A 115,343-nucleotide genomic window follows, 5' to 3' on the forward strand; every position below is an offset into this window, starting at 1 on the left:
CGGAGTGGCCGGAGACCAGGACACCGCCCCGGCGGTGTCGAAGCCTCGTGGAGCCGACCAGAAGACCCGCACCACCCGCACCCGCCGCAAGGCGGCGGCGGGGCGGGCAGGTGGCGCGACCCTGCCGCAGCAGCGGCAGGAGGAAGCGAGAGACCGTCGTCAGGACACCGAAGCGCAACTCGCGCTCTGGTGACACCGTCACGGACCTTCTGGGCGGAAACGTCCAGGATGCTGACATCTGACTAGACGATCAGCAACGGGCCGTATACCGAGGCGCGGCCGGCCTGCGGAGATGCCCTTGGACCTGCAACCTAAGATGAACGCCGCTGACGCCTGCCCCACCGCGTGCCGAAGTAGATCGACGGACTGTTGCGTCCGGCGATCGGCATGCGCCCGCCCGGCGCGTTCTTCGGCGCCCACTCCACGAGGCCTGTGACACCAGGCGGGAAATGGCGACCCACCCGTTCCAGAACGTCCGGCATGTCGCGCGCCCCGAAGCCTTCCTCGATCAAGTCGGCACCGTGTTCCGCACGTTCGGCCGGCAGGACTCCGGCTGTGTCTCCTACGGAGTGCTGGTCTGCGGGCAACGCTGGTTCGTCAAGACCGCTTCGACGCCGAAGAGCGTGGCGTCCCTGCGCAGTGCGATCGCGTTCCGGGTCCGGCGCGAGGCGGGCGACGGCTCCGCGGTGTACCGGGCCGACGCGACCTGGTGCCCGGTGCGGGGTGCCGACGGGGTCCGGCTGTCCGCGTCCAACTACCAGGTCAGGGCCTGTCCGGGAGCTCCAGCTCGGCCCAGATGATCTTGCCCTCGCCGGTGTAGCGGGCGCCCCAGCGGTGGGCGAGCTGGGCCACCAGGTAGAGGCCGCGGCCGCCCTCGTCCGTGCTGCGGGCGTGCCGCAGCCGGGGTGCGGTGCTGCTGGCGTCGGCGACCTCACAGGTCAGCCGGGAGTCGTGCAACAGCCGTAGCCGGATGGGCGGTTCGGCGTAGCGGATGGCGTTGGTGACCAGTTCGCTGACGATGAGTTCGGTGGTCATCGCCAGCTCGTCGTAGCCCCACGCCACCACCTGGCGTACCGCCCGGGCCCGGACGTCGGCGACGGCGGCCGGGTCCACCGGCACGTCCCAGGAGACGACGTCGTCGGCGCCCAGCGCGTGGGTGCGGGCCAGGAGCAGGGCGATGTCGTCGGGCTGGGGCACCGGGACCAGCTGCTGCACGGTGGCCGTGCACAGCGTGGAAAGGTCGGCGTCGGGGCTGGCCAGTGCGGAGCGGAGGCCGGCCATGCCCCGTTCGACGTCCTGGTCGGCTCCTTCGATGAGGCCGTCGGTGTAGAGGCCGAACAGGCTGTTCTCGGCGAGTTCGATCTCGGTGGCCTCGAAGGCCATGCCGCCGAGCCCGAGCGGCGGTCCGGCGGGCAGCTCGGCGAACCAGACCCGACCGTCGGGTGCCACGACGACCGGCGGCGGATGTCCTGCCCGGGCCATGGCGCAGCGCCGGGTCACCGGATCGTAGACCGCGTACAGACAGGTCGCTCCGACGAACGTGGCCGTGCTGCCCTGGGAGACCGCGCTCCCGCTCTCCTCGTCCCCCAGCCGCAGCACCAGGTCGTCGAGGTGGGCGAGGAGTTCGTCGGGTGGCATGTCCATGTCGGCGAGGGTCTGGACGGCGGTGCGCAGCCGGCCCATGCTCGCCGCCGCGGCGAGGCCGTGGCCGACCACGTCGCCGACGACCAGACCGACCCGGGCGCCGGACAGCGGGATCACGTCGAACCAGTCACCGCCGACGCCGTCCGTCGCGTCCGCCGGCAGGTAGGAGGACGCCACCTCCAGGGCCGTACCGCCCGTCAGGGCCTGGGGCAGCAGACTGCGCTGCAGGGTGACGGCCGCCGTGTGCTCCCTCGTGTAGCGGCGGGCGTTGTCGACGCAGACGGCCGCGCGCGCGACCAGTTCCCCGGCGAGCAGGACGTCGTCGGGCTGGAAGGGGACCGGGTTGAGCGAGCGGGCGAACGTGGTGAGGCCCAGGGCGGTGTTGCGTGCCCGCATCGGGACGGCGATGAGGGAGTGCAGTCCGAACTCCCGTATGTGCGCGGCCCGTTCGGGCTGCTCGGAGAGCCACAGCGGGTCCTCCGGGTCGAGCTCGGGGATGAGGACCGGCTCGCCGTTGATGAGCAGGTCGATGCCGTGCGCCGGGGGCAGGAAGTCCACCGGGTCGCCGATGTACGCCACGACCTCGGGGTTGCCGTCGCGGACGGTCTTCAGTGCGGCGCGCCGCATCACAGGACCGGTGGACGCCGGGCCCGCGTCGGTCAGCCAGGTGCCGTGGCCCTCGGTGCTCAGGACGGGCTCCAGGAGGTCGACGATGACGAAGTCGGCGAAGCGGGGGACGGCGAAGTCGGCGAGTTCCTGGGCGGTGCGCAGCACGTCGAGGGTGGTGCCGATGCGGGTGCCGGCCTCGTTGATCATCGACAGCCGCTGGCGGGCGTTCCATCGCTCGGTCACGTCGGCGACCATGTAGCAGACGCCGGTCACGGAGTCGTCGGCGTCGACGAGCGGGAAGAACGACGTGGAGTAGGCGCGCTGGCGGTGCGGATCGGCCCAGCTCCAGCCGAGGTACTCGTAGTCGGTGACCGGCTCCCGGGTGGTGAGCACCTTGCGCATCAGGCCTTCGATGGTGGTCGCCTGCAGCCCGGGCAGCAGCTCGCACAGCCGGCGGCCCAGGCGCTGCTCCCGGGGCACTCCGCCGAAGCGTTCCAGGGTGTCGTTCAGCCACACATAGCGCAGCTCCGAGTCCATCACGGCCATGCCGATCGGCGAGCGGGTCAAGAACCCGTCGAGGACGGACTGCCCCACCGTCCACTGCGGCCGCCGTTCACGCGCGGAGAGGAGGAAACACTCGTCTCCGTCGATGTGGAAGGAGGCGGAGACCCGCAGGTCCACGTCGAGCGTGCGGCCGTCGCGGTGCCGTACCGGGACGAGTCCGCTCCACCCCATGCCGGAGCGACAGCGCGCGGCGACGCCGGCGGCGCGGGCCGGGTCCGCGCGCATGGCGAGCAGACCTGCCGCGGGACGGCCGACCACCTCGGTGGCCGGACGGCCGAGCAGGGCCTCGGCGCCACGGGTCCAGCCGATCACGACGCCCTCGGCCGACAGCACCGCCGCCGCGTCGCTGGAGGCGTCGAGGAGGTCGTGCGGGCCGGCAGAGGGCGGCACCTCGAAGTCTTCGCGCGGGAAATCCATTGGCTACATCCTCTACGTACCCCAATGTTCCTGCTTGTCCAACCGATGCGCACGGCCCTCAGGGGAACGGGGGCGGGAACTTCGAGGTCACGCGGATGCGCGGCGGGAGCCCCGCGCGGAGCGGGGTACTCGGCCTGGAGTCGGCGCGGGCGGACGGCCGGGGACGGCATGGAAATGCCGTGGCAGCGGTGTCGTCCCGCCGGCCGGTGGAGGTGGTGAGGCATGGCTGTGGGTTTCCTGCGGTCCGGTGGCTCCAACGGCTCCGACGGTGAGGAGTACGGCCCCGGCGGAGCGCGTCCGACCGGTCTGCTGGACGTGCTGAGCGTGGCCGCGGTGGCGCTGGACTCGCAGGGGCGGATCGTGTTCTGGACCCCGCAGGCAGAGGAACTCTTCGGCTACACGGCCGAGGACGCCCTGGGCAAGAGCGCGGCGCGACTCCTTGTTCACCCGGAGCATCTGAAGGCGGCCGTGAACCTGTTCATGGAGGTGATGGAGACCGGCCACAGCTGGGCCGGTGCCTTTCCCGTCCGGCGCAAGGACGGCGACAGCCGGCTGATGGAGTTCCGCACCATGCGGCTGCTGGACGATCTCGGGGACGTGTACGCGCTGGGCATCGTGGCCGACCACGCCATGCTCCAGCGGGTGGAGACCGACCTGGCGCTGTGCGAGCGGCTTATCAACCAGTCCCCGATCGGCCTGGCCCTCCTCGACCCGGACCTGCGTTACCTCCTGGTGAACCCGGCACTGGAGCGGATCGACGGTGTGCCCGCGGAGGAGCACGTCGGCCGCCATCTGCGGGAGACCCTGCCGCTGCCCGACATCGACACCGTCGAATCGGCGCTGCGCCAGGTGCTCACCACCGGCACTCCGCTCCTCGACCAGTACCACGTGGGCCGTCCGCCGACCGATCCCGAGCACGAGCACGCCTGGTCGATGTCGTTCTACCGGCTGGAGGATCCCGGCGGCCGCGTCCTGGGCGCGGCGACCTCGGTCGTCGACGTCACCGAGCGACACCGTGCCGCCGCGGAGGCCGACCGGGCCCGGCGCCGTCTCGCCCTCATCGCGGACGCCTCGGCGCGGGTGGGCACCTCGCTGGAGGTGGAGCGCACGGCGCACGAGCTGGCCGAGATCGCCACCCCGGTCCTCGCGGACGTGGTCGCCGTGGACGTGCTGGACGCGGCGCTGGCCCTGCGCCGTTCCCGCAGGCCGGAGAACGGCCCGGAGCTGTTCCGTGCCCTCGCCCTGACGGCGGCCCATCCCACGGTCGCGCTGCGGGCCGCCGACCCGCCCGGTGACCTCGCGGCCTACGACGGCGACCGGCTGGTCACGCTGTGTGTGCACACCGCGCGGCCGGTCCTGGTCCCGCATGTCGGCCCCCACGATCTGCCGCGTATCGCCCGCAACGCGGAGGCGGGCGAGCTGCTGGCGCAGGCCGGTGTCCACTCGTATCTCGCGGTGCCGCTGATCGCCCACGGGGAGGTGCTCGGCGCCCTCGACCTCAAGCGCACCCGTAATCCGCTGCCCTTCGACGAGGACGACGTCGTCCTCGCCACCGAGCTGGCCGGGCGGGCCGCCGTGGCCATCGACAACGCCCGCTGGTTCCAGAGCGTCCGCAACACCGCCCTCACCCTCCAGCGCAGCCTCCTCCCCGACCACCCGCCGCACCACACGGGCCTCGAACTGGCCTCCCGCTACCAGCCCGCCCAGGCGACCAGCGAGGTCGGCGGCGACTGGTACGACGTGATCCCGCTGTCGGACGACCGGACCGCGCTGGTCGTCGGCGACGTGATGGGCAACGGCATCGACGCGGCCGCCACCATGGGCAGGCTGCGCACCGCCACCTGTGCCTACGCGGACCTGGAGCTGCCCCCGGCCGCGGTGCTCCAGCATCTGGACCGGATCACCTGCGATCTGGAGCACTACATCGTCACCTGTCTCTACGCGGTGTACGACCCGCGCAGCCGGAGCTGTGAGATCGCCAACGCGGGACATATGCCGCCCGCGCTGGTGCACTCCGGAGGGGTGCCGGGCCTGCTGGAGCTGCCGCCCGCCGCCCCGCTCGGCGTCGGCGGCATCCCCTTCGAGACCACCACCGTCGACCTTGCCGCGGGTGACCTCCTGGTGCTGTACACCGACGGCCTGGTCGAGACCCGCCGCCACCCCATCGACGACCGCCTCGCAGTTCTGCTCGGCTTCCTGGACGAGCCCCACCGGCCGCTGGAGGAGACCTGTGACCTGCTGCTGCACGGGCTGCGCCACCCGGACGACCACGACGACGTGGCGCTGCTGGTCGCGCGGACGCTCTAACCCGTATGGCAGCAGTCGGTACGGCAGAAGCAGGACGCCGTGATCGGCACGTCCGCCGTCGCTGCCGCGAGCTTCAGCTGCTGGGCCACGATCCGTGCCTCGCCCTCCTTGCCGAGCCGCCGGAGGCATTCGTGGAAGCCGTGCAGGGACCAGACGTTGCCCGGATGCTGCAACGGCCGGGGCAGCGTGTCGTCCAGGCCGAGGTCGGCCCGGTAGACCGCCTCGGCCTCCTCGACCCGGCCGCGTTCCAGGAGCAGGGCGCCGTAGGCGTGCCGGGTGGGCTGCATCCAGCCCCATGGCTCGTCGTAGGGAAGGTTGTCGTCCAGGTCGACCGACCGGCGCAGTTCGGCGAAGGCGGTGTCGAAGTCGCCCTTGCGGTAGGCGAGTTCGCCGTCGAGCATCGCGGAGGCGATGGCCAGGATGTCGGCGCAGGTGTTGTTGAACAGCATCCGGGTGCCGGGTACGGCGGCGGCCGCCTCCCGGAAGCGGGCGCGTTCCTCCTCGGCCTCGGCGATCCGGCCGGTGGCGGAGTGGGCGACGCCGCGCGCGTAGTGCAGCATCGCGGTGGTCACGCAGTACAGCCGGGGGTCGGCGGGCAGCGGCAGGCGCAGGACGTCGTCCCAGCGGCCGAAGCGGATCAGGACGTGCACCCGCATCGCGAGGAAGCCCTCCAGCCAGTCGGCCATCGGGGGGCTCTCCACGCGCAGCAGTTCCTCGGGTACGGCGGCTTCGAGCCGTTCGGCGGTGGCGAGGGCGTCCTGGAGGCGGCCCAGGAACATCGCGCCGTAGATCCGGAAGTGGAGGTTGTGGCAGCGGTAGAGGGTGTAGAAGTTCATCGCGCCGGCGCGGGCGTGGTACTTGTCGTCGGCGGCGACGGCCGCGGCGTTGTCGGAGAGCACGCGCCGGTAGTCGCCGCAGAGGACTTCCAGGTGCGAGGGCATGTGCTGGAGGTGCCCGGCGTCGGGGACCAGGTCGCGCAGCAGGTCGGCGACGGGCAGGGCGGTCTCGGGGGTGGGTGACATCTCCATCAGGTGGATGTAGAGGTGCGGCAGGCCGGGGTGGCGAGCGGCCGCCTCGGTACCGAGGGCCCGCTCCAGCACCGCCTTGGCGTCCATGGTGCGGGCGCCTTCGGCCGGCCGGCCGCTGCGGATGTCCCAGAGCTGCCAGGGGGTGAGGTTCATCAGGGCGTCGGCGTACAGGGTGGCGACGTCGAGGTCGTCGGGCGCCAGTTCGTATACCCCGCGCATGCTGTCGGCGTAGGCCGTGTTCCACACCGAGCAGGCCTCCGCGTCCGGGGCCGCGGCCTGCGGGTAGCGGGCGCGCAGAGCCTCGACGAGGGCCCGCTCGACGGGGGTCGCGTGGGCGGCCTTGGCGTGGGCGCTCTCCACGGCGGTGTGCGTGCGCTCCACCGTGCGTGCGAGGTCCTCCTGGTCGAAGAAGTCCCAGGGTTTGTTGTAGTTGGGGCCGAGGGCGTAGGCCACGCCCCAGTCGGCCATGGCACACTCCGGGTCCGCCGCGCCGGCCGCCTCGAAACAGCGGACGGCCTCCTCGTGGTGGAAGGCGTAGGTCCAGATCAGCCCCCGGTCGAACCATGTCTGCGCCTCGGGGGACGACGTGGTCACGCGCCGGCTGTGACCGCCCAGGTCGTAGTAGTCCACGAGGACGAACCTAGCGTCGGAGAGCGTGCGAAAGATCCCTTTTCATCCGAAGCCATGAGGATGGCGCGGCGGTTGGCCGACCGCCGCGCCCCTTGTGCCGCTGTTCTCAGGGAGCGACCGCGCGGCCGGTCTGTGCGGAGATCCGCCCGGAGCACAGTCCCTTGGCCGTAAGGGTCTGCGCGATGCGCGGGATCGCGGCGAGCGTGTTGGCCGGCCACTCGTGCATGAGGATGATCTGGCCGCTGGTGAGCCGGGAGACGGCCTGCACGATCGCGTCGGTGCTCGCGCCGTTCCAGTCCTGCGAGTCGACGTCCCAGATGATCTCGGTCAGCCCGTACTTGGCCTCGACCGTGCGCACGGTCGCGTTGGTCTCGCCGTAAGGCGGCCGGAAGAGCACCGGGGTCCCGCCACCGGCGCCGGCGACGGCCGACTGGGTGCGGGAGATCTCGGAGTCGATCTGCGCCTGGGTCTGCTGGGTCAGATGCGGGTGGGTGTAGCTGTGGTTGCCGACCCACATGCCCGCGCTCACCTCGGCCCGGACCTGCGCCGGGTAGGCGGCCGCGTACTGGCCCTCGTTGAACAGGGTGGCCCGCAGCCCGTTCGCCTTGAGGGCGCTGAGCAGGCCCGGCGTGTGGGCGGTGGACGGCCCGTCGTCGAAGGTGAGACCGACGTAGCCGGCGCAGGTGGCGGAGTGGGCCGGGGCGGCGCCGACGGCGAGCGTGCCCGCGGCGGCCAGCGCGAGGGTGGCGGCGGTCGCCAGCAAGGGGCGTAATGAGCGTTCCGCTACGGCACTCATCACGCCACCGTGATGTTGGAGCTGCCGCTGCTCTGGTAGCCCTCGGTCGCGAGGATCTGGTAGTAGCTGAAGCTGCCGAGGGACATGCCGGCCCTGGCCCAGGCGTCGAAGTGGTTGCCGGTGGTGATGGTGCCGCCGGTGCGCTTCGACTGGCGAACGCTCCAGTACTGGTTGAAGGTCTTGGTGCCTTCGACGGACGGGGCGTTGTACCGCGTCGTCAGGTAGATGTCGTACGTGCCGCCGTCGCTGGTGACGCTGCCCTTGTATGTGCCGGTGGGCCGGTAGGTGCCCCAGTTGTCGACGATGTAGTACTCGACGAGCGGGTTGGACGTCCAGCCGTAGAGGGACAGGTAGCCGTTGCCGGACGGGCTGAAGCTGCCCGAGTAGGTCACGTTCCGGCGGGCGCCGGTGCTCCATCCCTTGCCGCAGACGAAGTTGCCCGTGTTACTCCAGCCGGCGCTGTAGTTGCCGCCGGAGCCCAGGGTCATGGAGACCGTGCCCTGCGCGTCGGTCCAGAACGAGTAGTAGTAGCCGTTGCTGGTGCCGGTCTGGTTCGTGGTGACGACGGTGGCGGCGCGGGCGGTGCCGGGCAGGGCCAGCCCGGCGGCGGCGCCCAGCAGCAGGGCGCCGGCGCTCCGGCGGCTCAGTGCGTGGTCGAGCGGGTTCATGGGATGCCTCCTCGTATGGTCTGTGCGGGTGTGGCTTGCTGGGAGTGTTGGTCTGCCCATGTCACCTGTCAACAGTTTCGGTAACTATTTCGAAACCTTCGCGCGACCGATTCAGCCATTGCCGCACCTCAGGCGAATAGCTGTCGAAAGTGTGATCAGCCCTGTCGACAATTGGCCATTTCAAGATCGATCGCAGTTCCTCCCCTTCCTCGAATGTTTCGAAGATGAAGACGAACGCTGCCGTGACCCCGGAACATGCCGCTGGGTGGAGCAATCACCGGCGCGTCGGGCTGCGGCCCGGGAGGCTGGGCGTCTTGTCGAGATTCGTATGCCAGGAGTCCCGGGTGAGGCACGACGGTCAGAACCCAGCACTGCCCGCGCCCCCCGCGTGGATGCGCTGGCTTCCGGTCCTGTACGTCGTCGGTGTACTGCTGATCGAACCGGTCACCCCCGTGGACTGGCCGATCAGCTTCGCGCTGATCGCCCTGCCCCTGGTGACCGCCTTCGCGCACTCGCCCCTCGTGGTCGCCGGCGCCACCGCCTTCGCCATCGGCCTCGAACTTTTACTGGCCGGAACCGCGTGCTGTGCGGGACGGACCGTCGGCTTGCTCTGGGACCGTCACTACGTGGCCGCCTACGCGTGTACGGCCCTGGTGGGAGCCCTGGGCACGATCCTGGCAGCGCACCGGATCCGCCGGGAACGCACCCTGGCCGACGTCCGGTTCGTGGCCGAGATCGCGCAGCGCGTCCTGCTCAGACCGGTCCCGCACCGGATCGGGAACCTGCTGCTGGAGAGCTTCTACCTGTCCGCCGCCGCGGAGGCACGGATCGGTGGCGACCTCTTCGAGGCCGTGCCGACCGCGTACGGGGTACGGCTGCTCATCGGTGACGTGCGGGGCAAGGGCCTGCTCGCGGTGGAGACCGCGGCCGCGATGCTGGGCGCATTCCGTGAGGCCGCGCACGACGAACCCGATCTGCGTGCCCTGGTGGAGCGGGTGGACATCAGCATGACGCGCCGCGCCGACCAGCTGGGCGGCAGCGAGACGGGCGAGCGGTTCGTCACCGCCGTCTTCGCCGAGATCCCCGACGACGAGAGGGTCGTCCGCGTCCTCAACTGCGGCCATCCGCCGCCACTGCTCATCCGCCCCGGCGAGGTGAGCGAGCTGGACCGGGGGCGGCCTGGGCCGCCCCTGAACCTCGGCATGCTCGTCGGGGACCCCTACCGCGTCGACGCCTACCCCTTCGGCCCGGGCGACCAGCTGCTGCTCTACACGGACGGCGTCACCGAGACCCGCGACCCGGACGGTTCCTTCTACCCCCTGCTCCAGCGGCTGCGCTCGTGGGGGCCGATGCCGCCCCCGGAGCTGCTGGAACGGCTCCATCAGGATCTGCTGGCGTACAGCCACGACAAGTTGCAGGACGACACGGCCGCGCTCACCGCCTTCCTGCTGCCCGAGGGAGCGGCCGGAACGCCGGGCGGCGGCCACGACGAATCGGGCGCCGGGCCGTTCGGCGACCCTCTGCCGTGACGCGTGTTGTGAGGGTTCTGGGCCGGTCGACGTGAGCCGGGCCGCCGCCACTTCCAGGGCCTCGTCAGAGGAAGCTGACGCCCTGGGCAAGGGTGAGTTCGCCGGAGTAGTTGACCGTGTTGGTGGTCGCGCGCATGTACGCCTTCCAGGCGTCGGAGCCGGACTCGCGGCCCCCTCCGGTGTCCTTCTCGCCGCCGAAGGCACCGCCGATCTCGGCTCCGGAGGTGCCGATGTTGACGTTGGCGATGCCGCAGTCGGAGCCGGCGGCGGACAGGAAGATCTCGGCCTCCCGCTGGTCCCGGGTGAAGATGCTGGACGACAAGCCCTGCGGGACGTCGTTGTGCAGTGCGATCGCCTCGTCGAGGGTGTCATAGGCGAGGACGTACAGGATCGGCGCGAAGGTCTCCTCCCGTACGACGTCGGTCTGTTCGTCGACGCGCACCAGGACGGGCTCGGTGTAGGCGGCCGCCGGTGCCGCCTCGGCCAGCCGCCGGTTTCCGCCGGCCAGGACCTTGCCGCCCTGCGCCTGGACGCGAGTGAGGGCGAGGTGCATGGCGTCGAGGGCGGCGGTGGAGATGAGCGGGCCGACCAGCGTCGTGTCGTCGAACGGACTGCCGACCGGCAGCCTGCCGTAGACCGCGGTCAGGCGCTCGGCGAGGGTGTCGGCGATGTCGCGGTGGACGATGAGGCGGCGCAGTGTGGTGCACCGCTGGCCCGCCGTGCCGGCCGCCGCGAAGACGATGCTCTGGACGGCGAGGTCCAGGTCGGCGGACGGGGCGACGATCGCCGCGTTGTTGCCGCCGAGTTCCAGCAGGCTGCGGCCGAACCGGGCGGCGACGCGCGGGCCGACCTCGCGGCCCATCCGGGTGGAGCCCGTGGCGCTGACGAGGGCCACCCGGGGGTCGTCGACGAGCCGCTCGCCGACCGCGCGGTCACCGAGCAGGAGACGGTGTACGTCACGGGGTGCGCCGGTCTCCTCCGCGGCGCGGGCGAGCAGGTGGTGGCAGGCCATGGCGGTCAGCGGGGTGAGCTCCGAGGGTTTCCAGACCACCGTGTCGCCGCAGACCAGGGCGACGGCCGTGTTCCAGGACCACACGGCGACGGGGAAGTTGAAGGCCGAGATGACGCCGACCACGCCGAGCGGGTGCCAGGTCTCGGCCAGCCGGTGGCCGGGGCGTTCGGAGGCGATCGTACGGCCGTACAGCTGGCGGGACAGGCCGACCGCGAAGTCACAGATGTCGATCATCTCCTGTACCTCGCCGAGCGCCTCGGAGCGGATCTTGCCCGCCTCGACGGTGACGAGATCGGTCAGGTCGCTCTTGTGCTCACGCAGCAACTCCCCCAGCCGGCGTACGAGTTCGCCGCGGCGCGGGGCGGGTGTGGTGCGCCAGGTGAGAAAGGCGGCACGGGCGGCCGCGAGGGCCTCCTCGATGTCGTCGCCGGTGGCCGCGCGCAGCCCGAAGAGGTGCTCGCCGGTGATGGGGGTGCGAGCCGGGAAGTCGTCGCCCTCCGCGACCTGCGCACCGATGGTCCGCAGGCAGGCCCGGGCGCGGGCGCGCAGATCGTCCGTGGTGGGCAGCGCGGTACTGGTCATCGTGGGACCTCCAGAGGGTGAGGGGTCAGCGGAGGGGGCCGATGAGGCCCAGGGCGCGGGCGACATGGGCCAGGGAGCGGTTCTGCTGCTGCTCGTAGAGGGCGAAGGGGTCGAGGACCTCGCGGCCGATGGCGCCGGAGAGCCAGTCGGCGTCGTAGGCGGTGCCCTGCTGGTCGTTGTCGCGGGTGCCCTCGCCGGTGAGGTTGGACTGGAAGATGCCGGCGGCGGAGCGGGGCAGGAAGTCCTCGTAGACGATGGGCTCGGCCAGCACCCAGCCCTGCCGCACCAGTTCGCCGGCATGGGTGGGCGGACGGCCGCCGTCGCGCGGCCGCCCGTCGGCGAGTCGGTAGGTGAAGTACGCCAGCTCCTGGGCCGCGAGTTCCTCCTCGCCGGCGGGCATGTGCCGCTCCCAGACGGCGCGCGCGATGTCACCGCGCGCCGCCGTGGGGTTCTGGGACGCCTGCTCGTCGACGCGGCCGAGGAGTTCGTCGTAGTGGGCCCGTCCGGTGCGGGTGAGGGCGATGCCGCGGGCCTCGACCTCGCCGAAGCGCACCCGCAGGGATCCGCTGACGACGCTGCCGTCCTCGGTGCGCATGGGGCGGGTTTCGGCCAGGGCCCGGAAGGACGTCTGGCGCAGCAGGACGTCTGGGCCCTTCCAGGCCGGCGGGCCCTGGATGGTGTCGATCATCTCGACACCGCGGTCCGTCATACGGCGGTAGAGCTCGTCGATGTCCAGGACGCGCGGGGTGAGGTGGTTGATGTGCGTGCCGCGGACGCCGCCGATGTCGGCGGCGACGGCGGAGACCTTCTCCAGGGTGCGGTACCAGGCCCGGTCCACCGGTTCCTTCGACAACTCGAAGACCCGCACGGCCAGCCCGAGGAAGCGCTCGGCTTCGTCCGCCGGCAGTTCGCCGTCGGCCGCGGCGCGGTCGGCCAGCGTGAGCAGTTCGGGGGGAAAGAGTTCGCGGCGGGCCAGGAAGGTCTCCAGGCGCGCACGCAGGTCGGGGTCGAAGAAGCGCGGGTCGGCGGAGGTGAGCATGGAGGTGAACACCCGGAAGGGGTTGCGGGCGAGTTCCTCGCCGTCGACCGGGCGGAAGGCGGTGGAGACGACGGGGACGGCGCTGGCGGCGGCCTCCCGCAGGTCGTAGAAGCCGACCGGGTGCATACCGAGGGCGGCGAAGACACGGGCGACCTGGCGCAGTTCCCCCGGTGTGCCGACGCGAATGGCTCCGTGGCGCTCGGCGGTCACCCGGCCGATGGATCCGAGGCGTTCGGCGTCGGCTCCCCGGGCGCGCAGCACGTCCTCGTTGACCTCGCGCGAGACGTCCACCAGCGTCGTGTAGGCGGGCACTTCCCGCCCGTACATCTCCGACAGCCGCACCGCGAACGCGGCCCGCAGCTGCCACTGGCGGATCGTCGACATGGTTCGGCCTTTCGGGCGGGCGACGGTACGGCGATCATGTCTTTGATGGTCGCCGACCGGGTTCCTGCCGTACAGATGACAGGGCCGCGCGTGAGACGGTCGTCGGGCTACCGGAAACTCACTGGACCGATCTTCACCTGTGATCCCTACCATATGACCGCAAGACAACTTTGCGACCGGCCCGTTGGATGCGTGCCGGTCGGGGTCGCCGATGCCAGGGTCCGCTCCCCGGGCTGCGGTGATCTTCCTACCCAGGAGGACCTTCCGCATGTTCCGAAGTATTGGCACTGCCGTCGTCCGGCATCCTGTCTGGACGATCGTGGCATGGCTGATCGCGGCGGTGGCGATCGTCGCCACCGCCCCGAGCCTGCCCTCCAACAGCGACGAGAGCAGTTTCCTGCCCAAGAGTTACGAGTCGATCAAAGCGGCCGATCTTCAGCAGAAGGCGTTCCCCAGCGCCTTCACGCCGTCCGCGATCGCGCTGTACCAGCGCACCGACGGCGGCAAGCTCAGCGCCGCCGACCTGAAGGACGTCGCCCGGATCACCACCGAACTGGGTGACAAGCACATCGATCAGGTACAGAAGGTCGTCCCCGGCCAGCCGTCCAAGGACGGCAGGTACACCCTGACCCTGGTGCAGATGGACAGCAAGAAGGCCGGCCAGCCCGTCCAGGCGGACGCCGCCAAGGTGTTGCGCGACGACGTCAAGCAACTGGCCAAGGGCACGGACCTGGAGGTCAAGCTCGGCGGCTCGGCCGCGCAGGCCCTGGACCAGCAGGACTCGTCCAAGCGCGGTGAGGCGCTGATCGGCATCGGCACCTTCGTGATCATCCTGGTGACTCTGCTGATCATCTTCCGGGCGCCGATCCTCGCCTTCCTGCCCCTCGTGGTGATCGGCGTGGTGTCGGCCATCGCCAACGGGCTGATCGCGTACGCAACCAAGCTGTTCGACCTTCAGGCGAACAGTTCCGTCTCGTCGATCCTGATCGTCGTGCTCTTCGGCGTGGGCACGGACTACTTCCTGTTCCTGATGTTCCGTTACCGCGAACGCCTGCGGGCGGGTGACGAACCCAAGCAGGCCATGGTCAACTCGGTCGGCCGGGTCGGTGAGGCCATCGCCTCGGCGGCCGGCGCGGTGATCATCGCCTTCCTCGCGCTGGTGCTGTCCACGCTGGGCTTCCTGAAGCAGATGGGCCCGGCGCTGGCCATTGCGGTGTCGGTCACCCTGATCGCGGGCCTGACGCTGATCCCGGCCGTCGTCTCGCTCATCGGCCCGAAGGTGTTCTGGCCCTCGAAGTCGTGGCAACGGGAGCCGGCCAACGCGCGTTTCGCGGCCCTGGGCCGTGGGGTGCAGCGCCGCCCGGCGCTGACCGCGGCGGTCTCCGGTCTCATCCTGGTCGTGCTGTCGCTCGGCACGCTCGGCTACAAGGCCACGTTCGACCTGGCGTCGGGCTCGATGCCCAAGACCAAGGAGTCCATGGTCGTTCAGGACGAGATGCAGAAGGCGTACTCGGCGGGCGCCGCCGCACCCACCGACGTCTATCTGTCCAGCACGGACGGCAAGCCGCTGGACACGGCGGACTTCGGCACGTACGCACGGAAGCTCAGTGCCGTGGACGGCGTCGCGAGCGCACGGATGACCCAGGTGAACAAGGCTGGTACGACAGCGGACTTCACCGTCACGCTCAAGTACGAGGCGTCGACGGACAAGGCCATAGACGCCGTGGGCGGGGTGCGTGACGTCGCGCACGCCAACGCTCCCGAGGGCACCGAGGCTCTCGTGGGCGGTATGTCCTCGATCTACAAGGACATCGACGCCGCGGTCAACCACGACTACCGGACCGTGTTCCCCGTCGCCGCACTGCTGATCATGGTCATCCTGGGGCTCCTGCTGCGCAGTGTGGTCGCCCCCTGGTACCTGATCGCCTCGGTCGGGCTCGGCTTCGGCTCCACGCTCGGTGCCACGGTCTGGATCTTCCAGGATGCGCAGAACAAGCCCGGGCTGATGTTCATGCTCCCGGTGATCATGTATCTCTTCGTGGTCGCCATCGGCACGGACTACAACATCCTCATGATCGCCCGGCTCCGCGAGGAGGCCCGGGAGGGCCGCAACCCGCGCGAGGCGGCCGGGATGGCGCTGCGGCACGCCGGTCCGACGGTGGCCGCGGCGGGCTTCATCCTGGCGGCGACCTTCGCCACGATGATGCTGGCGGGCAACGCGCTGCTCACGGAGATGGGCTTCGCGGTCTCCTTCGGCATCGCGGTCGCCGCGTTCGTCATGGCGATGTTCTTCACCCCGAGCCTCACCGCGCTCATCGGTCACGCGGCTTGGTGGCCGGGCCACGCCGACCGGGCGGAACCGGGAACCGACGTCGGCTCCTCTCCCACCGCGGACGACGAGTACCAGGCCGCGGGCCGTCACGGCTGACGGCGACGGAACAGCGGGGGTCTGCCGACCTTGTGGTCCGGCAGGCCCCCGCCCACTCCACCGGGCCGGAATCCGCTCAGGTGAGGCCGGTCCGGCGCACGGTGTTGCGGAGCTCGCCGAGCCCGCCGACCCGGGTCACGACCACATCGCCGTCGGTGAGGAAGATCTGCGGTTCACGGGCATTGCCGATGCCGCTCGGTGTGCCGGTGAGAACCACGTCCCCGGCGCGCAGGGTCATGCCGCGGCTGAGTTCGGCGATGATCCGGGGGACGGAGAAGGCCATCTGGCCGCTGGTCGCGTCCTGCAACAGCCGGCCGTTGACCTCGCACCGCACCCGCAGACCGGTGAGGTCGTCGATCTCGTCGGCCGTCGTCAGCCAGGGCCCGAGCGGCATGGTCGCGTCGATGCTCTTGCCCTTGAGCCACTGGCCGCCGTGCGCCCGCTGGAGATCGCGCTGGGAGACGTCGTTGGCGACGAGGAAGCCGAAGACGTGGTCCATGGCCTTCTCCTCCGGGACAGAGCGTCCGTCGCGACCGATGACCAGCGCGATCTCGGCCTCGTAGTCCCATTTGGCGGAGAGGTCCGGATCGTAGGCGATGTCGTCGGCCGGGCCGATGACCGTGTCGGGGCCCTTGGTGAAGAAGGTGGGGTGCTCGGGCCGCCCGTCCGGGTCCTGGCCCTCACGCCTGCCCTTCGACTCCTCGAAGTGGTCCCAGTAGTTCCAGCCGGTGCACAGGATGTCGCGGTTGAAGCGCTGCACCGGGGATTCCAGGCGGACCTCGGACAACGGCACGGTCTCACCGGGCGCCGCGGCACGGGCCGCCTCAAGGGCTTCCGCGCCGCCGCGGACGATGTCGTCGACGGTGCCGATCTCCGCCGGCAGCACCATGACCGTCTGCTCGGACGCGTTCACGACGCCGGACCGCCGTACGCCGTCGACGGCGAGGGATGCAAGTTTCACGTCGCCTCTTTCGCTCTGTCGGGGTTTCGGGCACCCCACCACCACCCGCAGACCGCGAGCTGACGTGTTGACTTTAAATGACGGCCGTGAAAAATACGAGATATCGCTTCCCCTTGCCTCGGAAGGACGGCCCATGGCTTCTGAAATGGCCCGCACCGTCTACCGGTGCCGTGTGGAGTGGCCGGACACCGATGCCTCCGGGCATTACCACAACTCGGCGGTGGTGCGGTTCGTGGAGGCGGCGGAGGCGGCTCTGGTACGCGAGCGTGGCGTCGTCGGCTACTTCGGTGCCGCGCCCCGCGTGCGCTACGAGGTCGACTTCGCCTCTCCTCTCTGGTTCCAGCAGGAGGTGACGACGGTCCTCGGGGTGGAACGCATCGGCACGTCCTCCATGACGTTCCGGTTCGAGGTGTGGGGCGAGGAGACCGACGGCCGGCCGCGTCGGCTCGCTGCGTCCGGTCACTACACGGTCGTACACGTGCCGCAGGGGGAGGAACGGGTGAGCGCACCCTGGCCCGCCAGTGGATCACCGCCCTCACCGCGGCTCCCACGGAGACAGGCGGGCGCGAGTCCCGGCCGCCGGAGCCGCCTTCGGGCCGTGCCGCCGAGTGACGAAGGCGCGAAGGCGCTACTCGCGGCGGGCCGGCCACGGAAGCCGGTCCGCCGCGCCGTGAAGACGGGTCCTACGCCGCGAGAGCGTGGCCGGGATGCAGGACGACCTTGGTGTAGCCCTCGATCCGCTTGTCGAACTTCTCGTACGCTCCCGGTGCCTCCTCCAGCGGCAGTTCGTGGGAGACCACGAAGCTGGGCTTGGCCCGCCCCGCGATGATCAGGTCACGCAGCTGGCGGTTGTACTGCTTGACGTTGCACTGGCCGGTGCCCATCTGCTGGCCCTTTTCGAACATCCGGCCGATGGAGACCAGCAGCAGGCCGTGCTTGGCGTGCTCGTCGGGTCCGCCCGGGTCGGAGGGGACGTACAGGCCCGGTACGCCGAGCATGCCCGTCGGCCGTACCGTGTCGACGAGGGCGTTGAGAACGACGGCGGGTTCCTCGTGGCTGGCGTCGTGCGCCTGGGCCTGGTAGCCGACCGCGTCGACGCCCTTGTCGGTCCCCTCACCTCCGGTCTGTTCCTTGATCTGCTCGGCGGGGTCGCCCTTGGTGAAGTCGATCGGTATCGCCCCGATCTCCTCGGCCTTGGCGAGCCGCTCGGGCACCCGGTCGACCGAGAACACTTTGGACGCACCGCGCAGCAGCGCCGAATACGCGGCCATCAGCCCGACCGGGCCGGCCCCGAAGACGGCCACACTCTCGCCGGGGGACAACTTGGCGAGCTCACAGCCGTGGTACCCGGTCGGGAAGATGTCGGCGAGCAGCACGAAATCGGTCTCGAACTCGTCGCCCGGCGGCAGCTTCAGACAGTTGAAGTCGGCGAACGGTACCCGCAGCAGCTCTGCCTGGCCGCCCTTGTAGGGGCCCATGGCCACATAGCCGTAGGCTCCGCCGGCGAAGCCCGGATTGACCGTGAGGCAGAAGCCGGTCTTGCCGGCCAGACAGTTCTTGCAGAACCCGCAGGCGACGTTGAAGGGCATGACCACGCGGTCGCCCTTGGACAGGGAGGTCACGCCGGAGCCGACCTCCTCGACTATGCCGAGGTTCTCGTGTCCGAAGACGATGCCCGACTCGGCTGCCGTACGGCCCTCGTACATGTGCAGGTCGGATCCGCAGATGGCGGTCGAGGTGACCCGTACCAGCACGTCGTTCGGGTGCTGGATCTGCGGATCGTCGACATCCCTGACAGCGACGCTGAAGGGCTTCTCATAAACAACGGCTTTCACCTGGTTCACCTCCGCGTCGAACGCCGGGCGACGACGACGGACCGCACAGACCGAGGCTCTGCTCAGGAGAAACACATCGAGACAGAGCCCCCGATCCATGCCGCACCCTAGGCGCTCATGTTTCACCATCGGATACTTCCAGAAAACGCCGGTCGCGCAGGCGCTGCAACCTCATGGGGCGGATCATCAGCCCGAACCGACGGACTGCGGCCGCACAGCGCGTAGCCCCCGGCGGCTCCACCGTCTCGATCACCAGGGCCGCGCTGCGGCCTTCTGGCGCTTCCCGCACCGCACCGCGCACGATGCCTCGCCGCCCGGGACGGGGAGCAGCGCGGTGAGCCACCGGCCCGGGCCGCCGACGGCAGGACGGTGCAACTGGTGCTCAGGCTTCCTTGGCCGACCACCGCCGGGCGACGCCGCCGGCAATCCGTGCCGCGCCGCGCGTCGCACCCCGCACTCGCCCCATCGCCCTACGGCCCATTGCGGAGTTACTCGTCGAGAACTCCCTGCGACAGGGCGTGAAGACTCCTTCCGCAACCTCGCCGTGTTCGGCTGCCACGCGGGCGGCCGCCGGCTCCCCCGCGCCGAACGGCGGCAACATCCTCTGCGCCTCGTTCGACGCGGGCTGGCTCTGGTACATCCCGCTGCGCGACGACCTCACCAGCGTCGGTGCCATGATCGCGCCGGAGCACTACCCGGCCGTGCAGAACGATCCGCGTACCGCCTGCAGGACATGATCAAGGCCTGCCCGGAGGTCGACCGGCTGCTGACGGACGTGCCGGTCGCGACCGAGCCGCCGTACGACCAGGTCCGGGTCCGCAAGGACTACTCGTACTGGAAGACGTCGCTGTGGACGCCGGGCATGGCCCTGGTCGGTGATGCCGCGTGCTTCGTGGACCCGGTGCTCTCCTCGGGCGTCCATCTGGCCACCTACGGCGCCCTGTTGGCGGCCCGCGTGATGAACTCGTCCCTGGACGGGAGCGCTCCGGAGGAGCGCGGATTCGCCGAGTTCGAGGCGCGCTACCGCCGGGAGTACGGGGTGTTCTACGAATTCCTCATCGCCTTCTACGACATGGAGCGCAACGAGGACTCGTACTTCCGGTCGGCGAAGAAGATCACCCGGGTGGAGGTCGACGAGGTCGCCGCCTTCGCCGAGCTGGCCGGGGGCGTGGCGTCCGGCGACACCGGGACGCTCGCCACCGGCGGACTCGGCACCCGATGGAGCACCGCCACGGCCGAACTGGAGGGCGCGGTGGGCCGATTGGCGACCGCACGAACCCGCTCCTCACCACCCGGGCCGTCAGCGAGACCTTCCGCACCGGCAACGACCTCCAGGAACAGGCCCTGTACGGCGCCCCACTGGACGCCCCGGCCGCACCGACCACCGAAGGCAGGCTCGGGGTCACCGCGGACGGCTTGTCCTGGCTCCCCGCATGAAGCCCCTACCGAGCCTCTCGCGGCGGGCAGCGCCTTCACCGCGGGCGAGTGCGCCGGGTGTCGGTCACCGTGTTGAGCGCTTCTTGTCGCCGGGTCGAGGGTGACGCCGTCGGGCAGTTCGGTGGCGTAGTAGGAGAGCCGGTCGCCGTCCGGGTCGGTGGCCTTCAACCGCCTCTGACTGCCGTACTGGTCGGCGATTCACGATGAGCGGTGGCGGCGCCCGGCCGCTGTGGCGGGTGCGGCCGGGCACCGACGGCCCCTCAGGTCAGGGCCGGTGAGGTGGAGGCCCGGACCAGATGCCGGGCGAAGAAGCGGGCCGCGCTGTCCGCCTCGAACCTGGGCAGTTCCTTGTGGCTGCCCGTGTTGGCGTGCAACGTCTTCTCCTTCGAGGCGAAGGCGTCGAACAGCGCGAGTCCGGCCTCGCGCGGAATGTGCTCGTCGTCCCACTGGAACGCGAACTCGACCGGGACGGTGATCCGCCGGGCCGGCTCGGCCAGGGCATCGGGCCAGTGGAGGCCGAAGACCGCGGCGGTGATCCTGGGATCGGCCGCGGTCAGCGGCACGCCGATCGCGGTGCCCATGTTCAGGCCGTAGTAGCCGACCGGCCCCGCGCCGCCGATCTCCGGAAGTTCCTGGAGGGCGTCGAGGGTCGCCTGCCACTCGGGGACGGCGCGTTCTGCCAGGTGGGCGTTGTAGCGGACGACGACGGGGCCTTCCGGCTCGCCCGCCTCCCTCGCCCGGTACAGCGCGGCGATCTCTCGCTCGTCGTGCGCGGTACGCGGCCGGTCGCCGTGACCGGGTGCGTCGACACAGGCGACGTGGAAGCCGCAGCCGGTCACGAGGAGACGGGCCCGGCCCGTCATCGCCGGCCACTTCTTGTGGGTGCCGCCGCCGTGGCCCATCAGCACCAGGGGCGCGCGTTCGGGGCTCGATGCCGGCGACCAGAGCACGCCGGGGATCTCACCCACGGTGAAGTCGCGTTCGACGACACCGTCCGACGTCGTCTCCGTGGTGAAACACACAGACTGCATGGGTTGTTGCCTTTCGGGAGGCCTTGTCGTGAAGGCGCTCCCGGCGACACCTACGTCAATCGCCCGACCGTGACGGGGAGAGGGAGCACCCATTCTGCTACAGCGTTCATGGGTCTCACCTCCTCGCACGACGTCACGGTCCCACGGACGTTACGCACCGACTGCCGGCCCCGTCCAACGCATTTACGGCTTCGTCCAAGCTCCGGGAGATCTTTGTCCATGGACGAGGCCACCGCCGGCGGTGAGGGTCGGTTCATGGGTGAGATCGAGGTCGGTGACAGGCAAGGGGTGGTGGACGGCCGCGGGGTCGATCCCCGGCGGATGCCGATCGGGCTGGTCGCGTTGGCGCTCGGCGGTTTCGGTATCGGGCTGACCGAGTTTCTGATCGCCGGGCTGCTGCCGCAGGTTGCGTCGGATTTCTCGGTGTCCGAGGCAACCGCGGGCGGGCTGATCTCCGGGTACGCGCTGAGCGTGGCCGTCGGCGCGATCGCCCTCACCGCGGCGACGGCGCGGTTGGCTCGCAAACACGTGCTGGTCGGGCTGATGGCGTTGTTCGTCGTCGGCAACCTGTTGTCCGCGGTCGCACCCACCTACTCCGTGCTGCTGCTCGGGCGGATCGTCGGCGCACTGTGCCACGGTTCGTTCTTCGGTATCGGCTCGCTCGTCGCACGCGGTCTGGTGGCACCGGAGCGCAAGTCCCGTGCGGTGGCGGTCATGTTCGCCGGGCTGACGCTCGCGAACGTGCTGGGTGTACCGTTCGGCGCGCTGGTGGGCGAGCGTTGGGGATGGCGGGCGGCCTTCCGGGTGGTCACGGCGATCGGCGTGCTGGCGCTCACCGGCATCGTCACCCTCGTACCCGGCTCGGCGGGGGCGGCGGCAGGGACTGGGGCGCCGGCCGGCATGCGGGACCAGTTCCGGGCGTTCGGGTCCTGGCAGGTGTGGCTGACGCTGACCGCCACGGCACTCGGCTACGGCGGGATGTTCGGGGCGTTCAGCTATATCGCGTACACCTTCACCGAGGTCAGCGGGTTCTCCTCGGCGGATGTCGCCTGGTTGCTGATGCTGTACGGCGCCGGCCTGGTCGTAGGGAACCTGATCGGCGGGCGGGCAGCCGACCGGGACCGCGACCGCGCCCTGGTGCTCGCACTGCTCGCACTGACCATCACCCTGGCCGTGTTCGGTCTGCTGGCCGGCAGTGCCGTGGCCTCGGTGGTACTGGCCTTTCTGCTGGGCGTGGCCGGGTTCGCCGCCGTACCCGGCATGATCACTCGGGTGACCGACGCCGCCGACGGCGCGGCGCTGGCCGCGAGCGCCAACGTCTCCGCGTCCAATGTCGGCAACGCCCTCGGCGCCTGGCTCGGCGGCCTGGCCATCACCGCGGGCCTCGGCTACACGGCGCCGCTCTACACCGGCGCCGCGCTCGCGTTGACCTCCGTGATCGTCATGCTCGTCGCCGTGCACCAGGCGCGACGCGCCGCCCGAGGGCGTCAGGCTACGGACCCCTGCTGACCGGCCGGTTCGGGGAGCAGACGAGCACTGAGACGGTCCGCGCTCGGCCAGCGAACGTCGTAGGCCCAGCCCAGCTTCTCGAACACCCGGATCAGGCGGGCCGACGGGTCGAGCTGGCCCGGCAGCACACCGTGGCGTGCGCCCGTGGGGTCAGCGTGATGGGAGTTGTGCCAGCTCTCACCGAAGGACAGCAGTGCGAGCGGCCAGAAGTTGGTGGCCTTGTCCCGACTGGCGAACGGACGCCTGCCCGCGACGTGGCAGACGGAGTTCACCGACCAGGTGACATGGTGCAGCAGCGCCATCCGCATCAGGCCGGCCCAGAAGAATCCGGTCAGCGCACCGGTCCAGGTGCCGGTGACGAGCCCGCCGACCAGCGCGGGGGCCAGGAGCGAGACGGCTGTCAGCGGCCCGAAGAGCCGGCCGATGAGCCGCAGGTCGGGATCGGCGGCGATGTCGGGCGCGAACCTGGACCGGTTGCTCAGTTCACGCTTCAGCATCCACCCGATGTGCGCGTGGAGAAGCCCCTTGAGCAGCGCACGCGTGTCGGTTCCGAAGCGCCAGGGCGAGTGCGGGTCACCCTCGCGGTCGGCGAAAGCGTGGTGGCGGCGGTGGTTCGCCACCCACTGCACCGGCGATCCCTCGACCCCCAGCGAGCCCGCGACGGCCAGGGCGATGCGCAGGCCCCGCTTCGCCTTGAACGAGCGGTGCGTGAAGAGACGGTGATAGCCGACCGTGAGGCCGAAGCCGGACACCAGGTAGGCAACCAGGGCCATGCCGACGTCCAGCGCGGACAAGCCCCGTCCCCACACCAACGGCACCGCGACGACCAGGCAGATCATCGGTGCGACGACGAAAATCCACATAGCGACGCCCGCCGCAGCCGTCTGTGGGGCGTCGAGCAGTGGCTTGACCCCGGCCGCGGAGTCGGCGTCACCTTCGGCGACGGCTTGCTCAGAACGGTCGGCTTTGCTCGGATTCATCAGTTCCTCGCCGTTGCTCGAGGTTGTCGGACGCGGTGCCGGACCAACGGGGATCAGGCGCGCGCGTGCGCTTTCGAGCGCGCTCGGTGGCCCACGGCACAGGATCGCACCGGACGGCATCCCCGCAGGTCATCGCTCATGTCCAGGGTATGAACGGCACGGGACCAAATCTCCTTGGCGACTTGGCGGGCCGACCGGCGCCGCCCAGCGAAAGGGCCGATGAAGCGCACGCTGGTGATCGTGTCCATCCGCTGTCTCGACGAGTTCGCCAGGCAGAACGGCGAGTGGCTGTCCGCCGAGCGCCGTCTGACGGTCGGCTGGACGGAGACGCGCCCCTTCACATGGTGACCAGCAGGTGGGGGCCTACCCGCCCAGATACCGCGTGAACCAGTCACCGGCCAGCCGGGCCACGCGCTCCAGAGTGCCGGGTTCCTCGAACAGGTGGGTCGCACCGGGGACGATTTCGAGCCGGGTCTCACCTGGCATCTCCCGCATCGCCGTCCGGTTCAGGCGCAGGACCTCCGGATCCCGTTCGCCGACGATGAGCAGGGTGGGCTGACGGACCGACGCCAGCGCTCCTTCGGCCAGGTCGGGCCGGCCGCCCCGGCTGACGACCGCGCGGATCGTGTCCGGGAGCTCCGCGGCCGCGACGAGGGCGGCCGCGGCGCCCGTGCTCGCACCGAAGAGCCCGTGTCCGAGGTGCGCGGCGGGCCGGTATGTCCGCAGCCAGTCGGCGAGGTCGATCAGACGCCCGGCGAGGATGCCGATGTCGAAGCGGAGCGTCCCCGTGACCGCGTCGGCGTTCTCCTCCTCGCGGGTGAGCAGGTCGGCGAGGACGGTGCCGATCCCGGCCGTCTGCAGTTCCCCGGCGACGAAGCGGTTGCGCGGACTGTGCCTGCTGCTGCCGCTGCCGTGCGCGAAGAGCACGACGCCCCGCGCCGATTCCGGGACGGCCACATCAGCTTCGAGCAGCACACCCGCGGCGGATATCCGCACGCTCTCCACTACCGCGTTCACAGCGCCCTCCTCACCGTAGGGGCGATCAGGACAGGTCTCCCTCATCGGGTACCCAGCGCGGCACGTCACCGGGCCGGCAGTCGACACGGCACGATGACGGGTGCACTCCGGGAGATCGGGTACCCGGCGGCCACGGGAGAGCGCGTCGGACGCCGACAGCGCCCCGGTGATGAGCCGTATCCGACAAGGAGGAACAGATGAGCACGGTCAAGAAAGCCGTGGACGTCGCCGTCCCGGTCCACACGGCCTACAACCAATGGACCCAGTTCGAGGACTTCCCGAACTTCATGGAGGGCGTCGAGGAGGTGAGGCAGCTCGACGACCGGCACAACCACTGGACCACGCGGATCGGCGGGGTGCGGCGCGAGTTCGACACCGAGATCGTCGACCAGCTGCCGGACGACCGGATCACCTGGCGGGCGATCGAGGGTGACACCGAGCAGCGGGGATCCGTCCGGTTCGAGCCCCTGGACGAGACACACACCAGGGTGGAGCTCACGATGGACGTAGAGCCCAGCGGCATCGCCGAGAAGGGTGCCGACGCGCTCGGCCTGATCGACCGTCGTGTCAACGGAGACCTCAACCGCTTCAAGGACTACATCGAGCAGCGCGGTGGCGAGACCGGCGCCTGGCGCGGTCGTATCCGCCCGGGCGACCCCGGCTCGGTTCTCTGAACCCGCGGAAGACTCCGAGGCGGACCGCCAAAGCGGTCACGTGACCCGGCCCCGGGCCCGCACGGGTCCGGGGCCGGGGGGTGCGCCGCCGTCCGTCACTTGGCGCCGCCTCCCCCGCCGCCGAAGGAGCCGCTGGAGCCGGGCTGCCAGCGCGGGCGGCTCTGGTTCCCGCTCGACCTGCTCGGGGCGTTGCCGAGCTGGTACGGGGTGAGACGGTCCCCCTCGCTCCCGGCCCGCGGAACCTCGTTCGGCTCGCGCATCTCCCGTTCCTCGCGCACCGGTCCGGTGCGGGGCAGCCTGGGGTGTTCCGAGCGCCGGGGCGGCGCCGACTCCCGCCGTCGTACCCCGATGCCGAGCCGGACTGCCCCCATCAGCGCGGCCGTGACGAGCAGACCACAGACGACGATCACGACCATCCCCGCCACCGAACCGGCGGCGGCCAGTTGCTCAAGAGTCATGTACATCGGTTCCGGGTACCCGCCGCGAGGCAGCGAATGCCCAGGAGACGAGGCGTGGCGGACGTGGCATCCGCCGGGTCACCGGTAGCGTCGCCCGGGAGTCGACAAACACCGATAAAACCCAATCTGTCCGGCATATTGGGGTCGTCGTGGCGGGGCGTGCCGGAGGGCGCTTCCCGCGCTCGGCACGGCTGAGGAGGACCATGAGCGAACTCTCGCAACGCGTCGCCGAAGAGCCCGCGCCTCCCGCCGCCCCGACACCCCTGGGGCGGCGGCTGCTGGGATGGGCGACCACGACCGACCACAAGGTGATCGGCCGGCTGTACATGGTGACGGCCTTCTGCTTCTTCCTCCTCGCCGGGCTGCTCGCGCTGGGTATGCGCGCCGAACTGGCGCGTCCGGGGCTGCAGTTCCTGAGCCAGGAGACCTACAACCAGTTCGTCACCATCCACGGCACCATCATGATGCTGCTGTTCGCGACCCCGATGTTCGCCGGGTTCGCCAACGCCGTGATGCCGTTGCAGATCGGCGCCCCGGACGTGGCCTTCCCGAGGCTCAACGCCCTCTCGTACTGGATGTACCTGTTCGGCGGCCTGATGGTGGTGTCGGGTTTCCTGGTGCCGGGCGGTGCCGCTTCCTTCGGCTGGTTCGCGTACGCGCCCCTCAACAGCGCGTACTTCACCCCCGGCGCGGGCGCGGACCTGTGGGTCATGGGGCTGGTGGTCACCGGTGTGTCGACGACCCTGGGCGCGGTCAACTTCATCGCGACGATCATGTGTCTGCGCGCCCCGGGCATGACGATGTTCCGGATGCCGATCTTCACCTGGAACGTGCTGTTCACGTCCATCCTCGTGCTGCCCGCGTTCCCGGTGCTCACGGCGGCGTTGCTCGCCCTGGAGTCGGACCGGAAGTTCGGCTCGCACATCTTCGACGCGCACAACGGCGGCGCGCTGCTGTGGCAGCACCTGTTCTGGTTCTTCGGGCATCCCGAGGTGTACATCGTCGCGCTGCCGTTCTTCGGGATCGTCTCCGAGATCCTCCCGGTGTTCTCGCGCAAGCCGCTGTTCGGCTATCTGCCACTGATCGGGGCCACGATCGCCATCACCATGCTGTCGGCGGTCGTGTGGGCGCACCACATGTTCGCGACCGGGGCGGTACTGCTGCCGTTCTTCTCGATCATGTCGTTCCTGATCGCCGTGCCGACCGGGATCAAGTTCTTCGCCTGGATCGGGACGATGCACCGGGGCTCGCTCTCTTTCGAGACGCCCATGCTGTGGGCGATGGGCTTCCTGGTGTCGTTCCTGCTGGGCGGGTTGAGCGGGGTGCTGATCGCGTCGCCGCCGCTGGACTTCCATGTCACCGACTCGTACTTCATCGTGGCGCATCTGCACTATGTGCTGTTCGGGACCGTGGTCTTCGCGATGTTCGCCGGGTTCTACTTCTGGTGGCCCAAGTTCACCGGGAGGATGCTCGACGAGCGCCTCGGCAAACTGCACTTCTGGCTGCTCTTCCCCGGGTTCCAGCTGACGTTCCTGGTGCAGCACTGGCTCGGCGCGGAGGGCATGCCCCGCCGGTACGCCGACTACCTGCCGGCCGACGGGTTCACCCTTCTCAACACCCTCTCGTCGGCCGGTGCGTTCCTGCTGGGCGTCTCCACGCTGCCGTTCCTCTACAACGTCTGGCGTACGGCCCACAAGGGGCGGCAGGTCGAGGTGGACGACCCCTGGGGGTTCGGGCGTGGCCTGGAGTGGGCCACCTCCTGCCCGCCGCCGCGGCACAACTTCGTGGCACTGCCCCGGGTGCGGTCGGAGTCGCCGGCCTTCGACCTGCACCATCCCGAGATCGTCCGGCAGGCGGAGAAGGAGGGGCTGCGGTGAAGGTCGAGGCACTGCTCTTCGGTGGCGTGGCCGTCTTCTTCGGCGCCGCCGCCGTGCTCTACGGGGTGTGGTCGCGCGCCGACCCGGCCGGTACGGCGGCGCTCATCGTGGCGTGCGGGATGGCCGCGCTGGTGTCGTTCTTCTGCGCGACGAACTACGTCCGCCGGGGCCGGCGCCCGCAGGACCGCTCGGACACGGAGGTGGCGGACGCCGCCGGGCCGCTGGAGTTCTTCCCGCCGCACAGCCCCTGGCCGATCGTCACCGCGCTCGGGTTCGCCCTCTCGGCGACCGGGGTGGTGTTCGGGCTGTGGCTGTTGCTCATCGGCTTCGGTGTTCTGGCTCGGGGTGTTGCCGGGCTGGTGTTCCAGTACGCGAACCGGGGGGCCGATCAGGAGGGCTGAGCGGTCGGCGTGGGGCGCCCGGCCGGAACGACGTCACCGGCCGGTGATCGCTCTCATAGCCGCCGGCGAGGTTCTGGCGTACCTCTCCGGTCTCCTCGCCCTCGGTCAGCCGCTCCTGTTCCGCGTGCAGCACGGCGTGGCACAGCGTGCGGGTCACGAAGAACGCGACGACGGGGGCGACGATCAGTGCGACCCGGAAGATCCAGGTCAGGGAGTTCACCGAGATACGGAAGGTCTGCGCGATGACGTCGTTGCCGCCGGCCAGCAGCAGCACACCGTAGAAAGTGACGCCGGCCACGCCGAGGCCGGTGCGGACGGGCCGTTCGCGCGGGCGGTCGCAGAAGTGCTGCTCCTGCCGCCACTCCCCCGTCAGCCGCTGCTCGGCGAAGGGGTAGGCGTACAGGACGGCGAAGAGCAGCGCGGGCAGGACGACGGCCGGCAGCAGGACGTTCCACATGAGGGTGTGGCCGGCGAAATTCGTCTCCCAGGGCGGGACCAGGCGCAAGGAGCCTTCCAGGAAGCCGACGTACCAGTCCGGCTGGGAAGCGGTCGACACCTGGTCCGGCCGGTAGGGGCCGTACGTCCACACCGGGTTGATCTGGGCGACGCCGGCGAGCAGTACCAGCAGCCCGGAAACGGCGAGGGACAGGCCGAGGGAGGAAGCCGTGAACTGGGGGTAGAGGGGCTTTCCGACGACGTTGGAGTTCCTGCGGCCCGGGCCGCGCCACTGGGTGTGCTTCAGGTGGAAGACCAGGATCAGGTGGACGGTGACCAGGGCGATCAGGGCCCCCGGCAGCAGCAGGATGTGCAGGCTGTACAGCAGGGGGACGATGTCGTGGCCGGGGTATTCCGAGCCGAACACGAACATGGTCACATACGTGCCGACCACGGGGATCGACAGCATGATCCCCTGGGCGATGCGCAGTCCGGTGCCGGAGAGCAGGTCGTCCGGGAGCGAGTAGCCGGCGAAGCCCTCGGCCAGGGTGAGCGCGAAGAGTGTGACGCCGATGACCCAGTTCATCTCCCGGGGCCTGCGGAAGGCCCCGGTGAAGAAGATCCGCAGAAGGTGCACGCCGATCGCGGCGACGAAGGCCAGCGCGGCCCAGTGGTGGGCCTGCCGCATCAACAGCCCGCCGCGGATGTCGAAACTGATGTGCAGGGTGGAGTCGAAGGCCCCCGATACGAGCCGGCCGCGCAGGGGGACGTACGGCCCCTGGTAGACGACCTCCTGCATCTCGGGCTTGAAGAAGAACGTCAGCCACACGCCCGTCACCATCAGGACGATCAGGCTGTAGAGGGCGATCTCCCCGAGCAGGAACGACCAGTGGTCGGGGAACGCCTTGCGCAGCAGCTGACCGGCTCCGTCGTGGACGGGCAGCCGGGCGTCGACCGCATCCGCGAACCGCTCTCCCGCCTCACCTGGCCCAGGCTTCACTCGGCGTCCTCCCTCGGGCGGCGTGCCGCCGTACTCCCGCCATTCCCTGCCCGGCAGGCGACGGGGTGAGTACCCACCCCGTCGCGAAACACCCGCGCGGCTGGGCGGCGGCACCCGATCGGCCGAGGAGCGCCGGGGCCTCAGGTGTTGGACCGGGCCGCGCTGATGTCTCCCAGGGCGGACTTCTCGTCGCGTTCTATCGCGAGGTCGCCCAGGGACACGATGCCCACCGGCCGGTCGCCGTCGACGACCGGGAGCCGCCGTATGGCGTGCTCGCGCATCAGCTGGACCGCCCGGTCCAGGCTGTCGTCCGGGGTCACGGTGACCAGGTCCGCGCTGCACGCCTGCGTCACCGTGGTCTGCTCGGGGTCGGCGCCTTCGGCGAAGGCCCGGACCACCAGATCGCGGTCGCTCACCAGGCACCGCAGGTGCCCTTCCTCGGTCACCAGGACCGCGCCGACGTCCTCGTCCCGCATCACCCGGGCGACGGAGGCCACCGACGCCTGGGGTTCGACGGTGACCAGATCGCTGGTCATGATGTCGCGCACATGCTGGACCATGACCTGCCTCCTTCTCACTGTTCGACGGTGTCTGTCGGAGACCGGGTACCCCGGGTGCGGGGTCATTCCCCGGGCTGCCGGGTGTGGAGGGAATACACGTGGAAGGCCCGCCCGATGACGGGCTGGGCGACGTTGCGCACCTTCACTCCCCCGCCGGTCATGCCGTGTTCCGTGCCGGCGTGCGCGTGTCCGTGGACGGCGAGGTCGGCCCCTGCCGTGTCGATGGCCTCGGCGAGCAGGTAGCTGCCGAGGAACGGGTAGATCTCCAGGGGTTCGCCGGCCAGGGTGTCGGGCACGGGGGCGAAGTGGGTGAGGGCGATCCGTACGTCGCAGTCGCGGCGGTGCAGGTCTTCGAGGGCCGCGCGCAGGCCGTCGGCGCAACGGCGTGAGTACCGTACGAACTCCTTCATCACGGGTTCGCCGAACTCGCCGGCGCACCGGCCCACGAACCCGCCGCCGAACCCCTTGGTGCCGGCCACGCCGATCCGGAGGTCACCACGGGTCACCACGGTCGCCTCGCCCTCCAGGACGTGCGCTCCGGCGTCCCGGAGGATGCCGGTGACCTCGTCGGGGTGGTCGTCGTGGTGGTCGTGGTTGCCGAGGACGGCGACGACCGGGATGCCCAGGTCCTTGATCTCCCGGGCGACCACCCGTGCCTCCTCGGGTGTGCCGTGCCGGGTGAGGTCGCCGGCCAGCAGGAGCACGTCGGCGTGGTCGGGCAGTGTCTCGAAGGCGGGGCGGAGGGTGCCCTGGCTGTCGGGGCCCATGTGGATGTCGCCGACGGCCGCGACCCGGGTCATGTCAGCTCCTCCGAGTGGTCGGGCGGCGTGGTCTCCGCGACCACGAGGTCACAGTGCACCGGTACGCCCGCCAGCCCTTCGCGGGCGATACGGAGGATGTCCTCGCGGCAGCCGGCCGACGGAACCGTCCCCGTCAGCAGGACCGTTTCCCCCCGGATCTCGGCGCGTACCCCCAGCTCGCCGCACCGCCCCTCCGCGAGCCGTTCGGCGACGTGGGCCACCCGGTATTCCAGGTTCATCACTGCTCCTGTACAGGGTCGATGACGTCCAGCCGCTCCAGTAGGTAGAGAAAGGCGGCGGGCATCGGCTCGTCACCGCAGCGGCGACGCACGTCCGCCCAGTCGACCTTCTCGCGCAGCGAGCGGGCCACCGGCAGGACGGCTCCGAAGTCGCAGTGGTGCTCCGAGAAGGCGGTGCTCAGGCTCACCAGCAGGTCGGTCGCCGACAGGACCGGCATGTGCACCGAGTCGACGGAGAGCTCCTCGGCTCGGGCCAGCAGGTCCACGGTGACCGGCTGGCGGGCCAGTTCGAAGATGATGTCGACGTCCTGGTCGAAGCACGTGGTCTTCACCAGCCAGTCCTCCGGCGGGACGCGCACGGTCAGACCGGCGGAGCGCAGCGAACCGGCCACCGCCTCGGCGTCCTCGGGCAGCACGCAGAAGTCGGCGTCGTGCTGCAGGGTGCCGCTGCCGCCGTGGGCGTAGACCGCCACGCTCCCGGCCAGCGCGAACTTGTGTCCGGCCCGCTTCAGGATGGCGCCCACCTGCTTGGCGGCCTCCAGGATGGCCTGGGTGCGATCGGGCGGCAGTTGTTCCCGCCCGGCCGGCTCCGGATCCTGGCCGGTCGCCTGGAGGCCGGGGGCCTGGGCCGCGCCCTGCCCGTGTCTCATCGACGGCTCCCTTCGCGCGCCGCGGTCAGCAGGCAGCGACGCAGCTCTTCGGCGTACGGCACGACGACCCCGGCCACGATCACCCCGGCGAGCGCGGCCAGGTACCTGGCCGGCAGCGGATGCTCCTTGGGGAGCAGACGCCAGTCCTGCGGGTCCGTGCCGCCCCGCAGGGTGCGGCGGACCTGGTCGGCGTGCAGGCAGGCGGTGAAGGACAGGGCGGTCAGCGGCAGCACCTCCAGGAAGCTGTGGATGTGCTGCTCGATGGGCCGGACCTCGCGTTCACCGACGGCGAGCGACACGTCGTACAGGGCCGTGGCGCCGTGGGCGAGGGCGGCGCCGCCCATCACGGTGAGCACCAGCGGATTGACCCGGGCGAGCAGACCCATGAGCACCGGCACTCCGGCCTCGGTCATCATCAGCGCGTGGACCACGGACTCCTTGGTGCCGCTGGTGTGCTCGATCCGGGTCCGCCGGTGCATCCACCAGTCCGCCAGGCCGGGCACCACCCACAGCGGCAGGGCACCGTACAGCAGGAACCGCCGACTGGCGTCCTCCACCGCGGTCGAGTGGAGCGGGATCCGCAGGTCGTCGGAGCGCCGCCAGTTACGCCAGGCCTTCCGGGGCAGCACACGCAGTGCCATGGGAAACCTCCCTGAGGTCGGTCTGTCGGGGACCCGCCTCCCCGGTACCCCTCCTCATCCGGGCGACACGCCGTGCACAACCCGGTGCCCACCGGGTACTCGGCAACGGACCCGGCATGACCCGCGCAAGGTGGTGGACTCCGTGTCCGGACCTGGACAGAACGACGGCAGCGCGCTCGTCGTGATCGACATGATCAACACCTACGACCACGAGGACGCCGAGCTGCTGCTGCCCGCCGCCGAGCAGGTCGTGCCCGTTCTGGCGGAGCTGATCGGCCGGGCCCGGGACGCGGGCGTGCCGGTGGTCTACGCCAACGACAACTTTGGGCTCTGGCGCTCCCACCACGGTGAACTGGTCGAGACCGCGCTGTCCCGCCCGCACGCCCACCTGGTCGAGCCGATCCGGCCGGACGAGGAATCCCTGTTCGTGGTCAAGGCCCGGCACTCGATCTTCTACGAGACGCCCCTGTCGTATCTGCTGTGGAAACTCGGCGTGGGGACAGTGGTGTTGACCGGTCAGGTCACCGAGCAGTGCGTCCTGTACTCCGCCCTGGACGCGCACATCCGCCATCTGGACGTCACGGTGCCGCAGGACGCGGTCGCCTCGATCCACCCCCATCTGGCGGCCTCGGCGCTGGAAATGATGGAGCTCAACATGGGCGCCCGCATTGTCGGGGCGAAGGAACTCGACTTTCGGGGTACCCGGTCGCCCGTACCGGAGGGAACCGCACACCAGCCCGGAGGTCGGTCATGAGCCCACGCGTCCCTGGAGAGCCCCTCGACGGCCTGGTCACGGCCCTGCGCGCCGGGACCGACGCCGAGGTCCGCTTCGATCCCGGCAGCCGGGGCGCCTACTCCACGGACGGTTCCAACTACCGGCAGGTCCCGCTGGGCGTGGTCGTCCCCCGCACGGTCGAGGCCGGTGCGCGCGCGGTGGAGCTGTGCGCGCGCTTCGACGTCCCGGTGCTGTCGCGCGGCGGCGGCACGAGCCTCGCCGGGCAGACCACGAACGCGGCCGTGGTGATCGACTGGAGCAAGCACTGCGACGCGCTGGTCTCCGTGGACGCCGAAGCCCGCACCTGTGTGGTCGAACCGGGGATCGTCCTGGACGAGCTCAACCGGCGTCTCGCCGGTCACCACCTCCAGTTCGGCCCGAAGCCGTCCACGCACAGTCACTGTGCGCTGGGCGGCATGATCGGCAACAACTCGTGCGGGGCGTCCGCGCAGGCGTACGGGAAGACCGTCGACAACGTGCGCAGGCTGGAGGTCCTGACGTACGACGGTCTGCGGATGTGGGTGGGGCCGACCTCGTCGGCCGAGCGGGCACACATCGCCGCCGAGGGCGGGCGGCGGGCCGAGCTGTACGACGGTCTCGATCGCCTCGTCGCCGAGTATCTGGGGGACATCCGGCGCGGCTATCCGAAGATCCCGCGCCGGGTCTCCGGCTACAACCTCGACTCGCTGCTGCCGGAGAACCGCTTCGACGTGGCCCGTGCCCTGGTCGGCAGCGAGGGCACGCTGGTCACGGTCCTGCACGCCGAACTCGACCTGGTCCCGGTGCCCGCCTACCAGTCGCTGCTGGTGCTGGGGTACGACGACATCTGCCGGGCCGCCGACGACGTGCCCCAGCTGCTCGAGCACTGCTCCCCCGGCCAGCTGGAGGCCCTGGACGGGCGGATGGCGCAGCTGATGCGCGAGGAGCACGCCTACCTCGACTCGCTGCGCGCTCTTCCCGAGGGGGACAGCTGGCTGCTGGTGCAGTTCACCGGGGACAGTCAGGAGGGCGTCGACGAGCAGGCTCAGGCCCTGTTGGCGGCGATCGGCCGGTCCGAGAAGGACGCCACGGTCGCCTTCTCCGACGACCCGGAGCGTGAGCAGAAGATGCTCAAGGCCAGGGAGGCAGGGCTCGGGGTGACCGCACGCCCGCCGGACGACCGGGAGACCTGGGAGGGCTGGGAGGACTCCGCGGTACCGCCCGAGCGACTGGGCGACTATCTGCGAGATCTCAAAGGGCTGTTCGAGGAGTTCGGCTACGACCATCCCTCGCTGTACGGGCACTTCGGGCAGGGGTGTGTGCACACCCGGATCCCGTTCGGGTTGAAGACGGCGGAGGGCGTGGCGGACTTCCGGCGCTTCCTGGAGCGGGCCGCCGACCTGGTCGCCTCCTACGGCGGCTCGCTGTCGGGCGAGCACGGTGACGGGCAGGCCCGAGGTGAGCTGCTGACACGGATGTTCGGGGAGCGGCTGGTCGGTGCCTTCGGTGAACTGAAGGCGCTGTTCGATCCGGGCAACCGGATGAACCCGGGCAAGATCGTCGACCCGAATCCGGTGGACGGTCAACTGCGGCTGGGCGCGGCCTGGCGGCCGGCGGACCACGACACCCACTTCGGCTACCCGGATGACGACCGCTCCTTCACCCAGGCGGTGCTGCGCTGCGTCGGCATCGGCAATTGCCGCACTCATCAAGGTGGCGTGATGTGTCCCTCGTACCGGGCCACCAAGGAGGAGGAGCATTCGACCCGGGGCCGCGCCCGGCTGCTGTTCGAGATGCTCGACGGACACCCCGACTCGGCGGTGACCGACGGCTGGCGCTCGACGGAGGTCCGGGACGCACTGGACCTTTGTCTGGCCTGCAAGGGCTGCAAGTCGGACTGTCCGACGGGCGTGGACATGGCCACACACAAGGCGGAGTTCCTCGCCCATCACTACGAGCGGCGACTGCGTCCCGCCGCCCACTACTCGATGGGCTGGCTGCCATTGTGGGCCCAACTGGCCGAGCACGCACCGGGCCTGGCGAACAGCGCGCTGCAGGCGCCGGTCCTCGGCCGGTTCGGGAAGCGGCTCGCCGGAGTGGACTCGGCCCGGCGGCCCCCGGTCTTCGCCGAGCGGTCCTTCGTACGGTGGTGGCGCGCCCTCGGCACCGAGGAGCCGGACCCGGCCGATCCGGCGACCGTGGTCCTGTGGCCGGACACCTTCAGCAACCACTTCCACCCCGCCGTCGCGATGTCGGCCGTACGGGTGCTGGAGGACGCGGGCTTCCGGGTCGCCGTGCCCGACTCACCGGTGTGCTGCGGGCTGACGTGGATCTCCACGGGGCAACTGGCCACGGCGAAAAGGGTGCTGCGCCGCACTCTGCAGGTCATGCGCCCGTATCTGGACGCGGGCACCCCGGTCATCGGGCTTGAACCCTCCTGCACCGCCGTCTTCCGGTCCGACGCCGCGGAACTGCTGCCGGACGACCAGGACGTGCAGCGGCTGGCGGGGCAGACACGCACCTTCGCCGAACAGCTCGTCCGGCACGCGCCCGCCGGCTGGCAGCCGCCGTTCCTCGCCCGGCAGGCGACCGTACAGACACACTGCCACCAGCACGCGATCATGAAGTCCGACGCCGACCGTGAACTCATGAGCCGTGCCCGTCTCGACGCGGACGTGCTCGACGAGGGCTGCTGCGGTCTGGCCGGGAACTTCGGATTCGAGCGCGGACACCACGAAGTCTCCATGGCCGTCGGCGAGTTGGGGGTGCTGCCTGCCGTCCGCGCGGCGGCCCCCGACAGCCTGGTGCTGGCCGACGGCTTCAGTTGCCGCACCCAGATCGAGCAGGGCGACACCGGGCGCCGGGCCCTGCATCTGGCGGAGGCGCTCGCCCTCGCACTCGACGGCCCGCTGCCCAGCGACCGGCCCGAACGGCTGGCCCGTCGGCCCGCCGAGCCCTCCGGCACGGCCCGGTGGGCGACCACCGCCGTCGCCGGGACAGTGACGGCCGCGGCCGCCCTCCGAGCCGTACGGCATCTGCGCCGCCCGTAACCCACCCATCACGTCAGGAAAGGTTCCGACCATGTCGACGAAGGTCTCCGACTACATCCTCCAGCGGCTGCGCGAGTGGGAAGTGGAGCACGTCTTCGCCTACCCGGGCGACGGTATCAACGGCCTGCTCGCGGCCTGGGGCCGAGCGGAGAACAACCCCCGGTTCATCCAGTCCCGTCACGAGGAGATGTCCGCCTTCGAGGCCGTCGGCTACGCCAAGTTCTCCGGGCGGGTCGGTGTCTGCGCCGCCACCTCCGGGCCCGGCGCCATCCATCTCCTCAACGGCCTGTACGACGCCAAGCTCGACCATGTGCCGGTGGTGGCGATCGTCGGGCAGACCAACCGCAGCGCCATGGGCGGCTCCTACCAGCAGGAGGTCGACCTGCTGTCCCTGTACAAGGACGTCGCCTCGGACTTCTGCGAGATGGTCACCGTCCCCGAGCAGCTCCCGAACGTACTCGACCGGGCGATGCGCACCGCCATGGCCCGCCGCTCGGTGACCGCCGTGATCGTCCCGGCCGACGTTCAGGAACTGGACTACTCGCCGCCCGAGCACGCCTTCAAGATGGTGCCCTCCAGCCTCGGCATGCCGCACTACGCGCCGGTGCCGGACGACGGCGATCTGCAGCGGGCCGCCGATGTGCTCAACTCCGGCGGCAAGACGGCCATCCTGATCGGTCAGGGCGCGCGCGGCGCCCGGGCGGAGGTCAAGGAGGTCGCCGACCGGCTCGGCGCCGGGGTCGCCAAGGCGCTGCTGGGCAAGGACGCCCTCGACGACGACCTGCCGTATGTCACCGGCGCGATCGGACTGCTCGGCACCCGGCCGTCGTACGAGATGATGCGTGACTGCGACTCGCTGCTCGTCATCGGCTCGTCCTTCCCCTACACGCAGTTCCTGCCGGCGTTCGGCAAGGCACGGGCCGTGCAGGTGGACATCGATCCGCACATGGTCGGGCTGCGCTACCCCTTCGAGGTCAACCTGGTCGGAGACGCCGCCCGGACGCTGCGCCGGCTGCTGCCGCTGCTGGACCAGATGGAGGACCCCTCCTGGCGGACGAAGATCGAGAACAATGTCAAGGAGTGGTGGGAGGTGATGGAGCGGCGGGCCGAGGTCGAGGCCGATCCGATCAACCCGGAGTACGTCGCCCACGCCCTCAACGGGCTGCTCCCGGACAACGTCATCCTCTCCGCCGACTCGGGCTCGGCGGCCAACTGGTACGCCCGGCACCTGAGGCTGCGCGGGACGATGCGGGGCTCGCTGTCGGGGACGCTGGCCACCATGGGGCCGGGCGTGCCGTACGCCATCGGCGCCAAGTTCGCGCACGGCGACCGGCCGGTGATTGCCCTGGTCGGTGACGGGGCCATGCAGATGAACGGCATGGCCGAGCTCATCACGATCGCCAAGTACTGGCAGGACTGGGCGGATCCGCGGCTGATCGTCGCCGTCTTCAACAACCGGGACCTGAACCAGGTGACCTGGGAGATGCGCGCGATGGAGGGCGCCCCGCAGTTCCTGCCCTCGCAGTCCCTTCCGGACGTGCGGTACGCCGACTTCGCCCGCTCCCTCGGTCTGGCCGGCATGCGGATCGAGCAGCCGGACGGAGTGGCGGGTGCCTGGGAGGCCGCGCTGGCCGCCGACCGGCCGTGCGTGCTCGACTTCGTGACCGACCCCGCCGTACCGCCGATCCCGCCGCACGCCACCCTCGACCAGATCGAGGCCGCGGCGGCCGCCGTGCTCAAGGGCGACAGCGACCGGGTGGCGATGGTCCGGCAGGGCTTCAAGGCCAAGGTGCAGGAGTTCCTGCCGCACCGTCACGACGCCGGGCAGCGGTGAGCGATCCGCCGATCGTCGAGCCGACGAACCGTCAGGACCACCGTGACCCTAAGGAATCGACCATGTCGCAAGTCGTCGTCATCACCGGAGCCAGCGCCGGCATCGGCCGTGCCACGGCGCGTCTCTACGCCGAGCGCGGAGCGTCCGTCGCCCTTCTCGCGCGGGGCCGGGCCGGGCTGGAAGCAGCGGCGCAGGAGGTCGCCGAGCTCGGGGGGCGCCCGCTGATCCAGGAGGCCGACACCGCCGACCCCGGCCAGGTGGAGGCCGCCGCCGATGCCGTCGAGCGGACCCTCGGGCCCATCGACGTCTGGATCAACTGCGCCTTCACCAGTGTGTTCGCGCCCTTCACCGACATCGCCCCGGAGGAGTACCGGCGGGTCACCGAGGTGACCTACCTCGGGTTCGTCAACGGCACCCGGACCGCCCTCGCCCGGATGCTTCCGCGCGACCGGGGCACCGTCGTCCAGGTCGGCTCGGCGCTCGGTGAGCGGGCGATCCCGCTCCAGTCCGCCTACTGCGGTGCCAAGCACGCCATCAACGGCTTCACCTCGTCCGTGCGGATCGAACTGCTGCACAGGGGCAGCAACGTGCACATCACCGTCGCCCAGATGCCCGCGGTCAACACCCCCCAGTTCTCCTGGGTCCGCTCCCGGCTCCCCCGGCATCCGCAGCCGGTGCCGCCGATCTACCAGCCCGAGGTGGCCGCGCGGGGTGTCGTACAGGCGGCCGACCACCCCGGGCGCAAGCAGCGCTACATCGGGGCCACCACCGCGGCGACGATCTGGGCCAACCGGCTCGCCCCCGCCCTCCTCGACCGCTACCTGGCGCGCACAGGTTTCGGTTCGCAGCAGACGGACGCTCCCGCGCCGGCCGGTCCCGGCAACCTGTACACCCCGGCGGACGCGGCGCCCGGCTCCGACCACGGGGCACACGGCGAGTTCGACGAGCGGTCCCATGCGCACTCCGTGCAGGCCGCGCTGGCCCGCCACCCCGCGGCGACGGCGGTGACCACGACGGCGCTGACCGTCGCGGCCGCCGGCGGCATCCGCCGGCTGCTGGGCGGCAGAAGCGGGTAGGGACGGCGGTCGCCGGCGGTGGGCGGCCCACACCGGGGCTCAGTTCAGAGCGGTTGGGTCCAGCGTGCGTCCGAACGGGTCAGGACGAACGCGTCGAGTGTGCTGCCCACGAGGAGCACGGTGGCGAACAGCAGCGGCAGGGAGGGGCTGCCGTAGCGGACGGCGAAGGCGCCGACGAGGGCACCGGCGAACATCGCCAGCGCCGAGAGGGCGCGCCTGCCGGTCTTGCCTCCGCCGCCTCCGGCGGCCCTGCTGTCGGAGGCCATGCCGGTGATGGTCAGGGTCAGGACGGTCGTGGTGAGGTCCGGTACGGCGAGCGCGCGGGCGGTCGCGTTCTGGACACCCATGGCGAGGCCGAGGAGCGCGATCAGCGTGTACCGGGTCCCGGCGGTGTCCATGGGGGCGCCGTACCGCGCGACGGTGTCGGCCGCCAGGAACAGGACCGTCTCCACGATGAGCGCCAGGTGCAGGACGCGGCCGCGGTGGGCGCGGGCCCGGTGGGCGATTCGGCCGCCCAGGAGGGCACCCGCGCCGAAGACGGCCAGCGCGACCAGCGAGGCGACCAGGGAGAAGCCCGCGGCGCCCGCGATCGCGAAGCCGGAGAAGACCACGTTGCCGGTCATGTTGGCGACGAAGACATGGCCGAGCACCAGATAGCTGAAGGAGTCCACGAGGCCGGTCACCACGGTGAGGGCGAGCATCAGCGGGGGCAGGGGGCCATGGCGGTCCGCCGGGTCGGGCAGCACGGTCGCCCGTGCGTCACGGAGTACGCGGAGGACTGCGTCCTTGATCGACATCGTGGTCCTTTCCGAACCGGAACGAAACCGCACCTCGCGCGGTGCGCCACCTCCAGCGTCCGGCCGGCATTTCGCCCGGCACCACAACCTGTCGGACCACCGGACACGGTAGCCGAAGATCGTTGCGCGTACGCTCGTGCACATGGTTCAGCATCGATTGATCGACGTGAACGGAATCCGGCTGCACATCGCCGAGGAGGGTTCCGGCCCGCTGGTCGTGCTGCTGCACGGCTTCCCAGAATCATGGCACTCCTGGAAGCACCAGTTCGGCCGGCTGGCCGAGGCCGGCTTTCATGTGGTCGCCCCCGACCAGCGGGGCTACGGCAGCAGCGAGCACCCCGAGGACGTCGACGCGTACAGCATCTTCCACCTGGTCGGCGATGTCGTGGGGCTGATCCGGGAGTTGGGCGAGGAGAAGGCGTTCGTCGTCGGGCACGACTGGGGCGCGCCGGTGGCCTGGCACACCGCGCTGTTCCGGCCGGACCTGGTGCGCGGGGTGGCCGGGCTGAGCGTACCGCCGCCGTTTCGGGGGACGAAGCCTCCGCTCCAGGCCATGAACGAGATGTTCGGTGGCCGCTTCTACTGGAACTACTTCAACCTGCCGGGTGTCGCCGACGCCGAGTTCGCCCGCGACCCGCGCACCACGCTGCGGAAGTTCTTCGCCATGGCCGCCGGTGACGGCACCGGCGAGGTCCGGCAGCCCCTGGTCGACCCCGAGCGCGGCTGGCTCGCCGACATGCGGGATCCCGAGGAGCTGCCGGAGTGGTTCACCGAGGAGGACCTGGACGCCCTCACCGAGAGCTTCTCCCAGGGTTTCACCGGGGCGCTCAACTGGTACCGCAACCTCGATCGCAACTGGGAACTGACCGCTCCCTGGCAGGGTGCCGTCGTCACTCCGCCCGCGCTGTACGTCTACGGCGACCGTGACCTGGTGCCGGTGTTCCCCGGTACGCCCGAACTCATCGAGCGGCTCCCCGCCCTGATGCCCAACCTGGTGCGCGAGCCCCTCAAGCTGGCGGGCTGTGGGCACTGGACCCAGCAGGAGCGGCCGGACGAGGTGAACGCGGCGCTCGTCGACTTCCTCAAGTCCCTTTCCTGAGTCCCCTTCCGCGGTCGGGCTCGGCAGTTCGCGCGTACCTCTACGATCTCCTCGTGAGCGCGTGGAATCAGAGCCTGACCGCGGCCGGGATCCGGGAACCGGAGCTGCGGCGGGACTACAGCACCCAACGGCGTACGGTCCGCCGGTATCGCAGGAGCGCCTATCTGGCCTGCCGGATGCTGCTGCCGCCCGCGGTGCAGCCCCATGTGGTGGCCGCGACGGCCGTCATGCACCACGGGGACAACCTGCTGGACAGCGGTCCCGAGTCGCAGCGTGCGCAGGCCTGGGCCGGCTGGGAGCAGCGGGTACGCACCGGGCTGGAGACGGGGACCAGTGACGATCCCCTGGTCCGTACCCTCCTGCACACGGTCACCGCGTACCCCCGGCACCGGGAGGTCGTGGAGGCCTACCTGGCCACCGCCACCGCCGAACTGGAGTTCACCGGTTTCGCGACCGAGGCCGACTACCAGGACTATCTCGACGCCTACTCGTTGCCCGCCTTCCTGCTGATAGGCGCGCTGCTGGGCCCCGAGACCGATCCCGGCGGACGGTTCCTGGCCGGCTGCCGCAGGCTCATCGACGGCAGCCAGCGGCTGGATTTCGTCAACGACCTCGCCGAGGACCTGCGAGAGGGCAGGCCGGGCATCCCTGCGGAGACCCTGAAGCGCTTCTCCGTCACGGCGGAGGACCTCACGGCGGGACAGGCCTCGCCCGGTCTGCGATCGCTCGTGGCACACGAAGTCGAGACCGCCCGGGTCGACCTGCGGTCGGCCCGGGAACTGCTCGAACTGCTCCCGGCCGCCCACCGCCCGCTGGTGGAGACGCTGATCGAGATCGAACTGCTCACCGCCGAGGCCGTGCTCGCGCCCGGCACGGACGTCCTGCGCGGCTCGGCGTCACCGTCCACGGCGGGCACCCTCAAGCTGGTGCTCGGTGCCCGCCGCAGGGCGGTGCGTGCTCAGCGGTAGCAGCTGGTGACACCCGGGTGCCAGGGGCAGGCGATCCCGGCGAAGCCGCCGTCGGCGACGACGCCGACGCTCAGGTCGTCACCGCCGCGCAGGACTTCGCTCTCCTGGACAAGGCCTTCGGTGCCGTCCCGGATCGTCTGCACCAGCCACCGTCCGCGGCCGATGGTCAGCGGGACCGTGGCCGTGTGGGCGGCGCCGGCGTACACCCCGCCCAGGAACCAGCGGTTCCCGCTGCGGCGGGCGAGGACGGCTTCCTGACCGGGGCTGCCGGCCAGCAGGCGGGTGTCGTCCCAGGCCGCGGGCAGCTGGTCGAGGAAGTCCCGGGCGAGCGGCCGGGCGTCGTACGACTCTGGGGTGCCGGCGAACATCTGGAGGCCGGACTCGTAGGCGACGGTGAGTCCGGTCTCGGCCGCGTCGGAGTCCGGGCGCTGGCCGACGCGCTGGAAGCCGCCGGGGGTGAAGTCCATGGAGCCGATGACGTTGCGGGTGAAGGGGAGGGTGGTGAGGTGGGTGGCGGTGTTGGTGCGCTTCTCCTCGCCGCCGACGGCCTCCATGCTCATCACCTGGGGCCAGGTGCGCTGGACGCCCTTGGGGAGGGTGGCGCCGTGGAAGTCGACCAGGAGGTGGTGGGCGGCGGTCTCCGGGAGGATGGCGTCGTACCACTGGAGCATGGACTGCGCCTCGGAGTTCATGAAGTCGATCTTGACGCCCTTGACGCCCCAGCGTTCCAGGGTGGGTAGCCACCGGGCGCGTTCCTCGGGGGTGTCGAGGTCGCGCTGGTGGATCCAGACGACGATCCCGACGCCCTTGGCGCGCGCGTAGTCGACGAGTTCCGGCATCCAGCTGTCGGTCTGCCAGTCGGGGTCGGTGAGGTCCCACTGGTCCTTCTCGAAGTACCAACCGGCGTCGACGGCCTCGTAGGGCCAGTGCCGTGCGGCCGCGTAGTCGACGTACGCCTTCTGCGCGGCGAGGCTCTGACCTGCCGTGCGGCCGCCCGCGAGTCATGTCCACAGTACGGTGCCGGGGCGGATCCAGGACGTGTCGGTGACCTTGGTGGCGGGGGCGAGGTCGTCGGTGAAGGTGGACCGGGTGACCGTGGCGAGGTCGCCGGTGATCATGGCCCGCCAGGGGGTGGCGAGCGTCCCGGCGGTGTGGACCTCGGTGTCGGCGAGCTCGATGCGGTAGGTGCCGGTGCCCTGGGTGTGCGCGAGCCGGGCGCCGGAGTAGCTGCCGGTGAGGTCGGACTCGGCGAGCAGGGTGTAACCGCCGCCGGTGGCGAAGAGCGCCTGGTACGAGTACTCGCCGCTGGGGGCGGTCGCGGCGGTGTACTGGTTGAACTGGCCCTCGTTGTCGACCCGGTAGGTGCTGAGCCAGGCGCCCGCGTCCGCCGGCAGGTTGAACGCGGAGGTCTCGCCGAGCACGTCGCCGTGTCCGGGGGGCAGTACGTACCGGTAGGCGATGCCGTCGGCGGAGGCGCGGACGACGAGGTCGAGGCGGGCGCCGGCGGCGGTGGCGAAGGACAGCCGGGTCTCGTCCATGCGCACCCTGCGGTCCAGCCGTTTCCCGGACTTCGCCCGGTAACGCTCCTCGACTCTACGGTCCTTGCGGTGCAGGAAGCGCAACCCCTGTGAGAGATCGGCCTGTTGGGTGACGATGCCGACGGGTGACGGCTCGGTCACCGTACGGCCGTCACGGGACACCGCGAGGCTGAGTGTTCCGGTGGTGGTGTCGAGGGCGATCCGGGCCCGGGGTGCGTGCGCCGCCTCGGACACGGTCCAGGTGTGCGAACGCTGCTCGGCCCGTGCGGGCGCGGACGTCAGGAGGGTGGCCGCCAGTCCGGCGCAGAGCGCGGCGACCACGGTTCTTGGAAGCGGAACGGCCATGAGGACCCTGCCTTCCGGTCGGTGGTTACGGCAGTCCCCACGCCGCGCCCGGTTCGCTGACGGCGACCGGCGCGATGACGAGGTCGGGGCGGGAGCCGGAGTGTACGAGCACCTCCCGGCCGCGGGGGAGGTCGATGGCGAGGGTGCCGTCGCCGAGGTCGTGGGTGCGGGCCGGGGTGCCGTCGTCGAGCAGGACGGTGAGCGGGCTGGTCAGGCCGTGGCGGAGCTTGAGGGGCTCACCGGCCAGGCTCCTGATCCGGATGAACCGGGTGGTCCCCGCCTTGCGGACGGCGCTGACCAGGAAGGCCCCCTGGGTGCGGAAGTTGTGCAGGGTGAGGTCCGCCCAGGCGGTCGGTACGGCCGGGAAGACGCGGACGATGCCGCCCCAGCTCTGGCAGAACATGTCGTGCAGGGACTGCGAGGCGGACAGCGGGGTCTCGATGACCGGACCGGCCTCGGTGTAGTGGGTGTTGGCCCGGCAGGGGTAGCGGGTCGTGGGGTCGAAGAACTTCCGCAGGTAACCGATCGCGGTGTCGCCGTCGCCGGTCATCGCGTACATCGAGGCTGCCCCGGTGTAGCTGTAGCCCCGGTGGGCGCCGGTCAGCGCGTGCCAGCGGACCACGGACTTCGTGATCAGGTCGCGGTTCTCGGGCTGGTCCCAGTTGACCAGGTACAGCGGGTACACCATGAGCAGGTGCGAGTAGTGCCGGTGGGACTGGGCGTACGGGGTGTCGGCGCCGATCATGAAGCCGTTGTCGTCGACCGGGTACGGGGTGAGCCGGGCCAGCACCTCCTGCCAGCGGGGCTTCGACTCGTCGTCGATGCCGAGCAGTTGGGCGGAGTCGAGGAGGGTCTGGCAGCCCCAGCGGATCAGGGCCAGGTCGTAGTTGGTGTCCTGCGGCGGGACGACCGGGTACTCGGGCGAGAGTGTGCTGGGGAGGTGCAGCTTGCCGTCGCTGCCCGGGGTGAGGAAGTGCAGGTAGTAGTTGATCGCACGGCGCAGCACCGGGTAGATCGTGTCCCTCAGCAGGGACTTGTCCATGGAGTGCCGGTAGGACAGCCACACGTTGTGCAGGGCCCAGGTCAGATCGCCGGTCTCGGCGCCGGTGCCGGGCTGTCCCACCTCGCGGACGGCGAACATGTCGGAGCTGCGGCCGATGCCGGAGCTGTCCGAGCGGTAGGCGGCGGGCACGTTGGCGGTGAGCTGTTCCTGGTTCTGGCGCAGGGTGGTGGCGAGGGCGTCCAGTTCGGGGTGGTTGAAGGCGTGGATCAGCCAGTACTCGAGCTGGACGTTGAGGTTCCACCAGACCGCCGGCCAGGGGGTGGGCTCCAGCCAGGGGCCCGGGGTGGCCATGACCGGGCCGTCCGCGCGGCTGGCGCAGGCCACCTTGTAGAGCTGGATCCAGTGGAAGCTCTGCAGCCGCTGGTCGGGGAACGACACGAAGCTCTTCTGGTAGAAGGCGTGCCACCAGCGGGTGTGCCGTCGTCTGAGGGTGCCGTACGACCCGGCGCGGCGAAGGTTGCGCCGGGAGTCGGCCTCGGCGGCGGTGTCCGAGGGGAAGCTGTGACCGACGCTCAGCAGGAGTTCGTCGCCGTTGCGGCGGTAGGAGGTGGCCGTCTGGCCGCCGCCGGTGAGAGGTTGGAGGACCTGCTCGGTGCCGTCGGCCGAAGTCCGCTCGGTCCAGGGCGGATTGGCGGTGTAGCCGGCGGGTGGTGACTCCTGGATCTTCCGGGGGCTGATGGCCTCTTCGGGGTGGAAGGTCCAGGTGACCTGTTCGCCGCCGTGGGCCGTGGCGCGGACGGCGAGGACCTCGTCGTGGATGAGGGCGGCGAGGGTGAGGGTGCCGGCCGTGGTGGTGACGGTGCCGGTGAGTTCGGCGTTCCACAGGCTCAGCCGCCAGTCGACGGCGGTGACGGTGCCGGCCGGTTCGAGCGTGAGGTGTCCGACCGGGAGGCGGGCGGTGCCCCAGCCGCTGCCGAACTCGGGCCGATGGTCCTGGACTCTGCCGTGCTGGACGGTGAAGCGGATCTTGTTGGCGCCCGGCTCCTGGTAGATCATGCTGCCGAGCAGCCCGTCGCCGAGGAACGGCCCCTCGTACCAGAGGGTCGGCAGCTTGCTCCACAGCAGATCCTGGCCGCGCAGGAACCGGTCCCAGGCGCCGTCGGTGGTCATGGTGTCGCGGAGTTTCCAGGGGCGTCCGCGGGCGCCCGTCGCCACTGAGGGCTGCTGTTCGGCATGTGCGGTTCCGGGCAGGGCCGCGGCGGCCGCGCCACCGAGGGCGGTGCCGAGCACGGCTCTGCGGGGCACCGGTGAACGTTGCTCCGGCTGCGAGGTCATCGTCGTCCTCCATACCTGACGGATCCTCGATACATCGGGTGTATCGGGGAACCTAGCAGCCCGCGCGGAGCTGTCAACAGCCCCAACGGATGAGCAATAGCCTCAACTCGCCAAGGTGAGCTTCGCGTTCACATCAACAACCGTGACCTAAGTCCTTGACTCCTCCGATGTATCGAGGTTGTCTGTGCTGCGGATCCGGGTCTCCAACCGACTCGGCACGGCACCGCTCGCACCCGGCGGACCGGGACGCGGTGAGCGAGCCGGTGCCGCTGCGATTGCCGTCCGACGGCAACCTCCTTGTTAGCCTCTACACCCAGGCCGACTCGAGCCCGGCGGATCACCGCTCGGTTCTGCGGACGTCGTCCATCGCCCCGGACGGCGACCACACTGCCGACGGGGACAGCACGTCGTACACCACGACGACCGGTTCCGGTTCGACGTCGAACGCAAACCACCGCCGGCCCGACCGGCGCGCCGCCCGGCAGCCCCAACCCGGCCGATCCGGCCGCCTTCGAGGTCGCGTACCGCGCGATCGGGGCCCGCGCACACGCCCACGGCATCCGCGCCGCACGGCGGCAACGGCGGCTGGACCGCAGCCCGCGAGGCGGTACGGCGGTCCGTCAACGACCTGATCCGGTACGGCGGCGTCCTCGACACGGTCGTCGACTTCGGCGCCGTCGTCCACCATCCCGCCGCCCCCGGCCGGATCCTGCGCTCTTACGACGCCGGCGACGGTCCGCACTTCGGCAACGCGGAGGACCCCGGACCGGTCAGCCCTTGTGCCACTTCTGGTTGGCGGTGCCGGAGCACGTCCACAGCTGGAGCTTGGTGCCGTTGCCGGTGCCGTTGTCGGTGACGTCGACACACTTGTCGGCCAGCGCGCTGACCAGGTCGCCGGCCGAGCTGAGGTAGAACAGCTGGGCTCGGTTGCCGCTGCAGTTGGCGACCTGGATCGCGGTGCCGTTCGCGGTGTTGCCCCAGGCCAGGTCCATGCACAGGCCGAGCGAGCGGATGGTGCCGTCCGACTGGAAGACCCACTTCTGCTTGGCCGCGCCCGAGCAGTCCAGGATCTCCAGCCTGGTGCCGTCCCCGCCCGCGTTGGTGACGTCGATGCAGCGCCCGGATCCGGTGCCGATCAGCGCCACGCCAGGGACGGTGGGGGTCTTGGTGGTGCTCCCGCCCGACGAGGACTTCCCGGAGGAGGACTTCCCGGTCGACGAGGACTTGGAGCCGCTCGACTTCGAACCGGATGAGGTGGAGCCCGAGTTCGCGTTCGAACCGGAGTTGACGGACCCGCCGCCGGACTGCTGCCCGGTCGAGCCGCTGCCCGTGCCGCCCCCGGACCCGGAGCCGCCGGAGGTGGTCCTGGCGGGCTTGTGGGAGGGGGTGTGGGACGGCGTCGGCGACGAGGACGGCGTCGGGGACTCCGAGGTGCTGGACAGCGTGGTCGGCTGCCCCGGCGCCACCGCCGCGGCCGGTGTGGTGTCCGGGTCCGGGAAGAGGTCGACATGGCTCAGCACCGGTACGGCCAGGGCGACGACGACGGTCAGTCCGGCCGCCGCGGCCACCGTCGCCCACACCCGTACACCCGGCACGATCCCTCGGCGGGGCATGGCGGGACGGCTGGCGAAGGTGTCACTGAAACGTCCCGCCGGATTGCCGGGCCGTTCCGCTGAGGGCCGGGGTTTACGAAGGGGCGGCACGTCGTCTCCTGAAGGTCTCGTGAAGGTCTCGGAACGCCCGGAACGAGCGGGACACAGGAACAGTAACCAAGGGACGGCGCAGGTCCGGAGGGCCGCACACGAAGATCCCGCCGAACGTCACCTTCCGTCCACCTATGCGGAGTTGCCTGTGACCAATCTGTTGAAGTCCGCAGCAATGGTGACTTCGGGAAGTCCCGTTTTTCGCGCTAGCGTTCGTGTCTGAAGCGTTTCACAGTGACACAGAGCAACACCGCAAGACAGCACAACAGCACAACAGCAACACCCGACACCGGAAGGCGGAGGCATTGAGCCTCATCGACCATGACCGCGCCGACGGCGCGGACCGGACGCTCGGCCTCCTGCTCGCGGAGCGCGACAGCCTGCGCCGCTTCGTGACCGGCATGATGGGGCGGGATCCCCACGGCGCGGAGGACGTCGTCCAGGAAACCCTGTTGCGGGCCTGGCAGTCGGCGGGCCGGCTGGACTGGCGGGACCGGCCCATCCGTATGTGGCTGTTCCGGGTCGCCCGCAACCTCGTGGTCGACGGACGGCGCCGGGACCGGACCGTCCCGGTGGGGATCACCGCGGCGGACTTCGGCGGTGCCATGCCGGCGCCCGTGCCGGACCACGCCGAACAGGTCGGTGACCGCCGGGTGCTGGTCTCCGCGCTGCGCACCCTGACTCCCCCACACCGCGAAGCCGTGGCCCGCGTCCATCTGCTGGGACAGGCCGGCGAAGACGTGGCCCGCCAGCTCGGGCTGCCCCCGGGCACGGTCAAGTCACGTACCCATCACGGCGTCCGCGCGCTGCGCGCCACCCTCGAATCCCACGGCTACCACCCGGCCGGAGCCGAGAAACTCCGGGGAGAGACGCGATGACCTCCGACACCATCACCACCCTGCTCGGCCTCGTCGGCGTTCTGGTGCTCGTCCTCGCCGTCACGCACTGGCTGGTGCGGCGCGGCGGCGGCTGGAAGGCCCTGTGGCGCCGGCTGGGGCGTGAGATCACTCTCACCGTGCGGGCGTTCACCGGTCCGGTGCGCACCGAACTGCGCTACCGGCGCGGATTGCGCCTGCTGGTGCGGCTGCTGCGCGACCCGGCCGTGTGGGCCGACGCCGAGCGGGCCACGGCCATGGCCGCGTCCGTCCGCCCCGGGGTCCGTCCCTACGGCGTGCTGGCCGGGCCCGAGTGGATGGCCGTACTGGTCGCGGCGGACGGCGACGCGCTGCGCGAGCCGCCGGAGCCCTGGGCGTCCGACGAGACCGACCCGCGGCTGTGGTGGATCGACCGCGCCGATCTGACGGACGACACCGAGGACCTGGCCGTACCGCTGCTGGTGTGCGTGGGGCACGACATGGGGCAGGCCGTGCTGCTCGACGTGCGCTCCGGGCCGCCCGCGCTGTCCGTGTACGGCCCGCCGCGCGCCGCCCGTACGGCCCGCGCCGTGCTCCAGGCAGTCGCCGCCCAGCTGGACGCCCGGCTGCCCGAGGGCCGGGTCGCCATCGCCGCCGGGGTGCACCCCCTGCATCCGGGGGCACCGGCTGCCGCCACCGTCGGACAGCCCGGCATCGAGGTCGCGGTGTGCGCCGACCCGCTGGAGCGGCCGCTGCCGTCCGGTCTGCGCCTGCTGAGCCTCGGGGTGGCCCGGGGCCGGACCCGGCTCCTTGAGATCGCGCCGGACTCGACGCTCACCGTGCACGGCGCACCGGCGGCCGCCCGGGTCGACGTGCTGCCGCTGTCGCGGGCCGTGGCCCGGACGCTGTCCGCCCTGCCGCCTTGTCCCGACCGCCCGGACGACGAGATCGCACGTCCGGTGGACGTCACCTCCGCCGCCGGTCCCGACCTGCTGCCGGACGAGCCGGACCTCGGCTCCGGCGCGGCGCCCGTCGCCGAGCCGACCGGTGTCTCGGCCACCCGGCCGGCCCCCGAGCCCGAGCCCGCCGCAGTGCCCGTACCCGTTCCGGGTGCGGCGGTCGAGAGCGACGACGACTTCGCGGAACCGAGCACCTCCGGTGCGGCCGGTGTCTCCGCGACCTCGCCGCCGGCGCCGTAACCGCCGTACCCGTCCCCCCGATTCCGCACGAACGACCGCCCGGCTGGGAGCCGTGAACCTCACCATCACCACCGTGGACGCCACGGACGGACAGCGCCGCGACCACCAGGTCCGGCTGCCCTCGAACGCCACCGTCGGCGATCTCGCCGCCGCGCTGACCCAGGACGAGGCCGCCGCCGGCGGCGCGGACTGGGCCACGGCCGGCGCGCCGCAGGCCCGCAACCTCTACGCCGACGGCCACCGGCTCGACCCCGCGACACCGGTCTCCGGCAGTGGGATCCGCGACGGCGGGCTGCTGGGGCTCGGCGGCCCGGCCCGCCCGGCCGACCTGGTCCGGGTCCATGACGACAGCGACCGGGACGGTGTCCTCGCCGAGGTGCACATCGTCTCCGGGCCCGGCGCCGGGCGCACCTGGCGGCTCGGGCCGGGCAGCCACGAGGTCGGCACCGACCCGCTGTGCGCCCTGCGGCTCGACGCCGGCCACGGGGTGCCCGAGTCGGGGCTGTGGGTGACGGTCGGCGCGGACGGCTCCGCGGCCTGGCACCGCATCGACGGCGACCCCGAGGCCACTGTGCGGGCCCGGCTCGCCTCGCCGCCGCCGGACGACGCCATCACGCAGCTGCGCAGGCCCCGCCCCCAGCCGCCGCGGGAACGCCCGGCGGGGCCGGGCCCGGTGCCCTGGCCGGTCGGTGAGGACCTGACCGTGGGTCCGGTGCTGCTGCGGATGAGCGCCCCGGTCGAGGCGGACGCGGCCGTCACCCCGTCCGCCGACGGGTACGGCGTGGACTACAACCGGCCGCCGCGGATCGCCCCGCATCTGGACGCCGAGCGGATCCGGCTGCCGCAGCCGCCGTCGCCGCCGCAGAAGCGGCCGTTCCCGACCGTGATGATGATCTCCCCGATCGTCCTCGGTCTGTTCATGGTCAGCATCTTCAAGTCGTACTACTTTCTGGTGTTCCTGTTCCTCAGCCCGATGATGATGCTGTCGAACTGGGCGACCGGCCGGCGTGCGGCCCGCAAGCAGTTCCTGGAGTCGGAGCGGGCCTACGAACAGCGCCGTGACGTCCTTGAGGAGCAGGTCCGGGACGCGGTGGTCGGCGAGCGGCGGGTGCGGGACAAGACCGGCCCGGACCCGGCGGCCGTCGCCCTGATCGCGACCGGTCCCGGCGGCCGGCTGTGGGAGCGGCGCCGGCGCGACCCCGACCATCTGGTGCTGCGTCTGGGCACGGTGGACCAGCCGTCGGTACGGGAGCTGGAGGACCCGGCGCGGGACGAGAACCACCGCTCGATCCGCTGGAACATCCCCGACACGCCGATCGGCGTCGACTTCACCGCACACGGTGTGGTGGGCATCGCCGGTCCGGCCGCCGAGGTGCAGCCCCTGGCGCGCTGGCTGGTGGCGCAGGCGGGTGTGCTGCACAGCCCGCGGGACCTGAGGATCGTCATCCTGACCGAGCCGGACCGGGTGGCGGACTGGGCGTGGACGCGCTGGCTGCCGCATCTCAAGCCCGGCACGGCCGGTGGGCCGGTGGTGCTGGTCGGCAACGACCCCGAGTCCACCGCCGCCCGGATGAGCGAACTGGTCTCGCAGGTGCAGGCGCGTCGCCGGCAGGCCGGCAACGACCGTGACGTGGTCTTCACCGACCCCGATGTGCTGGTGATCGCGGACGGGGCACGGCGGCTGCGTGACGTGCCCGGCATGGTCCAGGTGCTCACCGAGGGCCCGCGGGTGCGGATCTTCAGCGTCTGTCTGGACGAGCAGGAGCGGCTGCTGCCCGAGGAGAGCACCGGTGTGGTGCTCGCGGCCGACGGCCGGCTGACCGTGAAGCGCCCCGGCGCGCCCGACCTGCCCGCCGTCCGTGCCGACCGGGTCTCCCCCGAGTGGTGCGAGCAGCTGGCCCGCGCGCTGGCCCCCATCCGTGACGTCAGCCCCGAGCACGACGCCGGGCTTCCCCAGCGGGTCCGCCTCCTGGACCTGCTGGAACAGGAACCGCCGAACGCCCAGGCCCTGTTGGAGCGCTGGCAGCGCGACCCCGCCAGCACCTCGTTCCTCATCGGCACCGGCTTCGACGGGCCGCTCTCCCTGGACCTGGTGCAGGACGGGCCGCACGGCCTGGTCGCCGGTACGACCGGTTCCGGCAAGTCGGAGCTGCTGCAGACGTTCGTGGCCTCCCTGGCCGCCGCCAACCGGCCCGACGAACTCACCTTCGTGCTCGTCGACTACAAGGGCGGCAGCGCCTTCAAGGAGTGCGCCAACCTGCCGCACACCCTCGGCATGGTCACCGACCTCGACGCCCACCTCGTGGAGCGGGCCCTGGAGTCACTCGCCGCCGAACTCCGGCGCAGGGAGCAGGTGCTGGCCGCCGCCGACGCCAAGGACCATCCGGAGTACCGGGCCAAGCGGGCCGCCGATCCCTCGCTGGCGCCGCTGCCCCGGCTGCTGCTGGTCATCGACGAGTTCGCCACCCTGGTCCGCGAAGTCCCCGACTTCGTCCCCGGACTGATCAGCATCGCCCAGCGAGGCCGCTCGCTCGGCATCCATCTGATCCTGGCCACGCAGCGCCCGGCCGGTGTGGTCACCGGTGACATCCGCGCCAACACCAACCTGCGGATCGCGCTGCGGGTCACCGACCAGACCGAGAGCCAGGACATCATCGACGTCAAGGACGCCGTCGACATCTCCTCGGCCACGCCCGGCCGGGCCCTGGTGCGGCGCGGACCGCGGCAGGCGGATCCGTTCCAGACCGCCTGGGTGGGTGCCGAACGCCCCCGGCAGACCCCGGCCGCGGCGGCCGAGCCGGACGCCGGTCCCCGCAAGCCCGTGCGCTCCGTGGACGTCGGCTGGGCCGCGCTCGGCCACCCCGCCGGACTCCCCGCGGAGACCCGGACGGTGACCACCTCGGCCCCGCAGGGCCCCGCGCCGACCGACCTCCAGGTCCTCGTCGAGGAGATCCGCTCCGCCGCCGACCTGCTCGACGACTTCACCCAGCAACCGAGCCCCTGGCTTCCGCCGCTCCAGCGCCAGCTGGTCCTGGACGACCTGGACGAGCTCGGCGCCACCCGCGACGGCCGCCTGGTCATCCCCTACGCCCTGGAGGACGTCCCACAGCTCCAGCAGCGCCGGGTCGCCGTCGCCGACCTCACCACCTTCGGGCATCTGTACATCATCGGCGCGCCACGCTCCGGACGTACCCAGGTGCTGCGCACCATCGCCGGTTCGGCGGCCCGGGTGGCGGGCACCGCCGACGTCCACATCTACGGCATCGACGCGGGCGGCGGCGGACTCACCGCGCTCGGCGCGCTGCCGCACTGCGGAGGTGTGGTCTCGCGGCACGACCTGGAGCGGCTGGGCCGGATGCTGCGCCGGCTGAACCGGGAGCTGACCGAGCGCCAGGACCTGGCGCAGACGCACAGCGCGACCGGCATCGCCGAGCTGCGCAAGCTGCTGCCGAAGGCCCAGCGACCCGCGCACATCCTCCTGATGATCGACGGCTGGGACTCGCTGCAGGTCATCCTCGACGAACACGACCACGGCCAGCTGCTGCAGGAGGTCATCCGGCTGATGCGCGAAGGCGCCGCCGCCGGCATCCATGTCGTCGCCACCTCCGAACGCTCGCTGCTGGGCGGGCGGATGGCCGCGCACAACGACCACAAGCTGCTGCTGCGGCAGGGCGACCGCAGCGACTACCAGGCCGTCGGCATGATGCCGAACAAGATCCCGGCCGACATCCCGCCCGGCCGTGGCTGGCATGTGCTCAGCGGCACCGAGACCCAGGTGGCGCTGCTCGCCGCCGGCGGCGGCACCGAACAGGCGGAGGCGCTGCGCTCGATCGGCGAGACCGCCCGCAAGCGTGACGCCCAGGTACCGGACGCCCGGCGGCCGTTCCAGGTGGCCGTGCTGCCGCGCTCGGTGGAGTTCGCCCAGGCCTACGAGAAGGTGCGGGCGGCCCAGCGGCGGCCGATGTGGGGTCTGCTCGGCGTCGGCGGCGACGACGGCGGCCCCGTCGGCACGGACCTGGCCGGCACCGCCTCGGCGTTCGGGGTGTTCGGCTCGGCCGGGTCGGGGCGCAGCAACACCCTCGCCTCGATCGCGGTGTCGCTGCTGGCCGGGGGAACCTCGCTGGTCGTGCTCACCCCGCGCGAGTCGCCGCTGCGCGCCCTGGACCGGCATGCCACCGCCACCGTGCTCACCGAGAGCGACCCTTCGGCCGACACCGTCCGCGCGGCGCTGGACGCGCTGCCCGGACCGCGGGCTGTGATGATCGACGACGCCGATCTGATCACCAACTCGGCGGCGGACAAGCTCCTCAAGGAGATCGCCGTCTCCGGCCGTGACCAGGGTCTCGGCCTGGTCTACGCGGCCTCCGCGGAGGGCTTCCAGAGCGGCATGAGCGGTTGGACGCTGGCCGCCCGGCGGGCCCGGAACGGTCTGCTGCTCGCACCGAAGAACCTGTCCGAGGGCGATCTGGTCGGCCTGCGCCTGCTGCCCAGTGTGGTCCGTGCGGCCGCGCATCCGGGCCGGGCCTGGACGGCCGGTCCCGGCGGCACCCTGCTCGCCGTCCAGGTGCCGCTCACGCCACTGCGCGTTTGACCGGTACGGCAACGCGAAGAGGGCCTCCCCCGAAACTCCGGGGAGGCCCTCTTCGTACGGCGGTTACGAGTTGTTCTGCAGGCTGCTGCTGATGCCCTGGTCGAACTGGATCGCGTTCTCCTTGATGCCGTTGAACATCTCCGAGAAGTCGTTGATGCCCTTCACGGCGGCCAGCAGGCTGGTGTCGAAGTTGTTGTAGGTGGTCCGGATGACCTCGCTGGACTGCTGGAAGACCATGCCGTCGTCGACGAGGGTGTTGACCCGGTTGCGCAGGTTGCTGAGCACCGGCAGCAGGTTCTCGTGGGCGTCGTGCAGCAGGCTGACGACCTCCTCGATCTTGTGGTAGTCGAGGTTGATGCCGTTGTAGCTGGCCATGGGATTCCTGTCCGTTCCTGTCGATCTCGATGCGGTTGTCGGGCGGTCACCAGGCGGCGGGGGTGGAGTTGAAGTCGTCGTTCCCGCCGCCGTCGTCATCGGTGTTGCCGCCCACCTGCTGCCAGTCCGGCTGGTTGCCGTTGGCGTCCTTGGGGCCGCGGGTGTACTCGGTGCGGTCGCCCCCACTGCCGGTGGTGACCATCGTGCCGCTGCCGTCGGAGTTGAGGTTGGTCTCCGAGTGGACGGTGCTGCCGTCCGGGTACGAGGTGTCCGTGGTGTAGTGGTTGCCGTCGCTGGAGTAGTTGGTGACCGAGGTGTACGTCTTGCCGTCGTAGGTGACGGTGGACTCCTCCTTGATCACATGGCGCTGGTCGTCGAGCGTGAGATGCGTGTGGACGCTGCCGCGGTCGGTGGTGATCGTCTGGTCCAGGGGCGGGTCGCCCGGGTCGGTGGCGGAGCAGAAGTCCGGCATCGTGCCGTCCGGGCCGGGCACGCACTGGTCGAGGTGGGACTGCTTGTAGTCCCACAGGTCCTTGTCCCGGAAGTAGTTCTGCAGGCCCAGGTTGCTGCCCGTGATGCCCATGCCCTGGGACAGTTCCGAGTCGAAGGACAGGAACGCCTCACCCACCGAACCGAAGGCGCCCGCCAGTTCCTTGAGGCCCTTGTCCGCGTGGGACATCGTGCTGCTGGCGTTGTCGTAGAAGCTCGCGAGCGCGTCGGCCAGGGTCGAGTCGCCGAGGACCGTGAAGGCGTCGCTGGAGGTGTATCCGTCGTAGTCGCGCTGGCCCAGCCGGGAGAACGTGCTGTTGTCGAGGAGCGGACCGATGTCGCCGGCCAGGTTCTCCAGGTCCCGTTTGGCGTCGTTGAGGACGTTGTATTCGATTCTCAGGCTATCGGCCATGCGTGGGCCTCCCAGTCGCGACTCCGGTCAGTTGGACCACGCCGCACACGCCCCTCCGGTTCACCTGGGACGGCCGCTGTAACCCAGATCACGTGAACCGCAGCGGACGCTGTGGCGTGGTCAGTTGGGGAGGAACCGCCCCGAGCCCCGCAGCTTCCGGGAGGAACCCGTATGCCACGCCCGACCGACTGGAACGCGATCGGGCTCGACGGCGACCCCACACCGGGCGACCCCGACCAGATCCGGACGCTGTCCACCGAGCTCAACCACCTGGGTTCCGAGGCGCGCCGCATCAGCACGGCGATCGACGCGGTGATGAACACCGCCGGTGACAGCGTCTTCGTCGGCGAGGCCGCCGACGCCCTGCGCGGCAAGGTCAACGACCGGCTGCGCGGGCACATCGAGGACGTGGCGCAGTCCTTCGAGAGTGCGGCGACCACGCTGAGCACCTGGGCGGACAAGCTGGTCGACCTCCAGTCCCGTGCCGACGGCGCGCTCAACTCGGGCCGCGGGCTGTCCGAGGACGACCCGGACCGCGAGACCTACGCGTCCACGGCCCGGCAGGCCGGCACCGAGCACGGCGAGGGCGCCTCCGCTGCGGCGAGCAGCATCTCGGGGGTCTCCAACATCCAGCTGCCGATCTCCGAGTGCCAGGTCTTCTGGGAGGCGTTCCAGTGGCTGGCGATCATCCTGATCGTGCCGGCGCTGATCTTCGGCGGACCGATCGCGCTGCTCGCCCTGGGCGTCAACCTGACCCTCTTCATCAAGACGATCGTCGACTTCGCCAACGGCAACGCGAGCTTCCTCGACCTCTTCCTCGCCGGACTGGGCATCCTGGCGCCCACCACCAAGGCGCTGCCGATCTTCCAGATCATCAAGGGCGTCGGTACGACGGCCTTCGCCAAGGGCTTCGCCAACATCGCCCGGGGCACCTTCCAGGCCCTGCGCAACCTGTTCACCAACGGCTTCCGCCCCACCACCCTGCTGCTCGGTCTCAAGGACCTGGTCCGGCTCGGCAGCACCTGGGTCTACAAGGGCGGCCTGTGGGTGCTGGACGGCATCCACAACCTGCCCAACATCATCAGCCACGGCGTCAACTCCGTGAGCCTGACCATCGTGCAGGGCTTCAAGGCGATCCCCGGGTTCGTGCGCGGACTGCCCGAGACGTTCTCCCGGGGCTGGCAGGCGACCAAGACCTGGGTGGGCCAGGAGTTCGGCGGCACCAAGTGGCTGCGGATCTTCCTGCCGGTGGACGCGGCGGAGATCGGCCAGTACGGCTTCCGGAACGCCCTGCGCATCGGCATCTTCGACCGCGGTGTACTCGGCCAGCATGTCTTCGGCGCCCCGATCACCGGCGCCGTCGGCCGCACGATCAGCTCGGTCCCCATCGACCCGCGTACCGTCGACGCCCTGGTCGACATGCCGCGCATCCAGCTGAACGAGGTGCGTTTCGGGGCGGGCGCCGGGCAGAACAGCCTCCGCAACCTCGACCTCAACCTGCCGGGCACACATCTGGACGTCACCTCGACCCTGCGTCCGCCGTCCCTGAACCTGGGGGACGTGGGGGCCATCGCCCACCGCGGCAACTTCGGCGTGCACGCGGCGCGCACGGTGGACGCGCTGGTCGACATGCCCCATGTGCAGCTCGGCAACGTCCACGTGGAGAACTTCGGCACGCTGGGCGGGCGTTCGGAGGTCGGGGTGAGCGTCGGTGCCACGCCGACCGTCACCACCCCCTCCGGCCTCCACCTTCCCGCGTCGGCCGGTGTCCCCGGCGCCACGCACGGGCTCACCAACACGCCGGTCGCCGGCGTCTCCGGCGCTGCCCACACCACGCTCACCGGGCTGCACCCGACGCCCACGAACCTGACGTCCACCGCCGACGTGCTGCTGCCGGGCGGGGCGCACAACGGCACCCATGTGCCGGGTACGACCGTGTTCACCGGCACCCACGCCACCCCGCCGCCGGTCGCCGCCACGCTCGGTGACCTTTCCACCGGCAACCCGGCCGCGGGCACCCTGCACTCCGCGCTCACCGGCAACCCGGGCGTGGGCGCCGTCCACGCCCCCGGCACGCCCGGCATCGGCACCGTCCACACGACGCTGACCGGCACCCCGGGCACCGACGTGGCGCACACCGCGCTCCACTCGGCTCCGACTCCCGGCGCCCCGCACGACGTGACCGCGCCCAACAGCCTGCTCACCGGCCCCACCACCGTGAACCACCCGTCCCCGACCGGGATCGGGCACGGCGGGCCGGGCACCTTCGACGCCGGAGCCTCGGCCTTCGACCTGCTGGCGGGCACCCGCCACAACACGCCGAACACCCCCGTGACCCCCGGCGCCGGCACCACCTTCGCCGAGCACACCACCAGTGCCCTCTCGGCCAACCAGACCCGCCTCCACCTCGACGAACTGGTCCACCAGCCCGGCTCCCCGCGCCCCGGCACGCCCGAGCAGCTGCCGCACGGTGCGCCGAACCCGGCGGCGCCGGTCACACCGGAGGGCCTGACCGTGCGCCCGGCGGGCACCACGGCTCCCGACCGGCTCACGGTGAACTCCTTGGCCACCGGTACCCCCGACCGGCTCGACATCGGCCCGGTCGGCCCCGGCAGGCCGAACCTTCCGACGGCGCACCGCGCCCCGCACGAGCCGGCACCCAACGGCACCGGCGCGGCCGGGCACCCCAACCCGGACAACCACGGCCGTTCCGCCCTCGATCTCGTCGACACCGGCCGCAGCGCTCGCGCCACCGACAATCCCGCCTTCGCCGGTACGCCCACACACACGGACGTCGACAAGGGCCTGGCGGGCTCGGCCAACGGCACCGCGGCGCATATCCCCGAGAACCTGCCGGCCCACGCCACCCCGAACCCGCCCGGGACCCACACCCCGCCGCCGGCCCACTCCTCCCCCGCGCCGGCCGCCCACACCGCCGACACCACCGGCGCCTTCGACGCACTCCTCAAGGACCCCAACGTCGTCAAGGTCCCCGGCGGCCACGAACTCGCGGTCAAGGCACCGCGCGGCGGCACGCCCGAACTCCACGGCGGCGCGGTCGAGTCGGGCCTGTACACCGTGGAGAAGCAGGGCACGGGCTTCGTCGTACGGCAGCTGGACGCGGTCGGCGGCACCGTGGTGCACAGCTGGACGTTCAAGCGGCTGGGCGGCATCCGCCTGGCCGAGGAGACCGTGCGGTTCGGCGACGGCCCGTTCGGCGGGGTGAGCGTCAAGGTCGCGGGCAAGTCCGTGGACTCCGTGAGCGACGGCGCGGGCGCCTGGCCCGCGAAGCTCAACGGCGAGGACGAGATCGTCGTCGCGTCCACCACCGGCAGCCATGTGTACAGCCGGTCCACCGGCGAGCTGCTCCGCTCGTCCACGCCGGACGTCACCCTTCCCCCGCGCCCGGCCGGGCTCACCGGCTCGGCCGCGGACAGCTGGGACGCCGCCGCTCACGCGGCCCGCGGCCACATGGGCAAGGCCGCGGCCGACAACGAGGTGAAGCTGTTCATGCAGGGCGTCATCGGCGGCGCCTTCACCTCGAAGAAGGGGTACGGCGGCTTCGTCAACCCCAGCACCCTGGAGGCCAGTCCGGGCCTGGTCGGCAAGGTCAAGCAGTTCAACAAGGTCGCCGGTGACCTGATGTTCGAGGGCCCCAACCAGCGCATGACCGTGTGGCGGGGCGTGTCCATGGACCCGCGGGCGGCGCAGGCCGACGTGTTCGTGGAGCGGCTGCCCGCCTCGACCTCCAACAACCGCGCCTTCCAGGCGGAGTGGGCGAAGAACGGCGTCAACAGCAACCGTGTCGTCTTCGAGATCGACGTACCCGCCGACCACGGCAAGCTCGCCATGGCCTACCCGCCCGGATACCACAAGGCCGCCGACGACGCCCTCGCGCTCAACCAGGACCAGTGGGAGGTCACCCTCTCCCCGACCCGGCTGGTGCGGACCGGACCGGCCCGGGTCGAGGACGGCATCACGGTCGTCCCGGTGCGCGCCGAGCAGATTCCGGAGGCCCAGCTCGAAGGGCTCATCAACGAGAAGTGGTCCGGGCTGCACTCGGGCGAGGCGTTCGAGGACTTCGGCCGTGCCTTCGGGCAGGACGCGATGCGCCGCTGGGAGGGTCTCGGCGACGCGATCGTACGGGAGGGCGGCGACGGCCCGAACGTGAAGACGTTCACCGTGAGCCGGCCCGGTTTCGCGGACGAGATGACCATCACCGTCACCCACAAGGTGGACGACAACGCCGTCTCCGTCACGATCACCGGCGGCGACCGCACCTTCACCAAGGAGTGGAGCGGCACCGGCTTCAACAACCTCGCCGCCGACCTCCGCGGCCATGTGCTCCACAACAACGAGCTGCTCAACTCCCTGCCCACACCCGCGTCGTGGGGCAAGGAGATGCCGAGCCCGCTCCACACCGGCTCCCACCCGGAGACCACCGTCCCGAGCCCCACCCGGACCACGCCGGACACGGACACGAGCGTCCCGGCCACCACCCACACCACGCACGACACGGAAACGGCCGTACCGGGGACCCCCCATTCCCCCCTTCACCCCGACACGACCGTCCCGCGCCCGACCCGAGGCACCCCGGACACGGAGACCGCCGTACCCGGCACCGTGCACGCGACCCCCGGCACGCGGCCCGCACCGCGGCCGGACACCCCGCGCGCCGGTGGCGGCCAGGAGTTGCCGGGGCGGGGAGACCGGCTCACCCCGGCCGAGATCGAGCAGGCGTGGTTCCGGGACGGCGAACGGGTCGACGCGCTGTTCGGCGACTTGGACGACCCGCTGCGCGGGGCCCGCCGCGAGGCCTGGCGGGACCATGTGCAGGCACGGTACGACCTGGGCCGGGCCGAGGATCTGCTGCCGGACAACGGGCACGCGGGCAGCTCCCGCGGCCCCACGCCCGACGAGATCCGCGCCCGTGAGAACGTCGACATCGCCCAGCAGCGGTACGACGCGACCCACCACCGCCTGACCGAACTCGGCGTCGACCCGGTGCGGATGGAGGCCGATCTCGGCGCCCTGCGCCAACTCAGCCTGAAGGAACGGCCCCGGCTGCTCGGCGGCACGGTCACCACGGCGAACGACGCGACTCCCCCGCCCGCGGTCGCCGCCCACGGTGAGACGGGCGTTGCCTCCGTGACACCGCCCAGGCGGCTGAACGAGATCCTGGCCGACCAGACCAAGGCCCACAAGGACCTGCAGCAGGCGGAGATCGCGCAGACACAGCTGGGCAAGGACGCCGACAAGATCGCGAAGGCCGACGCGGACCTGACCGAGGCGGACACGAAGTTCAAGGACGCCACCCGCGAACTCGACGAGGCACTCCAGCACGAACTCGACAACCGCATGCTCTCCCAGCGTGAACTGAACCAGCTCGTGGACCAGTTCGCGGGCGCCGGCGACATCGACCGGGCCCGGAAACTGCAGACCCACGCACGGAATCTGGACGCCGGCTCCCGCGGCGCGGGCGACGGCCCCGTCCGCTCGGACCAGTTCATCCGGACCGGCGAGGAGATCCAGTCCCAGTCGGTCACCGTCCAGCGGCTCGCCAACGAGCTCGAGAACCTGGTGAAGGCGGGCACGACTCCCCCCAGTCAGCTCAAGGGCCTGGCCGAGGGGCTCGAGAACGCCGCCAAGGACCTGGACGCGGCTCTCCAGGGCCATGTCACGGACGCCGCCCGCTTCGGGGGCACCTATACGCTGCGCAACCAGCACACGCCCGTCGCCGCCGTGGCGCACCATCTCGCCAAGCTGGTCGACGACGCCGTCCAGACCGTGAAGCCGGGCGACAACCTGGTACTCAAGGGCTTCCTCGGCACCGACGCCTCGGTGGAACAGGTCCGGCGCGGCATTCCGGACCTCCTGCGGCGCTACCGCGAGAACCAGGCGTTCGGCGAGTTGCACAGCGGAGAGCAGTGGAAGGCGGTACTGCCCGGGACCGAGGCCCAGTGGCGGAAGGTGTTCGAGGACTTCGACAGCTTCGACAAGCTGTCCAGGTCCCAACAGCACGACTTCGTCCGCAAGCTGTCCGAGAAGAACATCGCGGACCTGCGTGCCGACGTCGACAGCCTGCTGAAGAACATGCCGGAGGCGGACCGACTGAAGTTCCAGGAGCTGCGGGACAGGCTCCAGGACCTGCCGTACCGGATCAAGCACGCCACTCCGGCCTACCACGCCATCGCCAACAGCGGTGTGATGTCCTCCCAGGGCGACCTGGCCCGCCGGGGGGTCAGGTTCCTGGCATCCGGCAAGAGTTCGGCGAAGAACACCTCCAACCTGGGCAACGACGACTTCGTGTTCTTCCGTATGGAGGTCGGCGACAAGCCGATGGCGACCCGGTACGGGCCGACCACGCTCGTCTTCGACGCCAAGGTCCTGGAGGAGAAGGGCGGCTGGGTCTCGCTCCACGACCAGCTGCACCCGCTGGACCGCGACACGATGAACCAGCTGAAGTTCGGCGACGACGTCGTCCGCAGCGCGAAGTACGACGACGGCTTCGACGAAGTGGGCAAGCGGGGCCGCTGGACGTACGAGTACCCCGACCACCCGCCTCGACAGGTCTCCTTCGAGCAGGAGGTCTTCCACGGCGAGCACGTGCAGGAGGCGCTCGCCCTGTCGGTGGTGCGCGAGGTCCATCTCATCGGGGGTGCCTTCAAGGACGACGTCTTCAGACTGCTCGCCGACACCGCCCATCCGGAGGAGCTGGGATCGGTCATCTCCAAGCTGTACCGTCCCGAGGCGAAGTTCGGCTCGGGGCTGCCCATCAACCCGCTCGGCAGCCATGCCACGAGCGAGTGGCCGTCGCCGCTGGCGGTCCATGACGCGGACGGCGACGGACGCTATCTCGCCGACGGCACGGTCGACCCGGCGGCACGGGCCGCCGGCAAGGCCTTCGACGAGGCGTCGGACCGGGTGCGGCAGGCGGACAACGCCGTCAAGAGCGGCAACAACAAGGCGCTGCGCTACAACCTCAACAAGGCGCAGCCGCACGCCGAGCAGTCGGTCAAGCTGACCCAGGAGTTCCACGCGGCCGCCGTCGGCGAACGCAAGGACTTGGCGAAGACCCTGCTCGACCAGCGCGAGCAGCTCCTCAAGGACATCAACAACCGCCTCGACGCCCTGAAGCCACAGGCCAAGCCCGAGGGCGCGCAGACACAGCCCAGGCCGGGCAGGAACCAGGGCGCCGGAACCTCCTCGTCGGCCGCCGGGGCGAACGGCCCCAACCTCAGCGAACTGCCGCAGGTGGCCGAGGACGCGCTCAAGGCTGTGCCGGGCATCACCGACCAGATGAAGAAGATGGTCCGGGCACTCGCCAACTCGGACGGCTTCCGGTCCCTGCCGGACTCCAAGGTCGGCACGCAGACCACGGCAGCCGTCGACCTGGGCAGGACCGCCTTCGACAAGGCGTTCAAGCACTTGTCCAGGGCGGGACTGGTCCACGGTGACGCCGCCGGCCTCCACTTCACGGACGACGGCCGCCGACTGTTCCTGCCGCCGAGCGCCGACACCAGGACAGCGGCGCCGTCCGTGTCCGGCGCGACCGACGTCCACACGACACCGGCCCACGCCCAACCCCAGCTCCCCCACACCCAGTCGGGCCCCGACACCAAGGCCCCCGCGCTCACCGGCGACGGCATCCCGTCCCACAGCCTGGAGACCAACTCACCGGCACCGCACCACGCCGACACGGACACCACGTCCCCGGCACCCCACGACCTCGACACCAAGTCCCCGGCGCCGCACGGCACCGACACTCAGTCGCCGGCACCGCATCCCATCGACCCCGAGACGGCCCCGCCGCTGGTCAAGGAGAGCGACACCACCGTCTCGCACGCCACGAACCACGGCGCCGCCACGCACCCCCTCGACGCGGAGACCGCGCCGCAGCACCTCTCCGACACCACGACACCGCACCGTCTCACCGAGACCGAGACGGAGACCTTCCAGCCACATCCGCTCGACACCGGCACGCCTCCGTCCCGTCTCACGGAGACCGACACGACCACCCCTCACCTCGCCGACACCGAGACGCGCACACCCCACCTCGCGGACACCGACACCACCCCGCCCCGTCTCACGCAATCCGACACGGCCGCACCACACCTCGACGACGTCCACTCGGCCGCGCCCCACCGTGGCGACGACGGCGACTTCGCCTCGATGCCCCCGAGGGACGACACCAGGCTCGGGGGCGGCCGGTCCGCGCGGCCGCTCGGTGACTCCGTCCTGGACGACATGCTCAGGCCGCCCCGGCGGACCGGCGACACCACCGGAACGACGGCGCCCGGCGCCGCTCACCCGGCCGCGTCCGACCTCCTCGACCGGGCCGCATTCCGCCGTAGCACGTACCGTGCGAACGGCATCCGCGCCCGCTCTCAGATCCAGCACGTCGACCGTGCCCTCGACGCCTTCCACCGCGTCCCCGCCGACCAGCCGGCACGGCGGGCCGAGGCTCTCGACAACCTGGCCGGGGCCGCCGAGCGCTTCCTGCGGGACCGTCCGCAGTCCGTCCGCCGGGCCGGCGTGGAACAACTGCTGACCCAGGTACGGGCCGAGGCGAACGCATACCGTCTGCTCGACGACTTCCGGCGATTCGGCGGCGGCGCGGACGGTCTGGCCGGCCGCACCCGTACCGCCCTCGCAGCAGGCGGCACGACCCCGTACACGCAGGCCAGGCTCCGGGCGATGCTCGACGGCATGGACAGGTCCGCGCAGGCCCAGCGGCAGAATGACGCCCTGAGCCTGCTGGACGGCGCCCCGCCGCTCCGGAACACCGGTGACACCTCCCTCACCTCAGCGGCCCGGCTGGACGGCGACACGACCCCGGCGGCACCCGCCCGCCTGGACGGCGACACCACCCCCGCCACACCCGCCCACCTCGACACCGACACCACCCCCGCCACACCCGCCCACCTCGACACCGACACCACCCCCGCCCCACCCGCCCGGCCGAGCCGCGGCAATGCTCCGGCCGCGCCCTCCCGGCAGGCCGGGGAGACGCCGTGGGCGGAGGATTCCGCGCGCTTCGACGAGCTCCTGGGCGTCGACGGCCGTCCGTTCCGCGAGGCCTGGGTCGAGCTGTCGTCCGCCCGGATCGAACTGAACCGGGTCGAGGATCTGCGCGGCGGGCCGGGCGGAGCCAGCACCTCACGGACTGTCAGCGACTTCGACGTCCAGCTCAGTCACGAACTGATCTCCGCTCGGGACCGGTTCCGCACCGCCTACCAGAACCTGCAGGACCTCGGTATCCATCCGACCGAGATCGAGGCCCGGATCCGCGAGATCGAGATGGGGGCCGCCCACCGCGGCGCGACGCTCGGCGCGGGCAAGTTCGACCCGCTGCCCGACACCGCCCCGCCCGCGGTCGATCGGATCACCCTGAACAGCTCGGGCGTGTCCGGGCCGAACGGCCTGACCATCGAGCGGAGCGTGGGCCAGGACAACGCGGTGACGCTGCAGGTGGTCGACCACCAGCTGCACCCGGACCCGACGCGCACGGTCGTCGCCCGGCCGGACGGCGGTTTCGACGTCCGGCACACAACGTCGGACACCGTCGACACGTACACCGCGAACGGCGACCGGATCGCCAACGACATGCCGCTGTACGGGGCCGACGGCCGCCCGACGGGGCTGCGCCTGCACACGGATCTCAACGGTCACGGCCGCCCGCGGACCGTGACGGTCAACGGTCCCGGCGCGGACCGTCTGACCGCCTTCGCCCTGCCCGGCGACTCGACGCGGATCACCCACCTCGACACCGGCGTCACCCACCGCGTCGACGCCCATGGCCAACGGCTCGACGAGGGCGTCCAGCTCACCGGCCGGGACGGCGTCCCCGCCGGAACCGACCGGGTGTGGGTCACCATCGGCGCGGACGTCCATGTCACCGATCTCGCGGGCAACCGTCTGGACCTGCGGGTGCAGGACCTGGGTGACGGGAACGGCATCAGGGTCACCGACGGCACGACCGGGGTGTCCGTACGCCACGACGGCCAGGGCCGCCTCCGGGAGACCGGTGTCTCGCTCACCGACCCGCAGGGCACGCGCGGGGAGCGGTTCCTGGCCGACGACGGCACGGGCCGTCTCACCCTGACCGACACGTCCGGCGCCGGGCAGCCCGGGACCGTCACCGCACTGCCCGGCGGCACCGGCTTCCGGCTGACGGACGAGACGGGCGGCGCGACCAGCAGGTTCACGGCCGACGGCCGCTACCAGGACACTGGCCTCGCCCTGTTCGACCCGGCGGCGAACGCGCGCGGCGGCCGGATCGTCGTACCGGACGGCGCGGGGGGTCACCTGCTCACCGACGCGGCGGGGCAGCCGCTGCCCCAGCGTGTGGTCGCGGTCGGCGGCAACCGGCCGCGCACGATCGACGACATCACCGGCGAGTCCGTGCTGTACGACGCCGAGGGCCGCCCGGTGAGCACCTCGACCGCGCTGGCCGACCCGGCCGGGGGGCAGCGCGGCGGCCGGTTCGCCGAGCCCGACGGGTCCGGCGGTCACCATCTCACCGACGCGGACGGCAACCGGCTGCCCGACACGGTCACCACACTCCCGAACAACGGCGGTTTCCGTACCGTCCACGACACCGGCCACCACACCTTCGGGCCCGGCGGCGACTTCGCGGGCGACGGCCTGCGGCTGACCGGACGCGACGGCCTGCCTGCCGGGCGTCTCGACCGGCCGCTCGGCGCGGCCCCGCGCTGGCTGGACGACGCCTTCGCCCCGGACCCGGCGCGCGCGGTCACCATCGACCCGGCCGGCCACATCGAGGTCGCGCGACCCGGCGGCGGGCGCCAGGTCTTCGACCAGACCACCGGCCGCTTCGTCCAGGAGACGGTCCCGCTGCCCGGCGGCGGCCACCAGACCACCCTGGCCGACACGTCGTTCACACGGTACGACGGCCAGGGCGCGCTCACGGCCACCGGCACCCCGCTGCCCGCGGGCCACGGCGGACGCTTCCTCGTCGTGGAGCCGCCGACCGCCGCGCACCCCGGCGCCTGGCTGGAGGACGCGGCGGGCGGCAGGCTCGCGCACTGGGACGCCGTGCGGCGGCCGGACGGCACCACGCGGATCGGGTTCAACGACCCGAACAGCCCGCGGCACGGCGAGTTCCTGCATCTGGCCGCCGACGGCACCCCGGTCCGGCAGGGCTTCAACGTGCTCGACAACGGGCGGCGCACGGACTTCCGGTACGTCGTCGACCACACCACGGGCACCTGGGAGCGGACCACCCGGGCCGGGGCGCCGACGACCGCGGGTTCCTTCCACCACGGCACCGCCGACCTCTCCGGCGCCGCGAGCGGCCACATCCGGCTGCTCAGCTCGACCAAGACGCACGTACCGGTCTTCGAGCGGCGGGTGCTGCCCGGTACGGCCGGCGATGTGGTCGACTCCTTCCGCCGTACCGACACGATCGCCTTCGCCCGCACCAACCCCCGTACCCACTGGGTGCGCTGGGACGAGAGCGGCACGCCGGCCGGTACCGGCAGCCGGCACTACGACACGGCGGGCACCGGCTGGCGGGACACCGACGGCTGGGGCCGTACTGTGCGCGAGTACCGCGACGGGCTGCAGAAGTTCAACGGCCGGGCCGGCCACACCCTCGGGATCGACAACGGCAACGGCACCTGGACCTGGCACCGTTACGACGGCGCGGGCAAGGAAATCGCCTCCGGTCCCCGGACCCGTGACCGTATCGGCAGCGGCTGGACCGACCGCACCGCCGGCGGTGACATCGCCCAGCGCCAGTGGGGCATGGCCGAGTGGCCCGAGCGGGCCGGACAGTACCAGGAGCACGCGATGGGCTCCGACGGCACACTGCGCGGCACGTGGGAGCGGCACTCCCCGCACGGCAAGGAGGTCGGCAAGCACGAAACCTTCGGCGACGGCTTCCTGACCACCGGCCGCTGGCGCGAGCAGCGCCCGCCCACCTGGGTCCGCACCCGCTGGCTGGCCGGCGCCGAGCACACCCGGCCCCCGTACGCCCATGTCCAGGGCGACAACACCTACCAGCTGTTCACCTGGACCAAGGAGGCGGGCGACGGTACCACCACCTCCGGGGTGCGGTACGTCGGCATGGACGGCAGCGCCCTCGACCTGGCGGCCGACGGAGGTTTCGCCCGCTTCAGCGGCAAGCTGCACGACGGCAGCACCCTGAAGGTCGGCGACCACGCCCAGGCCCCGGCCCACCAGCCGCCCCCCGGTGTCACCGCCCACGCCTGGTCGGAGTCCGGCGGCCGCCGGGGCTACCGCGTCCAGGTGCGGAACGACCCGGACGGCGCGCTCTGGCGGGACACCTACCAGGACGCCCACGGCGCCCCCCACGTGGCTCGTGAGGGCCGCCCCGGCGGGGTCGTCCGGGAGTTCACCGGTCACCGCACCTGGGTGGACCGGGACCCGCACGGCAACCTCGTAGGGCTGAGTCACGCCAACCCGGACGGCACCGCCGGTCATGTGGTCCAGGGTTCCGGCCGCGCCGACTCCGGCCGCTGGACCTGGCGTGAGCTGGACGCCCAGGGCGCCGAAGTCGGGTCCGGCCGACGGGAGTTCTTCCGCGGCTCCGGCGACTCCCGGCTGCCCTGGGACGATTCCTACCGGGACTACGACGCGGGCGGGGAGCTGATCCGCGAGCGCCGGATGCTCGACTCGGGCCGCTATGTCGACGCCTGGCGGGACAACCAGGGAGACTGGCACGCCGGTGCCCACGAACGCAACGGCACGCCCATCGACGTGGGCAACGGCAACCAGGTCCGCCGCTGGTGGAACGGCCGCGCCTGGCAGGACCAGTGGACGAACGGCGCCCACCATTTCCGTGACGAACTGGATGTCCCCGGCCAGGCCCGGCCCACCCTTCTGCGCGAGACCCCGCCGCACAACGGCGGTCCGCTGCGCGTGCGGACGTACACCACCACCGTCACCCCGAACACCCCGGCCCATTCGGTCTGGAAGGAGTACGACCACGGCAGCGTGGTCCGGGAACGCAAGGCCGAAGGCAGCGGGTTCCTGGAGACCGACGCCTGGCGCGGCCAGTGGAACCGCTACAACAGGAACGGCGATCTGGTCGGCCAGCGCACCGACAACGGCCTGGTGTTCGAGCGGGACACCTTCAACCGCTGGCGGCTGGTCGGCAACGAGTACGACTTCCGGGGCCCGCTCACCGAGATCCGCGGCTGGGGCCGTACGACTCGTGAGGCCCAGCGCATGCCTTGGTCCGGCACCCAGGTGCCGGCGGGCGGCGACGCAGCGCTGCGCGAGGCACGTTACGAGCCGTACTGGCAGAGCGTGGCCAAGAAGGCGGCGCTGGAGTTCGGTCAGGAGTTCATCCTGGAGTTCGGTGCGAACCTCGCCGTCAACGGGATCGTGGCCGCCGTCCAGAACAAGCCGTTCACCGGCAAGGACGCGCTCAAGTCGTTCGCCAACGCGGCGGTCGGCGCCACCGTCAAGACCGGTCTGAGCACCGCGGTGCACGAGAACCGGGCCCTCGGGTTCGAGAAGCTCGGCCAGTTCAAGGCGGGTCTCGCCAACGTCGACGGCGGCAAGCCGTGGACCCGGCGCCCGATGAACCACGACAAGACCTGGGTCAACGAGTGGGCGGGCAACGAGACGCCGACCCGCTGGCGCGGAGGCATCTACGACTTCTCCTTCGGCGCCGTCAGCAGCGCGCTCTCCGGCTGGGTCAACGGCAGCATGAACGCGGCCGTGTGGGGCGTGACCAACGCCGACGGCCAGACCGTGAAGCTGCACGGCGGGGACGCGGTCTGGGAGGGCGGGATCAACGCCGCCGCCTCCGTCACCACGGCCGCCACCACCGGACTCGTCAAGAACGTCTTCGTGATGAGCGCGGGCAGCAGGCTCTTCCACCGGCAGGGCTTCGCCGACTTCTGGATCCAGCTACCCTTCAAGATCTTCGAGAAGTCGATCCAGTCGCTTTACCTGACCACTGCCTATCGTGCGAGCATCAATCCCACCTATTACCAGGCACCGTGATCCAGACAGCGGCGATCACCGAGGACTGAGGAACGTAGATGACCACCCGTCACACCGTGGCGCCCAAGGGTCAGGGCGGCCGGGGCGCGTACCGGACCATCGGCGAGGCGATACGCGCCGCCTCGCCCGGCGATCTGGTGGTGATCGCCCCCGGCACCTGGACCGAGAACCTGGTGCTCGACCGGCCCGTGGTGGTCACCGCGGAGCACGGCCGGGGCAGCGTCGTGATCGCGGCGCCGCCCGGGGAGGTGCCCGCGGTGACCGTGGAGGGACCGGACTGCGCCCTGCACAACATCACCGTGTGGGGATCGGACGCGGGCCTGCCCGCCGTGAGCGTGTCGCCCGGGGCCGGTCTGGTCCTGGAGGAGTGCTCGGTGGAGGGCGGCCGGGTGCAGGTGAAGGGCTCGGACGACGAGGAGGGCGGTACGACGGCGGTCGTGCTGCGGCGCTGCCGTCTCGAGGGCGCCCGGCTGGCCGGTCTGCATCTGTCGGGGAGTGTCCGGGCGCGTCTGGAGGACACGGCGGTCACCGGTGTCGACGGAACCGGTGTGGTGCTGTCGGGCACCGCGAGCCTGGACGCCGTACGGTTGCGCCTGGAGCGCACGACCGGGTCCGGGGTACGGCTGCGCGGCCGGTCCCGGCTGCGGCTGACCGACTCGGTGCTGGCCGGGAGCGGCCGGGCGGGGCTGCTCCTCGAGGACGCCACCGAGGCCACGGCCGGGGAGTCGCGCATCGAGACGCCCGGGGCGGCGGGGGTGCATCTGACCGGGTCGGCGCGTGCGGAGCTGACCGACTGCCGGATCCGTGGTGCGGCCGCCAGCGGACTGGTGGTGCAGGAGACCGCGCGTCTCAGCGCGTCCGGCTGTTCGGTGGCCGACGCGGGGGCCAACGGGCTGCTGGTGACGGGTGCGGGCGAGGCCGATCTGGCCGACTGCCGGATCGACCGCAGTGCCTTCAGCGCGGTCCATCTGGCCGGTACGGCCGTGGGACGGCTCGCCGACTGCCGGGTGCGCGGCGGCTCCGAGCACGGTGTGCATGCCACGGGCGAGGCCCGGATCGAGCTGACCGACTGCGGGATCATCGACGTCGCGATGACCGGGGTCAGCATCCTGGAGCGGGCGGCGGCGACGCTCACCGGCTGCCGGGTCTCCGGGACCGCCGCCGGGATCGGCATCGGCTCGCCCACCGGCAGCACGGTCGCCGACTCCGCGGTGACCGGCACGAAGGAGATCGGCGTCCAGGTCGCCAAGGGCGCCGCCGCCTCCCTCACCGGGATCCGGATCAGCGGCGCCGGGGCGGCCGGGCTGGTGGTCGACGAGGGCGCCGAGGCGACGGTGAACGGCGGCTGGGTCGAGAACTGCGCGGGCTCCGGTGCCGTCGTCTGGACCGGCGCAAGGCCGGAGATGACCGGGCTGCACATCGACCGGCCGGGCAAGAACGGGGTGTTCCTGGCGGAGGGCGCGGGCGGCACGTTCACCGGGCTCGACGTCACCCGGGCCGGCTTCCCCGCCCTGCATGTGGCCGCGGGGGCCGATCCCGTGTTCCGGCACTGCCGGATCAGTGACTGCGCGGAGGCGCTCGGCACCGACGAGGGCGCCAAGCCGGTCCTGGAGGACTGTACGGCCGACGGCACCCCGCTGACCTTCGGCAGCCCGGCCGCGGCCCCGGCGAACGGCACCCCCGGGACGGCGCCCTCCGCCAGGACCGCGAAGTCCGCCGCCGACGACGCGGAGGAGCCGGAGGAGGAGAACCTGGAGGACCTGCTCGGCGAACTCCACGAGCTGGTCGGACTGGACCGCGTCAAGCAGGACGTCGGCTCGCTCGTCAAGCTCATGCAGACGGTCCGCCGCCGCGAGGAGGCCGGGCTGCCGGCCCCGCCGCTCAGCCGCCACCTGGTGTTCGCCGGCAACCCCGGCACCGGCAAGACCACCGTGGCCCGCCTCTACGGCCGTCTCCTCAAGGCCCTCGGACTGCTGCGCCGGGGCCATCTGGTCGAGGTCGACCGGACGGCGCTGGTGGGCGAGTACGTCGGCCACACCGGCCCGAAGACCACCGCCGCCTTCACCCGTGCGCTGGGTGGTGTGCTCTTCATAGACGAGGCCTACTCACTGGCTCCGGCGCTGGCGGGCAACGACTTCGGCACCGAGGCCGTGGCGACCCTGGTGAAGCTGATGGAGGACCACCGCGACGACGTCGTGGTCATCGCCGCCGGCTACCCCGGTGACATGCACCGCTTCATCGGCTCCAACCCGGGTCTCGCCTCCCGTTTCGGCCGCACCCTCCTCTTCGAGGACTACGAGTCGGCCGAGCTGGTCTCGATCGTGGAGTACCAGGCCGGTCAGCACCGCTACGAGCTGACGCCCACGGCGCGCACCGAACTCTTCGCCCTCTTCCAGGCCATGCCCCGGGGCGAGGGCTTCGGCAACGGCCGCTCGGCCCGCCAGATATTCCAGGAGATGACCGAACGCCAGGCCCAGCGGGTGGCCGAACTCACCGCCCCGACCTCGGAACAGCTGATCAGTCTGGAGGTCCACGACCTGCCCCACCCGGCCACCCGCTGACGGCGAGGACGCCGTAGAAGGCAGGCGTCAGAGCGTCGCCGCCCACGTGTCCACGGTCGTGACCTCCGCCTGGTTGGGGAACACCTTCTCGGTGAGCACCCGGTGGACTTCCGGGTCGGAGTCGAGGCAGGCGTCGGACAGGACGGTGAGCTCGAAGTCGAGGTCGGCGGCCTGGCGCAGGGTGGACAGCACGACACCGCTGGTGGCGATGCCGGTGAGGACGAGGTGATCGATCTCGCCGGCGCGCAGCACCAGGTCGAGGTCGCTGCCGGCGAAGGCGCTGACGCGTCGCTTGGTGACGACGGTCTCGCCGGGTGCGGGCGCCACGTCGGGGTGCACCTGCGTGGTCCTGTCGGCGCCGGCCAGACCGCCCGCGCGGCTCGCCAGGGCGCCGAACAGTTTGTTGCGGGGGCTGATCTCCGGGTATCCGGGGCGGAAGCCGACGACCACGTAGATCACCGGGACGCCGCTCGCGCGGGCGGCGTCGATCGCCTTGCCGAGGCGCGGCAGGTAGTCGTCGTCGGCGAACCGGTCGATGACTACCTGCTGGACGTCCATGACGAGAAGAGCTTGCTGAGGCACCGTCGATATCCCTTTCCCACGGCCCCGTTAGTCATCAAGCGATTACTTGGTAACGTAGCCCCACCCCGGAGCCAAGTCAACGCGTGATTACTTAGTGGCGAGCCCTCCTTGGCCATGGGAATGTCCATGAGAGGAGCCGACGTGTCAGCGGACGACCCGAACGACGCACCCTCGCAGCCCGAGCCGACCCATCCGACGGCCGACCGTCGGCGCCGGGACGCGTCGGCGACGCGCCGAGCGCTCCTGCTGGCCGCCCGCGCCCGGTTCACCCGGCTCGGGTACGACCGTACGACGCTGCGGGACGTCGCGGCGGACGCGGGGGTCAATCTGGCGCTCGTCAAACGGTACTTCGGCTCCAAGGAGGGCCTGTTCAAGGCGGCGCTGGCGTCGACGCCCCGGTTCCTGGGCGGCGAGGAGGAGTTTCCGCGCGACCGGGCCGCGCTGGCCGAGGCGCTCAGCCGTCAGCTGGCGGCCGGGGCGTGGGCGGAGTTCGGCGAGCATCCGGTGCTGATGCTGTTGCGGGACTCCGGTGACGAGCAGGTGGCCGAGCTGCGCCGGCGGGCCCTGGAGGACTTCGGCCGGCAGGTACTCGAAGCGTCGGGTGCCGCGCCGGCACCCGACGCCCTGCTGCGGGCGGAGCTCCTGGTCGCACTGGGGGTCGGCGTCGCCGTCGTACGCTCGGCGGTCGGTGTGCGACCGCTGGCCGACGCGGCACCCGACGACCTGGTGGGCCCGCTCCGTGACATCGTGGAAGCCCTGCTCAAGCCCCCGCCGAGTTGACCTCCGGTTGCGGCTCGTCGACCTCCGGTTGCGGCTCGTCGACCTCCGGTCGCGGCTCGGTCACTCGGGCCAGGCGGAGCCCTTGATGACCTCGACGAAGTCGCCGCGGCGGAAGCCGGGGACGTAGTGGGCCAGTACGTCGGCCTTGACGTTGCCGAAGGTGGTGTCGGGGCGGTCCTGGACGCCCTCGGTGAACGCGGCGAGGATCTGGTTCTTGAAGTCCGGGCGCGGGTGCGCCGAGACGACCGCTCACCTGCGGCGTCGAGCTGGACGTCCTGGCAGGGCGATCTCGGATGCCATGTGCGGCGGGATCTCCGGGGTGGTGTGCAGGGCGATGCTCGTCCAGACCCGGTCGGCGGGTTCGCCGGTGATGCCGTGGGCGTGCAGGAAGTGGCGGGCCTCCTCGGCGCCGTCGATCTCGAAGCGCTGGTCGGTGCGGCGCAGGCTCTTGGTCAGCCCGAGGTCGTGGAACATCGCCCCCACGTACAGCCAAGGGCCCGGCCGCGCAGCGAGCCCCACGGTAGACCCCTTCCGCACATGCTCGGTCTGTCCGCGGACGAGGCCCGCGACATCGCCCGGCGCCCCCTTCCCGCCACAGCGTGAGGAGGGGGCCGGTTCCGGGTGGCTTCACATGTCGATGAGCAGGTGACGGGGGCCGCGGAGCATGGCGTTCTGCCGGTAGGGAGGCGGGTCCTCGACCAGGCGCGCGGAGCCGAGGTGCGGGAGCAGTGCACCGAGTGCGGCGTGGGCCTCCAGACGGGCCAGGGGCGCGCCGAAGCAGTAGTGGATGCCGCTGCAGAAGCCCAGGTGCTCGTTGTCCGGGCGGGTGGGGTCGAACCGGTCGGGCTCGTCGAACCGCCTCGGGTCGCGGTTGCCCGAGGCCAGTACCAGGAAGACGGAGGTGCCCCGGGCGATCGGGGTGCCGGCGATGTCGATGTCTTCACGCGGGATGCGTTGGCGCATGTGGACCGGGGGTTCGTAGCGCAGGAGTTCCTCCACCGCCCGGGGCAGCAGCTCGGGTTCGCGGCGCAGATGGTCCAGCTGCTCGGGTTGGCGCAGCAGGGTGAGCACGCCGTTGGTGATCAGGTTGACCGTGGTCTCGTGTCCGGCGATGAGGAGCAGGATGGCGGTTTCGGCCAGTTCTTCCTGGGTGAGCCGCAGGGCCGGGTCCGGCTCGTTGACGAACGCGGAGAGCATGTCGTCGCCCGGGTTGCCACGGCGCTGTTCGGCGAGGTTCAGCAGATAGCCGCCCATCTCGGTCCGTGCCTGGTCACCGGCCTTGTCGGTTTCGGTGGTGTCCGTATCGGGCCGGACATCGGCGGCCGCGACCAGGGCGTCGGACCAGCCCCGGAAGAGCGGCTCGTCCTCGCGGGGCACGCCGAGCAGGCGGCAGATCACCGTGACGGGCAGCGGGTAGGCGAAGTCGTCGACGACGTCGACCTGCCGGCCGGCTTCGAAGGGCTCCAGCAGTTCCTTGGTGATCCGCTCGATCTCGCCGCGCATGCCGTCGATGCGACCGGGGCTGTGCGGTGGTCCGAACGGTCGCATGGCCAGGGTGCGCAGCCGGTGGTGTTCGGGGTCGTCGAGCCGCAGGAACGGCGGCTTGTGGGTCACCTCGCCACGGATGCGGGGGTCGACACTCATCCGCGGGTCGTGGAGCAGGAGGGCGAGCTCGTGGTAGCCGCCGACGAGGTAGCTTCCGTCCGCCTGCCGGACCACGGGACCGGCCTCGCGGAGTTCCGCGTACAGCGGGTAGGGGTTGGGGCGGTTGGCGTAGTCGGTGATCCGGGCCAGCAAGGTCTCGGAGTCCATGGTGGCTCCTCGTGGTGGGAGTCGTGGAACGGGCCGCGGGTCAGCGCGTGGGCGGTACCACGGTCAGCCGGCGGTCGGGCAGATATCCGGTGAGCGCCACTGTGGGTCCGTGGGAGAGCACGGAAGGATCCGGTACGGCGGACGGGATCGGGACGTCGGCCGCGATCGCCCGGTCCGCCGCGCCGGGCGGGGGCGGGAACGGTGCGCCCGTCTCGATCAGGTGCCGGTAGTACGGGAGCGACTTGGCCATGTCGACGGTGACCGCGGCGGTGACCCGTCCCTGGTAGCCGTAGACCATGGCGAGGCGGCGCGCTTCCAAAGAGCCCTGGGCGATGACCACGTGGTCGGAGTAGGTGGGCACGCCCACCGACTTGATGTTGAGACCGAACTGGGTCGACCAGAACGTCGGGATGGCCAGGTGCGGGCGCTGCAACGCCCCCGGACTGACCATGTTGTGGGCCGCCACCTCGGCCTGCTCGACCGCGTTGCCCCAGTGCTCCAGGGACAGCATCTGGTAGCCGAACAGCGGGTGCGGGAAGCGGGAGACGTCGCCGGCCACGAAGACGTCGTCGGTGACGATGCCGTACATGGTGAAGGCACGGCACCCGGCGTCGCAGGCGATCCCGCGTGGGCCCGACGCCAGCCCGGCGTCCGCCAGCCACTCCACGTTGCGGATCGCGCCCAGCGCCACGACGCAGACGTCCGCCTCGACGCGGCTGCCGTCGGACAGCGAGGCGCCGGTGAAACCTCCGTTGCCGTTCAGGGCGGTGACGGTCACCCCGGTGCGCAGGTCCACGCCATGGTTGCGCTGCATGACGGCCGCGAGTTTCGACAGGGTGCCGCCCAGGGCCCCCACCAGGGGTGCGGGTCCACGTTCGGCGACCGTGACCTCCAGCCCCAGTTCACGGCAGGCCGAGGCGATCTCAGAGCCGGTGAAGCCGCCGCCGATCACCAGCACCCGCTCCGGCCCGGCGGCCAGCCGCTCCGCCAGACCTGCGCCGTCCTCCCACGTACGCAGGGTGAACACGCCGTCCAGGGCGCCCTCCTCCGGGTTGGGCCAGGGCCGCGCCCGGGTTCCGGTCGCGATCAGCAGCCGGTCGTACGGCAGCGACTCCCCGTCCTCCAGGGCCACCCGTTTGTCCAGCAGATCAACCCCGGTGGCGCGCACGCCCAGCCGCCATTCGGCGTCCGGGTCCCGGCGCATCGGCAGTCCGGTGGTCTCCGCAGTCGCCTGCCCGAGCAGCACCTGCTTGGACAGTGGCGGTCGGTCGTAGGGCGGGTGGGGTTCGTCCCCCACCACGGTCAGCGAGCCGGTGAAGCCCTCCTCGCGCAGCGCCTCCGCGGCCCGCAGCCCGGCCAGTGACGCACCGATGATGACGATACGACCGTCCTTGAGGTCAGCGGGCACCGGTGGTCACCTCTTCCCCGAGGATGATGGCCTGGACCGGGCACGCGGCCGCGGCCTGGCGCACGCGTTCCACCTGGTCGTCGGGCACAGCAGTGGCGTACAGCAGTCCCTCCTCGCCGTGCAGTTCGAACATCGCCGGCGCGAGGAACACGCACTGCGCATAGCCCTGGCAGCGCGTGAGGTCGACAACGGTCCGCATCTTCACCACTCCCTCCGTTGTCACACCCCCCTCGCCTCCAGCATGAGGGGGCTTACGAGCCCTCGCACGGCCGCACCGGGAGCGGAGGCCGCCGGTTCCGCCTCGACATTTCCATACTTCGTATGGTAATACTGGACGCACGCTTCCGTACAGCGTACGGAAAGGCTTGCTCGACAACACCAGTCGTCCCACATCGCCTACTCAGGCAGCCGATGGCGCGGATCGCGCCAGCCGGAAGGAAAGATCATGAAGAACCTCGCCAAGCGCATCGCCGTCACTGTGTCCTCCGTGGCCGTCGCGGGTGCGGCCGTCCTGGGTGCCGGGGGCACCGCGTCTGCCGCGACGCCCACGCCCGCCCGCGTCCAGCACTCTGGCGTCAGCGTCAAGACCCACGACTACCGCTGGGACCACGGTGTCGGATACCTCCTTGAACAGGGCTACTCCTGGGACGCGGTCCGTGGCTGGCACCGGGACGGCCGCGCCACCGATTCGGCCACGTCCGGCAGCTCGTACCGGCACGACGGGTACCGCTACGAGCACGGCGACCGGTACGGCCACCACCTCGACCGGAATTACGGTGACCGGTGAGAGATGTCGCCCTTGCCCGGGGGTGCGCGCCCCGCTGGCGCAGGATCAGCCCTGCCGTAACACCGCCCAGCGCAAAAGTGAGCGGACTTTTTTGCTCCGTGGACCCAGAGCTGCCGCAGGCGGGGACCGTCCACTGGACGTCATGGGTGGGCGGGAGCCGGCCACTTGGTCGAGCCGCTCGGGCACTGTCCCGTGCCATGTCCGCAACCCCTGCGAACCACATATGAGGTGATCATGGAAGACATCGTCGGCACCTGGGTCCTGGAGGACTTCACGGTCGAACGGGAAGGAGTGACCTCCCACCCCCTGGGGGAACATCCTGGCGGCGTGCTCCTCTATACGCCGGACGGCTGGATGAGCGCCCTGCTTACGGCCGACCCCGGGGGTGCGCGTGCCTCCGGACTGCCGGAGATCGGCAGCGGGACCGTGGCGTACGCCGGGCCCTGGGAACTCACACCGGACGGAGCGGTACTTCATCACGTCCAGGTCAGCCACTACGGAGACTGGCTGGGCACGGTCCTGGAACGTTCCGTCCGGTTCACCCGGGAAGGCCTGGAACTGACGGCCGTCGCGACGGGCGGCACCCGGGGGGTCCTGCGCTGGCGTCGGCCGGTGGCCTGACCGGCCAGGACCGACAGCTCTCCGCACGGCACATCGGGACGCGGCCTACAGGGTTTGCGCGATCTCCAGTGCCAAGCGCAGTTCCAGCGAGCTGTAGGCGTCGTCCGACGTGGGCAGGAGTTCCTGCGCGCGCTTGACCCGGTAGGTCACGGTGTTGCGCGCCACGTGCAGACGGTCGGCCGCCGTCCGCAGACCGTGCTCCTCGGCAAGGTAGATCCGCAGGGTTTCGCGCAGCTCCCACATGCGGGCGCCGTCGGAGGCCAGCGGGCCGAGGACGTCCTGCACGAACCAGCGCGCGTGTTCCGGTTCGGCCGTGGCCAGGGCCACCAGGCGGACGTCCCGGTAGTCGCACAGCCAGCCGCTTCCCGCCTGGAGGGCGATCCGTTCCGCCTGCAGGGCGGCCAGGTGGCTGCGACGCATCCCCTGCGGGCCCTGTCCGGTCGGGCCGAGAGCCGCGTACACCCCCGGTGGGGGTTCGACACCGCTTCTCAGCTTCTCGGCGGGACGGGCCGTCCCGTCCCCGGGCAGGGCGAGCCACACCCACGCCGTCGTCTCGGTGTGCGGAGTGAGCAGCATCCCGGCCGCTCCCACGGCGCGGGCCATGTCGGCCGCGGTGCGCTGCAGCCGTTCCGGGGCGGGCAGGCCTGCCTCGGCGCGGTCGCACCTGAGCACCGCGGCGACATGGGTGCGGCAGACGTCGTAGCGCAGGCGCCGGGTGGCGTCCGGTTCGTCGATCTTGCGTCCGGCCAGCAGATCGTCGACGACCGCGCGGCGTGCGGCCTGGTCGCTGCCCCGCCAGCGGTCCCGCTCCGCGATGTACTCCTCCGCCATCTCGCTGGAGTGGGCATCGGTGTAGGCGAACAGCAACTCGCTGACCTCACGCAGCTCCGCCACGCGTGCGTCGGCCGGCACGTGCTCCTCGATCGCCGCCGCCAGGTCGTGTGCCAGCCGGGCATGTCCGAGCCGCACTCCACGCAGCACCCGGTCGAGCGGAATGCCGCGCCGGGCGAACTCACGGCACCCTTCGCGTGTTTCGTCGGTCGAGGCGGCAGCTGATTGGGACGGCTGAGACAGCAGCATGCGCAGGGTGGCGAGGACGGCGGACTCCGTGGAGCGTCGCAGTGTCGTTATCTGGGGCTGGCCGCCGCCGTGCTCGGGAACCTCGCCGAGGATCTCGGCCGCCATGACGGACGCGGTCTGTGCCGCCCACCGGACCGGGTCCTCGCCGAGGGTCTCCGTCGCGGCTGCCGTGGCCGCCCAGGGCAGGACCGACTCCACCGCCCGGTCGGGGTCCGGGCGAAGCGCAAGAAGCCACTGTCGCGTCATGACCCGCATTCCTCGATACCTGGTGCGGCGCGCCACTCGCGCCACATGAGCCCGTGGTCGCGTCGACGGCGGACAGCCGGCGCGGCTACGGAAACGCCGTTTCCGGTGACCAAAATACCCGATGGGCCCTGGTGAGCAGGGGTCGGCTCGTGCGTTGCGCGACCTCGTCGTCGTACACGGTGCGACAGCTCATCGGTGGTCCGTCAGCTCAATCAGGTCGGTTTTTTTGGCTCCTGGGACCGATATCCGGAGCGGCAGCAGCCGGTTGACTCACAGGTAGCCGCAACCGCGCCCACTGCGGGCGGCGGCGGAACCCCTTTCGGGACTCTCTCTTTATCCATGGAGGTGTGGTGCCATGCGCACAGCAAATTTGGACGGCCGTCTGGTGCTCGTCCACGAGGACGGCGTCATCGATGTGGAGAAGGCCGGCAACGGGCTGTTCCCGTCGGACCCGCAGGCGGTGTTCGACCGCTGGGACGAGTTCCGCGCCTGGGCGGATTCCGCGGCCGTGGCCGATCAGCCGCGAACCCCCTTCGAGAAGCAGGAACTGGGTCCGCCCGTTCCGCGCCCGCGGCAGGTCTTCGCGGTCGGCCTGAACTACGCCGACCACGTCGCGGAGTCCCAGGTGGAGACGCCCGCCCACCCGGCCGTCTTCACCAAGTTCCCCACGTCCCTGGCGGGACCATACGACACGGTCACGTTGCCCAGTGCGCTGGTGGACTGGGAGGTGGAGCTGGTCGCGGTGATCGGCCGCGAGGCGTATCAGGTCGCGGCGGCAGACGCGTGGGACCACGTGGCGGGCGTCACGCTCGGCCAGGACCTGTCGGACCGCGGCGTCCAACTGCGGGGGCCGGCGCCACAGTTCTCGCTCGGCAAGTCGTTCCCCGGCTTCAGCCCCACCGGTCCGGTGCTGGTCACGCCCGACGAGCTGGAGCAGCCGGACGATCTGGCGCTCGGCTGTGCCGTGAACGGCGAGACGATGCAGGAGTCCCGCACCTCGCAGATGATCTTCTCGGTGCCCGAGCAGATCGCCCGGATCTCGGCGATCTGCCGGCTGCTCCCCGGCGACCTGATCTTCACGGGTACGCCCGCGGGGGTGGGCGGCGCCCGGGACCCGCGCCGCTTCCTGGCTCCCGGCGAGGAACTGCGCAGCTGGATCGAGGGCATCGGCGAACTCCGCAACCCGCTGATCGCCGGGCCCGGCCATCCCCAGCGCACCGACGCGGTCTGAGCGCCGCCCCGCCCTCCTCACCCGCGACGAGTGACCAGAGCCGCAAGGAGCCTGCCATGCCACTGCACCGTCTCTCCCACATCACGATGGGCGTACCCGACGTCGCCGCCACCTCGGCCTACTACGCCGACTTCGGACTGACCGACCTCGGCGACGGCCGCTTCGCCACCGTCGACGGCGGCGAGCAGCTGAAGATCGTCCAGGCACCTCGGCGCCGTCTGGAGGAACTGGTCGTCGGCGCCGACTCCCCCGACGACATCGACCGGATCAGCGCCGCCCTGCGCCGGCTGGAGGTGCCGGTGGTGCGGGACGCCCACCGCCTGCGTGCGGTGGACCCCGGTACCGAGGTCACCGTCACCGTCGAGGTCGACCCGCGCATCACCCAGACCGCGCCCGCTCCGGTGCCGTACAACGCTCCGGGCCGTGCCGAGCGTCCGAACGTGCGCGCGCCCGGGGTGCTGCGCGAAGACAGCGTGCGGCCCCGGCGGCTGGGGCATGTCGTCCTCGGCTCGACCGACCAGGAGGCCTCCCAGCGCTTCTTCAGCGAGGGGATCGGCTTCAAGGTCAGCGACCTGGTGGAGGGATCGGCTGCTTTCATGCGCTGTTCCACCGACCACCACAATGTCCTCGTCCAGCGGGCCCCGCTGGCCTTCCTGCATCACTCCTCCTGGCAGGTGGACGACGTGGACGAGGTCGGACGCGGGGCCACCCGCATGCTCCAGGGCCACCCCGAGCGCCATGTCTGGGGCCTCGGCCGCCACCAGGTCGGCTCGAACTTCTTCTGGTACCTCAGGGACCCGGCCGGCAACTTCTCCGAGTACTACTCCGACATGGACTGCATCGTGGACGACCAGCTCTGGACGCCCGAGGTCTGGGAGGGCGCCCGCGCTCTGTACAACTGGGGACCGCCCGTACCGCCGTCCTTCCTGCGACCCGACGATCTCGCCGCGCTGATGACCGGCGCGCACGACGCCTCCTGAAGGAAGGACGAACATCATGAACATCAACCACAGCGAAGGTTCCGGGGCGAGCGGCGTGTACGACGTACTGGTGGTCGGCGCCGGGCCCGTCGGCCTGACCACGGCCGTCCAGCTCGCCACCCGCGGGTGGCGGGTCGGTGTCGTCGAACGCTGGCCGCAGGCCTACCCGCTACCGCGGGCGGTGGTCTTCGACCACGAGGTGGCCCGGACCCTGGCTTCTCTGCTGGACGAGCTGCCCACCCTGTGCGAGCCCGCCGAGGACTACGTGTGGCGCAACGGCAAGGGCGACCTGCTGCTGCGTCTCTCCTTCGAGGACACCACCCACTCGGGCTGGCCCGTCATGAGCTCCTTCACCCAGCCACGTCTCGAAGCCGCCCTGGAGGCCCGTGCCCGGGCCCTGCCCGGCCTGGACATCCTGCGCGGCTGGGAAGCCGTGGACATCGACGAGGACGCCGCCTCGGTGCGCCTCACGGTCGCGGAGAGCGCCGGAGACACGCCCCTCATGCGCGACGGCGTACGCCGGCATCGCACCCTGCAGGCCGCCTACCTGATCGGCTGCGACGGCGCGAACAGCTTCGTGCGCTCACGCATGGACACCTCCGTGACCGACCTCGGCTTCCGTTACGACTGGCTCGTCGTGGATGTCATCCCCCATGACCAGGACCGAGTGTGGTCGCCGCGGAACCTGCAGGTCTGCGACCCGGCGCGACCGAGCACGGTCGTCTCCGGCGGCCCGGGCCGCCGCCGCTGGGAGTTCATGCGACTGCCCGGCGAGAGCCTCGCCGAACTCAACCAGCCCGAGACCGCGTGGCAGTTCCTGAAGCCCTGGGACCTGCACCCCGGCAACGCCACCCTGGAACGCCACACCGTCTACACCTTCCAGGCCCGCTGGGCCGATTCCTGGCGCGCGGGCAGGCTGCTGCTGGCCGGCGACGCCGCCCACCAGATGCCCCCCTTCGCAGGGCAGGGCATGTGCTCGGGCATCCGGGACGCCGCCAACCTGACCTGGAAGCTCGACCTGGTGATGTCCGGGCGGACCGGCGCGGACCTGCTCGACACCTACACCGTCGAACGCTCCCAGCATCTGCAGCACGCGATCCAGGTGTCGATGTATCTCGGCCAGATCATCTGCGAGCCGGACCCGGTCGCAGCCGAGGCACGCGACGCACGCCTGCTCGCCGAGCAGAGCGACCCGGACGCCTTCCTGCCGCACCGCCCCCTCACCGGCGGCCTGCTGGCCTGCGACGCCACCGGCGCACCGGTGGAGCCGGCCGGGGAACTCGGGCCACAAGGACGCGTGCGCCATCGGGTCCGTAGCGGCCTGTTCGACCAGGCCGTCGGTACCGGCTTCACCCTCCTGGCCAGCCGGGACCCGCGTGAGGTGCTCGACGAGGACGCCCTGGCCTGGTGCGAGGGGATCGGGATCCGCCTGCTGAGGGTCACCGACGACCAAGCGGCACACGGGCCGGCCGATGTCGTCGACCTCGACGGCACCTACCTGCGCTACCTGGCCCGGACCGGGCAACGGGCCCTGCTGCTGCGCCCCGACCACTACGTCTTCGGCGGCGCCGTCGGCATGGCGGACGTGCCACGCCTGGTGGCCACGTTCCGTGGCCTGCTGTCCCAGGAGGACGACGGTACGCGGGACGCCGTGGCAGCCGGCGTGCAGGTGATGTGACCGACTGGAGGTGGTCACTCGACGGGACGGAGGGGACATCCGCTGACGCGGAGGTCCCCTCCCGGGCGTCGACGCGGCCCTGGCGGCCATGAGGTAACCCTCCCGTGGGAGCACGCAGAGGCCCGGGGCCCCTAGGGACTCCGGGCCTCTCGGGGTCAGTCGATGTCCGGCAGGGGGCGCCGGGTCACCTTGTGGGCCTCGTCCGCGGGGACGCCCAGCATGCGCAGGACCATCTCGGCCAGGTCGGAAGCGGTCTCGTCGCCGTCCAGCTCGGGGCGGTCCAGCCGCAGCGCCACGAGGGACATCAGGGTGCCGCCCATGGCGGACAGGGCGATGGTCGCGTTCACGCAGGTGAAACGACCCGAGGCGATGCCGCGCTCCAGGTCGCGCAGCGCGCGGGGGGAGAGGCCGCGGTCGGAGTGTATGTGGTCCAGACCTCGCTCGCGGAGGATCCGCATGAGTTCGGGGTGGGAGTCGACCATCCGGGCGGTGAGCCGAAAGCCCGCCGCGACGAGTTCGGCCGGGTCCTCGATGCCTCGCACGCGCTCGTCGATGACCTGCCCGAACTCCTCCAGAGCGTCCGTCACCGCTGCGTCGAACAGCTCCGTCTTCGTCGCGAAGTGGTTGTAGAAGGAGCCGAAGCCCACATCCGCGCGCTCGGCGATGGCCTGGATGCTGGCGCTGGTGTCCCCGGTCTCCGCGAAGGATCTGCCGGGCCGCACGGACGAGCGCCTGCCGGGTTTCGGCGCGCCGCCGCTCGAAGCGGTTCCTGCGCGGGGCTGACGTCGGCATACGCCGAGTCTACAGCTGCCCGATGATCACCGCATGACTGATGGTTTCCTCAATTACATGGCGCAGCTCTATTGACGATGGGTAACGGCAAAGCTGATGATTTCCTCATTACGGCAATGTTGCTTGGAGGACACCATGTCCCACACCCCCGTTAACACCGCCGACCTCCCGACGCCCCACCAGGATCTCCACAGCGAGCTGGGCGCCCTGCGGGGCGAGCACCCCGGACGCGCGCGCAACCCCGTCATCAAGGCGGCCGACCTGGCATGGCTGGAATTCGAGAAGCCCGACCTGGACCGGGCCGAGGTGTTCGCACGTGACTTCGGCTTCGCGATCGCCGCCCGCACCGAGCGGGAACTGTGGCTGCGCGGCACGTACGCGGGCTCACCCTGCATGGTCATCCGAACGGGGCAGGCCTCCCGCTTCATCGGGCCGGCGTTCCGCGCGGCCGAACGGGCCGATCTCGACCGGCTCGCCCGCGCCACCGGCAGTTCTGTCCGGGACATCGACGTACCCGGTGGCGGACAGTCGGTCGCCCTGCTCGACCCCTCCGGCTTCCCCGTCCGGGTCGTGTACTGCGCCGAGCAGCTGCCCGCGCTGCCCGACCAACAGCCGCTGCTCCTCAACACCGGCGGCGAACACCGCCGTACGAACGCCACCCAGCGACCGCCCCGTGAGCCGTCGCGTATCCAGCGGCTCGGGCATCTGGTGCTGGAGACCCGCGTGTTCGCCCGCGCCCTGGACTGGTACCTGGACACCCTCGGGCTGATCGTGTCGGACTTCCTGTTCCTGGACGGGCAGCGCGGCCGCGGACCGACCATGGCTTTCATCCGCTGCGACCAGGGCAGCCTGGCCGTGGACCACCACACCCTGGCCCTGCACCTGGGGCCCGGCACCGGTTACGTGCACTCCGCCTACCAGGTCACCGACCTCGACGCGATCGCCGCCGGCGGGGAGTACCTGGCCGAGCGCGGCTACAAGCGCAGCTGGGGCATCGGCCGGCACATCCAGGGCAGCCAGCTCTTCGACTACTGGCGCGACCCGGACCACTTCATGCTGGAGCACTTCTCCGACGGCGACCTGTTCTCCTGCGACGTCGAACCCGGCTGGGCGCCGATGTCGGCGAGCGGCCTGGCCCAGTGGGGTCCGCCCGTCACCCGCGACTTCCTGGGCGCCAACCCGTCCCCCGCCAAGCTCCGCGAGGTCATGACGGCCCTGCGCGGCGACAACGAACTCGACCCGGCACGCCTGCTGGGCCTGATGAAAGCGATGAGCTCATGAGCACCAATGTTCTGCGCACCAGGGACGGCTGGTGGGCCGTCCGGGACGAGCGCGCCGTCCGCGTCGAGACCAAGGCGGTCACCACCGCCGAGCTGCTCGCCGATCGGGACGCGGTCCGCGAGGCCGCCACGTCCGCCGAGAAGGGCACGCCCGTCGCCGACCTGGTGGCCCTGCCTCCGGTCACCACCCCCTGCCGGGTCGTCGCCCAGATGGTCAACTACCGTAGCCACGCCCGTGATTCGGGCTTCCGGGGCGAGATCCCGCCCACCTTCTTCCGCAAGGCGTCCGGCTCGGTCAGCGGCCCGCACGAGGCGATCGTCCGCCCGGCACACGTGAAGTTCCTCGACTACGAGGTGGAACTCGGCCTGGTCATGGGCGCCTCCCTGCCGGTGGGCACCGTCGTCGAGGAGAGTGACCTGCCGTCATACGTCGCCGGGCTGGTCCTCACCAACGACGTCAGCGCCCGCGACGTTCAGCTGACCAAGACCCAGTTCTACGAGAGCAAGTCCTACCCGACCTTCACGCCCACCGGGCCGTACCTGGCCCTGCTGGAGCCGGAGGACTTCGACCGTCTGATCGACCTGCGGCTGCGGCTGTCGGTCAACGGCGTACCGCGCCAGGACCGTACGCTCGCCGACATGATCGTACGGCCCGCGCAGGCGCTGACCCTGCTCGCGCGCTTCCAGACGCTCGATCCTGGCGACCTGCTGCTGACCGGCACGCCGGGCGGCACAGCTCTCAAGGCTCCGCCCAAGCCGGTCGAGAAGATCAGCGCACTGCTGCCGCCCGCGGTGAAGTGGAAGGCGTTCTTCAAGGGGCAGGCGAAGAACCCCCGCTATCTGCGCAACGGTGACCTGATCACCGCCACGATCGCCACCCCCGACGGGCGGATCGACCTCGGCGAGCAGCGCTCCCCCGTGGCAGACGCGAGGTGAGCGCCGTAGCCCGGATGCAGGTGGTGATCATCGGCGCGGGGCCCGTGGGGGTCACGGCCGCCCTTCTGCTCGCCCGGCGCGGGGTGCGCACCCTCGTCCTGGAACGCCACCGGGACGTCTACCCCCTGCCACGCGCCGTCGTCGTGGACGACGAGGTCCGCCGGATCCTGCAGCACGCCGGTGTCCACGAGCAGTTCGACGCCATCGCCCGTCCGGCAGGGGGGCTGCGGCTGCTGGACGCCCGGCACCGCGTGATCGCCGAGTTCGCGCGATCCCGGCAAGGTCACCACGGCTTCCCGCAGACCAGCATGTTCGACCAGCCCGAGCTGGAACGCCTGCTGCGCGACGCACTGGCGCAGCGCCCGGAGTGCGAGCTGCGGGGCGGGGTGGAGGTCGTGTCCCTCACCCAGTCCCTCGGCGGCAGGGGACCGGTACTCGTCGCCTTCCGCCGCGACGGCAGCGACGACGAGGAATACGTGTGGGCCGATGCCGTCCTCGGCTGCGACGGTGCGGGCAGCCTCACCCGTGACGCCATCGGCGCCGTATGGGAGGACCTGCACTTCGAGGAGAGCTGGCGGGTCATCGACGTACGCACTGACCGCCGGGTGCGTACCTGGGAGGGCGCGGAGCAGATCTGCTGCCCCACCCGGCCGGCCACGTTCATGCGGATCGGCGAGGACCGCTACCGCTGGGAGTTCCGGCTGCCGGAGGACGAACCCCTGGACGGCCCGGCCGGGCGGGAGCGCCTGCGCGAACTGGTCGCCCCCTGGGTGGACCTGCCGTCCGACGCCGAGGGGGGCGACGACTTCGAGGTGATCCGGCAGGCCCAGTACACCTTCCGCGCCCGCCTCGCCGACCGGTGGCGGCGGGGAGGCGTCTTCCTGCTGGGCGACGCCGCCCACCTCACCCCGCCCTTCATCGGGCAGGGGCTGTGCTCGGGCCTGCGCGACGCCCACAACCTCACCTGGAAACTCGCCCGCGTCCTCCAACAGGGCGCGGACGAGAAGCTGCTCGACTCCTACGAGCTCGAACGCAAGCCGCACGCGCGCCATCTGATCCGCGTAGCGGTCGCCGTCGGCTGGGCCATGACCGGCGGCCAGGACCGTGCCGCGGCGCTCCGCCGGGCCGTCGTGGGCACGGCCTGCCGCATCCCCGCCGTGACCGCGGCGGTGAGCCGCGACCTCAGCCCCGCCCTGGCCACCGGTCCCCTGGTACGGCGCCGCCCCCGGCTGACCGGCCGGGCACTGGCCGGAACCTACTGCCCGCAGCCCTGGGTGCTGCGCGACGGCCGGCGTGTGCGCCTCGACGATGTTCTCGGCGACTCCTTCGCCGTCCTGACCGCTGTGCCGCCCACCGCGCGGATGACGGCCGTGGCCGCGGCGCTGGGTGCGTCCACAGTCCACCTCGACGCACTGGGCGAGGACGGCACCCTCACCGCGTGGCTGGCACGCGGCCGGGCCGACGCCGTCCTGCTGCGCCCGGACCGCGTCGTACTGGACACCGTCCCCGCCGGCGCCGGCGACTTCACCGACACCGTCGCCTGGGCACCGCTGCTGCACACGGCCCGTCGCCCCGCCGGTTCCCTGACGAGGAGCACCACACCATGACCACCCCGCACCCCATGCCGTACCCAGAACCGTTTCTGGCCGCCGACCCGCAGGCGGCCGCCGCCAGCCGCATCGCGGACTTCGCCCGATGGGCCGCCCGGCACCGAGGTGCCCACGGTGTCCAGGACCCCGCCGACTACCCGGCCCTGCACCGCTGGTCGGTCACCGACCTGGAAGGCTTCTGGGCCGCGGTGTGGGACTACTTCGACATCGACGCGACGACACCGTACGAGCGGGTGCTGGCCGAGGAGACCATGCCCGGCGCCCGCTGGTTCCCCGGCGCCACCCTCAACTACGCGCACCACGCACTGCGCTACCTGCACCCGGACGCCCCCGCCATCACCGCACTGGACGAGAGGGGCGCCGGCTACGAGATCAGCGGCCGGCAGCTGCGCGCCCAGGTCGCCTCCGTCGCCGCCACCCTGCGCGACCTGGGCGTGGGAATCGGCGACCGGGTGGTCGGTTACCTGCCCAACACCCCGCACGCCGTCATCGCCTTCCTCGCCGCCGCCAGCCTGGGCGCGGTGTGGTCGGTGTGCGGCCAGGACTACGCGCCCAAGGCCGCGGCCGACCGCTTCGCCCAGCTCGAACCCACGGTGCTCATCACCGCGGACGGCTACCTCTTCAACGGCACCACGCACGACCGCCGCGCCGCCTCCCTCGAACTGGCCGACGCCCTGCCCTCGTTGAAGGCCACGGTGCTCGTGGATCACCTGGGTCTCGGCCGGCCCGAGACCCGGCACACCGGACTGACGGTTTCCTGGGAGGACGCGGCCACCCGGACCGAGTACCTGACCGTCGCTCCGGTGCCCTTCGACCACCCGCTGTGGATCGTCTTCTCCTCCGGCACCACCGGCCTGCCCAAGGGCATCGTCCACGGGCACGGCGGCGTCCTGCTGGAGCACCTCAAGACCCTGGGACTGCACAGCGACCTGAAGGTCGGGGACCGCCTGCTGTGGTACACCACCACCCACTGGATGATGTGGAACCTGGTCGTCTCGACCCTGTTGACCGGTGCCACCACCTGCACATACGACGGCAGCCCGGTGCCGTCCGGGCGCCCCGACATCCTGTGGGAGCTGGCCGCCCGCCACCAGGTCACCGTCTTCGGCACCAGCCCCCAGTACCTGCTGGCCATGGCCAAGCTCGGCGTCGAGCCCACCGTGCACGACCTGTCCGCCATCCGTGTCATCGGCTCCACCGGCTCCACGCTGCCTGCCTCCGCCTACCCCTGGGTCCGCGACCACGTGGGACCCGGCGTTCAGCTGGCCTCCACCAGCGGTGGTACGGACATCGTCTCCGGCTTCGCCGGCGGCGCCCCCACGATGCCCGTCTGGGCGGGTGAGCTGTCCGCCCCGAATCTCGGCGTGGCGCTGGCGGCGTACGACGGCGCGGGACGGCCGGTCGTCGATCAGGTCGGTGAACTGGTCGTCACCCGCCCCATGCCGTCCATGCCGCTGTACTTCTGGAAGGACCCCGACGGCAGCCGTTACCGCGACGCCTACTTCGCCGCCTACCCGGGCGTGTGGCGCCACGGCGACTGGATCACCCTCACCTCCCATGGCTCGGTGGTCGTGCACGGCCGCTCCGACGCCACCCTCAACCGCAACGGTGTGCGCCTGGGCAGCGCCGACATCCACGACATCGTCGAACGTCTCCCCGAGATCACCGAGGCCCTCGTCATCGGCGCGGAGGAACCCGACGGCGGCTACTGGATGCCCCTGTTCGTCGTCCTCGCCGACGGGGTCGGCCTGGACGACGCCCTGCGCGACAAGATCCGGGCCGCGATCCGCAGCGGCGCCTCTCCCCGCCATGTCCCGGACGAGATCCTCGCGGTGCCGGCCATCCCGCACACCCGCACCGGCAAGAAGCTGGAAATCCCCGTCAAGCGCCTCCTCCAGGGTGCCCCCGCCGACCAGGTCCTCAACCCCGCGGCGGTCGACGCTCCCGAACTGGTCGCCTACTTCGCCCGGTTGGGCGCGGATCGGCGCAAGCGGGCCGCCCAGGAACCACACCGTCCACGCACCGAAGCAAGAGAGAAACCGTGAGCATGACCTATCGCGAATCGCAGCCCCTCGATGTCCTTGACGACGCCGGTCGAAAGCTGCTGTTCACCGAGGCCCGTACCGCGAACACCTTCGCCGCGGCGGCCGTTACCGACGACGAACTCACCACGATCTGGGAACTCGCCCGCTGGTCGCCGAGCGCCGCCAACGGTCAGCCACTGCGTGTGCTCTTCGTGCGCACCCGCGAGGGCAAGGAGCGGCTGGCCCGGCATCTCGACGAGGGCAACAGGCCCAAGACACTCAGCGCACCGGCCGTGGCGATCCTGGCGTACGACGTCGACTTCCACGAGCAGATGCCGGTGGTCTTCCCGGCCCGTGGCGCCATGCTGCGAGCGGCGTTCGCCGACCAGACCGAGACGCGCGAGCGCCTCGCTGCCTACAACTCGGCACTGCAGACCGGGGTTTTCCTGCTCGCGGTGCGCGCGGCAGGGCTCGCGGCCGGTCCCATGGCCGGCTTCGACAAGGCCGGCGTGGACGAGGAGTTCTTCGCCGATACCAGCTGGCGTTCGCATCTGGTGGTCAACATCGGTCACCCCGGTGCCGACCCGTGGTTCCCGCGGCTGCCCCGCGTGCCCGTCCATGACGCCGTCACCTGGGCCTGAGCTGCGCTGCAGCCCAGGTTCCGATCAGTACTGAACCTTGTCGGCGGCCGTACCACGTTTGGGCCCCGCCTGCCCGCGACAGCGGAGAGCAGGCGGGGCCCTTCGCGTGCGCCCCCGCGCTGACAGCGCCGCTTCCACTTTCCATACCACGTATGGTATTACTGAACGAGCAGTTCCATACAACGTATGGAACTGCGGGGCATCACCGTGCCGGCAGCCTCTCCCGAGTCACCGGCGCAGTGCGGAGCCGTTCAGTGAAGGGAGCACCCGTCGCACCGACGGTGTGCTCCGACCCGAAGGAGAAACCCGTGAGCAACCTCAAAAAGCGCGTGTGCGTCGCCCTTGCCTCGCTGGCGGTGGCCGGTGGAGCCGTTCTCGGCACCGGTGGTACCGCCTCGGCCGCGCCATCCGTGTCCGGGCACGTCCAGCGCGTCGCCGCCCGTGCCGAGACCGACGGCGACCGCTGGGGCGACGGCCACCGCGACCACGGCTGGCACCGTGACGACTACCGCTCCGGCCGCGACAGCGACCACGGTTGGGATCGCAACGACGACCACCGCCGGAGCCGGGATGACGACCTCCGCTGGGACCGTGGCAACCACTCCCGCTGGGACGACGACGTCAGCTACCGGTGGGGCGATCGCCACGACTCGCATGATGACGCGACACGTGGCGAGGCGAGCCACCACGACCGCGACCGGCACAACACCGGTCGCTGACACGCGGGCTGCCCTTGTCGGGCAACCGGCGTCGGCCGTATCCCGGTGCTGCCCCGGCCGGCAGTGGTGGTACTGACTGCTCCTGCCGGCCCTGCGCGCACCCGCGACGGCACGAGAAGCGGGTCCTCCCGACCCTCTCGTGCCGTCCGCCGCCGGTCCCCGCCGTAGCCCTGGAAACCGGCGGCGGCTCTTCCGTACCAGTCGAGGCACCAGGAGTAGGACCGATGAAGTCATTGAGAACCATGATTCGGCGGTTGTCTGTGCAGCTTGTTGTCACGCATGAGATGTCCTTGCCCATGGACATGAGGCTGCGCTACGAGCCCGGTGATCCCTATGCGGTCCGTGCCGTGTTCAAGGCGCCCGGCAGCGACGATACGGTGGAATGGATCATCGGACGAGATCTTCTGATCGACGGTCTGAAGGGCCCCGCCGGTGAGGGGGACATACGCATATGGCCCGCCGGAGAGTCTGCTCACTGCGACTTGTTCGCCCTTCTCACGCCGCCGGACGGTAGGGCCCTGCTCAAAGGTCCGGTGCAGGAAATCAAGGCGTTCCTGCAGGAAACCGAGGCGCTGGTGCCCAGAGGTACCGAAACCGAGCACATCGACGTGGATGCCTTGCTGGCGCACCTCCTCGCCGCAGGATGAAGCATCCCGGTCGGGGTCATGACTCCTGTTAGCGTGCCCATCCTGGGGCTGGCACACTGAAAGGGTGCTTCCGCTGACGGTCGCTGCTGGTCAGTACGCGTCCTCATCGCTTACTGGACCGAGCCTGGTATCGGTCTGTGCATTGGTCTTCACCGTCGCCTCTTTCTGGTGGATCAACGCCAGGCAAGGACGTCTGGAGACGTGGGAACCCCATTCCTTCGCGGCCATTGTCCATCCCTCCCTGGCGTGCCTGCGCCTCCCGCTCGTCCTTCACAACACCGGAGCGAAGCCGATAGTCGTGCAGGATCTCTTGCTCACCTTCCCCAACGAACCCGCCTCTCATCTACCGCTCCTCTGGAAGTCCTCACCGTCTCGTCTCGAACCGGGGCCGGACGAGGAACTGAAACTGCCTGCCGGGTTCGCCGTGGCCGGCAGAGAAGCGAAACAACTCTTCATCGAGTTCGAGGCGCCGTTTTCGGGATTCGCCGCGGAGCCCCGTAACTACAAGGTCGAGATACGGGCGAAGGTCGGCCACCGCAAAGGATGGCGCCCGCTTCTGACGTTCACCTTGAGGGCCGCCAACATCGTCGATCCCGACCGGTACACCGTTTACAGCAACGCACCTGTCGAACTGACGAAGGAGGACCAGCAGAAGGCCGACGCCGCGATCCTGGAGCTGCTGGAAGAACAGGACACGGACGCTTCTGCCCGGAACCAGACCGACCGGCAAGATCCTTCGGACGACGAGGGCAACGCCGGCAGGGATCTGTAGACAGGAACGTGGTCCCACGCGCGGCCCCTGCAATGTCCGCAACGCACCGGGTCTCGGCCGGCGATCCAGGGATTCCGTGCGCCGGATACCGTCACTCTCCGCACCGTCCCATCGAGGTTCCCCATGACCAAGCCCGCGGCCGACATGCCGCAGCGACGCGTTTCCCAGTCCAACCGAGCACGCATCCTTGCCATGGCCCGCTTGGAGCTGGGGCGAAACCCGGACGTGACGATGGAAGAACTGGCACGCGCCTCCGGCGTCGTACGGCGCACCCTGTTCGGTAACTTCCCCGGCCGCGCCGCGCTGCTGGAGGCGCTTGCGGAGGAGGCCTCCGAGGCGCTGCGCGAGGCGCTGGCCGAGAGAGCGAAGCCGGAAGCACCGGCCGAACGGGCGTTGGCGCACTTCGCTCTCTCGATCTGGCCGGTGGCGGACCGGTATCGGTTGCTGCTGGCGCTGACGCGGCGCGACCTGGGCGCCGAGCGCGTCGCCGAGATCCTCGCGCCGGCCCGCGCCGAGGCCACGGCCATCCTGGAACGGGGACAGCGGGACGGCGTCTTCCACACGCGGCTGCCGCCCACCGTGCTGGGCGCCGGGCTGGAAGCGATGTACATCGCGCTGCTGGAACAGGTGAACAGCGGGGCGTTGGAGGACGACGGAGCCCGTACCGCCGTTGCCGTACTCATCGCGGCGGGGGTGCCGGAAAAGCGGGGACGTGTCGCGGTCGGCGATCTCGCACCGGCGGTCACCGAGAAGACCGGCGCCGACGGCTGAGCCGTAGCACGACCATCCGGCCCCGGTCTCGGCGCCGTACTCACGCTCGTCTCTTACCCGGCGTTGCCTGCAGCGCTTCGCCGATGAGCGAATCAGCAACGGCCCAACACGGCAAGCGGTTCACGGCGTGGAGGGACGTCACCGCATCCGGGGCTGGATGTCGGCCTGCGGGTTGACCGTGATCTCGTCGATGCTCACGGTGGTGGGCTGGCTGACGGCGAAGAGGACGGCCCGGGCGATGTCGTCGGGCTGGAGCAGTAAGGACACGTCGGGTGTTGCCCGGAGGACGGCGGCAGAGGCCTGCAGTGCTTCGGGCGACAGGTGGCGCGCGAGGTTGGTGGCCACTGCTCCGGGGATGATGCCGACGAGTGCCCCGTACATGCCCTGGCCGGGCATGCGGGGCAGGCCGCCAACAACGCGGCCACCGACACCTGGACCGCTCACGACGTGCACGCACCACCTGGCCCGCGGGTCGAGAAGACCGGATGCTCGACGCGGTCGTACTCGGCCGGGCCGTGGCCTTCCTGCCCGCCTCCTACGCCGACTCGGCGGCCCATCCCGGCCTGACTTACGTCCTGGTTTCCGACATCGGCCCCAGCACCGTCATCGTGGTCTGGCCCCAGACCTGCCGTTCCCAAGCGGTGGCCGCGTTCGTACGCGCCTCCCTCGACATGGCGGCGCCCTCGAACATCGCCGAGCTGACGTGACACCGACCGGCGTACCCGGGATCGGACACGAGGTGCCGGCAAACGAACTACTGCCCACCTTCTCCGGACCGGGCAGCGGGGCGTCCTCGTTGTCGGTCAGGGCGCCCCGATGTGCGGGCGCCGCCTCGTCGGCGCGCCTCGGAACGTAGCGCCCCGACGACGGCGAGGCGCAGAGGCTCTGACCAGCTCTCGGCGTCGCTGATGTGCGGGGCGCGTGTCTCCGATGGCGGTGGCCACGAAGGCGTACTCCCCGCCGAGCGGCGCGCACAGCGGCGGCGGCCGGAGTCCTGGCAACGGCGGGGTAGGTGACGGCGGCAGTGCAGGCTGCCGGAGGCGGGCAGCCCACCCCCCTCACACAGCTGCTCCCCGCACTCCTGGCTCTGTGGCAGAGCACGGCGATGGTCAAGACTGCGTCATGTGGCACCAGCGGCTGAGAGGGCGGGAGTCGGCCGACGTAATAAGGGGGCAAGTGGATGCGCCTCCTGAAGAAGGGCAGCTCGTTGATCCTCCGACGCATCGTCCTGAGCCTCACCGTAGGGCTCGCCGCCCCGCTGCTGCTGGGGGCCTGCGGCTCCTCGAACGGCACGAGCCCCGCCAACGCCGCCTCCGTAGCCCCGGCCGCCTCGGATCCGGCGGCCTCCGCGCCGGCTACCTCGGCGCCGGGCGACAGCGGCAGGGCCGGGGCCGGGCAGACGGCCACGACCACCATCGTGATGGCCGAGGCGATGACAGGCATGGGCAGCGTGGTCACCGACGACAGGGGGATGACCCTCTACCGCTACGACAAGGACGAGTCGACTCCGTCCAAATGGACGTGCTCCGGCGCGTGCACAAAGACGTGGCTGCCGGTCATCGTGCAGGACTCGGTACAGACCTCGGGGGTTGAGAAGAGTCTTCTCGGCACGGTTCACCGCAACGGCATGAAGCAGCTCACCCTCGCCGGCTGGCCGCTCTACCGGTACAGCGGCGACACAAAGGCCGAACAGGCAAACGGCCAGGGCAAGGACAACGAGTGGTACGCCGTCACCCCGTCCGGACAGAAAGCCGCCGCGACGGGCTGAGGCCTACGGCCCGATCAGTGGGCGCACTCGTGTTGAACCTCTGAGGCGGGCGGCACGTACCAAGTCTCTGTGGTGGCACTGTGCCGCCCGGCGCACCGCCAGGGACACGGGTCGGCGGTCAAACGCGCTGCCAGGAGAAGGGGTTGAACAATTTCCGCGGACTTGAACCGTCCGGCCGCCGGCGCCCTCGACTTGGCAGCGCTGGCCTCAGCCCCAGCAGGGCAGGAAGAGACGGCGAGCCGAGCTCGCGTCCAGTCGCAAGTGGTGGGCCTGGACGGCCTCCGCGGCCTGGCGGCACTGTATGTGGTGCTGTTTCACTGCTGGCTGTACACCTTCCCCGGCTACCCCGACAGTTCGGCGCCTCCGTGGCTGAAGGGGTTGATGTTCGGGCGCCTCGCCGTCGTCTTCTTCCTGGTGTTGTCCGGCTTCTCCCTGGCCATCTCCCCGGCACGTCACGGCTGGCGGTCGGGCGGCGTCGCCCAGTTCCTGCGCAGGCGCGCCTGGCGCATCCTGCCGCCGTACTGGGCGGCGCTGGCCATGAGCCTGATCGTTTCCTGGTTCGTGGTGCCGGCCTCGCACTTCGGGCCACCTACTGCCCGGTCCGTCCTGGTGTTCGGTCTCGTCGCCCAGGACATGATCACCGCGCCCACACCCAACGGCGCCTTCTGGTCGATCGGAGTGGAGGCCGAGCTCTATCTCCTCTTTCCCCTTCTCCTTTTTGTCCGGCGCCGGTCGAGCGCGGCGGTCCTGGTCGCGTGCGTGACACTTCCGGTGATCGTCCGCGGCTTGATCGCGCCTGACGCAACCCCGGTGGAGAGCGACAACTGGCTTGCTCCCCACCTCGCGCCCGTGTTCGTCGCGGGCATGGTGGGCGCGGGAGTCGTCGCCGCGCGGGACCGGGTTCGCAGCCTGCCATGGGGAGGGTTCGCCGCCCTGGCCGCCGTGCCCGTCCTGGCTCTCGGCGTCGTGAAGGGTTCCGTGTGGACGGTGAACCACTATTTCTGGATCGACCTCGCCGCCGCTCCCGCCATGACGATGCTGATCGCCGCGGGGGCCACCGGCAGACCCGCCATGCTGCTACGGCTCCTGACCACACGACCGATCCGAAGTCTCGGCGACTTCTCCTACAGCCTCTACCTGATTCATCTGCCGGTCGTCATGGCCGTGATCCGGCGAGTGGCCCCGCATTTCGTGTCTCCCGGCCTGCCCACGTTCTGGTTCACGCTTGCCCTGGCCCTGCCGGTTTCGGTGCTCGGGGCATGGCTGTTCTCCCAGGTCTTCGAGATGCCCTTCAAACGGAACAGATCCTGGAAAACCCTCCGGCAACGGCTTTGCCAGAAACCCGGCGAGGGCTGACGCCAGCACTTACCCGGTGATGGCCGCCCCACCGTGAGCCTGCACAGCGGCGGGACACTCGCCGCCGCGGCTTCCGCCGCCGGCGGGCTCGGTTCTTTCGGCGGTACACATCCCTCTCGACTTTCGTCGTTCTGATTTCAGAACGGCGAGAGTCGAGTGCCAGGCCGTGGCCGACACAGTCCCGCAGCGCAGGCACTCCAGCACCCTGGCCCGCCCGGCCTCGCCTGACCACCCGCTCCGAGCACCGGGCGAAGGCGCGCGAGGACCGGGCACGGCCCGCCCCTGGAGTGGCCGCAACGCCGCTGCCGCAGGAGGCCTCTCCAGGCGTCACTCCGTGGCCGGGCCTGCCCACAAGTCACTGGGATGAGCCGGAGCCCCTGTGCCGTCGTCGTCCGGTCTGCCCGGCCGACGGGGCCCCTGCCGCTCAGCGGGACGTCGAGCGCGAGCGAGCCTCGGCGAGCGTGCCCTGTCCGGCCGCCAAGGCGGCGAGAACGTCCTGAGCGGCTGCGCGGAGGGTGGCCTCGTCCGGCCTGGCGGAGGGCTCGAGGGCTGCCTTGATCGTGTGGCCGAGCAGGTCCGCCCGGTGGTCCGGGGGGAGCTCCTCGCTCGGGGGGACGGCAATGCCCCCCGTGACGAACCCGGTCAGCACCGCGTCGATCGTGTAGATCTGGTCCGCCGCCGATGCGGTGACGGTCACCAGCCCGTGCTCACGCCACACATCGACGAGGCGGGCGAGCAGGGTGTGGAAGCCGAGTTCCTGGATAACGGGAAGGCCGTTCGCGGTGATCACGAGTGTGCCGAGGACTTCACTGTCACCAGCGTGGAGGGCCCGGCCGAGGGGGTTGCGGGCCTGCTGCAGGAACACCTCCCGGACCAGCCTGCTGGGCAGGGCGGCGGGCGCTTCCTGCTCGATTCCGGCGGCGAGGATGTCGAGCTGCCTGTGCAGCTCGCGCCGCAGCAGTTCGGTGAACAGCGTCTCCTTCGTCTTCCAGTGCAGGTAGACGGTGCCCTTGCCGACACGGGCGCGGCGGGCGATTTCATCGACGGTGACCCGCTTGTAACCCCACGCCAACAGCAGCTCGCGCGCGGCGGCCAGGATGCGCTCGGCGCGTTCGTCGTCGGCCTGCGGGGAAGCGGCCAGGCGTTGCAGGGTCATGAAGACAGCATCCCACCCCACCTGTCGTGTGACCAAATTTCGAAACTGGTCATCCAGTATCGATCAAGGGTATGGTCGAGAGCATGACCTCTTCGTCGCTCCCCCCACAGGGCGCCCCTCGTGCCCTCATCGTCGGATCTGGCATCTCCGGTCTGGCCGCGGCTCTGAGCCTGCACCGGGCCGGCTGGCAGCCCCTGATCATCGAGCGGACTCCGGAACGCCGCACCGGCGGCTACTTCGTCCGCTTCAACGGCCCCGGCTACACCGCCGCCGAACGCCTCGGCCTCCTGGACTCGCTCCCGGACCGCCGCGACCCCGAGGGGCGCGCGTTCGAAATCGACTCCCGCGGTCGCCTCACACCCGGCCTGACCTTTCCCGAACAGGTCAACGGCACCCCGATGCGGATGCTGCTGCGCAGTGATCTCGAGCGCGTCCTGTACGAGGCGGTCCAGGACCTGGTGGAGATCCGCTACGGCACCGGGCCCGCCGCCATCACCCAGGACCGCAAGCAGGTGACCGTGACCCTCACCGACGGGTCCGTGGAGAGCGCGGACCTGCTCATCGGCGCCGACGGCATCCACTCCACCGTCCGTTCCCTGGTCTTCGGCCCAGAAGACCTCTACCGCAAGGACTTCGACCACGTCGTGGCCGCCTGCGTCATGGACGGCCCGCTGCCCGGCATGCGCGACGGCGACACCGCGGTCGCCACCGCCCCCGGCCGCTCCGCCTGGATCAACAGCTACCGCGACCACCCCCCGGTCGCCTTCCTGCTCTACCGCACCGACTGGCCCGCCGCCGAGATCCGCAAGAAGCCCTCCGACGCCCTGCGCCAGGCCTTCGCCGGCTTCGGCGGGGACGTCGTGCCCCCCATGTTGGAGGCGATGGACCGCTCCGAGTCCGTCCTGTTCGACCAGGTCAGCCAGATCCAGCTCAACCGCTGGAGCCAGGGCCGGGTGCTCCTGCTCGGCGACTCCGCCTGGTGCATGACCCTCCACTCCGGCCAGGGCTCCGGCATGGGCATCGCCGGCGCCGAACTGCTGGCCCGCCTGCTCACCGAACACGGCGACCTGCCGACCGCCCTGGGCAACTGGGAACAGCAGCTGCGCCCGCTCGTCACCCGCTACCAGAAGGAAGCGCTGCGCATGCGGCACTTCTTCATGCCCGCCAACCGCTTCGGCCACATCGCCCGAAGCACCTTGATCCGCGCCGTCTCGACCCCGGTCGGCGCCAAGCTCGGCAGAGCCCTGATGGGCTGACACCTCACAAGAAAGAGGAAATGCAATGACTCAGACGACCGAGCCGGTGGTCGATCGCTACATCACGCTCGTTGACCGTGCGGTGCACGAGCCGCAAGCACTGCAGGATCTCGGATCGGTGTTCGCACCGGAGGCCACCGTGCAGTTCGGCGAGCTCCCGCCGGTGAACGGCCTGGCCGACATCACGGAGTTCTACCGACGCTTGTACTCGGGCATGACCGACAGCAAGCATGTGTGGACCACCACGACGCTCGGCGAAGGAACGATCGAGGTCCACTTCATAGCGGCCTGGCGCACCACCGACGGCCAGCTCGGGTCCCAGGGCGGCATCGAGCGCGTGACCGTCGACACGGACGGGCTGATCACGGAGCTGCGGGTACTGAGCCCGGAGAGCGACGGCGCCGGACCGGCCAGTTGGGGCGGCAGCCGGTGATCCGATCGTGGCCGGTTCCCGCCCCGCAAGCGGGGAAACGATCCCCTCGGCTCTCGCCGTTCTGACCAACTGTCAGGTAGGTAGCTCGCACGGGTGACCTGTGGCCATCGGCCCGCCGGGAGGCAGACGCCAAGGAAGCATTCACAGTCACCACCGCGGCGGGTACCAGCAAGCCCGACCACAGCGGCTACGCATACGACCCGTCGGACAACATCGCGCGAGGCAAGCCGGCAACACAGTCCTCCACGGCGTTCGACGGCTCCGCCGCACGCGCAGCGGACGGGGACACCAACGGCACGTACACCTCCGGCTCCGTCTCGCACACCGACAACGACCGGAACGCCTGGTGGCAGGCGGACCTCGGCTCCGCACAGCCGATCGGCGGCGTCAACCTCTGGAACCGCACGGACTGCTGCGCCGAACGCTCCACCGACTACTGGGTGTTCGTGTCCGACACACCGTTCGACCAGTCGCTGTCCCCCGAGCAGCAGGCGGCCCGGCCCGGCGTGTGAACCGAGCCACCAGCCCGGCACCATGGGCCACCCGACCAGGTTGCCGGTCACCACGTCCGGCGCTACGTGAAGATCCAACTGTCCGGTACCAACTACCTGACACTCGCGGAGGTCCAGGTCTTCCGCGCCCTGGCGGCCGGCCCGGCCTCGGCCGAGTTCCTCTCTGGCGTACGGCATCGTGCATCGCGCCGAAGGCGCCGGTCTACGCGCGACTTAGGTGTTGAACGCCTTGACAGCGTGCGCGAGTTCACCGACGCACCGCTGCAGCAGCTCGCTGCTCGTGGTCGAGTCGTTGTCCAGGGCTTCGGTCGCGCCAACCAGGTCGGCCGGCGTTTCCGGGCCGCGCGAGTTGCCGAGCGCGACGTCGAGTCCGCCGTTCACGGCCGCATTCCATCCGCGCTCCGGACCGACGCGAACGTGCTGTCGGTCGGATGTCGGAGGCTGTCGGTGGGATGTCGGCGGGGGTTGGCACCTTTCCAGAGAAACCTGCCGGGTGCCCATCCGGCGGTAGGTGTGAGAAGGAGATCTCTGGTGCATGACGTAGTGATCGTGGGTGCTGGCCCGGTCGGTCTGTTCCTCGCCTGTGAGCTCGGCCTCGCGGGCTGTTCCGTCCTGGTGCTCGAACGGGAGCCGGAGCCCGGCTCCCCGTTCAAGGGGCGGCCGTTGGGGATGCGGGGCCTGTCCGCCGCGTCCATGGAGGCGTTCTACCGGCGCGGGTTGCTGCACCCGCTGCTGACGGCGGCGGGCGTCCCCGACGACTCCGGGGTGGACCTCGACTCGGACGAGCTGACGCCCCCTCGGCAAGGTGGCCACTTCGCCGGCATCGTGCTCGACGGCGCAAAGGTCGATGTCGCCGCCCTGCCGTACCGGCTCCGCAGCCCGGCACCGGAGGGCTTGCTGACCTACCTCGAAACGGTCGAGACGGTGTTGTCCGAGCAGGCAGCCAAGCTCGGTGTGGACATCAGGCGCGGTGTCGCGGTCGACGCCGTCGTCCAGACCGAGGAGGGGGTGGTCGCTGGGGCCGGTGGGGACGAGTACCCCGCGCGCTGGCTCGTCGGCTGCGACGGCGGACGCAGTACGGTACGTGGACTCGCGGGCTTCGAGTTCGTCGGCTCGGAACCGCGGCTCACCGGCTACAGCATGCATGTCACCCTCGCCGACCCCGAGAAGCTGCGCCCCGGCTTCAACCTGACCCCGACGGGCATGTACCTCCAGCCGCCGGGCGGCGGGCAGATCGGCATGCTGGACTTCGACGGCGGCGCGTTCGACCGCTCGCAGCAGCCGACTCCCGACCATCTCCAGACGGTGCTGCGCCGGGTGTCCGGCACCGACGTGACACTGAGCGAGGTCCATCTCGTCTCGACCTTCACCGACCGGGCGATGCAGACGACCACCTACCGGCAGGGCCGCGTCCTGCTCGCGGGCGACGCCGCTCATATCCACTCCCCCCTCGGCGGGCAGGGACTCAACACCGGCATCGGCGACGCCATGAACCTGGGGTGGAAGCTCGCGGCGACCCTGCACGGCCACGCGCCCGACGGACTTCTCGACACCTACACCGGCGAGCGCCGTCCGCTCGTCGAGAGGGTGCTCGACTGGTCGCGCGCCCAGGTGGCGGCCATGAGCCCGGACCCGCATGCCCAGGCGATTCAAGGAGTGATCCGCGACCTGATCGAGACCCGTGACGGAACGACCTACGTGCTCGACAGGATGTCGGGACAGGCCATCCGCTACGACCTTGGCAGCGAGCACCCGCTGGTCGGCCGCCCCGCCCCGGAATTCCGTCTGGAGGACGGCACTCGCCTCGGCGACCTGATGCAGGACGGACGAGGCGTCGCACTCGATTTCAGCGCCGACCGACTCCTACGGGGTTCGGCGACGGGTTGGGAGAGCCGGATACGGTATGCGGCCGGGGCCGCGAGGAACGACCTCGGGCTGGGTGCCGTGCTCGTCCGACCTGACGGCATCGTCGTCTGGGCAGGTGATCGCAGCCCTGATCGTGAGGCGTTCGAGCGGGCCGCGGGCCATTGGTTCGGTAGTCCGGAGACCCTAGCCGTGTGAACGACGCGCGGCGAGTGGCTCGGCCGGCGCGTCCGGCCCAGCTCGTGGCCCGTGAAGTGGCCGCTGCGTTCGAGGACGGTCAGCCGTGCTCCGGGGATTCCCGCCGACCCCAACCTTCATCAGGTCGCTCAGCAGATCCCGACGAGCGCCCGAGTGGTGTACGCAGACAACGATCCGATCGTCCTACGGCGTGCTGAAGCCCGTACCAGATCGTCAAGAGACTGCTGGACCGGCTGGTTCCCGTCAGTTACCTGATGCTGTCCCTTGTGACCTGGGACTTCGACCCCCGAGGTGGACACTTCAGAGGCGGCCCGCCGTACGGGCCGCCACGATCCCCGAGAGGCGCAGCGATGACCGGGCCGCAGACGGCACGCAGGAAGCGTGCGAACGGGGTGGAGTCGCGGCAGCGCATCCTCGACGCCACGGTGGAGATCGCCGGTGAGCGCGGCTACGACGGCACCTCCATCGCCGCCGTCAGCGCCAAGTGCGGGCTCCCCGCCAGCTCGATCTACTGGCACTTCAAGGACAAGGACGACCTGATCGCCGCCGTCATCGAGCGCAGCTTCGAGACCTGGCTCTCGGCCGTGGAACTGCCCGGCGAAGAGGTCGGCACCCCACTGGAACGGGTCACCCTGATGGCCGCCAACGTGGCCAGGTCGCTCGTCGCCGCACCGGACTTCCTGCGTCTCGGCCTCATGCTCGCGCTGGAGCGCCGCCCCACCGAGCCCCGCGGCCGTGCGGTCTTCCTCCAGGTCCGCGGCATCTCCCACCAGCGGATCGCCGAGGTGATCGCCTCCCTGTTCCCGGCCCTGGACGAGGACGACGTGCACACCCTGGCCACCTACGCCGTCGCCGGTGCCGACGGCCTCTTCGTGCACGCGGAGGTCAGCGACGGCCCCGTCGACCTGGTCGCCCTCTTCGAACTGCACGCCCGACTGATCTACGACGCCGCCGACCGGATGGCGGCACAGGGGGGCCGCTGACGGCCGGCGGTGCAACGCCCCCGCGCGCGAGCCGGGGCTCAGAGCCGCCGGGGAGGCCTCGGCGCGGCTCGCCGACGGACGTCAGGCAGGGCTCACGAGGACGTGTCGTCGTGGGTTACGGTTACGACGATCTTGCCGACGTGCCCGTTGGCCGCCATGTACCTTCGCGTGCCGCACCAGGGCGGAGGTGGCGGGCGCCGGGGTCCGCATCCGGCGCGCGGCGGTCCCGGCCAGTGCGGCGTCGAGTCGGGAGATGTCGTTGAGGTGGTTCGCCACCGAGCGGCGCACGTCCTGCGAGGCGTCGGCGTACAGCCTGTCCAGCACCGGGACCGTGGCTCCGGGGTCGCGGTTGAGCGCGGGCACCTGCCGGGCCCAGGGAAGTTTGGGGCGGCTGCCCTCGCTCGCCGGCCGCCGTACGGCCGGGTCCCGGGAGTCGGTCCAGGTCCGCGTTGAGGAAGGTGCGGAGCGCGAACTCGCCGGTCAGGCGGGGCGTGAGCCGCGCCAGCAGATCCAGGCCGTCGTCGAAGTGCCGGCCGGTGCCGGACGTGGTGGCCGCGACTGCGACGGCTTCGGTGACCGGCCAGATCGTCCAGCCCGTCAGGTCGTCACGGTTGAGGGCCCGTCGCACCACGCGGGCCAGCTCCTCGTAGTCACGGCCGCAGTCGGCGAGGAGCGCGTCGCCCACCGTCCGGGCCCGCTCGCCGAGGCCGAGCGGGGCCGAGCAGTGCCGGGCAGTCCGCCACGGTTTGCCAGCGTGAGGTACCAGGGCGGTCTCCTGGAAGATGACAGCCAGACGACGGATGCTGTCGGGACTGATCAGCTCGTCCGCGGTGGACATGCTTCCTCCAAGAAGGGTTGTCCCGAGGGGAGTTCAGCCGGCGAACTACTGTCGTGTGGTGAGATGGATGTGGGCCCGGCCCGGCGGCCGCACACCAAGGGCACGCCCGGCAAAGCGTATGTGTTCACCGCGGGTACGGCCCGACCGCACGCCTTGCGGCCGCGGCCGTCCGGCACCGGACAACTCCGTTGCCCCGGCCCGTGACGGTCGCTAGGCTCGGCCGGGTGACTGCCGGGTCGGCCATGGGCCATGCACGAGTGAGGTTCCCGGCCTCGGCGTGAGCACGAGGCGGGCCAGGGGCCCGCCCACCTTCTCCGCGTCTTCGCTCCCGGCGCCCGTATGCCCGTACGCGCGCCCGAACCCAGCAGACCCCAAGACCGGAGACTTCCTTGTCCTTTGACCAGAAGCACCCGCACGACCAGCGGGGACCGTCCGACGCGTCGGCGGCCGCCGTCCGGCTGAACCACACGGCCGTCTACGCCAGTGACCGGCACCGCTCCGCCGAGTTCCTCGCCACCGTCCTGGGCCTGCGGGTCGGCCTCCCGCTGGGGCCGTTCCTGCCGGTCGACCTCGGCAACGGCGTGACGCTCGACTACTACGAGAAGCGGGACGAGCCGATCCAGTCACAGCACTACGCCTTCCTCGTGCCCGAGGACCGGTTCGACGGCATGATCGCCCGGCTGGAGGCGGACGGCGTCACCTACTACGCCGATCCCCACCACACCCAACCCGGCGGCATCAACGGCCTGTTCGGCGGCCGGGGCGCCTACTTCGAGGACCCGGACGGCCACAACATGGAGATCATGACCCGGCCGTACGTCCGCCCTCGGTAGACCCGTGCGGAGTGTCCGTGCCGTCTCGCACACGGCACGGACACACGCGTCCGCACAGCTCTGCCGTCAGAGGTTGATCATGTGTCCGGCGAGCCCGTGCAGGGCGTCCTGGACCGCCTCGCTCAGGGTGGGGTGGGCGTGGACGTTGCGGGCGAGTTCGGTCACGGTGAGATCCCACTTCTGAGCCAGCGTCAGCTCGGGCAGCAGCTCGGTCACGTCGGGGCCGATGAGGTGGCCGCCGAGGAGTTCGCCGTAGCGGGCGTCGCTCACCAGTTTCACGAACCCGACCGTGTCACCGAGGCCGTGAGCCTTGGCGTTGGCCGTGAAGGGGAACTTCGCCACGCGCACGTCGAAGCCCTCGGCGCGGGCCTCGGCCTCGGTCCAGCCGAAGCTGGCGATCTGCGGCTGGCAGAACGTGGCGCGCGGGATCATGCGGTAGTCCAGCTCCATGGTCTCCGCGCCGGCGATGCTCTCGGCGGCGACGATGCCCATCGCCTCGGCGGCGTGCGCCAGCATCAGCTTCGCCGTGACATCGCCGATGGCGTAGATGTGCGGCTGGCTGGTACGGCAGTACCCGTCGACGTCGATCGCGCCGCGGTCGGTGAGCCGTACCCCGGTGCTGTTCAGTCCGTAGCCGGCCGTGCGCGGCTGAAAGCCGGTGGCCTGGAGGACCTTCTCCGCTTCGAGGACCTGTTCCGTCTCGCCCCGGCGGACGGTCACGCGGACGTTCTCCTCGGTCTCCTCGATGGCCCGCACGGCCGTCGAGGTCATCACACGGATGCCCTGCCGTTTGAAGCGCCTGGTGAGTTCGGCGGAGACCTCCTCGTCCTCCAGTGGCGCGATCCGGTCGAGGAACTCCACCAGGGTGACCTCGACGCCGTAGGACCGCAGCAGATAGGCGAACTCGATGCCGATGGCGCCCGCGCCCGCGATGATCAGGCTCGACGGGAGGCTGTCGGAGAGGATCTGTTCCTCGTAGGTGACGACGCGCCGGCCCAGCGTCGTGCCCGGCAGCAGTTTCACGGTCGAGCCGGTCGCGATGATGCAGGAGCGGAAGGTCAGTGTCGTCTCGCCGTCCTGCATACGCACCTGCAGCGTGTGGGGGTCGAGGAAGGTGCCCTGCCCCTCGAACTGTTCGATCTTGTTCTTGCGCATGAGATAGCCGACGCCCTTGACGCGTCCGTCGGCCACCACCCGGCTGCGTTCGCAGGCGGCGCGGTAGTCAAGGCCCACCTCGCCGCTGATCTTCACGCCGAACTTCTCCGCGTCGTGCAGGATCAGCTGGGCGACCTCGGCGTTGCGCAGCAGCGCCTTCGCCGGGATACAGCCGATGTTCAGACAGACACCGCCCCAGAACCGGCCCTCCACGATGGCGGTGCGCAGGCCCAGCTGGGCGGCACGGATCGCGGCCACATAGCCGCCCGGCCCGGCTCCCAGGACGACGACGTCGAAGTCGGTTTGCATGGCTCCACCTCACCCTTGGGTTGAGTCGGTCTGCTGACTCCACCGTCGCACGGTCAGGCGGTCGGGCTGATGAGATCGAGCGGCCCGGACAGTGCGGCGCGGACCTGGCGGGCCGTGTCGTCGACCAGGACCTCGGGCTCGTCACGGACGATGGCGTCCATGGTCCGCGCCGCCACCTCGGCCGGGTCGGTCTTCGGCACGTCGATCTCCGCGGTGGCGTCGGTGTCCACCCAGCCGACGTGCACGCCGACGACCAGGGTCCCCTGTTCCCGAAGGGCGATACGCAGCGCGTTGGTCAGCGACCACTGCGCGGACTTCGACGCCGCGTAACTGGGGAACCGGCTGTTCGGCCGCCAGGAGGCCACGGACAGCATGTTCACCAGGGCGCCGCCCCCGTTGGCCGCGAGGACCGGTGCGAAGGCGCGGGAGACGGCCCAGGTGCCCAGATAGTTCACCTCCAGCTCCCGCCGTGCGCCGTCCATGGAGCCCTCCAGCAGGGGCGGCCCGGCCTGGATGCCCGCGTTGTTGACCACGATGGTCGCGTCGGACGCCGTCCGCGCGGCGGCCGCGACCTGGTCGTGGTGGGTGACGTCCAGGAGCAGCGGTTCCAGGCCGGGCTCGGTCAAGTCCTCGGGCCGGCGGACGCCCGCGTACACCCTGGCGGCGCCCCGGGCCAGCAGAGCACGCGAGAAAGCCAGCCCGATCCCCCGGTTCGCACCGGTCACCACCGCGACCGATCCCTCGATCTCCATCGTCGGGCACCTCGTTTCACGGTTCGCTGCCGTCGAGCGGGAACCTCGGAAGCCCGGAAAAATCTGGCCCGGGTCCACCCCGAGCGTCACAGGGGCCCCAAGGAACCCGTCATGACCAGTCAAAGCGCACGGGGCAGCGCTGTCCACGCGGCCCGGATGCGGCTGGGCCGTCGGCTCACCGTCTGCTGAGTTTCGTCACGAGACTCGCTATCGTAGGACCATGAAACGGACGTCGTTCGCCAAGTGGCCGTGTTCCATCGCACGGACCGTCGATCTGCTGGGTGACCACTGGACGCCGCTGGTGGTACGGGAGGCGTTCTACGGGATCCGCCGCTTCGACGAGTTCCAGCAGGAACTGGGCATCGCCCGCAACACCCTGACCGACCGGCTGCGCCACCTGGTCGACGAGCGGATCCTGGAGAAGCGGCTGTATGAGGCCGAGCCGCCGCGCTACGACTACGTCCTCACGGAGAAGGGGCGGGACCTGTTCGCCGTGCTCGCCGCGATGTCCGCGTGGGGCGACCGCTGGCTGGCCGGGGAGAGGGGGGTCCCCGTGGTCTTCCATCACGACGCCTGCGACCACGACACCACGGCCGAGGTGGTCTGCGCCCAGTGCCGGACACCCATGCGGGCAGAGGAGACCTCGATGCGGATGGGGCCCGGCTATCCGAAGCGGCTCAGGCAGCGCCCTGACGTACGACGACGGTTCGGCACCGACTGAGCACAGCGTGGCTTCTTGACAGGGTGAGTCTCAGGAAGCAACCCTGGAGGTCAGACCCTTGACGGCGAGGAGGCCGACGACCTTGGAGTGGACGGGCGCACGCTATTCGGACACACCCACGATCGAGGTGCGGACCTGGATCGACGCCCCGCCGGAGAAGGTGTGGGCCCTGGTCAGCGACATCGAGCTGATGCCGGAGATGAGCGAGGAACTCCGGTCCGTCGCCTGGCTGGACGGCGCTCACGGGCCGGCGGTGGGCGCCAGGTTCGTCGGCCGCAGCGAGCACGAGGCATTCGGCAAGTGGGAGACCACGTCCTATGTGATCGAGTGCGAACCGGAGTCGGTCCTCGCCTGGGCCGTGCAAGACCCCGCGGAACCCTCCGCGGTCTGGCGGTTCCGGCTGCGCCCCGAGAACGGCGGGACCGAACTGTCGCAGTGGATGCAGCTGGGACCGGGGCGTTCGGGGCTGTCGGTGGCGATCGACCGGATGCCCGACAAGGAACAGAAGATCGTGTTCGTACGGCTGCGGGAGTTCGAGCAGAGCATCACCGCCACTCTCGCGCAGATCAAGCAGCGGGCGGAGGCGTGATGCGGACGGCCACCACGATCGAGGCCTCGGGCGGCGAACACTGGTCCCAGCTCGGCGACTTCGTCGTCGAGGCGGAGAAACTGGGCCTGGACATCTGCTGGGTCGCCGAGGCCTGGGGCTCCGACGCGCCCTCCGCGCTCGGCTACTACACGGCGCTCACCGACCGGATGCTGCTCGGCTCCGGCGTCATGCAGCTGGGCACCCGGACCCCGACAGCGGTGGCCCAGACGGCCATCACCCTCTCCAACCTGTCCGGCGGGCGCTTCCTGCTCGGCCTCGGCGCCTCCGGCCCACAGGTGATCGAGGGACTGCACGGCGTGCCCTTCGCACGGCCGCTGCGGCGCATGCGCGAGACGGTGGAGATCGTACGGCGGGTGCTCGACGGCGGCCGACTCGCCTATTCAGGCGCCGAGTTCACCGTCCCGCTGCCCGACGGCGAGGCCGTCCCGATGCGGCTGTCGATGCGCGCCGAGCACCAGATCCCGATCTATCTCGCCGCCCTGTCCCCGGCGATGCTGCGGCTGACCGGTGAGGTCGCCGATGGCTGGCTGGGCACCAGCTTCGTGCCCGAGGGCGCGGCCGACGCCTACTTCACCCACCTCGACGAGGGCCTGGCCCGCAGCGGACGCACCCGCGCCGACCTGGACGTCTGCCAGGGCGCCGAGGTCGCCTTCGCAGCCGACGAGGAGGCGCTCGGCGCGATGGTCGCCGGACGCAAGAAGGAACTCGCCTTCAGTCTCGGCGGCATGGGGTCGGCGTCCACCAACTTCTACAACGGCGCCTACAGCCGCCAAGGCTGGGCCGAGGTCGCCGCCGAGGTCCACGAGCGCTGGCAGGCCGGCGACCGGGACGGCGCTGCCGCCCTGGTGACCGACGAGATGGTGCTCGGTACGACGCTGATCGGCACGGAGGCCATGGTGCGCGAGCGGCTGACCGTCTGGCGCGACGCCGGCGTCGACACGGTCCGCCTCTATCCGGCCGGGGAGACTCCGGAGGACCGGCTCACCACGCTGGGGAGGGCGATCGAGCTGGTCCACGAGGTCGGCGGGGCCGCCTGAGCCGGCGGCGGAGCCATTCGGCGTCGGCCCAGGGGTGCAGGGGGGGTGCCGGCCGCCGTCCGGGCCGGCCCGCCGACGCGCCCTCGGCTCGGTCCTCGGGCAGGATGAGCTGTGGAAGCGAGCGACCGAACGGCCGCGCCGCGACGGCGTCGGCACCGTTCTGGAGGTTCATCATGAAGGATCTGCCCCCGCCGCCCACCCCCTTCCTGGAGACAGCGGCCAAGGAACTGACCGAAGCCACCGCACCCCACCCCCGGATCTACGAGGTGCCGCCCGAGCAGGGCCGCGACATCCTCGCCGGCCTGCAGACCGGCGAAGGCGTACCCAAACCGCCGATCGACGAGAGCTGGGCCGACGTCGACGCCGGTGACTGGGGAACCGTCCGCACCCGTATCGTCAAACCCGCGGGCGCCACCGGCACACTCCCGGTGATCTTCTTCATCCACGGCGCCGGCTGGGTCTTCGGCGACGAGAACACCCATGACCGCCTCGTGCGGGAACTGGCCGTGGGCGCCCAGGCCGCGGTGGTCTTCCCGGTCTACGACCGGGCGCCCGAGGCCCGCTACCCCACCCAGATCGAGCAGAACTTCGCCGTCGGCCAGTGGGTCGTGGCCCAGGGCGCCGAGCAGGGGCTCGACGCGTCCCGCATGGTCGTCTGCGGCGACTCCGTCGGCGGCTGTATGTCGGCGGTCTTCGCCCAGATGGCCAAGGACCGCGGCGGCATCCCGCTCGCCGCGCAGATCCTGCTCTACCCGGTCACCGACGCCAACTTCGACACGGCGTCCTACCTGCAGTTCTCCGACGGCTACTACCTCACCCGGGACGGCATGATCTGGTTCTGGGACCAGTACACGAGCGACGAGGCCCAGCGAAAGGAGCGCTACGCGTCCCCGCTGCGCGCCTCCCTCGACGACCTCAGGGGTCTGCCACCGGCCCTGGTGATCACCGACGAGGCCGACGTCCTGCGCGACGAGGGCGAGGCGTATGCCCGCCGCCTGCTGGAAGCCGGCGTCCCCGTCACCGCCGCCCGCGTCCTGGGCATCGTGCACGACTTCATGATGCTCGACAGCCTGCGTGACTGCTACGCCACCAACCTCGCACGCCGCATCGCCGTCGGCGCCATCAAGGAGGCTCTGCACGGCAGTTGACCAACCCGCGCCCCATCGTCGAAGGTCCTCATACCGAGGGCCTCCGACTGTTGTGTCCCGGGTTGTGAATGCGCACAATCCGACGGCAAGCCAGTCGGGGAACCCGGTAATCGGTCGGGCCCGCGACCGATATACAGCACCCATTCCGGGATTCCAAGGAAACCGACAGACCCCGGCTCCGGGCTCCGGGCACCCGACTCCTGGCCCCAAGCACTCGGCTCTAGACCCCGGGCCCCGGGCCCCGCGCCCCAGGCCCCGCGCTCCGGGCAGCCGGCCCCGGCACCCGGCTCCTGGCCCGGGCACTCGGCTCTAGACCCCGGGCCCCGGGCTCCGCGCCCCAGGCACCGCGCTCCGGGCTCCCGGCCCCAAGCACTCGGCTCTAAACCCCGGGCCCCAAGCTCCGCGCCCCAGGCCCCGCGCCCCGCGCTCCGGGCTCCCGGCTCCCGGCCCCAGGCACCGGGCTCCCGGCCCCAGGCACCGGGCTCCCGGCTCCCGGCTCCCGGCTCCCGGCTGCACCGACACAGGACGTCGCGCCGGGAGCGGTGCGGTCTCAGGACTCCGCGGACGTCGCGCGTACGCCGTTCAGCAGGGTGGTCAGGATGCGGGTCAGCCGGGGTTCGACGTCGACCACCGCATGCGCCAACTCGGGTTGGCTCTCGTAGAGTTCGCGCAGACCGGTGCCGGGTGCGGCCATCTGCCACAACGCCCCGGCCATGCCCGTGGCCGTGGCGATCACGTCCATGGCCGCGCCCTCGCCGACCCCGAGCAGGCCGCGCAGCGCGGTCGCGATCGAGGCGACCTCGGCGAGCGCGATCGTCTTGAACTCGTAGGCGGATTCGCGCGACACATTGCGCTCCAGGTTCAGCGGCGCCTGGGCGAGCAGGTCGCAGAAGAACGGCCGCGCCACGAGCGAGCGGGCGACGGCCGCCGCGATCTCGTCAGGGCCGGCGCCGGCGAGCTCGCCCAGCCTCGCGCGCAGCGCCGCCGACCATTCCTGCCAGCCCTCGCCGGTGAGCGTCAGGAAGATCTGCTCCCGTGTCTCGAAGTACCGCAGCATCGCGGACTTGTGCATGCCGACGGCGGCGGCGATGTCGGTCAGCGTGACCTCACGCACACTGCGCTCGGTGCCGAGCGAGCGGGCCGCGTCGAGGATCTCCCGCTCACGCTGCTGTTTGGCCGCCGCACTGCGGGCGCGCCGGGGGCGGGTCGGATTCACGACCGAAAGCTTAGCACAACCCGGTTTCATTAATAACGCGTGTTCATCGGTACCGCGCAGCCAAGCAGACAACCGGTCCCTCCGAGCCGCGATCTTCCGGGGCCGCCAACACCGATCGCCCCACCCGCCGTTAAAGGACACGCGGGGAGCCTGTCGCAGATCTCTCGCGGAATTGTGCGTGGTCGGTAACGGATGGATCCGGTGCCCGCCGCCTTCCGTCTGGACGGGTGCACGAGATCAACGGAACGACAAGGATCGGGGCGGACCATGGCACGGCGCGGCGGACGAGGGTGGTACGGCCAGGTGGCCGCGGCTGCGATGGGGGTCACCGCGGTGGCCGTGGCCGCCTCGCTGTGGACCTCGCAGACCGACCCCGTCAACGGGCATGCGGGAGCCGGGACTTCGGCGCACCCCGCGGCGCCCGGCGCCGGCCGGAAGGCGGCCGCGGTGTCGGTGGAGATCGCGCACGCCTCGGACCGGGGCGCCCGTGGCGTGAACATCACCGTCGACGACGGCCCGGACCCGGTCTGGACGCCGCAGGTGCTCCAGGTGCTCAAGGAGTACGGCGTCAAGGCCACGTTCTGCATGATCGGCCCGCAGGCCGAGGCGCATCCGGACCTGGTCAAGGCGGTGGTGGCGGCCGGGCACCGGCTGTGCGACCACACGGTGTCGCACGACGTCACCATGGACGCCAAGTCCGAGGCCTACCAGTCCCAGCAGATCCTCGACGCGGAACGCATGATCACCAAGGCGTCGGGGGGCGTACGGCCGCTCTACTACCGCGCCCCGGGCGGCGCCTTCACCCCGTACAGCAGGAAGCTCGCCGCCTCCCACGGCATGCGGCCGCTCGGCTGGAACGTCGACTCCAAGGACTTCGAACGCCCCGGTACGGCTTCCATCGTCGCCACCGTCAAGGACGAGATGCCCAACGGCCCGACCATCCTCTTCCACGACGCCGGTGGGGACCGCTCCGAGACCGTGGCCGCACTGCACGAGGTGCTGCCCTGGCTCAGGGACCAGGGGTATACGTTCGGCTTCCCGGTGCGGTGAGCGGGCCGGGTCCCGGTAAATGTTGCGGACCGCCGGATGGTGGCCGCATATAAGTGGTGTACGCGGTGCGGCGGCGGGGCCGGCTGCCCTGGGCCAGCGGGAGGTGCGCATGTCGGGGCGGGCACCACGCTGGGTGACGTGGTTGCGCGGCAAGGACCCGGACCTCGCGGCGACCCGGCGGGCCGGGCGTACGGCGCTGGTGATGCCCGCCCTGTTCGCACTGTGCACCGAGGTCTTCCGCTCCCCGACGATGGCGAGCTTCGCCGCGTTCGGGTCGTTCTCGATGCTGCTGCTGGTCGATTACTCCGGTCCGATGGTGGAGCGGCTGCGGGCGCAGGCGGCTCTCGCGGTGGCGTGGCTGGTGCTGATCTGCGTCGGGACACTGGCGGCCACGGAGACCTGGCTCGCCGTAGTGGCCACCGTCGTGGTCGGGTTCGTGGTCCTGTTCGCCGGTGTGGTCAGCTCGCTGCTGGCCGGCAGTTCGACGGCGCTCCTGCTGGCCTTCGTGCTGCCGGTCAGCGCGCCGGTACCGCTGTCCCAGCTGCCCGACCGCCTCGCGGGGGCGGGCCTGGCGGCGGTGGTGGCGCTGCCGGCCGTCGCCCTGTTGTGGCCGCGTCCCGTCGCCGATCCGCTCAGCGCCCCGGCGGCCGCCGTCTGCCGTGCCGCCGCCGGGTATCTGCGCACCCGCGCCTCCGTGCCGGGACCGGACGGGGCGGTGCCCCACGCCGACCAGTGCAGAGCGGCGGCGGAGTACACCGGCCGTACCGGCGCGGACCTGCGGGGAGCCTTCGAAGCCACCCCTTATCGCCCCACCGGCCTGTCCGCGACCTCACGGGCCCTGGTCCGGCTGGTCGACGAACTCACCTGGCTGTGCGCGATCCTCGTCGACCGGTCCGACTACACCGACGAGCCCCCCGGCTGTGATCCGGCCGCGCACAGCGTGCGCCGCGCCGCCGCCCACGTCCTGGAGGCGGCCCGCGACCTGCTCACGGACCTGACCGGCGACACCGGCCCGCTGCGGGCCCGCGCCAAAGCGCTGCGCGCGGCGCTGACCGGGATGGAGCACAGCTCCACCGTCCGTGTGCCCTCCGAACACCCGGGTGGGAACAGCACGGCGGAGATCTACGGGTTCATCGCCGCGCTCGACGTGTCCTTCCGCGCCCAGGAGCTCAGCTTCGCCGTGCTGCAGATCGCCGACAACGTGGACGTGGCGGCCACCGCCTGGCAGCGCAGTTGGCCCGAGCGGCTGCTCGGCCGTGAGCCGGGCGCGCTGGCCGCACCGCTGACCGCCGCACGGGAACGGGCCGGCGCTCATCTCAGGGCCGACTCGGTGTGGCTGCACAACAGCCTGCGCGGCGCCGTCGGTCTCGGCATCGCCGTGTTCCTGGCCGGGGCGACCGGCGTGGGGCACTCCTTCTGGGTCCTGCTGGGCACCTTGTCCGTGCTGCGCTCCAACGCGCTCAGCACCGGACAGAACGCCGCCCGCGCGGTCCTCGGCACGGTGGCCGGCTCGGTCGTCGGCGCCGGGCTGCTGCAGCTGATCGGCCATCACGGCACCGCGCTGTGGTTCGTGCTCCCGGTGGCCATCCTGCTCGCCGGCATCGCGCCCGCCGCCATCTCCTTCGCCGCCGGGCAGGCCGCGTTCACCGTCACGCTCGTGGTGCTGTTCAACATCGGCCACGACCCCAACTGGCACATCGCCCTGCTGCGGGTCCAGGACATCGCGCTCGGGTGCGCGGTCAGCGTCCTCGTCGCCGTGTTCTTCTGGCCGCGCGGCGCCCGGTCCGCCGTCCACAAGGCACTCGCCCAGGCGTACGACGACAGCGCCCGTTACCTCGGAGGCGCCGTCGACTACGCCCTGGGCCACCGCCACCCCGGCGGCCCGGATCCGCAGAGCCGTGAGGCGGCGGCCTCCGCGCGCCGCCTCGACGACGCGTTCCGCAGCTTCCTCGCCGAACGCGGCGCCAAGCCGCTGTCGCTGGCCTGCACGACCACCCTCGTCTCCGGAGTCGTCGGGCTGCGCCTGGCCGCCGACGCCGTCGTCTCCCTGTGGCAGGGTGAGGACCTGGCGCGCGTCCAGGCCGTGCGGGCCGACGCCCACTGTGCCGTCCTCGGGTCGGCGGCCCTCGTGACCGACTGGTACCACGGGCTCGCGACCAGCCTCGGCGACCACTCCCCCGTCCCCGACGTCGTCCCGCTGCGCCCCGAGGGCGCCGCGCGGCTGGTGGAGTCCGTCCGCACCGAACTCAGCGACGGTCAGGGCCGGGCCACCCCCGTCGCGGTGCGGATCATCTGGACCGACGACCACGTCGACGCCGCCCGCCGCCTTCAACCCGCTCTCGCCGAGGCGGCGAAGGGGCAGGCGCGGGCCCGCCATGTCCGGACGCGGAAGAGGGTCGCCGGCTGAGCACGGCGGCGACGGACCGGCGGTTCACCGCGGGTCCGGGCAAGCCCGGTCTCCTTCTCACCGGCCGGCGGCTCGGAGCGGTGTTCCGGACAGGTATGCGGGGGCGGCCCACGCGACGTCGTCGACGGCGAGCCATGGCGCGGCGGACACCGCGCGACCGGCCAGCCGGCGATCTCGCTCCCCCCTCCACCACGGCGAGGCCAGCGGACTGCCCGTGGG

General features: G+C 71.1%; 86 protein-coding genes and 7 pseudogenes. 55 read left to right on the plus strand and 38 right to left on the minus strand.

From position 1 onward, the window contains the following. Both ABTY98_RS01860 and ABTY98_RS01865 read left to right on the plus strand, forming a co-directional pair. Positions 1-193: pseudogene (locus tag ABTY98_RS01860) on the plus strand (IS607 family element RNA-guided endonuclease TnpB); the annotation flags it as partial. 256 nt (positions 194-449) lie between these two features. Next, complete coding sequence (locus tag ABTY98_RS01865; RefSeq protein ID WP_352218896.1) at positions 450-800, plus strand: AbfB domain-containing protein; 351 nt, start codon at positions 450-452, stop codon at positions 798-800. On the opposite strand, the gene ABTY98_RS01870 is transcribed toward ABTY98_RS01865, so the two are convergent. Beyond that, entirely contained in the window at positions 763-3,234 is a 2,472-nt protein-coding gene (locus ABTY98_RS01870) for a SpoIIE family protein phosphatase (RefSeq protein WP_352218897.1), read from the minus strand. The genes ABTY98_RS01865 and ABTY98_RS01870 overlap by 38 nt on opposite strands. A 222-nt stretch (positions 3,235-3,456) precedes the next feature. On the opposite strand from ABTY98_RS01870, the gene ABTY98_RS01875 reads away from it, so the two are divergent. Continuing rightward, positions 3,457-5,541 carry a SpoIIE family protein phosphatase gene (locus tag ABTY98_RS01875; RefSeq protein WP_352218898.1) on the plus strand — a complete coding sequence of 695 codons (2,085 nt, stop codon included), beginning with the start codon at positions 3,457-3,459 and terminating at the stop codon, positions 5,539-5,541. Here ABTY98_RS01875 and ABTY98_RS01880 read toward each other — a convergent pair. The 3 genes and pseudogenes from ABTY98_RS01880 to xynA form a co-directional block, all read right to left on the minus strand. Then, positions 5,538-7,199 carry a hypothetical protein gene (locus ABTY98_RS01880; protein WP_352218899.1) on the minus strand — a complete coding sequence of 554 codons (1,662 nt, stop codon included), beginning with the start codon at positions 7,197-7,199 and terminating at the stop codon, positions 5,538-5,540. The two genes, ABTY98_RS01875 and ABTY98_RS01880, sit on opposite strands and share 4 nt — an antisense overlap. A gap of 109 nt (positions 7,200-7,308) precedes the next feature. Then, a pseudogene (locus ABTY98_RS01885) lies at positions 7,309-7,995 on the minus strand (polysaccharide deacetylase family protein); the annotation flags it as partial. After that, positions 7,995-8,663: an endo-1,4-beta-xylanase XynA gene (gene xynA, locus ABTY98_RS01890; RefSeq protein WP_352218900.1), complete on the minus strand. Its 669-nt coding sequence runs from the start codon at positions 8,661-8,663 to the stop codon at positions 7,995-7,997. The pseudogene ABTY98_RS01885 and the gene xynA, both read right to left, overlap by 1 nt. A 344-nt stretch (positions 8,664-9,007) precedes the next feature. Here xynA and ABTY98_RS01895 point away from each other — a divergent pair, with 344 nt between their 5' ends. Next, positions 9,008-10,192, plus strand: a complete 1,185-nt coding sequence (locus ABTY98_RS01895; protein ID WP_352218901.1) for a PP2C family protein-serine/threonine phosphatase — start codon at positions 9,008-9,010, stop codon at positions 10,190-10,192. Positions 10,193-10,256: 64 nt separating this feature from the next. Here the strand turns inward: ABTY98_RS01895 and amaB are convergent, their stop codons facing one another. Together amaB and hglS are read right to left on the minus strand one after the other, a co-directional pair. Then, entirely contained in the window at positions 10,257-11,786 is a 1,530-nt protein-coding gene (gene amaB / locus ABTY98_RS01900) for an L-piperidine-6-carboxylate dehydrogenase (protein ID WP_352218902.1), read from the minus strand. A 25-nt stretch (positions 11,787-11,811) separates the two neighbouring features. Continuing rightward, positions 11,812-13,209 carry a 2-oxoadipate dioxygenase/decarboxylase gene (gene hglS / locus ABTY98_RS01905; RefSeq protein WP_352218903.1) on the minus strand — a complete coding sequence of 466 codons (1,398 nt, stop codon included), beginning with the start codon at positions 13,207-13,209 and terminating at the stop codon, positions 11,812-11,814. A 268-nt stretch (positions 13,210-13,477) separates the two neighbouring features. Between hglS and ABTY98_RS01910 the strand changes: the two genes are divergently transcribed. Further along, positions 13,478-15,637 carry an MMPL family transporter gene (locus tag ABTY98_RS01910; RefSeq protein WP_352218904.1) on the plus strand — a complete coding sequence of 720 codons (2,160 nt, stop codon included), beginning with the start codon at positions 13,478-13,480 and terminating at the stop codon, positions 15,635-15,637. A 76-nt stretch (positions 15,638-15,713) separates the two neighbouring features. Here ABTY98_RS01910 and ABTY98_RS01915 read toward each other — a convergent pair whose 3' ends face one another. Then, positions 15,714-16,598, minus strand: coding sequence for a fumarylacetoacetate hydrolase family protein (locus ABTY98_RS01915; protein WP_352218905.1), 885 nt, complete (start codon positions 16,596-16,598; stop codon positions 15,714-15,716). Between the two features lie 145 nt (positions 16,599-16,743). Between ABTY98_RS01915 and ABTY98_RS01920 the strand changes: the two are divergent. After that, a pseudogene (locus tag ABTY98_RS01920) lies at positions 16,744-17,058 on the plus strand (acyl-CoA thioesterase); the annotation flags it as partial. Between the two features lie 223 nt (positions 17,059-17,281). Here ABTY98_RS01920 and ABTY98_RS01925 read toward each other — a convergent pair. Further along, positions 17,282-18,433: a glutathione-independent formaldehyde dehydrogenase gene (locus ABTY98_RS01925; RefSeq protein WP_352218906.1), complete on the minus strand. Its 1,152-nt coding sequence runs from the start codon at positions 18,431-18,433 to the stop codon at positions 17,282-17,284. Between the two features lie 518 nt (positions 18,434-18,951). Here ABTY98_RS01925 and ABTY98_RS01930 point away from each other — a divergent pair. Continuing rightward, on the plus strand, positions 18,952-19,170 hold the full coding sequence (locus ABTY98_RS01930) for a hypothetical protein (RefSeq protein ID WP_352218907.1): 219 nt from the start codon (positions 18,952-18,954) through the stop codon (positions 19,168-19,170). Beyond that, complete coding sequence (locus tag ABTY98_RS01935; protein WP_352218908.1) at positions 19,167-19,946, plus strand: tryptophan 7-halogenase; 780 nt, start codon at positions 19,167-19,169, stop codon at positions 19,944-19,946. The genes ABTY98_RS01930 and ABTY98_RS01935 overlap by 4 nt, the downstream gene beginning before the upstream one ends. A gap of 184 nt (positions 19,947-20,130) precedes the next feature. Here ABTY98_RS01935 and ABTY98_RS01940 read toward each other — a convergent pair whose 3' ends face one another. After that, positions 20,131-20,901, minus strand: coding sequence for a dienelactone hydrolase family protein (locus tag ABTY98_RS01940; RefSeq protein WP_352218909.1), 771 nt, complete (start codon positions 20,899-20,901; stop codon positions 20,131-20,133). A 321-nt stretch (positions 20,902-21,222) separates the two neighbouring features. Between ABTY98_RS01940 and ABTY98_RS01945 the strand changes: the two genes are divergently transcribed. Next, positions 21,223-22,410, plus strand: a complete 1,188-nt coding sequence (locus ABTY98_RS01945) for an MFS transporter (RefSeq protein ID WP_352219204.1) — start codon at positions 21,223-21,225, stop codon at positions 22,408-22,410. On the opposite strand, the gene ABTY98_RS01950 is transcribed toward ABTY98_RS01945, so the two are convergent. Then, positions 22,389-23,390, minus strand: a complete 1,002-nt coding sequence (locus ABTY98_RS01950) for an acyl-CoA desaturase (protein ID WP_502994131.1) — start codon at positions 23,388-23,390, stop codon at positions 22,389-22,391. The two genes, ABTY98_RS01945 and ABTY98_RS01950, sit on opposite strands and share 22 nt — an antisense overlap. Positions 23,391-23,609: 219 nt before the next feature. Here ABTY98_RS01950 and ABTY98_RS01955 point away from each other — a divergent pair, with 219 nt between their 5' ends. Further along, positions 23,610-23,738, plus strand: coding sequence for a hypothetical protein (locus ABTY98_RS01955; RefSeq protein ID WP_352218910.1), 129 nt, complete (start codon positions 23,610-23,612; stop codon positions 23,736-23,738). A 15-nt stretch (positions 23,739-23,753) separates the two neighbouring features. Here the strand turns inward: ABTY98_RS01955 and ABTY98_RS01960 are convergent, their stop codons facing one another. Continuing rightward, on the minus strand, positions 23,754-24,407 hold the full coding sequence (locus ABTY98_RS01960; protein ID WP_352218911.1) for a dienelactone hydrolase family protein: 654 nt from the start codon (positions 24,405-24,407) through the stop codon (positions 23,754-23,756). A 197-nt stretch (positions 24,408-24,604) separates the two neighbouring features. Here ABTY98_RS01960 and ABTY98_RS01965 point away from each other — a divergent pair, with 197 nt between their 5' ends. Beyond that, on the plus strand, positions 24,605-25,081 hold the full coding sequence (locus tag ABTY98_RS01965) for an SRPBCC family protein (protein WP_352218912.1): 477 nt from the start codon (positions 24,605-24,607) through the stop codon (positions 25,079-25,081). Positions 25,082-25,176: 95 nt separating this feature from the next. On the opposite strand, the gene ABTY98_RS01970 is transcribed toward ABTY98_RS01965, so the two are convergent. Beyond that, positions 25,177-25,545, minus strand: a complete 369-nt coding sequence (locus ABTY98_RS01970; RefSeq protein ID WP_352218913.1) for a DUF6479 family protein — start codon at positions 25,543-25,545, stop codon at positions 25,177-25,179. A 197-nt stretch (positions 25,546-25,742) separates the two neighbouring features. Here ABTY98_RS01970 and ctaD point away from each other — a divergent pair, with 197 nt between their 5' ends. Together ctaD and ABTY98_RS01980 are read left to right on the plus strand one after the other, a co-directional pair. Further along, positions 25,743-27,416, plus strand: a complete 1,674-nt coding sequence (gene ctaD / locus ABTY98_RS01975) for an aa3-type cytochrome oxidase subunit I (protein ID WP_352218914.1) — start codon at positions 25,743-25,745, stop codon at positions 27,414-27,416. Next, the gene (locus ABTY98_RS01980; RefSeq protein WP_352218915.1) at positions 27,413-27,817 is read left to right on the plus strand and encodes a cytochrome c oxidase subunit 4; all 405 of its coding nucleotides are present in this window, start codon (positions 27,413-27,415) and stop codon (positions 27,815-27,817) included. Before ctaD ends, ABTY98_RS01980 begins: the two co-directional genes overlap by 4 nt. Here ABTY98_RS01980 and qcrB read toward each other — a convergent pair. The 6 genes from qcrB to ABTY98_RS02010 all read right to left on the minus strand — a co-directional run bounded on the left by qcrB (position 27,735) and on the right by ABTY98_RS02010 (position 32,142). Further along, positions 27,735-29,252, minus strand: coding sequence for a cytochrome bc1 complex cytochrome b subunit (qcrB, locus tag ABTY98_RS01985; RefSeq protein ID WP_352218916.1), 1,518 nt, complete (start codon positions 29,250-29,252; stop codon positions 27,735-27,737). The genes ABTY98_RS01980 and qcrB overlap by 83 nt on opposite strands. Positions 29,253-29,392: 140 nt before the next feature. Further along, on the minus strand, positions 29,393-29,812 hold the full coding sequence (locus ABTY98_RS01990; protein ID WP_352218917.1) for a CBS domain-containing protein: 420 nt from the start codon (positions 29,810-29,812) through the stop codon (positions 29,393-29,395). A 62-nt stretch (positions 29,813-29,874) separates the two neighbouring features. Beyond that, complete coding sequence (locus ABTY98_RS01995; RefSeq protein ID WP_352218918.1) at positions 29,875-30,612, minus strand: metallophosphoesterase family protein; 738 nt, start codon at positions 30,610-30,612, stop codon at positions 29,875-29,877. Next, complete coding sequence (locus ABTY98_RS02000; RefSeq protein WP_352218919.1) at positions 30,609-30,851, minus strand: BON domain-containing protein; 243 nt, start codon at positions 30,849-30,851, stop codon at positions 30,609-30,611. The genes ABTY98_RS01995 and ABTY98_RS02000 overlap by 4 nt, the downstream gene beginning before the upstream one ends. Next, on the minus strand, positions 30,851-31,501 hold the full coding sequence (locus tag ABTY98_RS02005; RefSeq protein WP_352218920.1) for a nucleotidyltransferase family protein: 651 nt from the start codon (positions 31,499-31,501) through the stop codon (positions 30,851-30,853). Before ABTY98_RS02005 ends, ABTY98_RS02000 begins: the two co-directional genes overlap by 1 nt. After that, a complete protein-coding gene (locus ABTY98_RS02010) occupies positions 31,498-32,142 on the minus strand; it encodes a diguanylate cyclase (RefSeq protein WP_352218921.1) in 645 nt (214 codons plus the stop codon). Before ABTY98_RS02010 ends, ABTY98_RS02005 begins: the two co-directional genes overlap by 4 nt. Positions 32,143-32,332: 190 nt before the next feature. Here ABTY98_RS02010 and ABTY98_RS02015 point away from each other — a divergent pair, with 190 nt between their 5' ends. The 4 genes from ABTY98_RS02015 (at position 32,333) to ABTY98_RS02030 (ending at position 38,856) form a co-directional block, all read left to right on the plus strand. Then, positions 32,333-32,896: a cysteine hydrolase family protein gene (locus ABTY98_RS02015; protein WP_502994132.1), complete on the plus strand. Its 564-nt coding sequence runs from the start codon at positions 32,333-32,335 to the stop codon at positions 32,894-32,896. Continuing rightward, the gene (locus ABTY98_RS02020) at positions 32,893-35,946 is read left to right on the plus strand and encodes an FAD-binding and (Fe-S)-binding domain-containing protein (protein WP_352218923.1); all 3,054 of its coding nucleotides are present in this window, start codon (positions 32,893-32,895) and stop codon (positions 35,944-35,946) included. The genes ABTY98_RS02015 and ABTY98_RS02020 overlap by 4 nt, the downstream gene beginning before the upstream one ends. 31 nt (positions 35,947-35,977) lie before the next feature. Next, complete coding sequence (locus tag ABTY98_RS02025; protein WP_352218924.1) at positions 35,978-37,780, plus strand: thiamine pyrophosphate-requiring protein; 1,803 nt, start codon at positions 35,978-35,980, stop codon at positions 37,778-37,780. A gap of 62 nt (positions 37,781-37,842) precedes the next feature. After that, positions 37,843-38,856, plus strand: a complete 1,014-nt coding sequence (locus ABTY98_RS02030; protein ID WP_352218925.1) for an SDR family oxidoreductase — start codon at positions 37,843-37,845, stop codon at positions 38,854-38,856. 44 nt (positions 38,857-38,900) lie between these two features. On the opposite strand, the gene ABTY98_RS02035 is transcribed toward ABTY98_RS02030, so the two are convergent. Further along, positions 38,901-39,653 carry a YoaK family protein gene (locus ABTY98_RS02035; protein ID WP_352218926.1) on the minus strand — a complete coding sequence of 251 codons (753 nt, stop codon included), beginning with the start codon at positions 39,651-39,653 and terminating at the stop codon, positions 38,901-38,903. A gap of 142 nt (positions 39,654-39,795) precedes the next feature. Between ABTY98_RS02035 and ABTY98_RS02045 the strand changes: the two genes are divergently transcribed. Both ABTY98_RS02045 and ABTY98_RS02050 read left to right on the plus strand, forming a co-directional pair. Then, positions 39,796-40,752, plus strand: a complete 957-nt coding sequence (locus ABTY98_RS02045; protein ID WP_352218928.1) for an alpha/beta fold hydrolase — start codon at positions 39,796-39,798, stop codon at positions 40,750-40,752. A gap of 53 nt (positions 40,753-40,805) precedes the next feature. Next, on the plus strand, positions 40,806-41,720 hold the full coding sequence (locus ABTY98_RS02050; protein WP_352218929.1) for a phytoene/squalene synthase family protein: 915 nt from the start codon (positions 40,806-40,808) through the stop codon (positions 41,718-41,720). On the opposite strand, the pseudogene ABTY98_RS02055 reads toward ABTY98_RS02050, so the two are convergent. The 3 genes and pseudogenes from ABTY98_RS02055 to ABTY98_RS02065 form a co-directional block, all read right to left on the minus strand. Next, positions 41,711-43,603, minus strand: a pseudogene (locus tag ABTY98_RS02055) (glycoside hydrolase family 97 protein). The gene ABTY98_RS02050 and the pseudogene ABTY98_RS02055 overlap by 10 nt on opposite strands. Positions 43,604-43,628: 25 nt before the next feature. After that, positions 43,629-45,941, minus strand: a complete 2,313-nt coding sequence (locus ABTY98_RS02060; RefSeq protein WP_352218930.1) for a glycosyl hydrolase family 95 catalytic domain-containing protein — start codon at positions 45,939-45,941, stop codon at positions 43,629-43,631. A 770-nt stretch (positions 45,942-46,711) separates the two neighbouring features. Next, positions 46,712-47,554, minus strand: a complete 843-nt coding sequence (locus ABTY98_RS02065; RefSeq protein WP_352218931.1) for a ricin-type beta-trefoil lectin domain protein — start codon at positions 47,552-47,554, stop codon at positions 46,712-46,714. Between the two features lie 395 nt (positions 47,555-47,949). Here ABTY98_RS02065 and ABTY98_RS02070 point away from each other — a divergent pair, with 395 nt between their 5' ends. Genes ABTY98_RS02070 through ABTY98_RS02080 form a run of 3 tightly spaced genes read left to right on the plus strand, consistent with a single transcriptional unit; the run spans position 47,950 to position 54,288 of the window. Next, positions 47,950-48,522, plus strand: coding sequence for a sigma-70 family RNA polymerase sigma factor (locus ABTY98_RS02070; protein ID WP_352218932.1), 573 nt, complete (start codon positions 47,950-47,952; stop codon positions 48,520-48,522). Then, on the plus strand, positions 48,519-49,697 hold the full coding sequence (locus ABTY98_RS02075; protein WP_352218933.1) for a hypothetical protein: 1,179 nt from the start codon (positions 48,519-48,521) through the stop codon (positions 49,695-49,697). Before ABTY98_RS02070 ends, ABTY98_RS02075 begins: the two co-directional genes overlap by 4 nt. A 52-nt stretch (positions 49,698-49,749) precedes the next feature. Beyond that, positions 49,750-54,288: an FtsK/SpoIIIE domain-containing protein gene (locus ABTY98_RS02080; RefSeq protein ID WP_352218934.1), complete on the plus strand. Its 4,539-nt coding sequence runs from the start codon at positions 49,750-49,752 to the stop codon at positions 54,286-54,288. Positions 54,289-54,351: 63 nt separating this feature from the next. On the opposite strand, the gene ABTY98_RS02085 is transcribed toward ABTY98_RS02080, so the two are convergent. Continuing rightward, positions 54,352-54,663, minus strand: coding sequence for a hypothetical protein (locus tag ABTY98_RS02085; RefSeq protein ID WP_046730425.1), 312 nt, complete (start codon positions 54,661-54,663; stop codon positions 54,352-54,354). A gap of 46 nt (positions 54,664-54,709) precedes the next feature. Beyond that, positions 54,710-55,564, minus strand: a complete 855-nt coding sequence (locus tag ABTY98_RS02090; protein WP_352218935.1) for a hypothetical protein — start codon at positions 55,562-55,564, stop codon at positions 54,710-54,712. Positions 55,565-55,735: 171 nt separating this feature from the next. On the opposite strand from ABTY98_RS02090, the gene ABTY98_RS02095 reads away from it, so the two are divergent. Together ABTY98_RS02095 and ABTY98_RS02100 are read left to right on the plus strand one after the other, a co-directional pair. After that, a complete protein-coding gene (locus ABTY98_RS02095) occupies positions 55,736-69,565 on the plus strand; it encodes a hypothetical protein (RefSeq protein WP_352218936.1) in 13,830 nt (4,609 codons plus the stop codon). A gap of 38 nt (positions 69,566-69,603) precedes the next feature. After that, positions 69,604-72,126, plus strand: a complete 2,523-nt coding sequence (locus ABTY98_RS02100) for a right-handed parallel beta-helix repeat-containing protein (protein ID WP_352218937.1) — start codon at positions 69,604-69,606, stop codon at positions 72,124-72,126. A gap of 27 nt (positions 72,127-72,153) precedes the next feature. Here ABTY98_RS02100 and ABTY98_RS02105 read toward each other — a convergent pair whose 3' ends face one another. Continuing rightward, on the minus strand, positions 72,154-72,708 hold the full coding sequence (locus ABTY98_RS02105; RefSeq protein WP_352218938.1) for a cysteine hydrolase family protein: 555 nt from the start codon (positions 72,706-72,708) through the stop codon (positions 72,154-72,156). A 141-nt stretch (positions 72,709-72,849) separates the two neighbouring features. Between ABTY98_RS02105 and ABTY98_RS02110 the strand changes: the two genes are divergently transcribed. Continuing rightward, positions 72,850-73,488: a TetR/AcrR family transcriptional regulator gene (locus tag ABTY98_RS02110; protein WP_352218939.1), complete on the plus strand. Its 639-nt coding sequence runs from the start codon at positions 72,850-72,852 to the stop codon at positions 73,486-73,488. A gap of 60 nt (positions 73,489-73,548) precedes the next feature. Here the strand turns inward: ABTY98_RS02110 and ABTY98_RS02115 are convergent. The 4 genes and pseudogenes from ABTY98_RS02115 to ABTY98_RS02130 all read right to left on the minus strand — a co-directional run. Continuing rightward, positions 73,549-74,001: pseudogene (locus ABTY98_RS02115) on the minus strand (HD domain-containing protein); the annotation flags it as partial. A gap of 114 nt (positions 74,002-74,115) precedes the next feature. Continuing rightward, positions 74,116-75,300 carry a cytochrome P450 gene (locus tag ABTY98_RS02120; RefSeq protein WP_352218940.1) on the minus strand — a complete coding sequence of 395 codons (1,185 nt, stop codon included), beginning with the start codon at positions 75,298-75,300 and terminating at the stop codon, positions 74,116-74,118. A gap of 40 nt (positions 75,301-75,340) precedes the next feature. After that, positions 75,341-76,708 (minus strand): NAD(P)/FAD-dependent oxidoreductase, encoded by a 1,368-nt coding sequence (locus ABTY98_RS02125; protein WP_352218941.1) that lies wholly within the window; start codon positions 76,706-76,708, stop codon positions 75,341-75,343. Beyond that, positions 76,698-76,907, minus strand: a complete 210-nt coding sequence (locus tag ABTY98_RS02130; protein WP_352218942.1) for a ferredoxin — start codon at positions 76,905-76,907, stop codon at positions 76,698-76,700. The genes ABTY98_RS02125 and ABTY98_RS02130 overlap by 11 nt, the downstream gene beginning before the upstream one ends. A gap of 246 nt (positions 76,908-77,153) precedes the next feature. Here ABTY98_RS02130 and ABTY98_RS02135 point away from each other — a divergent pair, with 246 nt between their 5' ends. Further along, positions 77,154-77,495, plus strand: coding sequence for a hypothetical protein (locus ABTY98_RS02135; RefSeq protein ID WP_352218943.1), 342 nt, complete (start codon positions 77,154-77,156; stop codon positions 77,493-77,495). A gap of 234 nt (positions 77,496-77,729) precedes the next feature. Continuing rightward, positions 77,730-78,116, plus strand: a complete 387-nt coding sequence (locus ABTY98_RS02140) for a lipocalin-like domain-containing protein (protein WP_352218944.1) — start codon at positions 77,730-77,732, stop codon at positions 78,114-78,116. Between the two features lie 45 nt (positions 78,117-78,161). Here ABTY98_RS02140 and ABTY98_RS02145 read toward each other — a convergent pair whose 3' ends face one another. Continuing rightward, on the minus strand, positions 78,162-79,442 hold the full coding sequence (locus tag ABTY98_RS02145) for a PucR family transcriptional regulator (RefSeq protein WP_352218945.1): 1,281 nt from the start codon (positions 79,440-79,442) through the stop codon (positions 78,162-78,164). 355 nt (positions 79,443-79,797) lie between these two features. Between ABTY98_RS02145 and ABTY98_RS02150 the strand changes: the two genes are divergently transcribed. From ABTY98_RS02150 to mhpA (ABTY98_RS02160), 3 genes are read left to right on the plus strand one after another with little or no spacing between them, the layout of a single operon-like run. Continuing rightward, complete coding sequence (locus ABTY98_RS02150) at positions 79,798-80,673, plus strand: fumarylacetoacetate hydrolase family protein (RefSeq protein ID WP_352218946.1); 876 nt, start codon at positions 79,798-79,800, stop codon at positions 80,671-80,673. 56 nt (positions 80,674-80,729) lie between these two features. Continuing rightward, on the plus strand, positions 80,730-81,653 hold the full coding sequence (locus ABTY98_RS02155; RefSeq protein WP_352218947.1) for a VOC family protein: 924 nt from the start codon (positions 80,730-80,732) through the stop codon (positions 81,651-81,653). Positions 81,654-81,669: 16 nt separating this feature from the next. Further along, on the plus strand, positions 81,670-83,331 hold the full coding sequence (gene mhpA, locus ABTY98_RS02160) for a bifunctional 3-(3-hydroxy-phenyl)propionate/3-hydroxycinnamic acid hydroxylase MhpA (RefSeq protein WP_352218948.1): 1,662 nt from the start codon (positions 81,670-81,672) through the stop codon (positions 83,329-83,331). Positions 83,332-83,486: 155 nt separating this feature from the next. Here mhpA (ABTY98_RS02160) and ABTY98_RS02165 read toward each other — a convergent pair. Then, a pseudogene (locus tag ABTY98_RS02165) lies at positions 83,487-84,123 on the minus strand (TetR/AcrR family transcriptional regulator). Positions 84,124-84,258: 135 nt separating this feature from the next. Between ABTY98_RS02165 and ABTY98_RS02170 the strand changes: the two are divergent. From ABTY98_RS02170 to ABTY98_RS02210, 9 genes are all read left to right on the plus strand, one after another. Next, positions 84,259-85,404 carry a VOC family protein gene (locus ABTY98_RS02170; protein WP_352218949.1) on the plus strand — a complete coding sequence of 382 codons (1,146 nt, stop codon included), beginning with the start codon at positions 84,259-84,261 and terminating at the stop codon, positions 85,402-85,404. Further along, positions 85,401-86,339 (plus strand): fumarylacetoacetate hydrolase family protein, encoded by a 939-nt coding sequence (locus tag ABTY98_RS02175; protein WP_352218950.1) that lies wholly within the window; start codon positions 85,401-85,403, stop codon positions 86,337-86,339. The genes ABTY98_RS02170 and ABTY98_RS02175 overlap by 4 nt, the downstream gene beginning before the upstream one ends. Before the next feature lie 14 nt (positions 86,340-86,353). Then, on the plus strand, positions 86,354-87,946 hold the full coding sequence (mhpA, locus tag ABTY98_RS02180) for a bifunctional 3-(3-hydroxy-phenyl)propionate/3-hydroxycinnamic acid hydroxylase MhpA (RefSeq protein ID WP_352219206.1): 1,593 nt from the start codon (positions 86,354-86,356) through the stop codon (positions 87,944-87,946). Next, positions 87,943-89,994, plus strand: coding sequence for an acetoacetate--CoA ligase (locus ABTY98_RS02185; protein ID WP_352218951.1), 2,052 nt, complete (start codon positions 87,943-87,945; stop codon positions 89,992-89,994). Before mhpA (ABTY98_RS02180) ends, ABTY98_RS02185 begins: the two co-directional genes overlap by 4 nt. A 2-nt stretch (positions 89,995-89,996) precedes the next feature. Then, positions 89,997-90,614, plus strand: a complete 618-nt coding sequence (locus ABTY98_RS02190) for a malonic semialdehyde reductase (RefSeq protein WP_352218952.1) — start codon at positions 89,997-89,999, stop codon at positions 90,612-90,614. 308 nt (positions 90,615-90,922) lie between these two features. Next, positions 90,923-91,333 carry a hypothetical protein gene (locus ABTY98_RS02195; protein WP_352218953.1) on the plus strand — a complete coding sequence of 137 codons (411 nt, stop codon included), beginning with the start codon at positions 90,923-90,925 and terminating at the stop codon, positions 91,331-91,333. A gap of 224 nt (positions 91,334-91,557) precedes the next feature. Next, the gene (locus tag ABTY98_RS02200; protein WP_352218954.1) at positions 91,558-91,980 is read left to right on the plus strand and encodes an SsgA family sporulation/cell division regulator; all 423 of its coding nucleotides are present in this window, start codon (positions 91,558-91,560) and stop codon (positions 91,978-91,980) included. 64 nt (positions 91,981-92,044) lie between these two features. Further along, entirely contained in the window at positions 92,045-92,752 is a 708-nt protein-coding gene (locus ABTY98_RS02205) for a hypothetical protein (protein WP_352218955.1), read from the plus strand. A gap of 123 nt (positions 92,753-92,875) precedes the next feature. Continuing rightward, positions 92,876-93,523: a TetR/AcrR family transcriptional regulator gene (locus ABTY98_RS02210; RefSeq protein WP_352218956.1), complete on the plus strand. Its 648-nt coding sequence runs from the start codon at positions 92,876-92,878 to the stop codon at positions 93,521-93,523. Positions 93,524-93,661: 138 nt separating this feature from the next. Here the strand turns inward: ABTY98_RS02210 and ABTY98_RS02215 are convergent, their stop codons facing one another. After that, entirely contained in the window at positions 93,662-93,919 is a 258-nt protein-coding gene (locus tag ABTY98_RS02215; protein WP_352218957.1) for an SDR family oxidoreductase, read from the minus strand. A gap of 89 nt (positions 93,920-94,008) precedes the next feature. Between ABTY98_RS02215 and ABTY98_RS02220 the strand changes: the two genes are divergently transcribed. The 3 genes from ABTY98_RS02220 to ABTY98_RS02230 all read left to right on the plus strand — a co-directional run bounded on the left by ABTY98_RS02220 (position 94,009) and on the right by ABTY98_RS02230 (position 96,647). Beyond that, positions 94,009-94,230 carry a type 2 periplasmic-binding domain-containing protein gene (locus ABTY98_RS02220; RefSeq protein WP_352218958.1) on the plus strand — a complete coding sequence of 74 codons (222 nt, stop codon included), beginning with the start codon at positions 94,009-94,011 and terminating at the stop codon, positions 94,228-94,230. A gap of 473 nt (positions 94,231-94,703) precedes the next feature. After that, entirely contained in the window at positions 94,704-95,291 is a 588-nt protein-coding gene (locus ABTY98_RS02225; protein WP_352218959.1) for a hypothetical protein, read from the plus strand. A gap of 264 nt (positions 95,292-95,555) precedes the next feature. Next, positions 95,556-96,647 (plus strand): acyltransferase family protein, encoded by a 1,092-nt coding sequence (locus ABTY98_RS02230; RefSeq protein WP_352218960.1) that lies wholly within the window; start codon positions 95,556-95,558, stop codon positions 96,645-96,647. Positions 96,648-97,071: 424 nt separating this feature from the next. Here the strand turns inward: ABTY98_RS02230 and ABTY98_RS02235 are convergent, their stop codons facing one another. Then, complete coding sequence (locus ABTY98_RS02235; protein WP_352218961.1) at positions 97,072-97,803, minus strand: TetR/AcrR family transcriptional regulator; 732 nt, start codon at positions 97,801-97,803, stop codon at positions 97,072-97,074. 83 nt (positions 97,804-97,886) lie between these two features. Between ABTY98_RS02235 and ABTY98_RS02240 the strand changes: the two genes are divergently transcribed. The 3 genes from ABTY98_RS02240 (at position 97,887) to ABTY98_RS02250 (ending at position 100,004) form a co-directional block, all read left to right on the plus strand. Next, the gene (locus tag ABTY98_RS02240) at positions 97,887-99,059 is read left to right on the plus strand and encodes an FAD-dependent monooxygenase (protein WP_352218962.1); all 1,173 of its coding nucleotides are present in this window, start codon (positions 97,887-97,889) and stop codon (positions 99,057-99,059) included. 25 nt (positions 99,060-99,084) lie between these two features. After that, the gene (locus tag ABTY98_RS02245) at positions 99,085-99,492 is read left to right on the plus strand and encodes a nuclear transport factor 2 family protein (RefSeq protein WP_352218963.1); all 408 of its coding nucleotides are present in this window, start codon (positions 99,085-99,087) and stop codon (positions 99,490-99,492) included. A gap of 212 nt (positions 99,493-99,704) precedes the next feature. After that, complete coding sequence (locus ABTY98_RS02250; RefSeq protein WP_352219207.1) at positions 99,705-100,004, plus strand: galactose-binding domain-containing protein; 300 nt, start codon at positions 99,705-99,707, stop codon at positions 100,002-100,004. 213 nt (positions 100,005-100,217) lie between these two features. Here ABTY98_RS02250 and ABTY98_RS02255 read toward each other — a convergent pair whose 3' ends face one another. Further along, positions 100,218-100,385: a hypothetical protein gene (locus tag ABTY98_RS02255; protein ID WP_352218964.1), complete on the minus strand. Its 168-nt coding sequence runs from the start codon at positions 100,383-100,385 to the stop codon at positions 100,218-100,220. Positions 100,386-100,535: 150 nt separating this feature from the next. On the opposite strand from ABTY98_RS02255, the gene ABTY98_RS02260 reads away from it, so the two are divergent. The 3 genes and pseudogenes from ABTY98_RS02260 (at position 100,536) to ABTY98_RS02270 (ending at position 103,048) form a co-directional block, all read left to right on the plus strand. Next, entirely contained in the window at positions 100,536-102,065 is a 1,530-nt protein-coding gene (locus tag ABTY98_RS02260; protein ID WP_352218965.1) for an FAD-dependent oxidoreductase, read from the plus strand. Between the two features lie 93 nt (positions 102,066-102,158). After that, a pseudogene (locus tag ABTY98_RS02265) lies at positions 102,159-102,281 on the plus strand (SAM-dependent methyltransferase); the annotation flags it as partial. A gap of 134 nt (positions 102,282-102,415) precedes the next feature. Beyond that, a complete protein-coding gene (locus ABTY98_RS02270; RefSeq protein WP_352218966.1) occupies positions 102,416-103,048 on the plus strand; it encodes a TetR/AcrR family transcriptional regulator in 633 nt (210 codons plus the stop codon). A gap of 81 nt (positions 103,049-103,129) precedes the next feature. On the opposite strand, the gene ABTY98_RS02275 is transcribed toward ABTY98_RS02270, so the two are convergent. Continuing rightward, positions 103,130-103,411 (minus strand): hypothetical protein, encoded by a 282-nt coding sequence (locus tag ABTY98_RS02275; RefSeq protein ID WP_352218967.1) that lies wholly within the window; start codon positions 103,409-103,411, stop codon positions 103,130-103,132. A gap of 933 nt (positions 103,412-104,344) precedes the next feature. Between ABTY98_RS02275 and ABTY98_RS02280 the strand changes: the two genes are divergently transcribed. Continuing rightward, positions 104,345-104,719, plus strand: coding sequence for a VOC family protein (locus tag ABTY98_RS02280; protein ID WP_352219208.1), 375 nt, complete (start codon positions 104,345-104,347; stop codon positions 104,717-104,719). A gap of 66 nt (positions 104,720-104,785) precedes the next feature. Here the strand turns inward: ABTY98_RS02280 and lpdA are convergent, their stop codons facing one another. Beyond that, complete coding sequence (lpdA, locus tag ABTY98_RS02285; protein ID WP_352218968.1) at positions 104,786-106,183, minus strand: dihydrolipoyl dehydrogenase; 1,398 nt, start codon at positions 106,181-106,183, stop codon at positions 104,786-104,788. A gap of 53 nt (positions 106,184-106,236) precedes the next feature. Continuing rightward, positions 106,237-106,935 carry an SDR family oxidoreductase gene (locus ABTY98_RS02290; RefSeq protein WP_352218969.1) on the minus strand — a complete coding sequence of 233 codons (699 nt, stop codon included), beginning with the start codon at positions 106,933-106,935 and terminating at the stop codon, positions 106,237-106,239. Positions 106,936-107,155: 220 nt separating this feature from the next. Here ABTY98_RS02290 and ABTY98_RS02295 point away from each other — a divergent pair, with 220 nt between their 5' ends. The 4 genes from ABTY98_RS02295 (at position 107,156) to ABTY98_RS02310 (ending at position 110,451) form a co-directional block, all read left to right on the plus strand. Continuing rightward, positions 107,156-107,656: a winged helix-turn-helix transcriptional regulator gene (locus tag ABTY98_RS02295; RefSeq protein ID WP_352218970.1), complete on the plus strand. Its 501-nt coding sequence runs from the start codon at positions 107,156-107,158 to the stop codon at positions 107,654-107,656. An 82-nt stretch (positions 107,657-107,738) separates the two neighbouring features. Continuing rightward, a complete protein-coding gene (locus tag ABTY98_RS02300) occupies positions 107,739-108,245 on the plus strand; it encodes an SRPBCC family protein (RefSeq protein WP_352218971.1) in 507 nt (168 codons plus the stop codon). After that, entirely contained in the window at positions 108,245-109,303 is a 1,059-nt protein-coding gene (locus tag ABTY98_RS02305) for an LLM class flavin-dependent oxidoreductase (RefSeq protein ID WP_352218972.1), read from the plus strand. Before ABTY98_RS02300 ends, ABTY98_RS02305 begins: the two co-directional genes overlap by 1 nt. A gap of 173 nt (positions 109,304-109,476) precedes the next feature. Further along, positions 109,477-110,451, plus strand: coding sequence for an alpha/beta hydrolase (locus ABTY98_RS02310; RefSeq protein WP_352218973.1), 975 nt, complete (start codon positions 109,477-109,479; stop codon positions 110,449-110,451). Between the two features lie 550 nt (positions 110,452-111,001). Here the strand turns inward: ABTY98_RS02310 and ABTY98_RS02315 are convergent. Continuing rightward, a complete protein-coding gene (locus ABTY98_RS02315; protein ID WP_502994124.1) occupies positions 111,002-111,697 on the minus strand; it encodes a TetR/AcrR family transcriptional regulator in 696 nt (231 codons plus the stop codon). Between the two features lie 237 nt (positions 111,698-111,934). Between ABTY98_RS02315 and ABTY98_RS02320 the strand changes: the two genes are divergently transcribed. Continuing rightward, complete coding sequence (locus tag ABTY98_RS02320) at positions 111,935-112,717, plus strand: polysaccharide deacetylase family protein (RefSeq protein WP_352218975.1); 783 nt, start codon at positions 111,935-111,937, stop codon at positions 112,715-112,717. 109 nt (positions 112,718-112,826) lie between these two features. After that, positions 112,827-115,124, plus strand: coding sequence for an FUSC family protein (locus tag ABTY98_RS02325; RefSeq protein ID WP_352218976.1), 2,298 nt, complete (start codon positions 112,827-112,829; stop codon positions 115,122-115,124). The last annotated feature ends 219 nt before the right edge of the window (positions 115,125-115,343 follow it).

This window comes from Streptomyces sp. NPDC096040 (genome assembly GCF_040303265.1).
Lineage (GTDB): Bacteria > Actinomycetota > Actinomycetes > Streptomycetales > Streptomycetaceae > Streptomyces.

Excerpts from the sequence above, each read along its gene's own strand:
- ABTY98_RS02135 (WP_352218943.1), top strand. The coding sequence starts at position 77,154 with ATGAAGAACCTCGCCAAGCGCATCGCCGTCACTGTGTCCTCCGTGGCC.
- ABTY98_RS02120 (WP_352218940.1), bottom strand. The coding sequence starts at position 75,300 with ATGGACTCCGAGACCTTGCTGGCCCGGATCACCGACTACGCCAACCGC.
- mhpA (WP_352219206.1), top strand. The coding sequence starts at position 86,354 with ATGCAGGTGGTGATCATCGGCGCGGGGCCCGTGGGGGTCACGGCCGCC.
- ABTY98_RS02045 (WP_352218928.1), top strand. The coding sequence starts at position 39,796 with ATGGTTCAGCATCGATTGATCGACGTGAACGGAATCCGGCTGCACATC.
- hglS (WP_352218903.1), bottom strand. The coding sequence starts at position 13,209 with ATGTCGACGATCCGCCAGTGGCAGCTGCGGGCCGCGTTCGCGGTGCGG.
- ABTY98_RS01990 (WP_352218917.1), bottom strand. The coding sequence starts at position 29,812 with ATGGTCCAGCATGTGCGCGACATCATGACCAGCGATCTGGTCACCGTC.
- ctaD (WP_352218914.1), top strand. The coding sequence starts at position 25,743 with ATGAGCGAACTCTCGCAACGCGTCGCCGAAGAGCCCGCGCCTCCCGCC.
- ABTY98_RS02095 (WP_352218936.1), top strand. The coding sequence starts at position 55,736 with ATGCCACGCCCGACCGACTGGAACGCGATCGGGCTCGACGGCGACCCC.
- ABTY98_RS02130 (WP_352218942.1), bottom strand. The coding sequence starts at position 76,907 with ATGCGGACCGTTGTCGACCTCACGCGCTGCCAGGGCTATGCGCAGTGC.
- ABTY98_RS01910 (WP_352218904.1), top strand. The coding sequence starts at position 13,478 with ATGTTCCGAAGTATTGGCACTGCCGTCGTCCGGCATCCTGTCTGGACG.
- ABTY98_RS01935 (WP_352218908.1), top strand. The coding sequence starts at position 19,167 with ATGATCAAGGCCTGCCCGGAGGTCGACCGGCTGCTGACGGACGTGCCG.
- ABTY98_RS02185 (WP_352218951.1), top strand. The coding sequence starts at position 87,943 with ATGACCACCCCGCACCCCATGCCGTACCCAGAACCGTTTCTGGCCGCC.
- amaB (WP_352218902.1), bottom strand. The coding sequence starts at position 11,786 with ATGACCAGTACCGCGCTGCCCACCACGGACGATCTGCGCGCCCGCGCC.
- ABTY98_RS02210 (WP_352218956.1), top strand. The coding sequence starts at position 92,876 with ATGACCAAGCCCGCGGCCGACATGCCGCAGCGACGCGTTTCCCAGTCC.
- ABTY98_RS02140 (WP_352218944.1), top strand. The coding sequence starts at position 77,730 with ATGGAAGACATCGTCGGCACCTGGGTCCTGGAGGACTTCACGGTCGAA.
- ABTY98_RS02290 (WP_352218969.1), bottom strand. The coding sequence starts at position 106,935 with ATGGAGATCGAGGGATCGGTCGCGGTGGTGACCGGTGCGAACCGGGGG.
- ABTY98_RS01950 (WP_502994131.1), bottom strand. The coding sequence starts at position 23,390 with ATGAATCCGAGCAAAGCCGACCGTTCTGAGCAAGCCGTCGCCGAAGGT.
- ABTY98_RS02020 (WP_352218923.1), top strand. The coding sequence starts at position 32,893 with ATGAGCCCACGCGTCCCTGGAGAGCCCCTCGACGGCCTGGTCACGGCC.
- ABTY98_RS02270 (WP_352218966.1), top strand. The coding sequence starts at position 102,416 with ATGACCGGGCCGCAGACGGCACGCAGGAAGCGTGCGAACGGGGTGGAG.
- ABTY98_RS02200 (WP_352218954.1), top strand. The coding sequence starts at position 91,558 with ATGAAGTCATTGAGAACCATGATTCGGCGGTTGTCTGTGCAGCTTGTT.
- ABTY98_RS02175 (WP_352218950.1), top strand. The coding sequence starts at position 85,401 with ATGAGCACCAATGTTCTGCGCACCAGGGACGGCTGGTGGGCCGTCCGG.
- ABTY98_RS02215 (WP_352218957.1), bottom strand. The coding sequence starts at position 93,919 with ATGCCCGGCCAGGGCATGTACGGGGCACTCGTCGGCATCATCCCCGGA.
- ABTY98_RS02155 (WP_352218947.1), top strand. The coding sequence starts at position 80,730 with ATGCCACTGCACCGTCTCTCCCACATCACGATGGGCGTACCCGACGTC.
- ABTY98_RS02060 (WP_352218930.1), bottom strand. The coding sequence starts at position 45,941 with ATGACCTCGCAGCCGGAGCAACGTTCACCGGTGCCCCGCAGAGCCGTG.
- ABTY98_RS02190 (WP_352218952.1), top strand. The coding sequence starts at position 89,997 with ATGACCTATCGCGAATCGCAGCCCCTCGATGTCCTTGACGACGCCGGT.
- ABTY98_RS01945 (WP_352219204.1), top strand. The coding sequence starts at position 21,223 with ATGCCGATCGGGCTGGTCGCGTTGGCGCTCGGCGGTTTCGGTATCGGG.
- lpdA (WP_352218968.1), bottom strand. The coding sequence starts at position 106,183 with ATGCAAACCGACTTCGACGTCGTCGTCCTGGGAGCCGGGCCGGGCGGC.
- ABTY98_RS02220 (WP_352218958.1), top strand. The coding sequence starts at position 94,009 with ATGCTCGACGCGGTCGTACTCGGCCGGGCCGTGGCCTTCCTGCCCGCC.
- ABTY98_RS02170 (WP_352218949.1), top strand. The coding sequence starts at position 84,259 with ATGTCCCACACCCCCGTTAACACCGCCGACCTCCCGACGCCCCACCAG.
- ABTY98_RS02000 (WP_352218919.1), bottom strand. The coding sequence starts at position 30,851 with ATGAACCTGGAATACCGGGTGGCCCACGTCGCCGAACGGCTCGCGGAG.
- ABTY98_RS02065 (WP_352218931.1), bottom strand. The coding sequence starts at position 47,554 with ATGCCCCGCCGAGGGATCGTGCCGGGTGTACGGGTGTGGGCGACGGTG.
- ABTY98_RS02315 (WP_502994124.1), bottom strand. The coding sequence starts at position 111,697 with ATGAAACCGGGTTGTGCTAAGCTTTCGGTCGTGAATCCGACCCGCCCC.
- ABTY98_RS02100 (WP_352218937.1), top strand. The coding sequence starts at position 69,604 with ATGACCACCCGTCACACCGTGGCGCCCAAGGGTCAGGGCGGCCGGGGC.
- ABTY98_RS02010 (WP_352218921.1), bottom strand. The coding sequence starts at position 32,142 with ATGGCACTGCGTGTGCTGCCCCGGAAGGCCTGGCGTAACTGGCGGCGC.
- ABTY98_RS02035 (WP_352218926.1), bottom strand. The coding sequence starts at position 39,653 with ATGTCGATCAAGGACGCAGTCCTCCGCGTACTCCGTGACGCACGGGCG.
- ABTY98_RS02235 (WP_352218961.1), bottom strand. The coding sequence starts at position 97,803 with ATGACCCTGCAACGCCTGGCCGCTTCCCCGCAGGCCGACGACGAACGC.
- ABTY98_RS02225 (WP_352218959.1), top strand. The coding sequence starts at position 94,704 with ATGCGCCTCCTGAAGAAGGGCAGCTCGTTGATCCTCCGACGCATCGTC.
- ABTY98_RS02305 (WP_352218972.1), top strand. The coding sequence starts at position 108,245 with ATGCGGACGGCCACCACGATCGAGGCCTCGGGCGGCGAACACTGGTCC.
- ABTY98_RS02295 (WP_352218970.1), top strand. The coding sequence starts at position 107,156 with ATGAAACGGACGTCGTTCGCCAAGTGGCCGTGTTCCATCGCACGGACC.
- ABTY98_RS02030 (WP_352218925.1), top strand. The coding sequence starts at position 37,843 with ATGTCGCAAGTCGTCGTCATCACCGGAGCCAGCGCCGGCATCGGCCGT.
- ABTY98_RS01995 (WP_352218918.1), bottom strand. The coding sequence starts at position 30,612 with ATGACCCGGGTCGCGGCCGTCGGCGACATCCACATGGGCCCCGACAGC.
- ABTY98_RS02320 (WP_352218975.1), top strand. The coding sequence starts at position 111,935 with ATGGCACGGCGCGGCGGACGAGGGTGGTACGGCCAGGTGGCCGCGGCT.
- ABTY98_RS02005 (WP_352218920.1), bottom strand. The coding sequence starts at position 31,501 with ATGAGACACGGGCAGGGCGCGGCCCAGGCCCCCGGCCTCCAGGCGACC.
- ABTY98_RS01875 (WP_352218898.1), top strand. The coding sequence starts at position 3,457 with ATGGCTGTGGGTTTCCTGCGGTCCGGTGGCTCCAACGGCTCCGACGGT.
- ABTY98_RS02325 (WP_352218976.1), top strand. The coding sequence starts at position 112,827 with ATGTCGGGGCGGGCACCACGCTGGGTGACGTGGTTGCGCGGCAAGGAC.
- ABTY98_RS01955 (WP_352218910.1), top strand. The coding sequence starts at position 23,610 with ATGAAGCGCACGCTGGTGATCGTGTCCATCCGCTGTCTCGACGAGTTC.
- ABTY98_RS02075 (WP_352218933.1), top strand. The coding sequence starts at position 48,519 with ATGACCTCCGACACCATCACCACCCTGCTCGGCCTCGTCGGCGTTCTG.
- xynA (WP_352218900.1), bottom strand. The coding sequence starts at position 8,663 with ATGAACCCGCTCGACCACGCACTGAGCCGCCGGAGCGCCGGCGCCCTG.
- ABTY98_RS01965 (WP_352218912.1), top strand. The coding sequence starts at position 24,605 with ATGAGCACGGTCAAGAAAGCCGTGGACGTCGCCGTCCCGGTCCACACG.
- ABTY98_RS02090 (WP_352218935.1), bottom strand. The coding sequence starts at position 55,564 with ATGGCCGATAGCCTGAGAATCGAATACAACGTCCTCAACGACGCCAAA.
- ABTY98_RS01970 (WP_352218913.1), bottom strand. The coding sequence starts at position 25,545 with ATGTACATGACTCTTGAGCAACTGGCCGCCGCCGGTTCGGTGGCGGGG.
- ABTY98_RS01865 (WP_352218896.1), top strand. The coding sequence starts at position 450 with ATGGCGACCCACCCGTTCCAGAACGTCCGGCATGTCGCGCGCCCCGAA.
- ABTY98_RS02085 (WP_046730425.1), bottom strand. The coding sequence starts at position 54,663 with ATGGCCAGCTACAACGGCATCAACCTCGACTACCACAAGATCGAGGAG.
- ABTY98_RS02310 (WP_352218973.1), top strand. The coding sequence starts at position 109,477 with ATGAAGGATCTGCCCCCGCCGCCCACCCCCTTCCTGGAGACAGCGGCC.
- ABTY98_RS02145 (WP_352218945.1), bottom strand. The coding sequence starts at position 79,442 with ATGACGCGACAGTGGCTTCTTGCGCTTCGCCCGGACCCCGACCGGGCG.
- ABTY98_RS02150 (WP_352218946.1), top strand. The coding sequence starts at position 79,798 with ATGCGCACAGCAAATTTGGACGGCCGTCTGGTGCTCGTCCACGAGGAC.
- ABTY98_RS02015 (WP_502994132.1), top strand. The coding sequence starts at position 32,333 with ATGATCAACACCTACGACCACGAGGACGCCGAGCTGCTGCTGCCCGCC.
- ABTY98_RS01940 (WP_352218909.1), bottom strand. The coding sequence starts at position 20,901 with ATGCAGTCTGTGTGTTTCACCACGGAGACGACGTCGGACGGTGTCGTC.
- ABTY98_RS01870 (WP_352218897.1), bottom strand. The coding sequence starts at position 3,234 with ATGGATTTCCCGCGCGAAGACTTCGAGGTGCCGCCCTCTGCCGGCCCG.
- ABTY98_RS02245 (WP_352218963.1), top strand. The coding sequence starts at position 99,085 with ATGACTCAGACGACCGAGCCGGTGGTCGATCGCTACATCACGCTCGTT.
- ABTY98_RS02025 (WP_352218924.1), top strand. The coding sequence starts at position 35,978 with ATGTCGACGAAGGTCTCCGACTACATCCTCCAGCGGCTGCGCGAGTGG.
- mhpA (WP_352218948.1), top strand. The coding sequence starts at position 81,670 with ATGAACATCAACCACAGCGAAGGTTCCGGGGCGAGCGGCGTGTACGAC.
- ABTY98_RS02240 (WP_352218962.1), top strand. The coding sequence starts at position 97,887 with ATGACCTCTTCGTCGCTCCCCCCACAGGGCGCCCCTCGTGCCCTCATC.